The sequence below is a fragment of the Viridibacillus arvi genome, from assembly GCF_001274945.1.
GTDB classification, from domain to species: domain Bacteria; phylum Bacillota; class Bacilli; order Bacillales_A; family Planococcaceae; genus Viridibacillus; species Viridibacillus arvi.
On sequence record NZ_LILB01000001.1, the window covers coordinates 1662125 to 1777467 of the forward strand.

General features: G+C 36.3%; 102 protein-coding genes, 1 tRNA gene, 1 pseudogene, 1 riboswitch and 1 other annotated feature (2 of these 106 running past the window's edge). Of the genes and pseudogenes, 14 read left to right on the forward strand and 90 right to left on the reverse strand.

Annotation, left to right across the window (positions count from 1 at the left end; genetic code table 11):
• The 10 genes from AMD00_RS07960 to AMD00_RS08005 form a co-directional block, all read right to left on the reverse strand.
• Positions 1 to 369, reverse strand: the 5' portion of a protein-coding gene (locus tag AMD00_RS07960; RefSeq protein WP_053416486.1) for a hypothetical protein. 258 nt of this gene lie to the left of the window's left edge; 369 of the gene's 627 nt are visible here — the first part of the coding sequence; its start codon is at positions 367 to 369; its stop codon lies beyond the left edge, outside the window.
• Positions 370 to 452: 83 nt separating this feature from the next.
• Positions 453 to 1208, reverse strand: coding sequence for a prepilin peptidase (locus AMD00_RS07965; protein WP_053416487.1), 756 nt, complete (start codon positions 1206 to 1208; stop codon positions 453 to 455).
• Between the two features lie 21 nt (positions 1209 to 1229).
• On the reverse strand, positions 1230 to 1940 hold the full coding sequence (locus tag AMD00_RS07970; RefSeq protein WP_053416488.1) for a hypothetical protein: 711 nt from the start codon (positions 1938 to 1940) through the stop codon (positions 1230 to 1232).
• Positions 1937 to 2524 carry a PilN domain-containing protein gene (locus tag AMD00_RS07975; protein ID WP_053416489.1) on the reverse strand — a complete coding sequence of 196 codons (588 nt, stop codon included), beginning with the start codon at positions 2522 to 2524 and terminating at the stop codon, positions 1937 to 1939. The genes AMD00_RS07970 and AMD00_RS07975 overlap by 4 nt, the downstream gene beginning before the upstream one ends.
• A gap of 3 nt (positions 2525 to 2527) precedes the next feature.
• Complete coding sequence (pilM, locus tag AMD00_RS07980; protein WP_053416490.1) at positions 2528 to 3502, reverse strand: type IV pilus biogenesis protein PilM; 975 nt, start codon at positions 3500 to 3502, stop codon at positions 2528 to 2530.
• A gap of 129 nt (positions 3503 to 3631) precedes the next feature.
• Positions 3632 to 4084 (reverse strand): prepilin-type N-terminal cleavage/methylation domain-containing protein, encoded by a 453-nt coding sequence (locus tag AMD00_RS07985; RefSeq protein ID WP_157059198.1) that lies wholly within the window; start codon positions 4082 to 4084, stop codon positions 3632 to 3634.
• A 102-nt stretch (positions 4085 to 4186) separates the two neighbouring features.
• Complete coding sequence (locus AMD00_RS07990; protein WP_053416492.1) at positions 4187 to 5392, reverse strand: type II secretion system F family protein; 1206 nt, start codon at positions 5390 to 5392, stop codon at positions 4187 to 4189.
• Positions 5389 to 6432: a type IV pilus twitching motility protein PilT gene (locus AMD00_RS07995; RefSeq protein WP_053416493.1), complete on the reverse strand. Its 1044-nt coding sequence runs from the start codon at positions 6430 to 6432 to the stop codon at positions 5389 to 5391. The genes AMD00_RS07990 and AMD00_RS07995 overlap by 4 nt, the downstream gene beginning before the upstream one ends.
• A gap of 11 nt (positions 6433 to 6443) precedes the next feature.
• Positions 6444 to 8108 (reverse strand): GspE/PulE family protein, encoded by a 1665-nt coding sequence (locus AMD00_RS08000; protein WP_053416494.1) that lies wholly within the window; start codon positions 8106 to 8108, stop codon positions 6444 to 6446.
• Between the two features lie 23 nt (positions 8109 to 8131).
• Positions 8132 to 9445, reverse strand: coding sequence for a VanW family protein (locus AMD00_RS08005; protein ID WP_053416495.1), 1314 nt, complete (start codon positions 9443 to 9445; stop codon positions 8132 to 8134).
• Between the two features lie 307 nt (positions 9446 to 9752).
• Between AMD00_RS08005 and AMD00_RS08010 the strand changes: the two genes are divergently transcribed.
• From AMD00_RS08010 to AMD00_RS08020, 3 genes are read left to right on the forward strand one after another with little or no spacing between them, the layout of a single operon-like run.
• Positions 9753 to 10178: a type IV pilus modification PilV family protein gene (locus AMD00_RS08010; RefSeq protein WP_053416496.1), complete on the forward strand. Its 426-nt coding sequence runs from the start codon at positions 9753 to 9755 to the stop codon at positions 10176 to 10178.
• A gap of 8 nt (positions 10179 to 10186) precedes the next feature.
• Complete coding sequence (locus tag AMD00_RS08015; RefSeq protein ID WP_053416497.1) at positions 10187 to 10606, forward strand: prepilin-type N-terminal cleavage/methylation domain-containing protein; 420 nt, start codon at positions 10187 to 10189, stop codon at positions 10604 to 10606.
• On the forward strand, positions 10606 to 12066 hold the full coding sequence (locus tag AMD00_RS08020) for a DUF7305 domain-containing protein (protein ID WP_053416498.1): 1461 nt from the start codon (positions 10606 to 10608) through the stop codon (positions 12064 to 12066). The genes AMD00_RS08015 and AMD00_RS08020 overlap by 1 nt, the downstream gene beginning before the upstream one ends.
• Positions 12067 to 12184: 118 nt before the next feature.
• Here the strand turns inward: AMD00_RS08020 and AMD00_RS08025 are convergent, their stop codons facing one another.
• From AMD00_RS08025 to AMD00_RS08110, 18 genes are all read right to left on the reverse strand, one after another.
• Positions 12185 to 12565 carry a hypothetical protein gene (locus AMD00_RS08025; RefSeq protein WP_053416499.1) on the reverse strand — a complete coding sequence of 127 codons (381 nt, stop codon included), beginning with the start codon at positions 12563 to 12565 and terminating at the stop codon, positions 12185 to 12187.
• 315 nt (positions 12566 to 12880) lie between these two features.
• Complete coding sequence (locus tag AMD00_RS08030) at positions 12881 to 14590, reverse strand: sensor domain-containing diguanylate cyclase (RefSeq protein ID WP_053416500.1); 1710 nt, start codon at positions 14588 to 14590, stop codon at positions 12881 to 12883.
• Between the two features lie 87 nt (positions 14591 to 14677).
• Entirely contained in the window at positions 14678 to 15931 is a 1254-nt protein-coding gene (locus tag AMD00_RS08035) for a bifunctional folylpolyglutamate synthase/dihydrofolate synthase (protein ID WP_053416501.1), read from the reverse strand.
• A gap of 13 nt (positions 15932 to 15944) precedes the next feature.
• Positions 15945 to 17240 carry a bifunctional folylpolyglutamate synthase/dihydrofolate synthase gene (locus AMD00_RS08040; protein WP_053416502.1) on the reverse strand — a complete coding sequence of 432 codons (1296 nt, stop codon included), beginning with the start codon at positions 17238 to 17240 and terminating at the stop codon, positions 15945 to 15947.
• 272 nt (positions 17241 to 17512) lie between these two features.
• Positions 17513 to 20140 carry a valine--tRNA ligase gene (locus AMD00_RS08045; protein ID WP_157059221.1) on the reverse strand — a complete coding sequence of 876 codons (2628 nt, stop codon included), beginning with the start codon at positions 20138 to 20140 and terminating at the stop codon, positions 17513 to 17515.
• Between the two features lie 102 nt (positions 20141 to 20242).
• Positions 20243 to 20470: a binding site (T-box leader), on the reverse strand.
• Positions 20471 to 20711: 241 nt separating this feature from the next.
• Complete coding sequence (locus tag AMD00_RS08050) at positions 20712 to 21281, reverse strand: hypothetical protein (protein WP_053416504.1); 570 nt, start codon at positions 21279 to 21281, stop codon at positions 20712 to 20714.
• 226 nt (positions 21282 to 21507) lie between these two features.
• Positions 21508 to 22800 (reverse strand): glutamate-1-semialdehyde 2,1-aminomutase, encoded by a 1293-nt coding sequence (gene hemL, locus AMD00_RS08055; protein ID WP_053416505.1) that lies wholly within the window; start codon positions 22798 to 22800, stop codon positions 21508 to 21510.
• A gap of 3 nt (positions 22801 to 22803) precedes the next feature.
• Positions 22804 to 23787: a porphobilinogen synthase gene (gene hemB / locus AMD00_RS08060; RefSeq protein WP_053416506.1), complete on the reverse strand. Its 984-nt coding sequence runs from the start codon at positions 23785 to 23787 to the stop codon at positions 22804 to 22806.
• Positions 23784 to 24548: a uroporphyrinogen-III synthase gene (locus AMD00_RS08065; protein WP_053416507.1), complete on the reverse strand. Its 765-nt coding sequence runs from the start codon at positions 24546 to 24548 to the stop codon at positions 23784 to 23786. The genes hemB and AMD00_RS08065 overlap by 4 nt, the downstream gene beginning before the upstream one ends.
• Positions 24538 to 25470: a hydroxymethylbilane synthase gene (hemC, locus tag AMD00_RS08070; RefSeq protein ID WP_053416508.1), complete on the reverse strand. Its 933-nt coding sequence runs from the start codon at positions 25468 to 25470 to the stop codon at positions 24538 to 24540. Before hemC ends, AMD00_RS08065 begins: the two co-directional genes overlap by 11 nt.
• An 18-nt stretch (positions 25471 to 25488) precedes the next feature.
• Positions 25489 to 26319, reverse strand: coding sequence for a cytochrome c biogenesis protein CcsA (ccsA, locus tag AMD00_RS08075; protein WP_053416509.1), 831 nt, complete (start codon positions 26317 to 26319; stop codon positions 25489 to 25491).
• Between the two features lie 100 nt (positions 26320 to 26419).
• Positions 26420 to 27784: a glutamyl-tRNA reductase gene (gene hemA / locus AMD00_RS08080; protein WP_053416510.1), complete on the reverse strand. Its 1365-nt coding sequence runs from the start codon at positions 27782 to 27784 to the stop codon at positions 26420 to 26422.
• A 266-nt stretch (positions 27785 to 28050) separates the two neighbouring features.
• Complete coding sequence (yihA, locus tag AMD00_RS08085) at positions 28051 to 28632, reverse strand: ribosome biogenesis GTP-binding protein YihA/YsxC (protein WP_038187485.1); 582 nt, start codon at positions 28630 to 28632, stop codon at positions 28051 to 28053.
• Positions 28629 to 30956, reverse strand: a complete 2328-nt coding sequence (lon, locus tag AMD00_RS08090) for an endopeptidase La (RefSeq protein ID WP_053416511.1) — start codon at positions 30954 to 30956, stop codon at positions 28629 to 28631. Before lon ends, yihA begins: the two co-directional genes overlap by 4 nt.
• Positions 30957 to 31143: 187 nt before the next feature.
• Positions 31144 to 32412, reverse strand: a complete 1269-nt coding sequence (gene clpX / locus AMD00_RS08095) for an ATP-dependent protease ATP-binding subunit ClpX (protein WP_053416512.1) — start codon at positions 32410 to 32412, stop codon at positions 31144 to 31146.
• Positions 32413 to 32607: 195 nt separating this feature from the next.
• Positions 32608 to 33894 carry a trigger factor gene (tig, locus tag AMD00_RS08100; protein WP_053416513.1) on the reverse strand — a complete coding sequence of 429 codons (1287 nt, stop codon included), beginning with the start codon at positions 33892 to 33894 and terminating at the stop codon, positions 32608 to 32610.
• 105 nt (positions 33895 to 33999) lie between these two features.
• Complete coding sequence (locus tag AMD00_RS08105) at positions 34000 to 34995, reverse strand: tetratricopeptide repeat protein (RefSeq protein ID WP_053416514.1); 996 nt, start codon at positions 34993 to 34995, stop codon at positions 34000 to 34002.
• 246 nt (positions 34996 to 35241) lie between these two features.
• Positions 35242 to 36129, reverse strand: a complete 888-nt coding sequence (locus AMD00_RS08110; protein ID WP_053416515.1) for a LysR family transcriptional regulator — start codon at positions 36127 to 36129, stop codon at positions 35242 to 35244.
• A 132-nt stretch (positions 36130 to 36261) separates the two neighbouring features.
• Between AMD00_RS08110 and hutG the strand changes: the two genes are divergently transcribed.
• Together hutG and gltS are read left to right on the forward strand one after the other, a co-directional pair.
• Positions 36262 to 37230, forward strand: a complete 969-nt coding sequence (gene hutG, locus AMD00_RS08115) for a formimidoylglutamase (protein WP_053416516.1) — start codon at positions 36262 to 36264, stop codon at positions 37228 to 37230.
• On the forward strand, positions 37224 to 38405 hold the full coding sequence (gltS, locus tag AMD00_RS08120) for a sodium/glutamate symporter (RefSeq protein WP_053416517.1): 1182 nt from the start codon (positions 37224 to 37226) through the stop codon (positions 38403 to 38405). The genes hutG and gltS overlap by 7 nt, the downstream gene beginning before the upstream one ends.
• A 197-nt stretch (positions 38406 to 38602) precedes the next feature.
• Here the strand turns inward: gltS and AMD00_RS08125 are convergent, their stop codons facing one another.
• The 6 genes from AMD00_RS08125 to AMD00_RS08150 form a co-directional block, all read right to left on the reverse strand.
• Positions 38603 to 39247: a cupin domain-containing protein gene (locus AMD00_RS08125; protein ID WP_053416518.1), complete on the reverse strand. Its 645-nt coding sequence runs from the start codon at positions 39245 to 39247 to the stop codon at positions 38603 to 38605.
• Between the two features lie 134 nt (positions 39248 to 39381).
• Positions 39382 to 41397 carry a catalase gene (locus AMD00_RS08130; RefSeq protein WP_053416815.1) on the reverse strand — a complete coding sequence of 672 codons (2016 nt, stop codon included), beginning with the start codon at positions 41395 to 41397 and terminating at the stop codon, positions 39382 to 39384.
• 147 nt (positions 41398 to 41544) lie between these two features.
• On the reverse strand, positions 41545 to 43008 hold the full coding sequence (gene dacB, locus AMD00_RS08135; protein WP_053416519.1) for a D-alanyl-D-alanine carboxypeptidase/D-alanyl-D-alanine endopeptidase: 1464 nt from the start codon (positions 43006 to 43008) through the stop codon (positions 41545 to 41547).
• A gap of 261 nt (positions 43009 to 43269) precedes the next feature.
• Entirely contained in the window at positions 43270 to 44811 is a 1542-nt protein-coding gene (locus tag AMD00_RS08140) for a glycosyltransferase (RefSeq protein ID WP_245639460.1), read from the reverse strand.
• 284 nt (positions 44812 to 45095) lie between these two features.
• Entirely contained in the window at positions 45096 to 45458 is a 363-nt protein-coding gene (locus AMD00_RS08145; RefSeq protein WP_053416521.1) for a hypothetical protein, read from the reverse strand.
• A 73-nt stretch (positions 45459 to 45531) separates the two neighbouring features.
• Positions 45532 to 46221: an N-acetylmuramoyl-L-alanine amidase gene (locus tag AMD00_RS08150; protein ID WP_053416522.1), complete on the reverse strand. Its 690-nt coding sequence runs from the start codon at positions 46219 to 46221 to the stop codon at positions 45532 to 45534.
• A 247-nt stretch (positions 46222 to 46468) separates the two neighbouring features.
• Between AMD00_RS08150 and AMD00_RS08155 the strand changes: the two genes are divergently transcribed.
• Entirely contained in the window at positions 46469 to 46762 is a 294-nt protein-coding gene (locus AMD00_RS08155; protein ID WP_157059199.1) for a hypothetical protein, read from the forward strand.
• A 322-nt stretch (positions 46763 to 47084) separates the two neighbouring features.
• On the opposite strand, the gene AMD00_RS08160 is transcribed toward AMD00_RS08155, so the two are convergent.
• Entirely contained in the window at positions 47085 to 47708 is a 624-nt protein-coding gene (locus tag AMD00_RS08160) for a hypothetical protein (RefSeq protein WP_053416524.1), read from the reverse strand.
• A gap of 269 nt (positions 47709 to 47977) precedes the next feature.
• Here AMD00_RS08160 and AMD00_RS08165 point away from each other — a divergent pair, with 269 nt between their 5' ends.
• The 3 genes from AMD00_RS08165 (at position 47978) to AMD00_RS08175 (ending at position 49396) form a co-directional block, all read left to right on the forward strand.
• Positions 47978 to 48337 (forward strand): helix-turn-helix domain-containing protein, encoded by a 360-nt coding sequence (locus AMD00_RS08165; protein WP_053416525.1) that lies wholly within the window; start codon positions 47978 to 47980, stop codon positions 48335 to 48337.
• 9 nt (positions 48338 to 48346) lie between these two features.
• Positions 48347 to 48802, forward strand: a complete 456-nt coding sequence (locus AMD00_RS08170) for an ImmA/IrrE family metallo-endopeptidase (protein ID WP_053416526.1) — start codon at positions 48347 to 48349, stop codon at positions 48800 to 48802.
• Between the two features lie 381 nt (positions 48803 to 49183).
• Positions 49184 to 49396: a hypothetical protein gene (locus AMD00_RS08175; protein ID WP_053416527.1), complete on the forward strand. Its 213-nt coding sequence runs from the start codon at positions 49184 to 49186 to the stop codon at positions 49394 to 49396.
• 266 nt (positions 49397 to 49662) lie between these two features.
• On the opposite strand, the gene AMD00_RS08180 is transcribed toward AMD00_RS08175, so the two are convergent.
• Genes AMD00_RS08180 through AMD00_RS08195 form a run of 4 tightly spaced genes read right to left on the reverse strand, consistent with a single transcriptional unit; the run spans position 49663 to position 54112 of the window.
• Complete coding sequence (locus AMD00_RS08180) at positions 49663 to 50400, reverse strand: response regulator transcription factor (RefSeq protein ID WP_053416528.1); 738 nt, start codon at positions 50398 to 50400, stop codon at positions 49663 to 49665.
• A complete protein-coding gene (locus AMD00_RS08185; RefSeq protein ID WP_053416529.1) occupies positions 50384 to 52177 on the reverse strand; it encodes a sensor histidine kinase in 1794 nt (597 codons plus the stop codon). Before AMD00_RS08185 ends, AMD00_RS08180 begins: the two co-directional genes overlap by 17 nt.
• Positions 52167 to 53222 carry an autoinducer 2 ABC transporter substrate-binding protein gene (locus AMD00_RS08190; RefSeq protein WP_053416530.1) on the reverse strand — a complete coding sequence of 352 codons (1056 nt, stop codon included), beginning with the start codon at positions 53220 to 53222 and terminating at the stop codon, positions 52167 to 52169. Before AMD00_RS08190 ends, AMD00_RS08185 begins: the two co-directional genes overlap by 11 nt.
• Before the next feature lie 8 nt (positions 53223 to 53230).
• Positions 53231 to 54112, reverse strand: a complete 882-nt coding sequence (locus AMD00_RS08195; protein ID WP_053416531.1) for a helix-turn-helix transcriptional regulator — start codon at positions 54110 to 54112, stop codon at positions 53231 to 53233.
• A 118-nt stretch (positions 54113 to 54230) separates the two neighbouring features.
• Between AMD00_RS08195 and AMD00_RS08200 the strand changes: the two genes are divergently transcribed.
• Positions 54231 to 55721 (forward strand): L-fucose/L-arabinose isomerase family protein, encoded by a 1491-nt coding sequence (locus tag AMD00_RS08200; protein ID WP_053416532.1) that lies wholly within the window; start codon positions 54231 to 54233, stop codon positions 55719 to 55721.
• 129 nt (positions 55722 to 55850) lie between these two features.
• Here AMD00_RS08200 and rhaA read toward each other — a convergent pair whose 3' ends face one another.
• The 11 genes and pseudogenes from rhaA to AMD00_RS08260 form a co-directional block, all read right to left on the reverse strand.
• Positions 55851 to 57128: an L-rhamnose isomerase gene (rhaA, locus tag AMD00_RS08205; protein ID WP_053416533.1), complete on the reverse strand. Its 1278-nt coding sequence runs from the start codon at positions 57126 to 57128 to the stop codon at positions 55851 to 55853.
• 26 nt (positions 57129 to 57154) lie between these two features.
• Positions 57155 to 57469: an L-rhamnose mutarotase gene (gene rhaM / locus AMD00_RS08210; protein WP_053416534.1), complete on the reverse strand. Its 315-nt coding sequence runs from the start codon at positions 57467 to 57469 to the stop codon at positions 57155 to 57157.
• Positions 57466 to 58926 (reverse strand): rhamnulokinase, encoded by a 1461-nt coding sequence (gene rhaB, locus AMD00_RS08215; RefSeq protein WP_053416535.1) that lies wholly within the window; start codon positions 58924 to 58926, stop codon positions 57466 to 57468. The genes rhaM and rhaB overlap by 4 nt, the downstream gene beginning before the upstream one ends.
• Positions 58927 to 59122: 196 nt before the next feature.
• Entirely contained in the window at positions 59123 to 60178 is a 1056-nt protein-coding gene (gene rhaS, locus AMD00_RS08220) for a rhamnose ABC transporter substrate-binding protein (RefSeq protein WP_053416536.1), read from the reverse strand.
• A 46-nt stretch (positions 60179 to 60224) separates the two neighbouring features.
• Positions 60225 to 61226: an ABC transporter permease gene (locus AMD00_RS08225; protein WP_245639461.1), complete on the reverse strand. Its 1002-nt coding sequence runs from the start codon at positions 61224 to 61226 to the stop codon at positions 60225 to 60227.
• 3 nt (positions 61227 to 61229) lie between these two features.
• Positions 61230 to 62264: an ABC transporter permease gene (locus AMD00_RS08230; RefSeq protein ID WP_245639462.1), complete on the reverse strand. Its 1035-nt coding sequence runs from the start codon at positions 62262 to 62264 to the stop codon at positions 61230 to 61232.
• Positions 62249 to 63775: a sugar ABC transporter ATP-binding protein gene (locus AMD00_RS08235; RefSeq protein ID WP_053416537.1), complete on the reverse strand. Its 1527-nt coding sequence runs from the start codon at positions 63773 to 63775 to the stop codon at positions 62249 to 62251. Before AMD00_RS08235 ends, AMD00_RS08230 begins: the two co-directional genes overlap by 16 nt.
• 239 nt (positions 63776 to 64014) lie before the next feature.
• Complete coding sequence (gene pepF / locus AMD00_RS08240) at positions 64015 to 65814, reverse strand: oligoendopeptidase F (RefSeq protein WP_053416538.1); 1800 nt, start codon at positions 65812 to 65814, stop codon at positions 64015 to 64017.
• A 143-nt stretch (positions 65815 to 65957) separates the two neighbouring features.
• Positions 65958 to 66824: pseudogene (locus AMD00_RS24380) on the reverse strand (IS3 family transposase); the annotation flags it as partial.
• Positions 66785 to 67345 carry a helix-turn-helix domain-containing protein gene (locus AMD00_RS08255; RefSeq protein WP_053416541.1) on the reverse strand — a complete coding sequence of 187 codons (561 nt, stop codon included), beginning with the start codon at positions 67343 to 67345 and terminating at the stop codon, positions 66785 to 66787. The pseudogene AMD00_RS24380 and the gene AMD00_RS08255, both read right to left, overlap by 40 nt.
• Before the next feature lie 134 nt (positions 67346 to 67479).
• Positions 67480 to 68673, reverse strand: a complete 1194-nt coding sequence (locus tag AMD00_RS08260) for a NupC/NupG family nucleoside CNT transporter (protein ID WP_053416542.1) — start codon at positions 68671 to 68673, stop codon at positions 67480 to 67482.
• Between the two features lie 873 nt (positions 68674 to 69546).
• Between AMD00_RS08260 and AMD00_RS08265 the strand changes: the two genes are divergently transcribed.
• The gene (locus AMD00_RS08265; RefSeq protein WP_053416543.1) at positions 69547 to 70356 is read left to right on the forward strand and encodes a formate/nitrite transporter family protein; all 810 of its coding nucleotides are present in this window, start codon (positions 69547 to 69549) and stop codon (positions 70354 to 70356) included.
• 221 nt (positions 70357 to 70577) lie between these two features.
• Here the strand turns inward: AMD00_RS08265 and AMD00_RS08270 are convergent, their stop codons facing one another.
• The 10 genes from AMD00_RS08270 to AMD00_RS08315 all read right to left on the reverse strand — a co-directional run bounded on the left by AMD00_RS08270 (position 70578) and on the right by AMD00_RS08315 (position 82281).
• Positions 70578 to 70781 (reverse strand): cold-shock protein, encoded by a 204-nt coding sequence (locus AMD00_RS08270; protein ID WP_038187584.1) that lies wholly within the window; start codon positions 70779 to 70781, stop codon positions 70578 to 70580.
• 587 nt (positions 70782 to 71368) lie between these two features.
• Positions 71369 to 71746 carry an SET domain-containing protein gene (locus tag AMD00_RS08275; protein ID WP_038187588.1) on the reverse strand — a complete coding sequence of 126 codons (378 nt, stop codon included), beginning with the start codon at positions 71744 to 71746 and terminating at the stop codon, positions 71369 to 71371.
• A gap of 412 nt (positions 71747 to 72158) precedes the next feature.
• Positions 72159 to 73574, reverse strand: a complete 1416-nt coding sequence (locus AMD00_RS08280; protein ID WP_053416544.1) for a purple acid phosphatase family protein — start codon at positions 73572 to 73574, stop codon at positions 72159 to 72161.
• 211 nt (positions 73575 to 73785) lie between these two features.
• Positions 73786 to 75393 (reverse strand): extracellular solute-binding protein, encoded by a 1608-nt coding sequence (locus AMD00_RS08285; RefSeq protein WP_053416545.1) that lies wholly within the window; start codon positions 75391 to 75393, stop codon positions 73786 to 73788.
• A gap of 220 nt (positions 75394 to 75613) precedes the next feature.
• On the reverse strand, positions 75614 to 77587 hold the full coding sequence (locus tag AMD00_RS08290; protein ID WP_053416546.1) for a glycosyl hydrolase family 28-related protein: 1974 nt from the start codon (positions 77585 to 77587) through the stop codon (positions 75614 to 75616).
• A 108-nt stretch (positions 77588 to 77695) separates the two neighbouring features.
• The gene (gene dgoD, locus AMD00_RS08295; protein ID WP_053416547.1) at positions 77696 to 78844 is read right to left on the reverse strand and encodes a galactonate dehydratase; all 1149 of its coding nucleotides are present in this window, start codon (positions 78842 to 78844) and stop codon (positions 77696 to 77698) included.
• Between the two features lie 58 nt (positions 78845 to 78902).
• A complete protein-coding gene (locus AMD00_RS08300) occupies positions 78903 to 79532 on the reverse strand; it encodes a bifunctional 4-hydroxy-2-oxoglutarate aldolase/2-dehydro-3-deoxy-phosphogluconate aldolase (RefSeq protein ID WP_053416548.1) in 630 nt (209 codons plus the stop codon).
• A 35-nt stretch (positions 79533 to 79567) separates the two neighbouring features.
• Entirely contained in the window at positions 79568 to 80521 is a 954-nt protein-coding gene (locus tag AMD00_RS08305) for a sugar kinase (protein ID WP_053416549.1), read from the reverse strand.
• A gap of 19 nt (positions 80522 to 80540) precedes the next feature.
• The gene (locus AMD00_RS08310; RefSeq protein WP_053416550.1) at positions 80541 to 81422 is read right to left on the reverse strand and encodes an SMP-30/gluconolactonase/LRE family protein; all 882 of its coding nucleotides are present in this window, start codon (positions 81420 to 81422) and stop codon (positions 80541 to 80543) included.
• An 85-nt stretch (positions 81423 to 81507) separates the two neighbouring features.
• Positions 81508 to 82281, reverse strand: a complete 774-nt coding sequence (locus tag AMD00_RS08315; protein WP_053416551.1) for an SDR family NAD(P)-dependent oxidoreductase — start codon at positions 82279 to 82281, stop codon at positions 81508 to 81510.
• A 502-nt stretch (positions 82282 to 82783) separates the two neighbouring features.
• On the opposite strand from AMD00_RS08315, the gene AMD00_RS08320 reads away from it, so the two are divergent.
• Positions 82784 to 84007 (forward strand): ROK family protein, encoded by a 1224-nt coding sequence (locus tag AMD00_RS08320; RefSeq protein ID WP_169786333.1) that lies wholly within the window; start codon positions 82784 to 82786, stop codon positions 84005 to 84007.
• A 271-nt stretch (positions 84008 to 84278) separates the two neighbouring features.
• On the opposite strand, the gene AMD00_RS08325 is transcribed toward AMD00_RS08320, so the two are convergent.
• The 12 genes from AMD00_RS08325 to AMD00_RS08380 all read right to left on the reverse strand — a co-directional run bounded on the left by AMD00_RS08325 (position 84279) and on the right by AMD00_RS08380 (position 92440).
• Positions 84279 to 84548: a hypothetical protein gene (locus tag AMD00_RS08325; protein WP_053416553.1), complete on the reverse strand. Its 270-nt coding sequence runs from the start codon at positions 84546 to 84548 to the stop codon at positions 84279 to 84281.
• A gap of 328 nt (positions 84549 to 84876) precedes the next feature.
• Positions 84877 to 84950 (reverse strand) — tRNA-Arg (locus AMD00_RS08330).
• 71 nt (positions 84951 to 85021) lie between these two features.
• Positions 85022 to 85534 (reverse strand): metallophosphoesterase, encoded by a 513-nt coding sequence (locus tag AMD00_RS08335; RefSeq protein ID WP_322787038.1) that lies wholly within the window; start codon positions 85532 to 85534, stop codon positions 85022 to 85024.
• 3 nt (positions 85535 to 85537) lie between these two features.
• Positions 85538 to 86140, reverse strand: a complete 603-nt coding sequence (locus tag AMD00_RS08340; RefSeq protein WP_053416555.1) for an XTP/dITP diphosphatase — start codon at positions 86138 to 86140, stop codon at positions 85538 to 85540.
• Positions 86137 to 86898 carry a ribonuclease PH gene (gene rph / locus AMD00_RS08345; protein WP_053416556.1) on the reverse strand — a complete coding sequence of 254 codons (762 nt, stop codon included), beginning with the start codon at positions 86896 to 86898 and terminating at the stop codon, positions 86137 to 86139. The genes AMD00_RS08340 and rph overlap by 4 nt, the downstream gene beginning before the upstream one ends.
• Positions 86899 to 86984: 86 nt before the next feature.
• The gene (gene racE, locus AMD00_RS08350) at positions 86985 to 87785 is read right to left on the reverse strand and encodes a glutamate racemase (RefSeq protein ID WP_053416557.1); all 801 of its coding nucleotides are present in this window, start codon (positions 87783 to 87785) and stop codon (positions 86985 to 86987) included.
• A 10-nt stretch (positions 87786 to 87795) separates the two neighbouring features.
• Entirely contained in the window at positions 87796 to 88254 is a 459-nt protein-coding gene (locus tag AMD00_RS08355; RefSeq protein WP_038187608.1) for a MarR family winged helix-turn-helix transcriptional regulator, read from the reverse strand.
• A gap of 75 nt (positions 88255 to 88329) precedes the next feature.
• On the reverse strand, positions 88330 to 88551 hold the full coding sequence (locus tag AMD00_RS08360; protein WP_038187611.1) for a helix-turn-helix domain-containing protein: 222 nt from the start codon (positions 88549 to 88551) through the stop codon (positions 88330 to 88332).
• A gap of 75 nt (positions 88552 to 88626) precedes the next feature.
• The gene (locus AMD00_RS08365; RefSeq protein WP_053416558.1) at positions 88627 to 89070 is read right to left on the reverse strand and encodes an acyl-CoA thioesterase; all 444 of its coding nucleotides are present in this window, start codon (positions 89068 to 89070) and stop codon (positions 88627 to 88629) included.
• A gap of 162 nt (positions 89071 to 89232) precedes the next feature.
• The gene (gene sdhB, locus AMD00_RS08370; protein WP_053416559.1) at positions 89233 to 90009 is read right to left on the reverse strand and encodes a succinate dehydrogenase iron-sulfur subunit; all 777 of its coding nucleotides are present in this window, start codon (positions 90007 to 90009) and stop codon (positions 89233 to 89235) included.
• Between the two features lie 2 nt (positions 90010 to 90011).
• Complete coding sequence (sdhA, locus tag AMD00_RS08375; protein WP_053416560.1) at positions 90012 to 91769, reverse strand: succinate dehydrogenase flavoprotein subunit; 1758 nt, start codon at positions 91767 to 91769, stop codon at positions 90012 to 90014.
• Between the two features lie 62 nt (positions 91770 to 91831).
• Entirely contained in the window at positions 91832 to 92440 is a 609-nt protein-coding gene (locus AMD00_RS08380) for a succinate dehydrogenase cytochrome b558 subunit (protein ID WP_053416561.1), read from the reverse strand.
• Positions 92441 to 92712: 272 nt separating this feature from the next.
• On the opposite strand from AMD00_RS08380, the gene AMD00_RS08385 reads away from it, so the two are divergent.
• A complete protein-coding gene (locus tag AMD00_RS08385) occupies positions 92713 to 93126 on the forward strand; it encodes a YslB family protein (protein WP_053416562.1) in 414 nt (137 codons plus the stop codon).
• Between the two features lie 60 nt (positions 93127 to 93186).
• On the opposite strand, the gene AMD00_RS08390 is transcribed toward AMD00_RS08385, so the two are convergent.
• The 14 genes from AMD00_RS08390 to zapA form a co-directional block, all read right to left on the reverse strand.
• Complete coding sequence (locus AMD00_RS08390; RefSeq protein WP_053416563.1) at positions 93187 to 94419, reverse strand: aspartate kinase; 1233 nt, start codon at positions 94417 to 94419, stop codon at positions 93187 to 93189.
• Positions 94420 to 94543: 124 nt separating this feature from the next.
• Positions 94544 to 94725, reverse strand: a riboswitch (Lysine riboswitch).
• A 59-nt stretch (positions 94726 to 94784) separates the two neighbouring features.
• Entirely contained in the window at positions 94785 to 96560 is a 1776-nt protein-coding gene (gene uvrC, locus AMD00_RS08395) for an excinuclease ABC subunit UvrC (protein ID WP_053416564.1), read from the reverse strand.
• 222 nt (positions 96561 to 96782) lie between these two features.
• Entirely contained in the window at positions 96783 to 97097 is a 315-nt protein-coding gene (gene trxA, locus AMD00_RS08400) for a thioredoxin (protein ID WP_053416565.1), read from the reverse strand.
• Positions 97098 to 97291: 194 nt separating this feature from the next.
• Positions 97292 to 98269: an electron transfer flavoprotein subunit alpha/FixB family protein gene (locus AMD00_RS08405; RefSeq protein ID WP_053416566.1), complete on the reverse strand. Its 978-nt coding sequence runs from the start codon at positions 98267 to 98269 to the stop codon at positions 97292 to 97294.
• Positions 98270 to 98301: 32 nt separating this feature from the next.
• On the reverse strand, positions 98302 to 99075 hold the full coding sequence (locus AMD00_RS08410) for an electron transfer flavoprotein subunit beta/FixA family protein (RefSeq protein ID WP_053416567.1): 774 nt from the start codon (positions 99073 to 99075) through the stop codon (positions 98302 to 98304).
• Between the two features lie 24 nt (positions 99076 to 99099).
• Entirely contained in the window at positions 99100 to 99873 is a 774-nt protein-coding gene (locus AMD00_RS08415) for an enoyl-CoA hydratase (protein WP_053416568.1), read from the reverse strand.
• A gap of 104 nt (positions 99874 to 99977) precedes the next feature.
• On the reverse strand, positions 99978 to 100559 hold the full coding sequence (locus AMD00_RS08420; protein WP_053416569.1) for a TetR/AcrR family transcriptional regulator: 582 nt from the start codon (positions 100557 to 100559) through the stop codon (positions 99978 to 99980).
• A gap of 103 nt (positions 100560 to 100662) precedes the next feature.
• Positions 100663 to 102351, reverse strand: a complete 1689-nt coding sequence (locus tag AMD00_RS08425; protein WP_053416570.1) for an AMP-binding protein — start codon at positions 102349 to 102351, stop codon at positions 100663 to 100665.
• 260 nt (positions 102352 to 102611) lie between these two features.
• The gene (locus AMD00_RS08430) at positions 102612 to 104888 is read right to left on the reverse strand and encodes an SH3 domain-containing protein (RefSeq protein ID WP_169786334.1); all 2277 of its coding nucleotides are present in this window, start codon (positions 104886 to 104888) and stop codon (positions 102612 to 102614) included.
• 336 nt (positions 104889 to 105224) lie between these two features.
• Positions 105225 to 105638: a DUF350 domain-containing protein gene (locus AMD00_RS08435; protein WP_053416572.1), complete on the reverse strand. Its 414-nt coding sequence runs from the start codon at positions 105636 to 105638 to the stop codon at positions 105225 to 105227.
• 56 nt (positions 105639 to 105694) lie between these two features.
• Positions 105695 to 108058 carry an endonuclease MutS2 gene (locus AMD00_RS08440; RefSeq protein WP_053416573.1) on the reverse strand — a complete coding sequence of 788 codons (2364 nt, stop codon included), beginning with the start codon at positions 108056 to 108058 and terminating at the stop codon, positions 105695 to 105697.
• A 16-nt stretch (positions 108059 to 108074) separates the two neighbouring features.
• On the reverse strand, positions 108075 to 109781 hold the full coding sequence (gene polX / locus AMD00_RS08445) for a DNA polymerase/3'-5' exonuclease PolX (protein ID WP_053416574.1): 1707 nt from the start codon (positions 109779 to 109781) through the stop codon (positions 108075 to 108077).
• Positions 109782 to 109828: 47 nt separating this feature from the next.
• Positions 109829 to 110368 (reverse strand): CvpA family protein, encoded by a 540-nt coding sequence (locus AMD00_RS08450; protein WP_053416575.1) that lies wholly within the window; start codon positions 110366 to 110368, stop codon positions 109829 to 109831.
• A gap of 5 nt (positions 110369 to 110373) precedes the next feature.
• Positions 110374 to 110634, reverse strand: a complete 261-nt coding sequence (gene zapA, locus AMD00_RS08455) for a cell division protein ZapA (RefSeq protein ID WP_038187658.1) — start codon at positions 110632 to 110634, stop codon at positions 110374 to 110376.
• A gap of 84 nt (positions 110635 to 110718) precedes the next feature.
• On the opposite strand from zapA, the gene rnhC reads away from it, so the two are divergent.
• A complete protein-coding gene (gene rnhC, locus AMD00_RS08460; protein ID WP_053416576.1) occupies positions 110719 to 111654 on the forward strand; it encodes a ribonuclease HIII in 936 nt (311 codons plus the stop codon).
• A 47-nt stretch (positions 111655 to 111701) separates the two neighbouring features.
• Here rnhC and AMD00_RS08465 read toward each other — a convergent pair whose 3' ends face one another.
• The 4 genes from AMD00_RS08465 to pheT all read right to left on the reverse strand — a co-directional run.
• Entirely contained in the window at positions 111702 to 112484 is a 783-nt protein-coding gene (locus AMD00_RS08465) for an ABC transporter permease (protein WP_053416577.1), read from the reverse strand.
• Positions 112481 to 113365, reverse strand: a complete 885-nt coding sequence (locus AMD00_RS08470) for an ABC transporter ATP-binding protein (protein ID WP_053416578.1) — start codon at positions 113363 to 113365, stop codon at positions 112481 to 112483. Before AMD00_RS08470 ends, AMD00_RS08465 begins: the two co-directional genes overlap by 4 nt.
• Positions 113362 to 113550, reverse strand: coding sequence for a PLD nuclease N-terminal domain-containing protein (locus AMD00_RS08475; RefSeq protein WP_053416579.1), 189 nt, complete (start codon positions 113548 to 113550; stop codon positions 113362 to 113364). The genes AMD00_RS08470 and AMD00_RS08475 overlap by 4 nt, the downstream gene beginning before the upstream one ends.
• Before the next feature lie 126 nt (positions 113551 to 113676).
• Positions 113677 to 115343 carry the 3' portion of a phenylalanine--tRNA ligase subunit beta gene (gene pheT / locus AMD00_RS08480; protein ID WP_053416580.1) on the reverse strand. It continues 739 nt past the right edge of the window, so 1667 of the gene's 2406 nt are visible here — the last part of the coding sequence; its start codon lies beyond the right edge, outside the window; the stop codon is at positions 113677 to 113679.

A 115343-nucleotide genomic window follows, 5' to 3' on the forward strand; every position in this document is an offset into this window, starting at 1 on the left:
TTTATCTACTCTTTCTTTAATTTCCTTTTCCTTTGTTCCAACAGCAGACCATACAAAATATTGACCTCCAAATGAAACGATAGCACTCGTATATAGTTTTGGATTAGTACCTAAAAATTCCGTTGCGGATTGCTCACTTGAAAAAACACCATACTGTTGAGCATAAAAGGTATATGCTTTGTCATCAGCCTTAGCAGTTGTTGTCGTTTTTGTTGCAGTTTTCTTATCATTAGTAACTTGCTTATCTGCTTGTCCATCAAAAAAATGCAATGCAATGAAAAATAGAAATACTCCTGCCACACCAATAATCACACCATGCATCATAGACAAGAGCAGCATTTTTTTATTATTTCTGGATTCAAATTTCATGTCATCACCCCTCTATTAACCGTAGCATGATGACCATAAAAAAAGACAAGACTCCTGTCGTCTTGTCTACAAAATTTATCTTGTTAAAATAACAAATTCATATACCATTCGAGAATTTGTTCACCATAGAAATAAGCAATAATACTAGCCACTGCAATCGAAGGACCGAAAGGAATTGGAGTTTTACGCCCTTGCTTTCGGTAGATTAATAGTACAACACCTGTTACTAAACCAATTACAGCAGCCAAAAATAACGCAAGTAATGTCGAAAAAATACCAAGCACTAGTCCAATGATGAAAAATAATTTAATATCCCCGCCCCCTATACCACCTTTCGACAGGATAGCTACGAGTAATAATATTAAAAACCCACCAAATGCTCCAACAATACTGTCCCACCACGGGTCTGACTGGATGAAAATACGTCCAACCACTAAGAGCGCCCCAAAAAACAATAAAATCTTATTAGGAATCAGCATATACGCAATATCTGAAACTGTAATAATGATTAATAGGGAAATAAATAATAGAGCAATAATTAATTCAGGCTTTAACCCCAATTCCAAATATGCCAATGCAAAAAGAAGGGCTGTCAAAAATTCCATCAACGGGTATACCCAATGAATTTTTGCATCGCAATTTCTACATTTACCCTTCAAAAACAAAAAAGATAAAACAGGCACTAAGTCCCTAACTGTTAACTGCCTTTGACAATTTGTACAATGTGAAGGTGGGCGAACAATAGACTCTCCCTTAGGTACTCTTAACCCAACGACATTAAAAAACGAACCAAAAACTAGACCAAATATAAAAAAGAATAGTGCATAAACAATTATCATTTATATCCCTCTTATTAAAGTTTATTCTTCTACTGAACCCTCATAGTAGAATACTGTGAGTTGAACGGTTGCTTGAAGCGATTCATCTACCTCTGAACTTTGTACATCTGTATTTGGTATCTCGTACTCGACAGAGTCAATACGCATAATACGAGGTAATACTTCGACTTCCTTTAAAAAAGCTCTTATTTCTTTTTTATCCTTTGCACTAATCGATAGCGTCATCGTTATTAGTTTTAATGCTTCTGGTAGACTACTAGATGCAATCGGTGAAATCGGGGTAACCGACGTTTCGTTCACATCATTACCGTTTACATTATCACTACTTGCTTGATTTTGTGGTTCCTTATTAGTTGAGGTTTCGTTCGTTTCGATTGTTTCTTTCACGGCCTCATCATAATTATTAAATGTAACGTCAAGTACATTTGTTTCGCTTACTAATTCCACTTGTTCAATAGCATTAATCACATTACTTAAATCACGATCTAACGGTACTTTCGTTTTAAGCTCACTCATACTTTTCTCGTTGGCTTTTTGTTCGTCCTTCATTAAGTCAAGCTGTTCATCTAGAGTGGCTGCCTCTTTCCTCATATCCGCGATTTGATATTTCAAAGAATTACTTTCCTCCATTTTTGGATACACAGCATAATAAAAGATAGCGCATAAGATTGTAAGAACAAGTATTCCGATTAGAATATATGCTGATTTCTTATTACTCCCTAAAGAATTCATGGACGCTCTACCTCCGCAAGTAAATCTGAATTACTAATAGCCAATTTAAACTCTGCTGTATAGCGGGGAACTAAATCTTCATCTGAATCGGCATTATTATACTCGTTTTTTTCTGGTTTAAAAGCCGTTACTTTTTCAATTTGGACATCAGTATATAAATGATCCATTAATAATTTTTGAACATACAGAGATACATCGTTAAGTGTTTCAAAGTCGATTGTCACTGCAATACCTTCAGCACCGTACTTAATGTCTGTAAGCTTTTCGTACGATTCAAGATGACCTTCTAAACTATCAATTATCGGTGTAACTGGGTATGAAATTGATTCAACAAATTGTACAGATTGAGCAAGAGTACCTTGTGATTGCTTCTGAATATTAGCGATTTGACCTTTATAACTATTAATTTCTGTTGATAAACTTTGTTGCTCTGAGGTCAAGGATTCAATCTCACTTTTTAAAGTGAAATATTTTACCCCAATAGCAATAAGCAATAAACAAACGACTGCTACAAATAACCATAAAAGTAGACTATTTGTCTTTTTTCTCTCTACCTTAGGTAAGAGATTAATATCCGGAATCATATCCTACTCTACCTCCTTTAAGGCTAGTCCAATTAAACTTGATTGAGACGCCTTAAAGTTAGGGAACTTACTAGTAATCACCGAATCTTTTAAAGTATGTATAGGCAAATTTAATTGACTTTCTAACATGTCAATTATATAAGGCAACTCAGGAGAATCTCCTATAACAACAATATTCCCTACGCTTTTTTCGCCTTTATTTAAAGAGTAGTGATAAAAGTTTAATATACGATCAATTTCTGATAACGGCTCCATTAATGCTGTTTTATAGTTCATCACATCATCACTGTAAGCATAATCAAAGGCATCTTCCGTGTGTTTCGGGTACCATTTACTACGCTCTGTATTAATCGTTTGATAACGTAAAAATTCGACTTCCCCCTGCGAATAAATTGTTAATGATAGTTTATTAATAGACCAATCTGTTATTAGCGTTACGCTATTATGTATATTCGGCATAACCATTTCAAGCAAACGTAAATTAGAGATAGATTTAATATCTGCCACAACAGGCGTTAAACCAGCATCATCTAATAGCCCCGTCAACTTCTGAATCTCATCTGCACTCGTAGCAAATAAAGTCGCCTTGCCATCCCCAGCCTGTACATCATAAATATCAATAAGCGCATCTTCAAATGGTAGGTGAATTGAACGTCCTAACTCCATCTCTACATACTCTTTAATCGATTCTACTTCCTTTAATTCCTGTGGATGATCAATTACCTTCATCATAACTGTACTATCTGGCACAAAAAAGCGTACATTTTGGCCTTTAAGACCATATTTTTTTACTTGCTCCTTTAGTATCTCAAAAAAAGAAAGCTCATCCTCAATGACACCATCCACCACAATACCTTCATCTAATGGAATTCCTTCTATTGTAGACTGCGCTAAATCATTTGAACTGACTGCTAACATATGCATTGCATAATCATTATATATAAGTGACAGCTGTCGCTTTTTCTTCTTAAATATCATCAGAGTACCTCCCACATCGAAAAGCTTTAATACTTCGGTGGAGAAAGCCGAGAATACATTTGAAATGCTATGGCTTTCTTCAACGAAAGATTAAAGGGAATACAGCAGCCGAGGCTGCTGTGTTCTTTATTATTCTGCTTTATCAGGTGTTGATGCTTTGCCACCCATTATTTCCGCTAATTTTGTACTTGTTATTTGATTATCTTTAGTATCTTTTTTAAATTTACTGTCTTTACTTAGTCCACTAAAACCAGCATATACAATAGTGTAAACACCATCAGCTTTAGTTACTGTTGTTGTTTTTTCGTCTAATGTAATACCTTCACCTTCTACATAACTTTTAAGTTCTGCACCATTACACACTGTTGTTGAAGCACATCCACCATCTGCAAATGCAATTTTTGCACCTGAAATTATTTGAGATGCATCAGATAAAATAGCTTTATCTTTAGAGTTTGCAATAATATTCCCAATCGCAGGAATAGCGATTAATGCGATAATCGCGATAATAACGATTACAGCTAAAAGCTCGATTAAAGTCATACCTCTTTCATTTTTTATCATTTTTTTGATCTTATTCATGATAAAACCTCCTTTTTCTGTATATGTAAGTTGATCCTTAGAAGTTAGTTGTACTTGCTCAGGTGTCATTTTCCCTTTCACCTCCTTTCAATTAAATGTCCACTAGATTTGTTCATATAGACTAAACATCGGTAGCATAATGGCTGCTACGATAAATCCAACAATAGCTGCTAACAGTAAAATCATTAATGGTTCAATTAAAGATTTCAATGAATCGACTGTGCGGTCCACGTCATCCTCGTAAAACTCCGCAATTTTTTCTAGCATATAATCTAGAGAACCCGTTTGCTCTCCGATTGCAACCATTTGCGTTACGAGTGGTGGGAATACCCAGCTTTTCTCTAATGGCTGCGCTAGTGGACTCCCTTTTTCTAATGAACTTTTGGATTCACTAATCACTTCTTCTATAACAGGGTTACCGATAATTTTCTCAACAATGGTTAAAGCACTTAATATAGGTACAGAGCTACTAAATAAGGTTGATAACGTTCTAGTCATACGAGCAATAGCCGATTTTTGCAGTACTTTTCCGAAAATCGGCATTTTCAATAGGACATAGTGCGTCATAAATTTAAATTTTTCATTATTCTTAAATAGAAAAGCAAATCCTCCAATTGCAACTACAGCGACGAGTAACAACAGCCACCAAAACTTTTTCAAAGCATCGCTAAATGCCAGGACAATCAATGTAATGGCTGGTAGTTCAGCGCCAAAACTAGCAAAGGACGCTGTAAATCTCGGGACAAGCCATAGCAGCAGAAAAACGGCCACCAAAACGATTAAGATGACTAACACAACAGGATAAGTCATAGCCGATTGAATTTTCTTCTGTAACTTAAAAGATTTCTCATAGCTAAAAGCCATTCGTTCTAATGTGTCATCTAAATTACCTGTCGCTTCCCCAGCCTTCATCATATTGATAAAGAGCGTCGGGAAGACCTTTGGATATTTCGCCGCTGAAGCAGAAAAAGCAATACCGGAGCGAATATCCTCCTCCACTCCATTCAAAGCTTTTTTAAGCGTCTTACTAGACGTTTGCGCACTTAGAATACGTGTTGCTTCTACAATCGAAATTCCCGCACGAATTAGCGTCGCAAATTGACGACAATAAATAACAAAGTCCTCATTTTTCACTCCATTACCAAGCGATAAATCCTTGTGCAAAATACTTTTGGACTCTTCAATTTGTCGAGGGTTAATGCCTTGTTCTCGTAATTTTTTAACAGCTAATTGCTTGGAGCCTGCTTCAATAATCCCTTTCTCTGCAGACCCCTTTGATGACCGACCACTATATCGATATACTGTCATCCAAATTCACCTGCATTCAAATACGTTTTGGCGATTTCAAAATCTATTATTTTCTTCGTTAAAAGCTGTTGAATAGAACTATCAATCGTATGCATGCCAAGAGCCCGATTTGTTTGCATAATATTCGGAATTTGATGTACCTTATCGTTTCGTATTAAATTAGAAACAGATGGCGTATGTACTAAAATTTCTGTTGCTGCTACTCTACCTGGCTTGTCTATTCGTTTAAATAGACGCTGTGAAATAATACCTTGTAACACATTCGCTAGCTGAATACGAATTTGACTTTGCTGATGAGGTGGAAAGACGTCGATAATACGGTCAATTGTCGTAGGTGCACTACTTGTATGCAATGTCGCCATAACTAAATGACCTGTCTCAGCAGCTGTAATTGCTGTTGAAATCGTTTCATGATCACGCATTTCCCCTACTAGAATAATGTCTGGATCTTGACGAAGAGCTGCTCGCAAACCGTTCGCAAAGCTATTCGTATCAGTACCTACTTCTCTTTGGTTTACTATCGACATTTTATGTTTATGCAAATATTCAATCGGATCTTCTAGCGTGATAATATGTTTCGCATTATTCGTGTTAATATAGTCAATCATTGCAGCTAGAGTTGTAGATTTACCTGAGCCGGTTGGTCCTGTTACAAGTATGAGCCCCTGGGGTTTACTACATAAATTTTTCAATACTTCCGGCATACCTAATTGTTCAATTGTTGGAATTTCAGATGTAATTTTACGTGCTGCTAATGTGCAGCTATTACGCTGATGATAGGCGTTCATACGGAAACGACATCTCCCTGGGAGTGAGTAGTTGAAATCAACTTCACCTTTTATTTCATACTCCTCCTGACGATGCGGTGGCAGAATATCTTTAATCATCAACTCTAAATCATCAGGTGTCAGATTCTCTTCTCCATACGGCTGCAATTGACCGTTAATACGATAATGCGGAGGTACACCTACAGTTACATGTAAATCCGAAGCATCATTGTCATCCGCATAAGTTAGTAATTCTAAAATAGATTTCGCCATTTCCTCACATCCTAGTTATCAGTTGCTACACGTAATATTTCTTCTGTCGTTGTTACACCATCTGCCACCTTTAACAGTCCATCTTCTAATAATGTTCGATAGCCTTTGTTATACATTTCCTTTTTAATCGTTGCAATTCCTGCTTTATCTAGTATCAATTCTTTTATATAATCATCGACTACGAGTATTTCATGAATTGCAAGTCGCCCTCTATATCCCGTCTTATTGCATGACGGACATCCTTTACCACGCTTTACTCTTTCAACATGTACATTATGTTTCAAAAAAATCTCCTGTTCTTGTAAAGATAAGTCATGATCCTCACCACAATCACGACAGACTCGTCTAACAAGACGCTGCGCCACAACTCCGACAACCGAAGATGAAATTAAAAACGGCTCAATCCCCATATCAATCAATCTAGAGATAGATTCAACAGCACTATTCGTATGTAATGTACTTAGTACTAAGTGGCCGGTTAAGGATGCACGAGTCGCTATTTGCGCTGTTTCTAAATCTCGAATCTCACCTATCATGACGATGTCTGGATCTTGACGTAAAATAGATCTTAGGCCAGTAGCAAACGTCAATCCTATCTCTTCACGAACTTGAATTTGATTTACACCATCCATTTGATATTCAACAGGATCCTCAACTGTCACGATATTGACATCTTCACCATTTAGATGATGCAATGTCGCAGATAATGTAGAAGATTTACCGGAACCAGTTGGACCTGTAATAAGTACAATTCCATTCGGTTTAGAAATTATTCCTTTAAAATGTTCTAAGTTATTATCTGAAAAACCCAGCTTTTGAATATCCCCGTGTGAATTATTCAAATCCAATACACGCATAACAACTTTTTCACCATAAATTGTAGGTAACGTAGATAATCGAATATCAATCGGGTGAAGATTAATATTGGCCTTTATTCGCCCATCCTGGGGTAAGCGATTTTCTGTAATATTCAAATTCCCCATAATTTTAATACGAGCGATAATCATATTTTGCATATGTTTTGGAAGGGAACGCTCGTTTTTTAATACACCATCGATACGTAACCGAATACGTAGTTCTGTTTCATGTGGGTCAAAGTGAATATCACTAGCTCTTTGAACAACAGCATTCGAGATAATTTGGTTTACTAACTTAACAATAGGAGAATCGTCATCGAAAATTTCTGTTTCTTCATCTTTTTCTAATGGGATAAAATCATTCAACGCAGCATCCATTGTTTCCTGTAAATCATAGTATTTAGAAATAGAGCGATATAAATCATCCTTCGTTGCAATACTCGTCTCTATTTGGCAACCCGTCACCATACGAACTTCTTCAATAGCGAAATAATCCATAGGATCAGCCATAGCAATGAGTAATTTATTCTTTTCACGCGTCAAAGGCATTAATAAAGAACGTTTAGCTAATTCTTTTGGTACTAGTTGAATGAGTTCCGGTTCAATTGCATATTGACTGATACTAATATGAGGTACGCCTAATTGGAACTCTAATACTTCAATTAATAGTTGCTCTGTTAGTAAATTTTCTCTAATTAGAAAATCTCCAAGTCTCTCATTTATATTTCTATTTTTTAGAGCATAATCTAACTGCTCCTGAGTAATTGCGTTAGCTTCAACTAATAAATCTCCGAGTCTTTTTCTTTTTACTTTACTCATTTTCCCCTCACCTCTTCGCCACCTTATTTAGTACCAGGTGTAACAATATCTCCTGTTTCGGTATAGTAGCTTCCTTCGGGAACAGGACTACCATTTTTACTAACAGTTGCTTTTTTTCGTTTCGTAGTTGTTGGTTTGCAGATATCTGAGGTATCATCCGCGTTACATTCTTCTGAAACTTCCTCTTCGCTTGTAGAATTCAAATCAACCGGTGTTTGTTTTGATGACAGCTCAATGATTTCATTTTGTGGAGCATAGTAATTTTGACTAATTAATTCTGTTTTTTCATTTCCATCATCAATAGTGACTGTTCGATAAATCAATAGTTGAAGACCTGACACTGGTTGTTGAGCTATCTCTCTTTCTCCTTCTTCTAAATAAGAAGAATATCGATAAATAGTACGGGGTTTAACATTCTTTTTATCCTCTTCAAAAACGGACACTTTTGGATTACCTCTTAGTGAATATAGTTCAATTTTTAATTCACCTGATTTTACTGTAGCAACAATTTTCGCCGGTACTTTACTATGGGATACAAATCGAAAATCTCTTTTAAATATTGGATTAACAACAGCTTCATACCCAGGATTTACATATCTTGGAACTTCGTTGGCTTGATGCCTTTCCAATATTTCAAAGCTACTTTGCACTACTGCACTATGCAAAGCTGATGCTACAATCGTCGTTGCACTTTCATTGTTAGAGGTATTGGCTATTAGTTCATTAAATGAAACTTCATTTTCTGGCTCAATTAAATAACCATTGAATTGATTAACAATTTTCGAAATTTCTGCGATTTGACTCTCACTCAAAGCTATCGTTTCAAAGGAAATTCGTTCAGCATGATCGATTGATATATCTTTAACTTCAACCTTAATTGGTAAACTCTTCAGATAAGACGCCGCTTCAAGAATTTGAGTAATTAGATTTTCATCTTTTATATTTGTTTGGTTTTCAACTTTCTCTTTTAAAGTAGGATTTGCCTCTACAATTAAAGGCTCATGTACAATACGTTTCTTTTCCCAAAACGCATACCAGGGCTTATCTATACTAAGTTCATATTGCTTAATAGAAGCATCTATATCGAAGTGAAAATCTTCTCCAGTCAGTAAAATCTCTTTTTCCCCTACCGTTATCAATATTTCACTACCTTGCCATGTATCAGTAGCTGCATTTAACTTTTCTTTCATATCCTCCTTAGATAAGTTCTCTATAGAAACATCCCCTATAGTAGAACCCTTAGGAGCAGCTAATGCTTTATCCCCATAATATTCAAATGAAACAAGAAAACCGAATACTAGCAGAGTAATTATTGTTATTTTCGTAAATAACCTCATATTCTAATTCTCCTATTATAGATATTTTTGTATATACGTATTACCTAAACTATAAAATAGATTATAAATAAAAATTATCCAAAAAGATACGACTTATATCACAAATTATAATTAATTTCACATATTATAATTAAAAATATATGCTATATATCACATAAGAAGGTATGATATAAGTGTATAGTTCAATCTAAAAAACAGGTTATTTGAACCATTCATATTTACATATTACTTCTCTATTAATATTTTATTTATCACCTCATATTGTTGAAAAATATATTCCATCAATCATACGAAAGAGGTTTTAAAAATGATGAAATTCTATAAGCCTTTACATTCAAACGAAAAAGGATTCACACTAATTGAAGTCTTGGCATCTTTCGTTATATTAGTAATTCTACTAACAGCCTTTTTTACCTTCTTTATCCAAACAGCAAAAACGGGAAAAAACTCAGAAAATATTGTAGATGCGACATATATCGCACAATCAGAAATGGAAAAAGCCTATGCAGTTAGTAAAAAGGTGAGTAATCCGGAAGAAGCCATTAAAAGTTTAGGCTATACTCTTGAAGCTAATGGGGTCGATTTCATTAAAACAGAAGCTAGAAATACTATTAAATTAAAGCTTAAAAAAAACACAAATGCACCTAACTTAACGAACATCATTATTACTGTCTATGAAAACAAAGAGATTACTCCGAAAGCACAAATGGAAAATGTATTCGTATGGAAGTGAGGTAAACAATGATGAAAATAGTAACTAACGAAAAAGGTGTAACATTAGTAGAAATACTTGCTACGATTGTCATAACTGCTATAGTTGCTACTTTAATATTCAACGTTCAATTGTCCAGTTCTAAACAATACGACAAACAATTAAATAAAAATCAGCAACTTAATGAGGTTTCATATGTCTTAAAAGTCATTACAAAAGAAATGAGAAAAACAACTGATATTAGCTCTATTAATACTGGAATCAAAATAAAAAACGATGAATATAAATTTGATGTAAATACAAATAGCATCATCAAAAACCACGAGCCCTTCGCCACTAATATTGGCGAATTTATGGTTGAATACAAAGATAATTCTTGGAATATCAAAATAAAAAATCTTGATGGCAAAACTGTTGAAACAAAAATAGTCGTTAGGAGTGGAAGCTAATGAGAAAATTATATAAACATAACCACACTTTAAAAAATGAAAATGGCTATACTCTAATTATCGTCCTTATGGTACTTGTTGTTATGTCGATACTTGGTATTTCATTGATGAGCGTTACTGCAACAACAATGAAGCAATCTTCAGGTGAACGTACAGATCAATCAGTCTACTATATTGCAGAAGCAGGTATTGTACAAAAAAGAGAAGAACTTAATAACAAAGTGAACGATGCTTTCATTTCCACTAAAAATCACTATGAAACTTTAACTAATAAAGAAAAATTAAAGTTTAATTTCAAAGACTATTTTTACACTCAAGCTGAGCAAAATATTGCAAGCTCAACAGTCAATCAGTTTAGCAATTATGAAGAACATTTTGGCAAAAAACCGAAATCAACAATAATATTAACTAAAGATAAAGATGACTCTAAAAAATACTATATAAAATCAACTGGTGAAATTGGAGGCAAAAAAAGAACGGTAACACAAGAATATATTGTATATTTAGTTGTTGAAACAACTCCAACACCTGAGACATATACACCTAAATATGCAGTTCATGTCAAAAATACTATCTCATTATCAGGTAGCGCTAATATTTATGGGGCAGATATTGCAACCGAATCACCTAATCCAGGGAGTATAGATATTCCTTCGCATTATAGCCATAAACCTAAAGCAGACCTTAACACTCCTATTGATATCGAGTTACCTTCTTTCCCAGAGGAGAATTTCAAAAATTTAGAGCAATTAAAATACCCTAATAATGAGGAAGTCAAAAAAAATGACTCCAATAAAACGAGAGTTATACAAGATGGCGATTTATTAATTAATCACTACCTTACTGACAAATATACACTTAATATGACAGATAATATGAAATTCAAAAATATCATACTATCTAGTAACTATTCATTAACGATCAATGTTGGTAATACAGACAAGTCCCTACTAGTAGACCACTTAAATATTGAAAATGGACATATAAAGATTATAGGTTCTGGAAAATTAACTATTTATGTGAAAGATAAAATAACAACAAACTCTTCAAGTACAGTAAACAACAATGGGAGTATATCCAAACTAAAAGTGTATTACAAAGGAAATAATGCAATAAACATGGCTGGTGATCAAAGAATCTATGGATCACTATACGCAAAAAATGCCAATATTAAATTCGGAGGTAGCGGAGGATTCCAAGGGGATATTTATTCTGGAGGAAGTAAAGTTGAATTAGATGGAGCTTCTTCAGCCATTACTAAAGTATTTTTCGCACCAAACGCAGATATTACTTTATCAGGTAGTGGAAATATTACTGGAGCAGTGATTGCAAAATCCTTTACTGCTTCAGGTGGAGCATATGTTCAATACGCTTCCTCTAACCCTATACCTATTGAAACAGTTCCGTCTTATGATGACCCTAAACAACTATCCTCTCAAGGAGCTTTAATAGAAGAGTAAAGTAGTAGTATAAATTTAAAAGTAAAGATTTATACTGCTATAGAATTTAAAAAGAGGCGTTTCAAAGTCAATACCACAACTTTGAAACACCTCTTAATCATTTTGCTAAATATTTTTTCTAATACGACTTATCCTTACAATAGAAAGTCGTTAACTGTAATGTCGTTTGAATGCTTTCTTTTATACCATTTGAATCTGCTTCTCCGTTTGGTACTGAAAAGTACACTTTGTCTAGACGGACGATATGATCTAATCTTTCTACTTCTTTTATAAAGTCATAAACATCATCATAATTTGGAGAGACTAACATTACATCAAATGTTATACATTCAGGCTTAAGTGAGGAAGTTACAGATGCATTAGTACATACGGGAGTTGCAAACTGAGTTTCCTCTACATGTTGATTAACTGATGAAGGATTAGATGATAATGTTTCATCAGTAGTTATTGATTCGCTACTATGATTCGTTAGTCCTTCTACTAATTCTTTTCCAAACAAATTAGTTAATGAAATGGTTACATCATTTTTGATAACAATACGATCAACCTTCGTGATTGTTAGCTGTTCAATATTCCGGAGTGCACGAAGAACCTTTTCTAACTGTCTACTCCCAGGATCTTTGTTTAGAAATTCTAATTGATTGATTTTAAGTACATCCTCTCATTTTTAATCCACGTTTTCTTTGCTCATTTTCAACAGTATATTAATAGTAGTCAGGCATTCATATGTAAAAAATATTTAACTAATATGTATTCTGCTAATCATTATATGTTGCAATAGCTAAGAGAATTCTAGGAATCTCTTAGCTATTGTTTATGTCTTTAGATACTCCGCTACGCGATTACGCCCTTTTTGTTTAGCTCCTACATACAAAGCCCTATCAGCATTTCTTATTAGTGCCATTGGTTTATCACAATCTTCAGGAGCAGTTGAAACACCTACACTTGTCGTGATTGTGACATGTTCTTTTATGTGATTCAAACTCAAATCTGATCCAATTTCAAATAACTTAAGTTGTACATTCATACGTATTTCTTCGGCTAAGTGGAGTGCCTCGCCTTTAGACATATTCGGAAGTAAAATAACAAATTCCTCACCGCCAAATCTAGCTAATAATCCTTTACCTTCCACTTCTTCCTCTAAAGTACGAGCGAAGTCACATAAAATGCTATTACCACTTTGATGACCATACGTATCATTTATAAGTTTGAAATGATCAATATCGAGCATGATTAACGATAGCTGGCGTATTTCCCCGTCCATTAATTCTTGCATTTTAATTGTAAGTTGTTCTTCGAAATACCTGTAATTATATAACCCAGTTAAACCACAGCGTTCACTTTTGTTCAATGTCGCCTCAATATACCGCGACCGCTCCACGGAAACAGCAAAATAAGAACAGAGTATGTCCAATATACGAATTTTATATTCTTCAAAGAATTTTTTCTTATTAGAAGCTAATAATAAAATCCCTACCATTTTTTGATTTCTTGAGATTGGCATCATTACTATACTTTGTGTGGCAAAAGGCAAAAAACCTATCCCCATATCTATCCATTCGGACTGTTGATTGTAAACAATTGTTTGTTCTGTGTTCATTATTTCTTTGATAGGCGTTTTCAAAATATTTTCATGAGAGATATTAACTGCTTTAGCTACTCCATTTTCATGTGATCTAAGGAATTGTAGCTGACCATTCACAATATCGATAATGTAAGCATGATTTACAGGCATAATTTCAATAGTTTTATCCATAAATAAATCCACAACTTCATCACTCGTTAAGCGATCCCCTAATTGATGACCAAAATGTGCAGCCAACGATAGGTATTCATTTACTCTTTCTGATGTACTATACAGTCTTAAAATTTGAGTCACTATTAAAAATGGCAACCCAAGTAAAACAAATGCTATCGGCCCTACATATTCCGACAGTAGATATAGTGTTAACCCCATAGGAAAAGTAAATAGCATACTATTATAATCCCAATAATCATCTTTTGTTAGAAATGGAGCTCTTTTCTTCATGACGATTAAACTCAATTTTAGTAATACATGATTCACAAATGTATTCATAAATAAATACACCATTCCGAATAAGACTATATGAGGAATGCTAAGCGAACCAAATTCCCCACCAATTACGATATAAAATAAACCACTGATGAAAGATACGAGGAAAAACATTATCGAATTCCAAGGTAAGCGGTAGAGACTTAACTTAAGTAACTTAGCACGGTATAAAAATGGTATAAGTGCAATTTGGAATATAATCAACTCTATAAATAAACCATATTTCAAAAAAACCGCTAAGTTTACCCATTGCATAAAAAATAAAGGAACCCCGTTTATAACAAAGGGAAAAATGGCTGTTATGATTGCCAATACTATGAACCCTATTAACTCAGACCAATCAATATACGTTGGTGGAGGGAAATAGTGGTATACCATATATAAACTAATTGGTACAGTTGCCAACCATACTGCAAATACGGTCCATCTAAACTTTAGTGATAAATTCACTTCTCACACCTCTCATCGTGAGTATTTATGCCTACTTTTAAGCAATTATAGCAAATCACTTCACTAAAGTCATCCATTTAATGTAATTCAATTGAATGTTTCATGCAATATTTTTCGCCATTTTGCTAACAAATATAAGGAACCAGTCATGATAATTACTTCATTCAACAGCAACTTTTGTTGAACAGTAGTTAAAATGTCATATGTTGTCGATTTATTTACCGCATTACTTATTTTCATAATCTCATCAGCAGCCATCGCACGATCATTAACTACATCTACAAAGGTAAAGGTGGTACCTACTTTTTCTAATTCTGCTAAAACCCCTTGTATATCCTTGTCCCCTAACATGCCAACGATAAAATGAATGGGTTCATTAGGAAATTGCTCTTTAATCGCATTTACTAAACTTTTAGCACTAGCTGGGTTATGTGCCCCATCAATATACAGCTTCGGTGCAAGTCGTTCAAAACGACATGCAAGCTGAGCACTTTGAATCCCTTTTCGTAATGCCTCTACACTTGTTTTCACTCCATTTATTTGTGCAAAAATATTAAATGCTGTAATAGCTAGCGCCATATTACTACGCTGATGCAGCCCCGGCATTGTACGAGTTAAATTCGGGATTCGTACATCATTTGCCATGTATATTTCCTTCGAGTTTTCCTCTATAACGATGAAATTTTCATTGTAAACAAGTAATGGTGAGCGTAGTTTTTCCGCTTCTTGTGTAAATATTTTCATTGCATCAGTTGGTAGCGCACCCGTCACTACAGGCTTTCCTTCTTTAATAATGCCTGCTTTATGCATGGCTATACTTTCTATAGTCGAGCCTAGAAAGTTTGTATGCTCTAAAGCAATACTTGGTACAACTGACACGATTGGCGCTACAACATTCGTACTATCAAAACGCCCCCCCATACCACATTCGATAATCGTAATATCAGGTGCAAAGCGCTCGAAAGCTAAAAAGGCTGCTACTGTTAACAGTTCGAAATCTGTTAGCTTTCCATCTAATCCCGCATCTGCCATGATACTAAATACTGCATCCATTTCTTCTGGTGTAATGGGTTGTTCATTTAGCTGAATTTGATCGTGTACATCTTCAATACACGGGGACATAAATGTAGCGGTCGACAGTCCATGAGCCTTACTTATATGTTCTATAAAAGTAATCGTTGAGCCTTTGCCATTTGTACCCGCCACATGGACTGCTGATAAGTTTTCTTGTGGATTCCCTACTAATTTTAATGCCTCAGTAATAGCTGTTAAACCTGGTTTAATCGAGGCATCACTATGGACTTCCCACTTTTTTTTATAGTAATCTAATTTCGGAATCATGTCGGCACCTCATTTACTGCTTCACTTTATTGCTTAAAAAAGCACGTACTTCAGAAATAAAATATAGAGAACCTGTTATGACTAATACATGCTCGTCCTCTTTTTTCTCAATTGCTCGCTTCACTACACGTTCCCAATCTGCATTAAAATAAGTATGGTGGTGCTGTGATAATGCTGCTAATTCTTCAGCTGGTGCAGCATTAGGCATAGTTATTTGAGTAAATGTCATAGAGGATGCTACTTCCGCCATCATCTTAATACTTTTTAGATGATCCTTGTCCTGTAGTGCGGCATAGATAAAATCATATTCCCTCGTCGGATATTTCGCTTTTAACGTGGTAATTAATGCTTCTGTACCTTCAGGATTATGCGCTCCATCAATTACAATAAGATGATCATACTCTTCAAAGCGTCCCGCCCATTTTGCTTCTTTTAAAGCTTTTCGAATAGCTTCTTCTGTAATGTCAAAGTATCCAGCATCTTTTAACAATAATGCCGTTGTAATAGCTAATGAAGCATTGTTAATTTGATGAGGTCCTGCCATAAGTAATTCAACATCTTTTATGACGTAATCACCTTTAGAATAATTAAACACTTGCATATATTCCTTTTGAGCGACTTTTGTTGCCATAAAATCCTCTTGGAAAATAGCTATAGGTGCATGCTTCTCTTCCGCTATTTTCCGAAGAACTTCTAGTGCATCTTTATTCTCTACTGTTGTCACTACAGGTCTATTTTCTTTAATGATGCCACCCTTTTGATAAGCAATTTTGTCATAGGTATCACCTAAAATCGCTGTATGTTCTAAAGAAATCGTTGTAATTATTGAAATGATGGGATCAATCACATTAGTTGAATCTAATTTGCCACCAATGCCTGTTTCAATTAGAGCAACATCTACTTTTTCATCTGCAAAATAGAGGAAAGCGACAATCGTCATAATTTCAAAAAAACTAGGGTATACTCCGTCCTTTTCATCTATTGCAGCAAAAACTTTATTGACGTACAAAAGGAATTGCTCATCCGTAATTTGCTTGTCACTAATTGTAATACGCTCATTTATGCGCTCTAAGTGTGGAGAAACAAAGCAGCCTACTTTTTCTACTTGGCTGTGTTTTAATATTTCCTTTAATGCGTTTAAAGTAGAGCCTTTGCCGTTTGAACCTGCTAAATGGATTGTTTTAAAAGTATGTTGGGGGTCGCCAAATTCTTGTAATAATGAATTAACGACTTCTAATGGAATCGATGTACTACTACCTTTTCTTAATGAGGTTAAAAACTCGACGCACTGTTCTATATTTGTAAACACTATTCAACACTCCTGGTATGTATATTGTGCTTGTTATTTAATCATTTACCTTCTTATTATAAGCCATTATAAAGAACAATAACTACATTACATTTTGGTTATAATTACCGCTTGACTTTTTCCGTTAGAATTAATATCAATTGAACTAAAATATCTTTCAACTTATATCCGTCTGGATTTAAATTGTAAGAATTTATCAAATTTTATCAATAAATGTTCATTTTAATAACAGAAAAAATCGCTCAAGTATAATACTTGAGCGTTTTTTTTGATTACATATTTTTCAATTCGTTAATACGTTTCTCCACTGTTGCATATTTTTCAATATAGTCTGCTTCTTTTGCACGCTCAGCAGCTACAACGTCATCTGGAGCTTTAGATACGAAACGTTCATTGTTCAGTTTACCTTGAACTCGTTTCACTTCTTTATTCCATTTCTCAAGTTCATGTGATAAGCGCTCAATTTCAGCCGCTACATCGATTAATCCTTCAAGTGGTAAGAATAGTTCTGCGCCAGATACAACTGCAGACATACATTGACCAGGAGCTTCAATGCCTTCACCTAGTGTTAATGGCTCTGGGTTACAGAATTTTTCTAAATATGCTTTATTATCTTCCAGAACAGCCAGTGTTGCAGCATCTTTAGCTGAAACATATAAAGGCACTTTTTTGCTCATTGGCGTTTGTACTTCAGCACGAATGTTACGAACAGCACGGATAATATCCATTAGTAATTTCATGTTATCCGATTGTGCTTGTGAAGTTAAAGTTTCATCAACTGTCGGCCAAGCAGCTACTGTAATTGATTGGCCTTCATGCGGAAGGTTTTGCCAAATTTCTTCTGTGATAAATGGCATAAATGGATGTAACAGGCGCATTGTATTATCTAAAACATATGCTAGTACAGAGCGCGTTGTTTTCTTCGCTGCTTCGTCTTCACCGTATAATGGCAATTTCGCCATTTCGATGTACCAGTCACAGAAATCATCCCAGATGAAGTTGTATAATTGACGACCTACTTCACCAAATTCAAATTTCTCAGCTAAAGTTGTTACTTGTTCGATTGTTTCGTTCAGACGAGTTAGAATCCATTGATCTGCTACTGATTTTTTACCAGTTAAATCGATTTCATCGTATGTCATGCCTTCCATGTTCATCAAAGCAAAGCGTGAAGCATTCCAAATTTTGTTTGAGAAGTTCCAAACAGCTTCTACTTTTTCATTTGAATAACGTAAATCTTGACCCGGAGAAGAGCCAGTTGCTAAGAAGTAACGTAATGAGTCAGCACCGTATTTTTCGATAACATCCATTGGATCAACGCCGTTACCTAGAGATTTAGACATTTTTCGCCCTTGCTCATCACGAACTAAACCGTGAATTAATACATCTTCAAATGGACGTGTTCCAGTAAATTCAATACCTTGGAAAATCATACGAGAAACCCAGAAGAATATAATATCATAACCAGTTACTAATGTATTAGTTGGGTAATAACGTTTAAATTCTTCGTTTTCTTCATCTGGCCAGCCCATTGTTGAAAACGGCCATAATGCAGATGAGAACCAAGTATCCAATACGTCAGTATCTTGATTCCAGTTTTCAGCATCTGCTGGAGCATCTGTACCTACGTAAATTTCGCCTGTTTCTTTATGGTACCAAGCTGGAATTCGGTGACCCCACCAAAGTTGACGAGAAATACACCAATCACGGATATTCTCCATCCAACGAGAATACGTATTTTCAAAACGTGCAGGTACAAAGTTTACTTTGCCTTCTTCATCTTTTTGAAGCTCTAATGATGCATCTGCAAGTGGTTGCATTTTAACGAACCATTGTGTTGAAAGATACGGCTCAACAACCGCACCAGAACGTTCTGAATGTCCTACTGAGTGCATATGATCTTCGATTTTGAAGCAAACACCCATGTCTTGTAAGTCTTTAACAATTGCTTTACGGCATTCAAAGCGATCCATACCTTTATATTTTCCAGCATTATCATTCATTGAACCGTCTTCGTTCATTACAAGAATACGTGGTAAGTCATGGCGGTTACCTACTTCAAAGTCATTCGGGTCATGAGCTGGTGTAATTTTCACAACACCCGTACCAAATTCCATTTCAACGTACTCATCTGCAATGATTGGAATTTCGCGACCTACGATTGGTAATGTCACTGTTTTACCGATTAGATGTTGGTAACGTTCATCTTTAGGGTGAACAGCGATTGCAGTATCACCTAGCATTGTTTCAGGGCGTGTAGTTGCAATTTCAATTGCTCCAGTTCCATCAGTTAATGGATATTTGAAGTGATAGAAAGCCCCTGGAATGTCTTTGTAAATAACTTCGATATCTGATAACGCTGTTTTAGTTGCAGGATCCCAGTTAATGATATATTCACCGCGGTAAATTAATCCCTTTTCGTAAAGTTTTACGAATACTTCTTTTACTGCATCAGAAAGTCCTGCATCTAATGTGAATCGTTCACGAGAATAATCTAGCGCTAGACCCATTTTCGACCATTGCTGACGAATATGACCTGCATACTCTTCTTTCCATTCCCATGTTTTTTCAACGAACTTTTCGCGGCCTAAGTCATAACGAGTAATACCTTCTTCACGAAGTTTCGCTTCTACCTTTGCTTGTGTTGCAATACCCGCATGGTCCATACCTGGTAACCAAAGCGCATCGTATCCTTGCATACGCTTCATACGAATTAGGATATCTTGTAATGTTGTATCCCAAGCATGCCCTAAGTGTAGTTTACCTGTTACATTTGGTGGTGGAATCACGATTGAATATGGCTCTTTGCCACTTTCAGGTTGTGCTTTAAAGAATTCTCCTTTTAGCCACCATTCATAACGTCCTTGTTCGATTGACTGTGGATCATATTTCGTTGGCATTGATGTCGTTTGTTGTTCTGTCAATTTGACGACCTCCTTTTAATGTTTTGTTAACAACGAAGTATTTTGTAGTTTTTTGCAAATAAAAAACTCCTATCGCCTAAAAAGGACGAAGGAGTTGAATTCGCGGTACCACCTTTATTTCAACACAAAAAACGTGCTGACACTTCATTGTATAACGGCTTCTAACCGGCTTCTGCTAAGCTTTATCAGGTTCACAGAAACTGCTCCAGGGCGACCTTCAAATGTGTGTAAGCGGAAACTCGCACCTAACGTTTCCTCTCTTTGGCAAACACAATACATTCTACTCTTCCCTATCTATGCATCTATATTAAGATGACCTTATTGTATCGGAAAAAAGATGCATTTTCAAGTTTTTTAGAAAGGAGGACCACATTTCATGTCACGTCGAAAATATAATCCTTATTTTCTACCACCTTGGCTACGGAGAACAAGATTTTACTGTAGAAGTATTATCGTTCCTATTTGTTGCTTCCAAGGTATTCGTGTAATCATCATCCCGACAACATGGGACATTATTATACTTCTGGTATTAGTCTTATTGTGGTATCTACTGTTTACGGATTTCCTTTAAGTTATACGTTTTAATTGTATATGCTTCTTCTAAATCCCATAAGAACGCATTAGATTCTGGTTCTTCTTGAGCACTTGCCTCGGCAGTAGTGGTAGGAGAATTCCCTACTACTTCTGCTTCTACTTTTGCAGTAGCAACTTGCGGCTCCTCATAATTACATGTCGCCTGCCAGCTGAAATGACAACTACCATCATCTTGGAATGTTGTCGTAATATAGTCTACTTTTATTTCTACAGGAACGTCTTTATTCACTCGATCTCGAGGCAAATTTACATGTAACGGCACAGCATATTCAAAATAACCCGATTCTCCTTGCATGTCTAAATCCTCTATTGTTGTCCAAGTTGAAGTCCCATGATGTGGTGCTTCTCCTTCTGCAAATGCTACATTGGCAGAAATATGATAAATACCTGTTAAAAATACTGATTCACCTGACTCTTCTTGTGTCCAACGAGGTGTAATTTTCACATTCGACGTATCTTGCGGTTTACCAAAACTTTCAGGAAAATTAAATCCTTCTGCGATTTCCCAGGAAATATGTTGCATAGCTTGACCTCCTTCATATATCTAATAGAATATATGCTTGATAGTATTGTGATTATGCATTATGTTATGTCCATAGATTAATCGATTGTAGTTATTCGCTTGTTGGTCGGGTCCATTAGAGCCATTGATACTCTAAGATAAAGATGAGCTCTATTACGTATATCATTAAAGTATTCAAATGCATTAAAAAAGGCCTTCTCGCAATAGAGAAAGCCTTTTTCTTATATTAGCGTGCAAGTTGTTTAAATACTTTTTGGAAAGCTTGAACTGTCTTTGCAATATGTTCTTCAGTGTGCTCTGTAGAAACAAATACACCTTCAAATTGTGACGGCGGCAAGAAGATTCCTTCGTTCGCCATTAAACCGTAGTATTCAGCAAACAATTGTAAATCAGAAGTTTTCGCTGTTTCAAAGTTAATAACATTCTCATTAGTTAAGAAATAGCCAATCATTGAACCTGCTCGATTTACTGTGTGAGGGATATTATACATTTCTGCAGCTTCGCGGAAACCTGCTTCTAATTGATCACCTAGTTTTGTGAAGTAATCATATGTTTCAGGCTTCAAATGACTAATTGTTGCTAAACCAGCAGACATTGCTAGTGGGTTACCTGATAATGTACCCGCTTGATAGATTGGACCTGCTGGAGCAATTTTCTCCATAATTTCACGCTTACCTCCGAATGCACCTACAGGTAGTCCACCACCGATTACTTTACCAAGACAAGTTAAATCTGGTGTTACACCGTAGTGACCTTGAGCACTATGATACCCTACACGGAAACCAGTCATTACTTCATCAAAGATTAATAGTGAGCCAGCATTAGTTGTTAGTTCACGTAAGCCTTCAAGGAATCCTGGTAACGGAGGAACTACACCCATATTACCGCAAACCGGTTCAACGATTACTGCAGCAATTTCTTCTCCGAATTTTTCGAATACAAGTTTAGCTGATTCTAAATCATTATACGGAACAGTTAATGTGTTTTGAGCAATTCCCATTGGTACACCAGGGCTGTCTGGTAAACCAAGTGTTGCTACACCTGACCCAGCTTTAATCAGTAAACTATCTCCATGTCCGTGATAGCTACCTTCGAACTTCAAAATTTTATCTCTTCCTGTAAAGCCACGTGCAGCACGGATTGCACTCATTGTTGCTTCCGTACCAGAAGATACCATACGAATCATTTCGATAGAAGGAATACGATCTATTACCACTTTTGCTAGTTCATTTTCTACTAGTGAAGAAGCACCGAAGCTTGTTCCTGTTTCAGCTACTTTTTGAATTGCAGCTACAACATCAGGATGCGTGTGACCAATAATTAATGGACCCCATGATAATACATAGTCAATATAATCATTACCATCGATATCAGTAATGATTGCTCCTTTACCGCTAGCCATGAAAATTGGGTCCATATCTACTGCTTTAAATGCACGAACTGGACTGTTTACGCCACCTGGCATTAAGTTTACTGCTTCTTTAAAGGCTTGTTTTGATTTTTCATATGAACGTGTCATGAATTATTTCCCCTCCATCCAACGGACTGCATCTTTTGCGTGATAAGTAATGATTAAGTCTGCTCCTGCGCGTTTCATACCGAGTAGTGTTTCTAAAACCGTTTGTTTCTCATCAATCCAGCCATTAATAGATGCTGCTTTGACCATCGCATATTCGCCACTTACATTGTAAGCAACAACGGGTAAATCGTAGTTATTACGTACATCGCGTACAATATCTAAGTAAGCCAATGCTGGTTTAACGATTAAGAAATCCGCTCCTTCTTCTACGTCTGAAGTAGCCTCACGCATTGCTTCCATACGATTTGCAGGATCCATTTGATATGTTTTACGATCCCCAAATTTAGGTGCACCATCTGCTGCATCACGGAATGGTCCATAGTATGCTGAAGCATATTTTACTGCATAAGACATGATTGGAACATCTTCAAATCCAGCATCATCTAAGCCTTTACGAATCGCTGCTACAAAACCGTCCATCATATTAGATGGCGCAATAATGTCTGCTCCCGCCTCTGCTTGAGAAACTGCTGTTTTTGCTAATAAATCTAGTGAAGGATCATTTAAAATCTGTTCTTTATCATTCACGACACCACAGTGACCATGAGAAGTAAATTCACATAGGCATGTGTCCGCGATAACCACGATTTCTGGGTAATTCTTTTTCACAAAACGAGTTGCTTCTTGAACAATACCGTGATTATGGAAAGCTTGAGTACCTACTTCGTCTTTTTCAGCAGGCAAGCCAAAAAGAATAACTGAAGGAATACCTAGTGATACTACTTCATCCATTTCCTCAGCTAAACGATCAATTGAAAATTGGAAAACGCCTGGCATAGAAGATACTTCATTTTTAATATTTTCGCCATCCATGACGAAAATGGGATAGATGAAATCTTCTTTATGCAAATATGTTTCTTTTACCATTGAACGCATAGTAGCGGATTGACGTAAACGTCTATGTCTTTTAAATGTTAAATCTCTCATTTTAGATGTTCCTTTCTATTAGCTAACTCTTGAATCAGTGCTTTCATTGTATAGGTGTGTGGCATTATATCAACTTTAGCTCCCGCTTTAATTAGCGCTCGCTCTGTGATATGTCCTATGGCTAGAACATTAAATGAATGCCAACCGATTACCTTTGCTACATGTTTAGAAAAAACCTCTACTGCAGATGGACTTGCAAAGGCAATGCTTACATTTGTCGATTCTTTTAAAAGTGTTAGCAGTTCTGTAGTATGTTCTGTCGTTTGAACCGTTTCGTAGACAGTCCATTCATTAACATGACAAGATAAACCTTTTACTATAGTATCCTTTGCCATCGAACCCTTAATAAATTGACAGGATACATTATCTCCCGCAATTGTAGGGAACTCTTGTACAAATACATCTGCACTGAAAGTTGATGGCATAAAATTAATCTCAAAACCTATTTTTTCAAGAGCTTCGGCTGTTTTTGTACCAACAGCAGCCACCTTACATGTCCACTCAGATGCCTGGAAATGAAAACGCTGTATTTTACTTATAAAAGCAAGGACCGCATTTTGACTAGTGAAAATAAGCCAATCATATCGCTTACTTTTTTCAAGTCGTTGTCGGTCCATGTCACTTTTAACCTCATTAACAGTAATAAGCGGTAGGTGTATAGCCTGACCGCCTAATTGTTCAATTTGCTTTTTCACGGATGCTGTAACATGTGTGCCTGTTAATACGATTTTGTCTCCACTAAGAGATAAATCATTTTGCATCTTGCTCAGCCTTTACTTTTTGAATTAAATCAAAGGCTCCTTGCTCTGTTAAAATACGAGCAACTTCTTCACCAGCTGCTTTAGCATCTTCCATTGTCACTGTTTCTTTATAAATAACAGACGCATCTGGAGCTGCTACTAAACCAGTTAGTTCAATTTGTTTTCCATCAAATTTTGCGTAACCTGCGATTGGTACTTGGCAACCGCCATCCATTGCTGCAAGATATGCACGCTCTGCATGTGCTTCTTCCCAAGTTGCTTTGTCTGTTAATTTAGCAAGTTCAGCTAATAATTCAGCATCATCACTACGACACTCGATACCTAGAGAACCTTGTCCAACAGCTGGGATACACATTTCAGCAGATAAGTATTCTGTTACGACATCTTGACTCCAGCCTAGTCGTTTAAGACCTGCTGCAGCTAAAATAATCGCATCATATTCGCCCGTTTCAAGTTTCGCTAAACGTGTATCTACGTTTCCACGAATCCATTTGATTTCGATATCTGGACGTTGGGCTAATAATTGTGCACTGCGTCGTAAGCTACTCGTTCCAACAATAGCACCTTTTGGTAGATCCGCAAATTTTACATGACCTTTTGAAATGAAAGCATCACGTGCATCTTCACGTGGAGGGATACAGCCAATTACAAGCCCCTCTGGTAGAATTGCTGGCATGTCTTTCATACTGTGGACAGCAAAATCAATTCCTTTATCAAAAAGTTCTTGTTCGATTTCTTTTACAAATAGTCCTTTACCGCCTACTTTAGAAAGTTGGACATCTAAAATTTGGTCACCTTTAGTCACGATTTCTTTGACTTCAAATTCAAACGGAGCCCCCGCCTGCTTCATTTGATTGATAAACCAATTAGTTTGCGTTAAAGCAAGTTTACTTCTTCTTGAACCTACTACTATTTTTCTCACAATAATCCAACCTTTCTATTAATACCAAAGATGAAAATCAGACAATCTACTTCCTAAAAAGAAATTGATGATTACAAACAGAAATGCATACACATGAGCCCACGCATAACCTGTCGAATGTAATTTCCCTTTTCGATTTCCATATATGATGAAACAATATATTAACAACGAAACAAATGAACCAACAATTTTCACATCAAATACAGATACGTTATCTAATGTTAAATATGCCCATTGTAGGCCTAAAATTAAACTTATTAATAATAACGGAATACCCGTTAATAATGAAGCTGTCATTCCTTGCTCAGTTTGCTGTAATGATGGAAGTCTCGTCCATTGCTTCGTCCATTTCTTTTTCTTTAATACATTATATAAAATCAAATATAATGTCGAAAAAACAAACGATAGTGAGAATGCCACATACGAAAGTATTGCGAATGTAATATGGATAAATAAAAGCTCAGAGCTTAGTGCCTCACCTACTGGCGACTGTGCAATTTGCGATGGTGCAAATGTATGAATCGTCATAAAGATGAATCCAATTACGTTGATGAAGAATACTGGTAAATCTACTCGATACACACAATGTAAAAGAATCGAAATGGTTATTAATAACCAAGCGTAGAAATAGATTCCTTCAAACAACGATAATATAGGGAAACGATGCGTCTCCACTATATACATTACTAAAAATACTGATTGTAAAACCCATACGATGGAAAGTAGCCAAAATGCAACACGGTGAGCTTTTGCATCCTTATTTAAATAATCTATAAAATAGAATACAAGACTGATTGCATATAAGACGACCATCGCTTCATGTAGTCTTGTCATCGTCAAATCAGCCATAACTTACTCCTTTATTTTTAACTTTATCGCAAAAAAAAGACGATTCCGCATCTATTAGTTTACCATACAGATACGAAAACGCCTCCTAAACAAATTTCATTTAATATGATAATCCAGGACTAGAAGATTGTGCTTCTTCTGCTGTTTTTTGCATTCGATTTTTTTCTTCTAACTGGTGCTTTTTCACTTCATCTTGCACTTCATTTTCAATTCCGAAGATTTGTTGGAATAGCTGTAATTGTTCATTTGCTTTTGCTGAACTAGCCATTTCCTTAACTTGCAGAATTGGTTCTTTTAATAATTGATTAATAATTGATTTAGTATGCTTACTTAACACCTTTTTCTCACGATCTGTTAAATCAGGCATTTTGTTTTCGATACTTAGCATTGTTTCCTCTTGAATTGTTGCTGCTTTTTTACGAAGCGCAGCAATTACAGGTACTACACCAAGTGTTGATAACCAGTCTTGGAATTCATGAATTTCAGTGTCAATCATTGACGAAATTTGCTTAGCAGCACGTTCACGCTCAGCAAGGTTTGCCTCAACTATGCCTTGTAAATCATCAATATCATATAGGAAGACATTTGGTAAATCACCAATACGTGGATCTAAGTCACGCGGTACAGCGATATCTACCATGAATAATGGTTTCCCTTTTCTTAAACGTTCAACAAATTGCATTAATTCAAAATCAATAACATAGTCTGTCGCACCAGTTGAACTGATTAAAATATCAGCTTCAAGAAGTGTACATTGGAGCTCTTGCATTGATTTTGCTGTTCCTTCAAACTTAGAAGCAAGTAACTCAGCTTTTTCAAATGTACGATTAATCACCGTTACTTTACCAACACCACTACCATACAAATTTTGAGTCGCTAATTCACCCATTTTACCTGCGCCTAAAATAGCAACATGTTTTTGTTGTAATGATCCGAAGATTTTCTTAGCAAGTTCTACAGCAGCATAAGAAACAGAAACTGCATTTTCGCCGATAGCTGTTTCACCATGCGCGCGTTTTGCGAAAGTAATCGCTTGCTTAAATAGTTTATTGTAAACCGTACCAGTTGCACCGATTTGTTGTCCATTTAAGAAGCTAGTACGCACTTGTCCAAGAATTTGTGTTTCCCCAAGTACCATTGAATCTATCCCAGCAGTAACGCGGAACAAATGCTCCATCGACTGTTCATCTTCACGAATATATAAATGTGCAGAAAAAGTTTCAACAGGAACTTTAAACCAATCTGCCAAAAATTGTTTTATATAGTGACGTCCAGTATGCAATTGATCGACTACAGCATACACTTCTGTTCGGTTACATGTAGATACAATTACGTTCTCTAATATGCTTTTTTCACTTTGAAGAGCTCTCATAGCATTCGGTATTTCACTCTCAATAAATGAGAATTTTTCACGAATCTCTACTGGAGCTGTCTTATAATTCAAGCCTACTACGATGGTATGCATGAAATCATACACCTCTCACGTTCATCTAATTCACGATTTCTATTATAGCATAAATGTCAGTCACGGCTAGTTTTAATTGTGAACGGCATATGAATGATAATAGCACTCGCCTTATTTAGAATTATTATAATGTAAGTGTATCAAAAAATTTGTCGAACAACAACCATATTGCTTCATATATTATTTTCCCCAAACGAGCACATAACTATTCAAGAAATAACAAAAGAGCGCAAGAAACTATCACTCGCGCTCTTGCTATGAAACTGTTACATTCTTTTTTCAATTTCTGCCCAAGCTTGGTCCATGCCCATGCTTTTTTCAGAAGAAAATAAAATAAGTGGATCATTTGGATCCATATCCAATACATCTTTCACCACTTTTTTATGTTTTTCCCATTTACCTTTTACAATCTTATCAGCTTTCGTTGCAACAACGATACATGGGATATTGTAATGTTTTAAGAAATCATACATCATACAGTCATCAACTGTAGGTTTATGACGAATATCTACAATCAACACAACCGCTTTTAATAATGATCGGCTAGTGAAATATTGTTCAATCATTCGTCCCCAAGCTTCACGCTCAGATTTTGAAACTTTAGCATAACCATAACCTGGAACATCCACAAAGAACAATTGCTCTTCAATTTTATAAAAATTTAGTGTTTGCGTTTTCCCTGGTTTAGATGAAATACGCGCCATACTTTTACGCCCAATCATTCGATTGATAAAAGATGACTTCCCTACATTTGATCGTCCTGCCAAAGCGAACTCTGGCAGACCATCTTCTGGATATTGTGCTGGTCGTACTGCACTAATGACCATTTCTACATTATTAACTTTCATATTTCTCCTCCGTCTAACGCTATTTCCAGTACTTCATCTGCGTTTGACACTATCTTAAATGAAAGCTGTTCACGAACACTATCTGGTATATCATCAATATCGCGTTCATTATCTTTCGGTAAAATAATTGTCGTTAAGCCTGCACGATGCGCCCCTAACGTTTTTTCTTTCAAACCACCAATTGGTAATACTCGTCCACGCAACGTCACTTCACCCGTCATTCCTACTTCTCGTCGGATTGGACGTTTCGTTATGGCAGATGTGATAGCTGTAACCATTGTAATCCCCGCTGATGGACCATCTTTTGGTACGGCACCTTCTGGCACGTGAATGTGAATATCATGTTTATCAAAGAATTCTGGGTCAATATTCAGGTCCTCTGATTTTGAACGGACATAAGATAAGGCCGTTTGAGCAGATTCCTTCATCACGTCTCCTAGCTTACCAGTTAACTGCAATTTGCCTTTACCAGGAGTTAATGACACTTCAATCTGTAAAGTATCACCACCAACCGTTGTATACGCTAATCCTGTTGCCACACCTATTTGATTTTCTGTTTCAGCTTGTCCGTAATGGAAACGATGTTTTCCAAGAATATCTTCAAGATTCTTAGCCGCCATTACCACACGTTTTTTATCACCTGCAACAATTTGCATCGCTGCTTTACGGCATAATGTTGCAATTTGACGTTCTAATCCTCGAACACCTGCTTCGCGCGTATAATATCGAATTAAATCAATTATAGCATCATCACGAATTTGCAATTGTGCCTTTGATAAACCATGCTCTTTCAGTTGTTTCGGTAGAAGATGTTTTTTCGAAATTTCATGCTTTTCTTGCTCTGTATAACCCGCGATTGTAATGATTTCCATACGATCAAGCAATGGGCCAGGAATCGTACTTAAATCATTTGCTGTCGCAACAAATAATACATTTGATAAATCATATGTTTCTTCAATATAATGATCACTAAATGAATTGTTTTGCTCTGGATCTAATACTTCAAGCATAGCAGCAGAAGGATCTCCTCGGAAATCGTTTGACATCTTATCGATTTCATCAAGTAAAAATACAGGGTTTACTGTACCGGCCTTTTTCATACCTTGTATGATACGTCCTGGCATTGCACCCACGTAAGTTCTTCTGTGTCCACGAATTTCAGACTCATCACGTACACCACCAAGTGAAATACGGACAAATTTACGATTTAATGCTTCTGCAATCGATTTCGCCAAAGAAGTTTTACCTACTCCAGGAGGTCCCGCCAAACATAAAATAGGGCCACGTAAAGATTGTTTTAATTGTCGAACTGATAAATATTCAAGAATACGTTCCTTTACTTTATCAAGTCCTTCATGATCACGATTTAAAACTTTTTCTGCCATTTTAATATCATGTCTATCTTCAGTCTTTTCTTTCCATGGTAATGCAACTAGCCAATCAATATAACTACGAATAACGCCACTTTCAGCTGCTGCTGCAGGCAATTTTTCGTATCGATCCAATTCTTTATACGCCACTTTTAATGTAGCTTCAGGCATTCCTGATTCTTGGATTTTCTTTTTCAGCTCAGATACTTCACCTGTTTTGCCTTCACGATCGCCAAGTTCAGTTTGGATTGCCTTCATTTGTTCACGTAAATAGAATTCCTTTTGCGCTTTTTCCATAGCACGTTTTACTTTAGAGCTAATCTTTTTCTCAAGATTCAATACTTCCTGCTCATCATGTAAACGTTGAATTAATATTTCCAAACGCTCTTTTACGTCGATGATTTTAAGAATCTCTTGTTTACCAGTAATTTTCAACGGCAAATAAGAAGCAACCATATCTGCAAAGCGTCCTGGTTCTTCAATATCAGCAACAGTATCATATGTTTCTGTAGTTACTTTACTGGAAGCTTTTGAGTACTTTTCAAAATAAGTAAGAAGTGTGCGCATTAATGCTTCTGTTTCAGCATCCACAGTTTTTGAATCTTCGAAGTTCTCTATTTCTACAACTGCAAATTCTTCTCCATCGCGATAATCAACTACTTTAGCACGATTTAGTCCTTCAACTAGTACACGAATTGTTCCATTTGGTAACTTTAGCATTTGTTTTACATATGCGACTGTACCGACTGTGTATAAATCATCCGGCGTAGGGTTTTCAATGCTCATCTCTTTTTGAGTGACTAAGAAGATAAGATTATCTTCCAACATTGCATGTTCAAGAGCTGCTACAGAGCGCTCACGACCTACATCGATATGTAATACCATTGTGGGATAAACGAGTAAACCTCTCAAAGGCAATAATGGGATATCTTTTGTTCTTTTTACTTCAGTCATGCGGGTGATCACCTCCATTAGATTTTGTCCGATTTACCCGCAAATCAAACATTATTAATTACAGAAATGATTACCATTTCAATTTCACTCTTCATAAGTGTTTATCGACTGAATTTTATTTTAAAAAAAGCCAGCTTTCGAGTAGTGCTGTTTGGCACTTTTTCGAAGCCAGCTTTTCAATCAGTTATTAAGCAGATGTTTTTTCGCTGTCTGATTTTAACTCAGTTCCATCTTCAAGTAGAAGTTTTGGACGAGCTTTTTCTGTAATCGTTTCTTTCGTAATGATACATTTTGCAATATCATCGCGAGAAGGTAGTTCAAACATAACATCTAACATAATGTTTTCAATAATTGAGCGTAAACCACGAGCACCTGTTTTGCGTTCGATTGCTTCTTTAGCAATTTCCAATAATGCATCTTGATTGAACTCAAGTTCAACATCATCAAGAGCTAGCATTTTTTGATATTGTTTAGAAAGCGCGTTTTTAGGCTCAGTTAAAATTTGAACAAGCGTTTCAGCATCTAGCTGTTCTAGACTTGCTAATACCGGAAGACGACCAATAAATTCAGGAATTAAACCAAATTTCAATAGATCTTCTGGGATTAAATACTTCATCAAGTTATTATCTTCAGGTTCATCTTTCTTACCATTCGAACCGAAGCCAATTACTTTTTGGCCTAAACGACGCTTAATGATAGATTCAATTCCGTCGAATGCTCCACCAACAATGAATAAGATATTAGTTGTATCGATTTGGATAAATTCTTGATGTGGGTGTTTACGTCCACCTTGTGGAGGAACGCTAGCAACTGTGCCTTCTAAAATTTTCAGAAGGGCTTGTTGTACACCTTCACCAGATACATCACGTGTAATCGATGGGTTTTCTGATTTTCGGGCTACTTTATCGATTTCATCAATATAAATAATCCCTTTTTCAGCACGTTCGATATCATAATCTGCTGATTGGATTAGTTTAAGTAGAATGTTCTCAACATCCTCACCCACATAACCAGCTTCAGTTAAAGATGTAGCATCCGCAATAGCAAACGGTACATCAATAATACGCGCTAATGTTTGGGCTAGTAATGTTTTACCACTACCAGTTGGTCCGATTAAAACGATATTTGATTTTGAAAGTTCTACATCGTCAATTACACTGTTAGAGTTTACACGTTTATAGTGATTATATACTGCAACAGATAGGGCTTTTTTTGCACGCTCTTGACCGATGACATAATCATCCAAAATTGCAAGAATCTCTTTCGGTTTCGGAATATCTTTTAGTTCTACTTCTTCTTCTGTACCTAGTTCTTCAACTACGATTTCAGAACACAACTCGATACATTCATCACAAATATATACACCTGGTCCTGCAACCAGTTTACGAACTTGTTCTTGTGGTTTGCCACAGAATGAGCATTTTAAGTTGCCTTTTTCGTCATTAAATTTGAACAATTATTTCACCCCTATTCAAACAATAATGTTACAAGATTACGTTAACATTATCAAATATAATGATTTTGTATAGCTTGTAACACTTTGCTATCTTATTCTCTCTATGTATTCAAAGTGCTAATTATGTATGTGATAAAACAAGGTACGCTGAAAATCACGTACCTTGTCCTATCAATTCATGGTGCTATTTAAATATTACTCAGTAATTTTTGCGTTATCAGCTAAGAATTCAACTGTTTTTTGGATTTTGATATCGTGTTCTAAAACATGAGTACCACCTAAAGCAGTTTTAATTTGTTCTGCATCCATACCGAATTGTGCAGACATTTTTTCTAATTCAGCAGTTAAATCTTCTTCAGTTACTTCGATTTTTTCTGCTTCAGCAATTGCTTCTAAAACTAATGATACACGAACGCGGCTTTCAGCGTCAGTTTTCATTTGGCCACGAAGAGCTGCTTCGTCTTGACCTGAGAATTGGTAGTAAAGATCAAGATTCATACCTTGCATTTGAAGGCGTTGAGTGAATTCTTGCATCATACGATCAATTTCAGTGTTAATCATAGCTTCTGGAATATCCATTGAAGCGTTAGATGCTGCTTTTTCTACTAGTTCATCACGTAGAGCTGTTTCAGAAGCTGTTGCTTTTTCAGCTGCAGTTTTTTCTTTTAGTTTAGTACGTAGAGCATCTAAACCTTCAACTTCGCTATCGATTTCTTTTGCAAGATCATCGTTTAGCTCAGGAAGTTCTTTACCTTTAACTTCATTAATAGTTACTTTGAAAGTAGCTTGTTTACCAGCTAACTCAGCAGCATGGTATTCTTCTGGGAAAGTTACTTCAACTTCTTTAGCTTCGCCAGTTTTTGCACCTACTAATTGTTCCTCGAATCCTGGGATGAATGAACCAGAACCGATTTCAAGTGAGTAGTTGTCGCCTTTTCCGCCTTCGAATGCTTCGCCATCAACGAAACCTTCGAAATCGATTACTGCAGTATCGCCAGTTACGATTGCTTGATCTTCTTTAACAACTAGCTCAGCTAGACGTTCTTGTTGCTCTTTTAATTGAGCTTCAATTTCTTCATCAGTTACAGCAGTATCTTGTTTAGTCACTTCTAAACCTTTATAGTCACCAAGAGTTACTTCTGGGCGAACAGTTACTTTCGCTGTGAATGTGAACGCTTCGTTTTTATTGATTGCTTCGAAGTCGATTTCTGGTTGATCAACTGGTTCTACTCCAGCTTCATCAAGAGCTAATGGGTAGTTACCATTTACTAAGATTTCTAATGCATCTTGGTATAATGATTCAACACCAAAGCGTTGTTCGAACATTTGACGAGGCATTTTACCTTTACGGAAGCCCGGTACGTTAATTTGTTTTACTACTTTTTTGAAAGCTTGATCTAAAGCTTCATTTACTTTTTCAGCAGATACTTCTACTGTTAATAATCCAGTATTACCTTCTTGTTTTTCCCATTTCACTGACATTTATTCTACCTCCAAAAATAATTTCAAATGTTAGACAATTCATTCGTTTTTACGATTTTGACAACCATTTTAGTATATCATAGATAGCTATACTTTCAACTTATTTCATACGTCAGGCAGTTCAGAAAGTTGCTCAAGCTTGTGGAAAAAGTCCATCAAGTCATAATCAGTTTCCTTTACTTCTCCAAACATTGAATGTACAAAATCTACGTAGCCATCCGCTATTTCCCTAGCTTCATAATCAAACCATTCAAATGGATAAGTTACGACAATATGTCGATGTATTAAATATTGTACCATATCTAATGCCGATGGTTCTTGCTGTAGCTCATCTTCTACAACTGACAAGACTGCTTTTGTAACTGGTAAGGCAGATGGCTCTGCTAGCTCAGATGGATTAACCGTACACTGAACATTGAATTTTGTAACCTTCACTGTTGTATCAACTTGTTGACTTACTAGCAATAACAATGCCTCACTTTGAAGTAAGGGATGGATTCGGTCATCTTCGATAATGGATACAATTTCCTCTTTTATATGACGAATATTAACCTGTCGAATACTCTGCAATAATTGAAACTGTTTCATATAAGATAAAGAGAAAAAATGATCTAGTTGTAACTCAGTACTATCAATCTTCAAATCGACAACTGGCTCATCTGTCTGAATTAGATTCTCTGCTATACGAGCATTAAGTTCTTGCAAGCGAATAAACTTAGGAATTGATTCTTCAGGAATTACTTGTTCTTCCAGTAACGATCTGATTAATTCTTCTACCTGATTGAATTCTTTCAATTCCATACAGACAGTGAGATATAACTCCATCGCTTCTATGTATTTATGAGGACCTATCGCGAGTAATTTCTCACATGCCTCTTTCGCTTTTTCAAAATTTCGTATTTCATATAAGGAGAAAGCATATACACTAAGCGTACTTTCATCGCCTTCAGTATACTGCAATGCTTCACTAAGAGCTTGCACAGCTAAGTCATATTGATAATGCTCTGCAAAGTGATGTCCATCAGCTATTAATTTATCTATAGCTCCAGGAAACACAATGACATTATCTTGTTTTAGAATATTGTGTCGTTTTTTTCGCAAGTGTGCTCACTCTCCCACTCTATTTTATCATATCTTGCATATACACAAAAACATTTTACATACCCATATTCCCTACTAGCTTAGCGAAGGATTGAAACGACAAGTTCAGATAGAAGGGATTTTACTTCCAAAATATATATAGGTAGAAACTCTACATGTCACTGAGTAAGAAAGCGACTTTCTCCCATTATAACCGTCTTCCTTGCTATATAATCGGCCACTCTTTCAAAGGTATACTACCTAGGATTAATTGTTTACAAAATGCTGCTCAACTGACTGTAAAAAGCTTTGTATCGCTACTGGCAGGTGACGATTTTTCATATATGCTAGATAAACCGTTCTTTCAAGGGAAGGGTGGTCAATAGGCCTTTTAACAACAGTACTGTCAATTGGTTCCATAACATAATTTTCAGGGACAATTGTAACCCCTAAATTATTTCTCACTAATGAAACTGCTGTTTCAAAACGCTCTATCTCAAATTGAATGTTTAACTTTAATTGCGCAACTTTGAAGGCATTTATAATATCTATTCGTGTTTGAAAACCTTCTGTACTAACAATGAATGATTCCTGCTCTAAATCAGCTAAGCTTAAACTAGCTTTTTTTGTAAGTGGATGTCCTTGAGGTAACACAGCTACTAATTGTTCCTGATAAAGTGGAATCGATTCTATATCCTCATCATAAATCAATTGATTCGTAATGATTGCATGTGATTTATATGTTTGAAGAGAGTGTTTAACATGCTCAACACTTAGCACATCAAAAAGCTTAAATACCATTGCCGGATAGCTTTGTTTATAGGTATAAATCAAATTAGGCAACCAAGTCTTAAGTGATTCAATAATCCCCAGTACAATTTCACCTTTTCCTCCAGCTATCACTTCCTTCATTTCTTTATTCATGATATCCATTTGAGATAACATGATAGTAGCTCTCGTATATAGCAATTCACCGGCATCCGTTAATACAAATTTCCGAGTACTTCTTTCAAGTAAAGGTGCTCCAACTTCAAGTTCCAGCTTTTTTACTGCATTACTTAAAGAAGGTTGCGAAATATGTAGTTTTTCAGCTGCTTTAGAATAACTTTTATTATTCACAATTGTGATGAAATAATATAATCGTTTTAAATCCATAGTAATTATCTCTCTCCACTTATAGTTTTTAACTATTATTTTATAATAATTATATATTAGAAATTATAATTAATGAAATATATAATGAATTTACAATCAATTTTAATTATTCTAAACGTTGAGGTGAAATATATGTACACAAAGATTACTAAAGAACAATGGCAAGGGCGAATAGACCATCCGACAAACAGAGTGAGTTTTCGATATCATCAAGTAGTTGAACCAATCAATATTCAAGAAATTGAAGAAAGTACAACTCCCACTTCAACTATTATTGGCTTTGAATGCGAAGAAGGCGTAAGAAGAAATCAAGGTCGTCTGGGCGCAGCTGCTGCTCCTAATGCTATTAGATCCTCATTATCAAGTTTGCCTTGGGTACTGCCTACTGAAAATAAATTACAGGATGCTGGCAATATTGCATGTAAAGGTACACATCTTGAAGAAGCTCAAATTGAATTAGGGAAAGCTGTCACTAATATTTTGAATTCTAAATCTAAGTGTATCGTGCTCGGAGGAGGTCACGAAACTCTATATGGCCATTATTTAGGTATTAGAGAAGCGATTGGGCCAGAGAAAAAACTCGGCATAATCAATATTGATGCTCATTTTGACTTGCGCTCATATGAAGTTGAGCCATCATCTGGTACGATGTTCCGACAAATTTTAGAACAAGATACGAATGCTAGCTATTTTGTACTTGGTATTCAACGTTATGGCAATACAATGGAATTATTCGAAAAAGCAGATGAACTTGGTGTCCATTACATTTATGAAGATGAGTTAATTACTGATACATCTCAACTTTATAAGAGCGAGATACAAGAATTTATCGATAACCATGACGCAGTGTTGCTAACACTCTGTACAGATGTATTGAACGCTGCATTTGCACCTGGTGTTAGTGCACCTTCTCCGTTTGGCTTATCTCCACAAATTGTACGCTCTATTATTCAATTTGTGACAAGTCATGAAAAAACAATGTCATTTGATATTTGTGAAGTAAATCCATCGTTAGACGAAGGGGGAAGAACAACAAAATTAGGGGCGTATTTCGTCAACGAAGCGATAGTTTCTTTTAAAAAGGGGTATGGTAGATGTTAGAAATCAATCAAATTACAACTGTCTTTTTAGCGGTTGCATTATTAACTTTAGGTAGTTTTCTCATTAAAAAGATAGGTGTTTTACAGCGTTTTTGTATACCAGCACCTGTTGTTGGGGGCTTAATTTTCGCAGCAATTACAACTATTTTACAAGCAACAGGCACTTTAGAAATCTCACTAGATACTTCTTTACAAAGTTTATTTATGATTACTTTTTTCACAACAGTTGGTTTAGGTGCTAGCTTTAAATTAGTAAAGCTTGGCGGGAAACTTTTAATCTTTTATTGGCTTGCTTGTGGCTTTTTAGCGCTTATGCAAAATGTAATCGGTGTCTCACTTGCATCATTATTTGGCATCGACCCTCTAATCGGCATGATGGCTGGAGCTGTATCAATGGAAGGTGGGCATGGTTCTGCTGCTGCGTTTGGACAAACATTAGAGGATCTAGGAATTTCCTCAGCGATGACTATTGGCGCTGCTGCTGCAACATGCGGTCTTGTAGCAGGTGGGCTAATCGGTGGTCCGATTGTAAAATATTTAATTACTAAACACGACTTGAAACCTGCTGAAGAAGAGGAAGTTGCTAGCCATGAGGATGATGACTATCCAATTACTTCTGAATCTTTTTTATTCCAAGTGTTTATCATTACATTCTGTATGGCAGTAGGTACATATCTGGGGACACTATTCTCAGAAACTACAGGGTTTGTACTTCCTGGGTATGTTGGCGCTATGTTTGCTGCTGTCATTGTACGAAATATATTAGATAAAATAAAACCACACTCTGTACATATGAAGAGTGTTAACTTAATCGGTGACGTGGCATTAGGAGTCTTCCTATCAATGGCATTAATGAGTATTAAGCTTTGGGAAATTGCAGATTTAGCCTTACCATTATTTGCGATCGTCTTTGTTCAAGTAATATTTATCGTCGTATTTAGTATCTTCGTGTTATTCCGCATCCTTGGGAAAAACTACGATGCTGCTGTTATGGTTGCAGGTTTTGCTGGACACGGACTAGGCGCAACACCAAATGCAATGGCCAATATGTCTGCTGTTGTAAACCGTTTTGGTCCATCTCGCAAAGCATTTTTAATCGTACCAATCGTTGGCGCATTTTTAATTGATGTCTTTGCAATACCAATCATTATCACTACCATTAATCTACTCAAATAAAAATAGGGCCGTTATCCACTTGGATGACGGTCCTATTTTTATTTGGCGGATGAAATTTATTATAAAGAGCTTCTAAAAAAAGCATAAAGGCACCTTACTTACCGACCTTGTGAATTTCGCTTTCTTTCGTCGTCCTTTATTCCCTATGTTTATAAAAAACATTCTAGCCCTATACACGAACAATATACAAAGTATGATCAATGCCCTCCGCCATAATAATAAGGATTCTGAACAGCGGTATAATATGGATGATAGTTTGTCATAGGAACACTAGGTTGTTCTATGTTGGTATTCTTTGGCTGTTTCAAGCAGTTGTCAGTTGGACCAATAAGTATTGATTCGTTATTTAAAGGTTCAAGCGTTTTTTTCAATTGATTAGGATCTAAACAATAAGCATATGCAAGCACTTCAGTCGGTGTTTTCGTGAGAAGATCAGATCCTAAAATAGCTTCTGGATACGGGGCATCAAATATCGCAAGTAAATGCGTACTTTCTTTAGTAGCTATTTCCCAATGCCACCAACCTTGAGGAATATTCGCTACTTGCCCAGGGGTTATAGGGAAATGAGATACTTTACTTGTAAATGGGTTAATCAAAGAAACGACCGCTGCTCCTGAAATACAATAAACTAGCTCAGAAGCATTTTGGTGATAATGCGGTTCAACAATGCGGTCTTTACTTAAAAAAATATCAAAGAGCGACACATTACCAAGCGTATTTAAATTATTTCTCCCTAAACTATTAATAAAATTTTCATTATTACGAGTAAATAATCTGTTTTTATTTAGATCAAAAAAGAATTCTACATTCGGTTGTGTAAAATCCATATAAGAAATAGACATAGACCAAAAACCTCTTTTCTTAAAAAATTCGCTTCATCGTATATTATGCGAATGGTAACAATGCGTGACAAATGCCTATAAACAAAAAAGGAAATCCTTTGAAATAAGGATTCCCTGAGCTTTTACTTTTATTTTCACATCCGTTGCCAAAAACGTTGAATGGTCATCGCTTCTATAAATTCCTTAGAGAAGGTTTGCGGATTTTGATCTACTAATACACCCGGCTTCCCTAAAATTCCAAGCGACTCTAAAATTGGCGCAGCCGCTTCTGAAGCGCCAATCGGTTTGAAATGATTATACGTGTCTATTACAAATGCCTTTGTTTTCCATAGGAAGTTTTCGTTTGCATTTGGACTTACTCCTATATACAAACCATCGTAAAGTAAAGGTGAACCTGTTAAAAAACTTTGATCTACTTTTAATTCTACACCGTCAGTACCTTTCACTACACCTAATTCGTCATGAACAATGACTGGTTGAAGCCCCACTTTTTTCCACTGCTCTAATAAATAATTTGTTTCTCTACCATTGAATTCACTTTCTAAAATAACTCCTACTTTTAGCGTTTTTGGTGAAAGTTTAGTATTAAATAGACTTAAAGCTGGAGATGACTTTTTCACCTGGGATTCTTGTACTTTCGGAACCTCTACACCTAATGCAGTAGCAACAACTGTCGCTAACTCTGAACTAATATGTCCTAGCATGTTCACAACTTGTTGTCTTACAGAGACACTTTGTACCTTTCCTAATTCAAAGCTAAAGGCTTGCATAATATGCTCTTTTTCCACAGGTGTCATGCTATTCCAAAACATGCGTGCTTGTGAGAAGTGATCTTCGAAACTTTCCGCTGTCTCTCTCATTTTTCTTCCATCTACTAAGGAAGGATAAGTAACAAAACCGCCTTTTGAACCTGGCACTGTATAAGGTGTATTATCTGCTAATGAGTTTTTATGGTAAGCAATTCGATCTTTGTCGATGATATAGCGAGAAGCACCATCCCGCTGATTATTATGAAAAGGACAAATCGGTCGATTTATCGGCAGCTCTTGATGATTCGTCCCCACGCGATAAAACTGTGTATCAGAATAAGAAAATAGTCGACCTTGTAATAGTGGGTCATTAGTAAAATCTATACCTCGAACAATATTACCGGGGTGCAAAGCGACTTGCTCAGTTTCGGCAAATACATTATCAACATTTCGATTCAACGTAATTTTCCCAATCATTCTAACTGGTACATCTTCTTCAGGCCATAGTTTAGTGGAGTCTAATATATCAAAATCAAATTTAAATTCATCTGACTCTTCCAACACTTGAATACCAAGTTCATATTCCGCATAATTACCGTGTTCTATATTTTCCCATAGATCTCTTCTATGATAATCTGCATCTGCCCCACCTAACTTCTGTGCCTCATCCCAAATAAGCGACCGCAAGCCTAGTACTGGCTTTATATGAAATTTCACAAAACGAGATTTACCATGCTTATTGACGAATCGGAATGCATGCACGCCAAAGCCTTGCATCATTCGGAAACTTCTAGGAATGGTTCTATCACTCATAATCCACATTGCCATATGGGCAGATTCCTGATTGTTTGCTATAAAATCCCAGAATGTATCGTGCGCTGTTTGCCCTTGTGGAATTTCATTGTTAGGCTCGGGTTTAACTGCGTGAATTAGATCAGGGAACTTAATACTATCTTGGATGAAAAACACAGGAATGTTGTTGCCTACTAAATCAAAATTTCCTTCTTCTGTATAAAATTTCGTTGCGAAACCACGGACATCTCGATTCGTTTCATTTACTCCTCTAGAACCTGCCACTTGTGAAAAACGTATAAATAATGGCGTTTTGACAGCAGGATCATTAAGGAATTTAGCCATTGTTAATTCTTCAAGTGACTCATACAATTCAAATTCACCATACGCTCCGTATCCACGTGCATGCACAACTCTTTCCGGAATGCGCTCTCGATCAAAATGAGACATCTTTTCACGGAAAAGGAAATCTTCAATTAGTGTCGGACCTCTGTCCCCCGCTTTTAACGAGTCTTCATCATTGGAGACTTTCACTCCTTCATTTGACGTCATGATTTTCCCTTTGTTTTCACGGACAAACTGCTGGAGTTGCTGTTCTTTCTTATCCATCTTGTCGTTATTATTTTTCAAAAAACCACCTCATCCATACTCTATGCACGTGTTTTTTTCATTAGTAGTAAAACTAGAGAAAAATAATATACATAAAAAAGCACCATCTAAAGGTTTGAAAAATGCTTTAGATGATGCTAAATTTTGTTATAATTCTTTCACCATAGTAGTTACTATTTTATCAATGTCAGGAATGGTGTTTTCCTTATTTTGTACAAGGACGCTAAAAATGTACCACTCACCGCTATCTGCTTGCACATATCCACTTAATGTATTGACTGCATTGAGAGACCCTGTTTTTGCAATAACTTTCCCAGCTGTTAATGGTTCTTTAAAACGATTACGCAACGAACCTCCTATCATTCGTTCAGCATTTGCCGCTACAGGTAAACTAGTATAATACGTTTGGTACCAGCTTTTCTCTTTTTGAACTTTGTAAAGCATATCAGTTAAAGCATTGCTTGTTACACTATTCTTATGGGACATACCTGAACCATCTTCAAAGTCCCATGCTTTCATATCAAGTTTTAATGATTTGCCGTACGATTCTACAACTTTTAAACCAGCTTTGGTGCTCCCATCATGCTTTTCAACTTGCCCCATTGTTTTCACTAAAATATCGGCAATCCCATTATTACTAAGTTTCATATATGGGATCATAATATCTTTTAATGGCATTGATCTTTTTTCAGCCAGTAAAGTAACCTTTTTAGGCGTCTTCATTACTTTACGCGTATGACCATTTATAAATTGAATGCCCGCTTCTTCTAAAACCGATTGAAACATTGATAATGTGTGTATGGTCGGATTTTTCACTGTAATCCACTCTCGCCCCGTTTTGCCAATTGGCAAATTTCCACTAATGACAATTTGATTGGATTTGTATAATCTCGTAATATCTAATGTGTTGGCATCAGTTTCTTTGACTGTCTTCGCTTTATTTATAATTTCCATTTCACCAATATATGGTGTGACTTTAACAGTAGGAGGTGTATCAACTGATCCTGTAGACACATCCACGATAACAGTTCCCGTATCATAATCAGTATTAGGAGAAGTTGTTAATGCCGTTATCGGGGCTGCGTAATAATACGGTTCATCATCCCATACAATACCTGGCGTTAGTAATTCGCTATCAAACCATGTATCATCAGCAAATAAATCACCCTCCACAGTATGAACACCTTTAGCTTTCAACTTCCCCGCAAACCATTCCAAATCTTCTTTCATTAAAGTTGGGTCTCCTTCACCCCTTATGTACAGATCCCCCTTTAAAAAACCATTTGTAATTTTACCGTTCGTAAACAGTTGTGTTTTAAACCGATAATTATTTCCAAGTACATCTAAAGCGGCTGCCGAGGTCAACAATTTCATATTTGATGCTGGCTTGATTGCTTGACCACCTTTGTATGAATAGATCAAACGCCCAGAATTCTTTTGCCGCACGGAAATACTCACTTCTGCTCCGTCAAGCTGTTCCTTTACAATCTTTTCAATATCTTCTCTTAATAGATTTAAATCCTGAGTACCAGCATCAATCGTCTGGCCAAATAATAAAAAACTAACCATAAGCATGAATACTTTCACAAATAAAGAAAGCCTGCTTTGCATACTTATCCCCCTTTTCTACTAGGTTAAAGTTTTGTAAATTTCGTATTGGTTCACTAGTATATGCTTTATTTTCCCTGTCAATTCTCACTTTTTTCCACGGTTCAAGCAGTTCACTTCAGTTATAATTCCCATAAAAAATGACCAAATAAAAACACACCAAATAGAGGTGTGTTTGAACATCTAAAAAATAATCCATTTATAATTGAATTACTTTTTGCATTTCAAATCGGCAAGCATCAATAATTACTTATTCTAAATTGATTATTCTTGCCACTCAATCAAGTTAGGATTTTCATCTAATATTGAGGTGTATTGCCTAATATCACCATACTTAGCTCCAGGATCCAAAGTTTTATAGCGTTCAAATTTTTGCAAACGCTCTTGCTCATTTGCCCATCCTAAATGCTTTAAACGTAACTGGCTAATACTGTTCGGCAAATTGAATATATTTTGAGGATAACGACCACAATGCTGAGGAGTTTCTTTCCAAGTATAGTCAAATTCTTTACGATATCTAAGTAAAAAAGGTCGATAATATAGATGAGCCTTCCAATATTCATCTTCCCTATAATGAGTCAAATTCCAAAAGTCATATAATCGAAAACTATAAAGATCGAATTCATCCTGCTCCAGCAGTTTATGCACTTCTTCGGCGAACTTATCCTCAAAAATCTCATCAGCATCTAGATTCAAAATCCAATCGGGATTCATACTAATTGTCTCTTCCCATTGCTGTTTTCTAAGTTCAACTTCATTTCCAAATTTTGACTCTTCGTTTTTTACCATTCGAACAGGAATGTCCTTTAAAACCTCTAAACACACCGCTACACTATCATCAGTACTACCGTCGTCAATTATAACAGCTTCATCGATAAACTTCCGATGTGATTCAAGTGCCTGTTTGAGATAACGACTACTTTCATTTTTCACTACCATAGAAAGCGTTAATTTTGGCTTCCCCTTAGTTATGACCTCTATTTGACTACTAGGTGTTTCCCAACTTTTTTTATAAGCTTCTACTTGCTCCAAATCTGATTCGCGATACAAATGCAAAGGTGGGACATGTGTATCTACATGCATGGATAATCCTAGTGCACCAGCTCGAATACAAAAATGTCGATCTTCTCCCCAAAATGAGAGATTTTTTATCTGTTTAAAATTCACTCCTGCAAGAAGAGCTTTTCGACTGATTAAAGTGCAAGCCCCTAGCCCGCCAACTTCGTAAACTCCAGGTATGCGTAACTTTGTGAGGAAGTGCATATATCGGGCTGATTTTTCTTCCTCTGTCAAATACTCTCCTCGTTGTTGCTCAAATTGCGTATATTCATTTGATACCCACACTTGAGGTTGTGCATGTGCCTCTGGTTGCCATTTCGTCCAGAAAATTTCCGAAATAATATCCTTATCTGCTTTCAGCAGCCAGTCAATCGTATCTGGGTGAAGAATTAAATCTGAATCAACTAAAAATAAGTAATCATAATTTTCCTTAATAGCGATATCAATTATCTGATTCTTATAATCTGCTACCTTCCATATAAGTTGCTCATTCCAATAATGTGTATGGTCGTTACGAGCATACACATCAGTAACCTCTGCATGTTCAATTCGTACGTTGTTATTTTGCTCTTGAAATTCTATTAGCAAGTTGGTAGAGTTTGTATCCTCGTTATTCTCAAGAAAAAAAACATCTAAATTAAATTGATCTTTTCGCAAATTAGAAACTGCTGACAAAAATTCATTAAGTACCTTAGGACTCTGACGAACAGGACTTCCCAGCAGAATGTTAGGTTTGCTTGCTGTCAAAAGATTGTCCTCCTTCATTTATTAATATCACGCACGAATATTGGTTCATCTAAACCTTATATACAATATATGTTTGTGTTATTTAATCGTACCTTGCTTTCAAACTTTAATAGAACTAATTCAAAATAGGGAGAGCTACATTAGTGTCTTTGCTGCACCAAAAGATTCTTTAGATAAAACAAATTATTTAGATTTCTGAGCAAAGGAAAATTACTTTAGAATTATGTATTATTTTTAATAAACAAAGATGCTCACTGCAAAAGCAGGGAGCATCATAAAATACATCATTTAGATATCCATTCAAAGAGGAATTGAATACATAAATACAGTAATCCTCCCGTACCAAGTAACTTCATAGCCAATTCCGTTCGTCTTTCTAAATTACTCTTTGCTAAATCGTAATTTCGACTTTTATCATTTTCAACTGCTGCATCACGAGATTTAATAAGATCCCACTGATTTTGAATAGTATTTTGAAATAACAGACGTGTATCTCGATTTTCTTGTAGTATCGTATTTTCTAATTTCAAATAAGATTGCTCCACTGCACGCAAACGTTTTTCTTTGTCTAAGCCATTCACTTCTAACTGTTTTATACGCCCCTCATGATTATATAAAAGATGATCGACTTCTACGATTTTCTCCAATGTTTAGTCTCCACCTTTCCTGAGTAGGTAAAAAGCACACCCTATTGGATGCGCTTTTTATGATATTTTTTTGCTATTTCACTCTTAATACTTGTCCTAAATAAATCGTATAGTTGCTATCAAGATTATTCCAAGTTTTGATTTGATCAACTGTACTACCGTATTTTACGCTTAATGAATAAACCGTGTCACCTGAAACAACCGTATGATAAGTCGCAGAGTCCTTCTTCGGTAGATTGAAGCATTTAACTAAACCATTTACATGCCCACGAGCTACATTGGCAATCCACGTATCATTTTTCATCTTTGTAGCATCACTTACAGTATCGATAAATCCATTCTCAGTTAATAGTGCAGGCATATTCGATTCTCGTAAAACATGTAGGTCGGATTGTTTTTTGCCACGGTCCGTTAACTGATTTACTTGCATAATTTCCGAGTGAATATTATTTTGATACGTTGTAGAGGGTGCCCCAACCCCTGGATACACATAACTTTCAAAGCCAGTTCCACCGCCAGCATTAATATGCACTGAGAGGAAGAAATCAGCTCCCCATGCATTTGCAGCATTCGTACGATCCGTCAGACTTGGAAACGAGTCACCTGTGCGAGACATTAAAATCGATACATTATTATATTCCGCTATAAGAATGTCTCTAATCTTTGTCCCAATTTTTAGCGTAATGTCCTTTTCCTGAATTCCGTTTCCTATAGCCCCTGGATCGCTCCCACCATGTCCTGGATCAATAAAGATTTTTACCATACTAACATCCCCTTTGTTTGTTATTAGTAAGTACTTACAACTCAATAATATACGAACAAGTGTTCTAAATCAAATAGTTATTTTATTTTTTACTATAATTGGTTAATAATACCTAAAAATCAATTATTCCATACTCGATTTATTGCCTTCGGTTATTTTTTCAATTTAAAGTCCTTTATTTTCATAAAAAATCCATGGACGAGTTTCATGACTTGTTTATAAAACATAAAATAGCCAAGGGGGAGGCATGACAATGAAAGAAAATAATCCTAATCGCAAACAAAACTTTGAAAAAGGTTTTGAAGTACCAGAAAATCAGCCAGCCAAACTTCATGTAATCGGTGCTGCAATTGTAACTCTTGGTGAGGCAATAGTAACAATTGCGGCATTGGCAGAGTTACAAGAATTAGAAGAAGAACAAAAATTGAGCAGCAAACAGTCACATTTGCTTAAAGAACAATCTAGACAGTTAGATCATATGCAAAAGCAAATTGATCTTTTAACATATCAAATGTCAAAAATGGACCGTAGAAAAAAGTGAAACAATTTATTCACTCTACACTTAAGATATTCTGAATCATTTTTATATAGAGGTAAGGGTCTTACCAGATCCTTCCTCAATGATTTTTGAAAATTGCTTGGCTCAATAAATTTTTTTCCTACATTGTGCACTTCCAGGTAATTTTACTTTCATCAAGACAAGCCTATCTGATCTTATTTGCTATGTATAGCCGTCCTTAAAATCATAAATAAAAAGGAGAATAAAAATTCCTTCTCCTTTTTCTTCATGTAAGAAAACTTCTCGTAAATAAAAACATTGATTTTTTCTCTTTCATTTACAAGTTCATGCATTTATTTAATTACTAAGGCTGTTTCTCTTGCAAACAGAAAAATTCGACCTGATTCATCATAGAAGTTAATTTCATATATTGGCCATTATAATTTTCTTGTGTGTAATTTGGAAAAATAGACAGAAAAGCAACTTCTGTTAATTGTATACTCGCACATTCAAATCCAAAATAATAATTGATTATCTGATGTCGGTAGACTCCCTTATCAACTTGAAGTTGTTGTACTCTGTTTACAATCGCCTGCAGGTTATTTATGGTTAACGATTCTTGATCACTTTGAGCAATTTCAGAAGAATTATAAGGTGCCCGGTCATATACACCGCATATTTCAAATACATCTGGATTCGGATTTGTATCCCAACCAAGGACATCTCTTTCATTACCTTCCTCATCAAAGTACACTCCACCAGCTTCGGACCCACCCGGCTTGAACACTTTATACAATTTCCCGTTTATCGTTTTTCCTTTAAATCCATATGAATGGTGTAGGTTATGGAAACGAACATAGTCGCCAACTTTAGCTTTTCGAGATACTTTGCATAATAGCTTTCCTTTGTGATGAATTATTTCATCCTCTTCTCCTTGTATCTCTTTTTCTATAAAATCCATTTTTGCTAAATGATTAAATCGCTTCATACTACTACCTCCCAAATGTATTTAGTTACAAGAGTTAATGAATAATTGCCAATTACGAATTGAGTAGCTCCATCTATTATTCCAACAAGGTTCGATTAGTATGCTTCTTTCAATTCACTATTTCTATTAGTTGTATATTATCCGAATTTTTCCGGATTGTAAAACGATTAATTTCTAATTTTTCCGATTATTTCCGGATTTTTCGTTGCGCATAATGTTATATTCGATTATGATTAATTTAACTATTTTAGGTGATTGGAGGAAATAATATGTTTGACAGGGATTTGCCCCTCAAAAAGGAGATTGCCAAGAATATTAAAGACCTACTTAAGATGAACAATTTAAATCAAATCAAACTTAGCGAGTTATCTGGTATATCAAAAAGTACGCTTTCTGATTATTTAAATTGTAAAACGCTCATTAATATTAGCAATGTGGAGAAAATGGCTACTGCCCTAAATGTTGAAAAATCAAGAATTGATCCTTCATTTTCTACTAAAAAAGAATTATCCATAAAAGAAAAAACGATTGAAACTATTGCAGCACATATAGATGAGGATGTAACAGAGGAAGAAATAGAGGTTATTAAAAACTACATAGACTTTATAAAATCGCAACGTAAAAAATGAGGTGAATTTATGTTATACGAAGCACTTATGTCTCAATATAAGCACTTAACATTCAAAGAATCCTTATTAATGCCAAAAGGATTATCTGGACTTTATATAGACCATCAAATCATAATAAATAAACGATTAAGCCTTTACGAAAAACATTGCGTTTTAGCAGAAGAGATTGGGCATTATGAAACAACTTACGGAGACATTACGAATTTAGAAAGTGTTAGCAATCAAAAATTAGAACTTACAGCTAGAAGATGGGGTTATGAAAAAATCGTTTCCTTGGATAAACTAATTGAATGCTATGTTGCTGATCAAAGAACTGAAGAGGATATTTGCACATTCCTAGAAATAACCCCGCAATACTTGTATAGCGCTATAGATAGGTATCGACAGCGCTATGGCTTATCAACCATTTATAAAGGCTATCGTATATTTTTTGATCCTTTGAATATTAAAGGGGATTTTTTTTAACTATAAAAAGAACATATGTTTCCTTTTTGATAATTGAGCAGAAAAATAGTTCTCCTATATTCTGATCAATCTTTTTTCCTTACACGATTGATTCCATTTCACTTTGCTTTAAAGCAGCATTTTCTTCAATTTACTTGTTCTGAAAATTTTCATTGCAAAAAGTGTATTTATTTTTATTGCAATTACAAAATGTGTCTAAACAAAGCATAGATGGACAGGATTTAATTAAGCATGGCTGTTATTATTCGTTTAAGGCGTGAGAGATAGAGTAGTTTAGAGGATAAAACAACTTTTAACTTCGGAATATTTAGCTAATGCTTTACTCAACTGAACTCTTAAAATCGCCTGGTGAATCAGGTTAGTCGGAAGGGAGTACTAGAAGTGAAATATAAAATTGTTAAAAATGATGAAAATATAAAGGGTATTCTTGGCCTCGATGATGAAGCTAATGGAAATGGAGCAAACGATTTACTTATAAAATTTAACAATGGAGAAAAAGCTAGTCTTGCTGAATGTGTAGTAAATAAAAATATACAAACTGAAGAAAAAATGAACTATTGGAAAGGTCGCGTGTATATAAGAACCTTATATTAATGATAATCCTTCAAAATAAATATAAATACGATATTACTGTTTATGGTCTATTAACATTGCTTGGCATCATTGAACAAATCAAAATTATGTAACAATAAAACAAAGCCACTTCATTAAGAGAGGCTTTGTTTTATTGTTGAAAATCTATTAAAATGCCAATTTCGTAAATTACATTTGTCCCTCACCCGCAATTGATTATTTTGCTATACACCTGCGTTTCTTTACTTATTTGGCATCAATTAATGATTTAACACATCATATTCCGCCTATTCTCCATGACGAATTTGCGAGGGTAACATACCGTAATGTTTTTTAAATAATTTACTAAAGTATTTTGTATCTGTGTAGCCTGTAGCAAGTGATATTTCATATATTTTCATATTCGTTGTTTTGAGTAAGGTGATTGCCTTTTCCATTCGATTTTTAGTTATGTAATCCAAGACGGTTTCACCAGTTTTTCGTTTGAAGTATTCACTAAAATAGGTGGCGTTCATAAAAACCTTACCTGCTATTTTCTCAATCGTTAACGATTCATGTAAATGCTCATGAATCCACTGGGTCGCAATTTCTATAGATATATTCTTCGACTCAGGTTCCGAGAGCACTTCATTTTTATGAAATTTAGCATTAATTTTATCCAGACACACTTGCATTTCCAACCTATCAATCGGTTTTAATAAATAGTCGAGTGCCCCTTCACGCATTGCCTTTTGTATAAATTCAAAATCATCGTAACCGCTAATGATCACTGCATAATAGGATTTTGAGACCCTTTCATTTAAACGAGTTAGCAATTCCAAGCCACTCATCAAAGGCATTTTCACATCGGTAAACAACACATCAAATGGAAGGTCAAGTTTTACAACATCATCGAGACAACTCTGCCCCGTTGCATATGAGCCAACAATTTCCCACTCTTCACCGTTACTTCTAATTAGTTTTTCAATGCCCCTTCTTAGACGACTTTCATCGTCAACAACGATGACTTTAATTTTCTCTGTCATGATTGTGAACACTTCCTCTATCTAGTATAGGTATACGCATGAGAATTTTGGTGCCGATGCCTTCTTCACTTTGAATACGTAGATGATACTCATTACCAAAATGGAGCACAAGTCTACCGTTTACATTGGATAAGCCAAAGCTGTCATCCTTTTTAAACATCTGATTGTCAGTTAGCTGCTGTTTGATTAAAGCTAATTTTTCAGAACTAATACCTTTACCATTGTCTTGAATGACAAGCTGCATCACGCTATCCTCTTCTGTAACCGTAACATTGATTTCTAACGTCTGCCCAGGAAGATATGCATGCTCAAATGCATTTTCAATAAGTGGCTGGAGGATAAATTTTGGTGTCATTTTGTCGTGCAATGTATGAGCAGCTACGACCGAATATGCTAATGTTTCTTCAAAGCGGGCTTTCTGAATCACTAAGTAATCTTGTATATGTTGTAGTTCTAAACACAAAGGAACGAATTGATCTTTATTGCCCAATGAATAGTGCAGCATACGGCCTAAATTTGTGACCATCTCTACAACGCTCGTCTTTTCATCCTCTTCCACCATAATGGCGATATTTTCTAACGTATTGTACATAAAATGCGGATTGATCTGCGACTGAAGTGCGTATAGCTCAGCTTCCTTTTGCTTTAATTCAATTTCATATTTTTCATTTATTAATTCTTCAATTTCTCGTAGCATTTTCGAAAATGCCTTGGAAAGCATACCTACTTCATCATTCGACTCATTCTTGAGCCGGATATCAAAATCTCCTTTTTCTGCTCGCTTCATCTCACCCGCTAAACGTTGAATTGGTTTTGCTACACCCCAAGCAAGAACAATTGAGCTACCAATTGCCAATACTACAATAATGAAGAATGCTATGATTGTGATATTACGTACAAAATCGGACTCTTCCGTTAAGTGTCTCACGGGAATCGCATGCATAAAGGTCCACCGGTTTTCAACACTATTGGCGCTACTATATAATGTTTGGTCTGATTGAAAACTACCATTTGCTATTGGATAATCTACCTTATCCTTATCAAGAGTACCGATAAGAGAAGGCATGGAATGATAAATAATATAGCCTTGTTCATCTACCATCCACATTTTCGCATCATCTTGTTCATCTACAGTACGTATTGTTTGCTCGATAAAGGCTAAATCAAGTGCCACAAATACGGTGCCTAAATTGTGCCTGTTTTCATAATCAATTATTTGTTTTACTAGGAGCACAAATGGTTTACGTTCTTTGAAGAAAAGGGAAGTTTCATGTGGGAAAAACACACTTTCCTCTTCTATTAATTTATATGAATTTCCGTATAATCCGATAGACTGACTTGTTGAGAATCCAGAGTCATATGAAAGGCGTGAATTTTGAAACAGACGATCCTTTGAAGAAACAAACACACCAATAACATGCTCCCGACTACCTTGCATAAAAGAACTTGCCAAATAATTTTCAACTAAATGTTCATCCTGTTTCATATTTGATACATTTTGATAAGTGGATTTTCTCAAAATATTCATTACTTCTTTGTTGTTATTTATTTGATTCATTTCATCAAAATACTGTTCAATTTGTCGCTCCATATTATTATTAGCTTGGTTTAATAACCTTGGAATATATGTACCTACTTGTCTTTCAACTGATAGAACGTATTGACTATAAGCCACGTAGCCTAATAAAGCAGTTGGAATAATAGTAATAATGATATAAGTCAATAATAGCTTCGTTTTTAGCGTATAATTTTTAAATTGCCTTCGCTTAAAAGTCATATTGATTTACATTCTCCTTCGTGAAATCAATAGCTTCTCCCATAACAATTCGGTGCTCATTATTATAGAAACGTACAATGCCAACACCTGGAATAACTTCATAATCATTGATAGGCTCTCCAGCAAGTATTTTCTCAGTTAAAATAATCGTTAAATATCCTAATTTTTTCGGACTCCATAAAGTAACAGTCTGTGCTGATCCATCCAATAAATAATTCCGCATTAAATTCGGTGTCGATAAACCAACTACTGCCACCTGTCCAACCTTATTTTGTTCTTTCACAACCTGCGCTGCAGCAGGAGGACCAACAGAAGAATTACCGATAATCCCCTTTAAATTTGGATACTTTTTTAATAATGTTCTCGCTGCTTCATACGCAATTTCTGGATCGTCATTAGTCGCAACGACCTCTACCAGCTTCATATTGGGATAATATTGTTGCCATTGTGCTTGAATCCATTTGACCCACGAATTATGGTTAATCGCTGAAAAAGAGCCTGTCATTATCGCAAACTCTCCATCTTCTCCTGTATGAAGTGCTAACTGGTCCATTAAATGCCGCCCAAGAGTTTCAGAGTCAACCATATCCACAAATAGATCCCGTGCTTCTTGTTGGCTATCAGCATCCCATGTCACAATCTTGATGCCTCGCTTTTTAGCCTTCTTCAATACTGAAGATAAACTTTTACTATCAATAACTGAGACTGCAATGGCATCCACTTTCTTACCCATCATTTTCTCCACAATTTCACTTTGTAGTTCCGCTTCTGCTTTTAATGGTCCCTCATATACTATGTCAATTTCTAATTGTTCAGCTGCTTCTTTGACGCCTTCATAAACAGATTCAAAATATGGTATATTGCCTACTTTCGGTATGTAAGCAATACGATAATGTTCTTTAGTCTTAGGCTTTTTTTCAGTTTGTTCCTGTTTAACCTTATCGGCTTCATATAATACATGGTATTTTTCTGGACTTGTACATCCAATCACCAAGAAAATGGAAGCGATTACATAGAAAATTATTAAGAACCAACTTTTATTCATATAATCACCTACTCTTCAAATAGATTAAAAGACCAAATCTTCCGATAATTCAAAGGAGTAATACCCTCGCGTTTTTTAAATAGCTCTATAAAATGACTAACATCCTCTATCCCAACTTCTCGAGCAATTTGAGATATGGCGTCATTGCCAATTCTTAATTTATATTTCGCGGCATTCATTCGTTGGACGATTAAAAACTCATTTGGTGATAGACCTACATATTTTTTAAACTGTTTAGCCATTTGATACTTGTTTACAGCTACAAGCCTTGCCAGTTGGTCAAGCGTCCATTTTCGTTCAAAGCCTGTCGTTAAAATATCCTGTAGTTCAATCACATATGTTGGCATTGCTTCTTTATTATCAGGCTGATGCAGCGAAAGTTTTAATTGCTCTCCCAAAATATGCTGAATTCGTAGTGATATTTCGACTTCATAATAAAACTGATGTTGGTTTAATAGCGGCTTTATTGACCACATTATTTGTTCAAAGAAATCTAGTGACTTAACCTTTACAACTAGTCCATCAGCCTCTTTTATTAGATTGAAATAAGAAGAAACAGCTGCTCCATTTACATGCATCCAAAGGAAATTCCATGTCCCTTTCGCTGCTGTCCAATATCTTTGATACTCTCGACAATGTATTATAAACAAACTTCCTTTATGTAATGTATACGTTTTGTCCTTGTATTGCAGGAAACCTTCCCCTTCTATAGTCAATACTATTAAATATAAATCTAGCCCACTTCTCTCTGTGAAATAAGGTGCATATGTTTTAAAATAGCCAAACTCATGTAGCGTATTTAAATGCTCTTTCGCTTTAATTGAAGGACTATCAGTAATCCAAATAGAATCCTCAGACCAATTGTCCGTATATTGCTGCCACAATTTCATACCGCTCCCCCACTCGTCAAGATAATCATATAAAAAGACAATATACTCTAATGCTTCTAGTTTTAGATATTAGTATGATTTTCAATAATCATACAGTTTTTACAAGGAGGAAACAAATATGAAACGTGTTCAATATAAGAAACCACGAATCGGCCTATACTCTACTGGGTTGGAGGCTTATTGGGCTCAATTCCCTGGCTTACGAGAACGTTTACTTACTTATAATTGCTTTATCGAAAGCAATTTAGCCAAATCCTGTGATGTATCGAATTTCGGTCTAGTTGATACTGTTCAAAAAGCCCGTAAAGCAGGTGATTGGTTTACTGAACAAAAAGTAGATATTATTTTTGTCCATGCTGCAACATATGCGACAAGCGCTACAGTATTACCTGTTCACCAACATTGCTCAGCAAAAGTAATATTATTGAATTTACAACCAAGTCCACAGCTCAATTATGATGAAACGAATACAGCTGAGTGGCTCGCAAACTGCGGCGCATGTCCCGTACCTGAATTCGCTAATGCCCTGCATCGGGCGAATATTTCATATGATGTGATTAATGGTTTACTCGGACTTTCGGAAACACCAGGCGACACAAAATCTGACGAAAATACCTCACACATGCCAGAAGCTCAAAAAGCATGGAAAACTATTAATGAATGGGTACAAGCAGCAAAGATTAAGCGTAATTTACAGCAGGCTACTTTTGGTTTTTTAGGTAACACATATAGTGGAATGCTTGACCTTTATAGTGATCTCACGATGCTCCAAGCACAATCAGGTATTCATATAGAAGTACTGGAAATGTGTGATTTACAAGCTTTGCAAGATTATGTGACAACTTCAGATGTTGCTGAAATCGAGCAAATCACACAAGATATGTTTAACATTGCAGAAGATTCTCCTTCTGAAAAACTCGCTAAAAAGCCAAGTAAAGAACAACTTGCACAAGCCTATAACGTAGCTGCCACACAACAAAAATTGGTGGAAGAGCGTGGACTTGATGCTCTTGCTTACTATTATCATGGAGCTCCCGGAAATGCCTATGAACAGCTGCAAAGCGACTTTATTTTAGGCCACTCTCTATTAACAGCTAACGGTATTTCTTGCGCGGGTGAAGGTGATTTAAAAACTGCTGTTGCCATGAAAGTATGCGATACAATTGGTGTTGGCGGTAGTTTTTGTGAAATTGTTGTAACTGATTATAAAGAAGGCACAATCCTTTTTGGACATGATGGACCTTTCCACATCGACATAGCTGAAGGGAAACCTGCGCTTCGTGGAATGGGCGTTTATCATGGGAAGCAAGGGAGTGGCATTTCTGTAGAGGCTAAAGTGAAAACTGGGCCAATCACTTTACTCTATTTAACGCAAACTGTAGAAGGCCGCTTAAAATGGATCATTAGTGAAGCAGAATCTACAGATGGTCGAATTATGACCATAGGGAACACGCAAACACCGGTTAAATTTTCTCTACATCCGGATGAATATTTTGATGCTCTCTTTAAAGAAGCACCCACACATCATTGTGCAATGGCAATAGGGCATAATGCTGGTGTATTCACGAAAATGGCAAAACTGATGGGTACTGAATATAAAGTCATATAGTTAATTAAATGGAGCTGTCTCACCAGTTGGTTTTACCCTGAGAGATGGCTTTTCATTTGTTAATAACGCCAGAAAAAGCAACTAGTCGAGAGCAACTAGTTGCCTTTCATTCATAAAAATTTATAGTACTTAATCTATTGTTAAAACCTCTGGCGTGCGTTTGAATAATTCCTCACGCTCATATTTTTCAACTTCTGCAAGCCATTTTTCACCAACTGGCACATTCATCTTCACACAATATTGATCCCATACTGCACCAAATGGATATGTTTTAAATTCTTCTAATAATGCTAATCGAGCGGTATAATTCCCCTCTTCTTGATAACGTTTCAATAAATCATGCGGCATTAATAATGCATATAGCAGCGCCTTAATCATATTTCGCGTTCCAATTGTCCAAGCAGCAACTCGGTTAATACTCGCATCAAAGAAATCTAATCCAATAGCAACTTTATCGAGTGCATCATTACGTACAATTTCAATTGCTATTTCTTTTAATTCATCATCTAAAATAACGACGTGATCACTATCCCATCGAACAGGTCTTGATACATGCAATGCTAATTTGTCTGAAAATAGAAGCATGGACGAAATTTTATTGGATACTGTTTCGGTTGGATGATAGTGTCCAGTATCCATCAAATAAGTCTTTTTATTTGTTAATGCATAGCCCATGTAAAATTCATGCGATCCAACTACATAAGATTCCGAGCCAATCCCAAACACTTTACTTTCCACTGCATCGATTAAATATTTTTCGCTTATTTCCTCCACATAAATAGCATCTAAAGATTCCTTTAGACGTTTTCTAGGCGTTAGCCGGTCTGCAGGGATATCTTTGTAGCCATCTGGAATCCATATATTCATCAAGGAAGGCGTTCCTAATGCTTTACCGAAATACTCCGCTATTTTGCGGCACTTCATACAATGTTCAATCCAGAATTCACGAACTGTTGCATCTGGGCTTGCTAATGTTAAGCCTTCTTCCGCTTTCGGGTGTGAGAATAGCGTAGGATTAAAATCGAGACCAATTTGCTGCTTCTTTGCCCACTCTACCCAATTTTTGAAATGCACCGGTTCTAGTTCATCACGGTCGACAACTTTCCCATTCGTTTCTGCATAGAGGGCATGTAAGTTCACTCTGTGGCGCCCTGGAATTAAAGACATCGCCATCTCTAAATCCGAGCGTAACTCCTCTGGCGTACGTGCCTTTCCAGGATAATTCCCTGTAACATCAATACCACCTGATAATTCACTTTTATTCACTTCAAAGCCACCGATATCATCACCTTGCCAACAATGAATCGAGACAGGAATAGTTTGTAATATTTCTAGTGCAGCATCCGTATCAACATCCCATTTACCGTAAGCTTCTTTTGCTAAAGCATAACTCTGTTCAACAGTCATTAAAATACCTCCCTATGAAAATGGCTTTATGCTAAATAAAAAACAGATTTTAATTCTACCGCTACTGGACTTAGGTCTTCATTTGTTTCCATTAAAGGCTCCATATAGGTCCACCATTTTTGGCAAATCGCCGTGTCAGCCATAGTAGCCCACATCTCTTCACTCTCAATTTCAACATAAGCAAATAAATGTCCCGTTTCTTCTTCTAAAAAAATGGAATAATTCTGTGCACCGTGTGCTTTCAATTCCACCTTCATGTCATCCCACAGCTCATCATGTCTCTTTTTATATTCATCATAATAATCTTTATAGATAAACATTTTCGACGCCTTACGAATCATACACGCCATCTCTCCTTTGTAGTTACTGCAGTAAAGTTGTTGATAATTTCTTTTGCATCTACTGCTTGTGGCTCAAACTTTTGAATTGTAAAAGATGCTCGAACTAGCTCTCTTCCCTCTGCTATTGAGTTTAATTTCCCTTGTGCAATCATTTGAACGAGTAAATTACCAATAGCTGTAGCCTCAGATGGTCCTGCATAAATAGTTACACCACTTAAGTTAGCGGTCATTTGATTGAGTAAATCATTTTTGGAGCCTCCCCCAACAATATGTAGCTTGTCGATTCGTTCATGTGTAATTGCCTTTAAATGTTCCATTTCAATAGCATAAATAATCGATAAATTAGAAAATACACATACAGCTAGTTCACCAATCGTATGTGGAATTGGTTGCTCTGTTTCCTGGCAATACAGCTTAATTTCCTCGATCATATTAAGCGGGTTTAAAAAACGCTCTTCATTAAAATTAATATATTGTAAGTACGGAGATACTTTGGTCGCTTCCTTAATAACTTGTTCAACAGTATATTGCCCAGGGTAATGCCGAATGATTTCCTGCAAAATCCACATGCCCATAATATTTTTCAAAAAACGATACGTATCAGAAACGCCCCACTCATTCGTATAGTTATCTTGATAAGCTTGTAGATTAATAATTGGTTCCTTTTTTTCAACGCCTAGTAATGACCAAGTACCGCTACTCAAGTAGGCCCATTGTTCTTTTTCTCCAGGTGTCCCTGCAATAGCAGAAGCCGTATCATGTGAAGCTACAGCAACAAACTTACACTCCGGTAGATCATACGTCGGAAATTGATCTCGTTGTAATTCCCCAATCACTTGCCCCGGCTCAATAAAGGGTGCAAATTGTAATTTTTCTAATCCTATAATCTTTAATAAATTTTCATCAAAATCACGAATTTCTGGATTTAGCAGCTGCGTTGTTGATGCATTCGTCATCTCAAGAATCGCTACACCTGTCAGCCTATATGCTAAATAATCTGGTATTAATAGAACATATTTTGTTTGTTGCAATAATTTCTGATCCTCTTCATATAGTTGATAAAGCGTATTAAAGTTCTGTAGCTGAATACCCGTTTTCAAATAAATATCCTCTAGAGCTAAATGGGACTCTATTTTTTCCATCGTATTGGCTGTACGGCGATCTCTATAACAATATGCCTCCTGCAAACGTTCACCGTCCTCGCCTACTAGCACATAATCCACAGCCCATGTATCTATCCCCACTGTCACATTATGAAAGCCACGCTTTTTCACCTTCTCAAGCCCCACTAATATTTCCTGCAGTAAATGGTCCACATTCCATAAAGAACGACCATCTACTTCTTTAAAACCATTCGAGAAGCGGTGAATTTCTTCTATTTGTAACTGGTTATTTTGTAAAGTCCCAACAACAAAACGTCCACTTGAAGCACCAATATCAATCGCAATTTGTATCATGACCTTCACTCCCATTTCCAAAAGGTGATATCGTGTAAAGGCTGCTGGTACTCCGCTCGACGCGGTACACCAACTCTTCTAATTCTTCTAATCCTCTTGTACCCATGTATTGTGTATCATGTTATTATCTCCTGCTATATCTTTTCATTGAAGAAAAATATCCTCAGTCTACATCAGGACTGAGGACAATTTCTGATTAGTAAACTTCTTTCCACTCCGCAATATTGCTCTTCTCAAATTTGAATGGTTCGCCTAACATGATTTGAGTGCCATCGCCGTCCTCAACAACTTCTTTTGCACCTGTACGACCTGCTTCAAATTTATCTCCAACTTTTCCTTCAATATCCCCTTTAACTAAAGCTGAAGCTGTATAACCTGCAGCATAGCCTACATCAATTGGATTCCATAGATACATCCAAGGACAAACGCCACTTTCAATATAGCTTGCCATCTCACTTGGCAATCCTAAGCCAGTTAACATCACTTTTCCTTTTAAGCCTTTATCCGTTAAAACTTTGCCTGCTGCCGCAATACCAACAGTAGTTGGCGCAATAATTCCTTTCAGTTTTGGATACGTTTTTAACAATGCTTCTGTTTCTGAAACACTTTTATCACGTAAGTCGTCACCATATGCTACTTTTACTAACTCAATATCTTTGTACTCATCTTTTTCAAGTTCTTTTTGCATGTATTCAATCCATAAATTTTGGTTTGTTGCTTGAGAAGTTGCACTTAAAATTGCAATTTGGCCTTTGCCACCAATCATTTCTGAAATTGCTTCAATTTGTACACGTCCAATTGCTTCTGGATCCGCTTGGTTGACGTGTGTAATACGACTCTTAGCATTAACTGCTGAGTCAACTGAAATAACTTTAATTCCTGCATCCATTGCTTTTGTTAGAGCTGGTTGCAATGCATCTGGGTCATTCCCTGCAATCGTTATTGAATCTACTTTTTGAGTAATAAGTTGCTCAATAATTTGAATTTGCGCTTCTGCTGTAGGCTGATCTGGTGCACGTAAAATAGCCTCACCATCTAACTCCTTAATCGCCTCTTCAAAACCGTCCATCATTTTCTCGCCGTAAGGATTTCCTGTATTTTTAAAAATAAATGCATATTTCTTTTGACCACTGTCATCTTCTTTATCCTTGCTTGGCTTTTGACTATCTCCTGAACTATTACCTTGGCTACAAGCAGCTAAAACACCAAGTAACAGTACTGATGTCACGATTAGCATGAACAACTTCTTCATAAGAGCACCCCTTTAAATTTTTGTATGTGATAAAACATGCTTCCCTCTATCTACGCATTTCTTTAACCTTTGGCACTATAACTGCGAATAGTAATAAAGCTCCAATAATAATCATTAAAGTTTGTGAAGGGATATTGATTAATCCAAGTCCATATTGCAAATAACCAATGATAAAGATGGCAATAACTGTCCCTATCAATCTCCCTTTTCCTCCAGCCGTACTAATACCACCAAGTGCGGCCATCGCTATGACATCGAGCTCATAGCCATTAGCAATATTTGGCCGAGTACTACCCATTCTTGATGCTAAGAAAACAGCTGTTAGTGCGGCCATCACCCCCGCTAATGTATAAACAATTAACTTTGTACGATTGACATTCACACCTGAAAATTTGCTAGCTACATCATTATGACCAATCGCAAATACTCTACGGCCAAAAGATGTTTTATGGAGTAATAAACCGAATACAACAGCAATAATTACAAATACGATTAAGATAAACGGAACTCCGAATATATAACCCCATCCAAAGAAACCAAACCATTCAGGAAAATTTCCGGATGCCTGATCCTCCAAAATAATATAGGCAATTCCTCGATATAAAATCATCGTCGCTAGCGTAACAATAACTGCTGACAACTCAGGGAATTTCGTTATTAGTAATCCGTTCAACAATCCACATAGAGCACCAACCAAAAGACAAATAATAACTGCTACTTCCATCGGCATTCCAAGCACATTATATGCAGTTGCCATCACAACAGAAGATAAAGCCACCGTCGATCCGACCGAAATATCAATCTCCCTCATAATCATAATGAAGGCCATAGGAAACACGATGAAGGACTTATCTAAAAAGATCATCGTCGCATCTCTTAAACTCGTTACATTTAAAAAGTAGGGTGATAGCAATGTATTCAGTACCATTACTCCAATTAAAATTAATACAAGTAACCATTCCCACTGTAGAAAAAATTGCTTCGTCGAAAAGGGCTTATGTGCCTCAAGTTTTCTATGAACATAAGTTTCTTCCATTTTAGACGCCATAAATTACACCCTCCTCTTCAACAAATTATTCCGCTCTACACCGCGTTTCACCATGACATTAAGTAAAACAGCTGCTAAAATAATCGAACCTTCTATGCCCTTTTGCCAAAATGGAGATACATTCAAAAGTGGCAATGCATTATTTAAAATACCGATTAAAAATGCGCCTAAAATGACGCCACTTAATTTTCCTGCTCCTCCAGCAATACTGACACCGCCTAAAATACAAGCCGCTATTACACTTAACTCATAGCCAGTAGCTGTATCGCCTTGTGCAGAAGCAAATTTTGATACCCAAAGGACACCACTTAGACCCGATAATCCGCCCATTAATGTATAAACGATAATGAAGACTTTCTTCTCACTAATCCCAGTAACCTTAGCTGATTCAGGATTACTACCAACCGCATAAATTTGTCTACCTGTACGTGTGTGTCCTATAAAGTAAATCGCAAATGCATAGACAATTAATGCAATAATAATTAACGTATTAACACCTAACAACTTACTCGTCGCAATACCAACAAAACTTTCGGGCATTTGATAAGAGCTAATCCACTTACCATTGCTCACCATGTACGTAAGCCCTCTGAATATATTCATCATCGCCAAAGTCGCAATAATCGGTAACACGCCTAAATAGGACACTAACCCACCTATTACAAGCCCACAGAGAATACCTATGCCAATTCCCATTAAAATAGCTACTATTGGAGATGTACCTGAATGATTACTGACAAACTGTGCCACAATCATGCCTGACAAAGCCAAAGTGGCACCTATGGAAAGATCAATTCCTCTAGTTACAAGAACTAGCATCATACCAACTGCAAGAATTGATAATATCGCTGTATTCGTTGCCATATCACTAATATTCTCTAACGTTAAAAAACTACTATTTCGAAGTTGCACAGCAATTACTAAAATAACAATGAAAACAAGAAGTCCAATTTCTCGGAATTGCCCTATCTTTGCTAACTTCGATTCTTTTTTCTCTATATTAGTTGGCAATGTCTCATCCATCATACTGGTAGACAAATTGTTTCACCTCCTTGTGGCATCTCACCCATTGCCGCTGCAAGAATTGATTCTTGTGTTATCTCTTGAGGGTCCATTACCTTCACCATGCGTCCTTCTCGCATTATGGCTACACGATCACTTAGACCAATTACTTCAGGCATTTCAGAAGAAACTAATATCACACCATAACCTTGATAAGCCAACTCATTAATAATTTCGTATATAGCTGATTTCGCACCAATATCTACGCCCTTTGTTGGCTCATCTAAAATGATGATATCTAAATCTGTCATTAATAATTTTGCTACTGATACTTTCTGCTGATTCCCACCAGACAGGGAACTGACAAGATCAAATACGCTTTGTGCTTTCACATTTAGTTTCTCTGCTAGCTCTTTTGCTTTAAGCGATTCAGTTTTTTCATGAAGCCAGCCACCTTTAGTAAAGCTCTCTAATGTTGGTAATGTAATATTTCTACCAATACCCCAAGGTAGAATGAGACCTTGCTTCTGACGGTCCTCTGGCAAGTAACCAATTCCTTGCTTCATCGCGTCTTTTGGATTTTTAAACTTTATTTCCTTGCCATGCAGATAAATGAAACCGCTATCATATTTTTCTATACCAAATAAAGTTTCACACAACTCTGTTCTTCCTGCACCAACTAAGCCTGTCAAACCAAGTATTTCACCTTTCCGTAACGTAAAGGAAACGTCTGCAAAATAGCCAACCTTCCCTAAACTTTCTACACGAAAGATCTCCTCGCCAATGTCATGTGTTTTACTTGGAAATACTTGGTTGATCTCGCGTCCCACCATAGCGACAATTAAGTTGTCATTCGAAATATCATTTACCGCCCACGATCCAATGTAATTTGCATCACGCAATACTGTTACCTGAGATGCCAATCGATACATATCTTCAAAACGATGAGAAATGAAAATGATAGCTGTTCCTCTATCACGTAAATCTTCAGCAATGCGGTATAACTCTTCACTCTCGCGTGCCGTCAATGCTGCTGTCGGTTCATCCATAATGATGATTCTTGCATTCGTCGATATCGCTTTCGCAATTTCAACAATTTGCTGTTGCGCTACACTGAGTGTTCCCATATCTTGCTTCGGATTTATAGAGGAGCCTAAAGACTGTAATATTCTCTTAGCTTCTTCGTGCATTTCTTTCCATAGTAAACGCTTAGTAGTTGGACTTACTTTCTCATGCCCCATGAAGATATTTTCTGTAACATTCAAATCTGGATAATTCGTTACGTGTTGATAAATGGCAGCAATTCCTGCTGCCTTTGCCTCATTAGGATTTGCAAAAGAAACTATCTTTCCATCTAAGATCATTGCACCTTCATCTGGTTTATGTACGCCTGTAATTACTTTAATGAAGGTCGATTTTCCTGCACCATTCTCTCCCATCAAAGCATGTATTTGCCCTTTTTCCAATACAAATGAGACATTGTTTAGTGCAGTGACACCAGGGAACTTTTTTGTAATCCCTCTCAATTCCAATACTGTTTCTCCCATAAAATTCACCACCGCCTTCCATTTATTCAATTTTATATTTTCCGAATATTCATTGTAAGGAGTTATCTTTTGGAAAAAGGGGGGTAATCTTCGGATTGTGACACGGAAACGTTATTTAGTACTGAAATAGAAATTAATGCCGCCTTCAACTTCATTTAAAATAATAAACAAAAAAGAACAGCTACAAGTTAATGTAGCTGTTCTCTAATTAAAAACAATCTATTTCATTTATGGCACATTTATTTTTGTTGAAAAAATCCACCGAATTCTTCAACAAGCTCACTAAATATCTTTAAGGCATTTTCAATTGGTTCTGGTTTTGTGAGATCCACGCCTGTTTTTTTCAATAATTCAAGCGGGTACTCTGAGCTACCGCTTTTTAGGAAGTTCAAGTAGTTTTCAAGAGTGCTCTCTTCACCAGATAAGATTCTATCTGCAATATCGATTGCAGATGCATAGCCTGTCGCATATTTGTATACATAGAAAGGACGATAGAAATGTGGAATACGTGACCAGCCGTACTTCACCTCTTCATCAAAAACAAAATCCTCGCCATTGTATTCACGGAAAATCTTTTCATAAACGGTATTAAAAGCTTCAGCATTTAATGGTTCATCATTTTCAGCTTTCTCATGGGTGATTTTTTCGAATTCTCCAAACATGACCTGTGTGAAAAACGTGCCTTTAAAGCTATCAATAAAATGATTTAAAAGGTATTTCTTCTTATTTTCATCAGTAGTTGTTTTTAATAGGTAGCGAATCAACAGGATTTCATTAACAGTTGAAGCAACCTCTGCAACGAAAATAGAGTATCCCGCACTGATTTGTGGTTGATATTTTGAACTATAATAAGAATGCATCGCATGCCCGGATTCATGAGCAAGCGTGAATAAGCTATTTAAATCATCTCGATGATTGAGAAGAACAAATGGGTGTACACTGTATAAACCCATATTATAAGCTCCCGAACGTTTTCCAGGTGTTTCCCTTACATCGTAATAGCGATTTTTCTTGAAATCAGCAAGAGTAGATACATAATCGTCACCAAGAGGCTTAAGTGCTTCTAGCATGATTGAAAATGCTTCATCATAGGAAATTTCCTCTTTCGCCTCTTGAACGAGCGGTACGCTTAAATCATAAGCACGCAGCTCATCGACACCTAAAATTTGTTTACGTAGTTTTACATAGTCATACATTGGCTGAATGTTTGCTTTTGTAGCTGCAATTAGATTCTCATAAACTTCGATCGGTACTTCATCTGAGAACAACGACTTCTCAAGGGCTGATGTATAATTCCTTGTTTTGGCTAGTGTCACATTGTTTTTAATAGCTGATGATAATGTACTGGCAATCGTATTTTGCATTTGCACATATGGCTGATAATACGCTTTATATGCTTCTTTTCGTTTATCGCGATTTGAGTCTTCCATCAATTTGCTGTACATTCCACGGGTAAGTTCAACACTCTGTCCCTCATCGTTTGTAACGGTACCAAACTTGATATCGGCATTATTAATCATACCAAACGTCTTTTGCGGGGAAGAAAGCGCTTCTCCAAGCTGAGATAAAATCGCTTCTTGATCTTTATTCAGTACATGTGCCTTATATCGATATGACTCTAATAAATCGTCTTCGAAATAGCGTAGCCCCTCAACCTCTTGTATGTAGGATTTCAGTTTATCTTCCTCAAGACTTAATAAAAACGGCATAAAAAATGAAGTGGCACTACTTATTTTTTGCCCTAGTTGACTACAGCGATCCACCAAAGCTTGTGATGTTGGTACTCTTGTGTCTAAGTCTAATTGAAGCATTGCATATGCATATAACTTCCTATACTTAGAGCCAAGCACCTCACTTAAAGTTAAATAATCGTAAAGTGACTGCGCATTATTGATGTTCCCATCAAATTGCTTTAATTTTTCTGTATCTTTCAGAACTGATTGAAAATCTTGCTCCCATTCCTCCATATTCGGGTAAATATGTTGGAGATCCCATGTTTCTTCAACCTTCACATCTGCTCTTGATTGATATTGTGTCATTTTCAGTCCCCCTATTTTAGTATTATCTCCATTATATATAAAACACACCAGATGGTATAACTTGGAGACTTTCATTAATATTCTAATTCAAAACAAAAAAGTCCAACCAGAAAGGTAGTGACCCCTTAAAGTTAGAGTTTTATTTATGCAGCTAATTGGCTGGCATGAGTTCGGTATTTTACCGGGCTCATGCCGGCCAGTTTTTGTTTAATTCGATCGTTGTTATAGTAATCGATATACTTCTCGATTTTCTTTTTTAACGCTTCATAGGAAGTTAATTCTTCTCCGTAATACATTTCTTGTTTGAGTAGGCCAAAGAAATTCTCCATTGCCGCGTTGTCTGCACAGGTTGCTTTACGAGACATACTTTGGAAAATCTTGTTTTGCTTTAATGTTTTCACCCACGAATTATGTTGATAGTGTCAGCCTTGATCTGAATGAATTATTGTTCGATATTCTGCACGCTCGTGAATGATTGGGAGCGCTTGTTTCAGTGAATCTATCACGAATTCTAGTGTAGGGCGTTTAGACATACTGAAGCCGATAATTTCACCATTATATAAATCCATCATCGGGCTTAAATATAGTTTTTCATTATTTGTGCACTTGAATTCTGTTACGTCTGTCACAAGTTTTTGTAAGGCGTATGGTGTGTTGAAACGGCGGTTTAAACGATTCTTCGCTACTTTTCCTACAGTTCCTTTATACGATTTATAGCGAGACTTATGTACGAATTTTATACACTTTAAATTCAATTCATTCATGATTCGCTGTACTTTTTTATGATTGATTTTGTGTCCTTCAGCTTTTAATTCCACATGAATTCGACGATAGCCATATCGACCTTCATGCTGCTCAAATGTCTCTAAAATCAGTGTTTTCCAAGCTAGATCGGGATCTTCCTTTTTCATTTGCTTGATGTGATAATGATAAGTTGCTTCGGGAATATCAACTTGTTTAAAAATGTCTTTTAATCGGAATCCTTCTTCTTTAAGTTTAAAGACGATTGCTGCTTGTGCTTTTCGAGGAAGGCATCCGGGTTCTCTCGAAAAGCCTTCAACTTTTTTAAATACGCAACCTCTAGACGCAGTAACTCATTTTCTCGTTCTAATTGCTCCTCCCGAGACATTGTTTCTTCTGATTTAATCGATGTAACTTTCGGTTTTTTAGACATAGTTGGCCTTCCCTTCGGATGTTTCAGGCCTTCTTCTCCTTCTTTTAAAAACTTACTGTTCCAACTTGCGATTAAACTAGGATGATTCATGTTAAATTGAATCGCTGTATCTTGGTAAGAAGCACCTGTTTGTTTCATAAAGTTTAATACATCCAACTTAAATTGAACAGGATATTCTTCATGCCTTGTTTTACGTTGTAAACCTTCTTCTCCAAAAGCTTTATAAACCCTAACCCAATGTTTAATTGGTGTTGGTGACGGAATACCATATTTTTGCGCTAATAATAGGTAACCTAGATTCCCTTTCAAATACTCTTGAACAACCTTAAATTTAAAACCTTTACTATATTTCGCCATAGAAAAACACCCCAAAAGTTAGATTTATTACTCTAACTTTTGGGGTGCAGCACTAAAACTGGCTGGACTTTTTAATACGTTCGAACTTGTCATTAAAGCGTTTGCAAATTTGCAAACGTATTTATCAAAACTAATTACATAAATAAACCAACTAATGTAGCTGATAAGATAGATGCAAGCGTTGATCCGAAGAGTAATTTCAGACCAAATGATGCAACTTCTGATCCTCGTTTATCATTTAGGGCTTTAACGGCACCTGTAATAATCCCGATTGAACTAAAGTTTGCAAAACTTATTAAGAATACAGATACAATCGCTTCTGTTTTAGCCGATAAGTTTGCAGCAATATCTTGGAAACTTAGAATCGCTACGAATTCGTTCGTTACAAGTTTAGTCGCCATAATACCACCTGCTGCAACAGCTTCAGACCAAGGAATACCCATGATGAAAGCAATTGGAGCAAACACATATCCAAGGATTTCTTGGAATGAAATATGGAATATTAAGTCAAATAGATTATTAATCATTGCCATTAAAGCAATAAATCCAATCAACATTGCGCCTACAATAACCGCTACTTTAAAACCATCCATAATGGCTTCACTAATCATTTGGAAGAAAGATTCTTTTTCTTTATGATCAGCTTCATCGTTGATTACTGTATAATCTTCTTCTGGTTTTAACTCATATGGATTTAATAAATTCGCAACAATCAATGCTGAGAATATATTGATTATAATCCCTACCACAACGTATTTAGGTTCTAACATAGTCATGTATGCACCAATAACGGAAACGCTTACAGCACTCATCGCAGAAGTACACAACGTATACAAACGTCGTTTAGAAATTTTATTTAGTTGCTCTTTTGTAGTTAAAAATACCTCTGATTGTCCAAACAAAGCAGATGATACAGCTACATAGTTTTCTAACTTACCCATACCATTTAGTTTACTCATACCCATACCTACATATTTGATAAAGAATGGGAGTACTTTAATGAAATTCAATATTCCAATAAGGACAGAGATGAAAACAATTGGTAGCAGTACGTTTAAGAAAAATACAGCTCCTGGCTCATTTTCCATTCCACCAAATACAAAATTTACCCCTTCAACACCATAGCCCATTAATGTATCAAATAGTTTTGATATAGCACTAATGATACTCAAACCAATAGTTGTGTTAAGAATAAAGAAACTTAGCACTAACTGCGCTATTAACATCATAGCAATTGGACGTATCCGTATATTTTTACGGTTATAACTGAATATATAACCCAATACAAATACGAACAGTAAACCTGTAACTAAAAAAACAAAGTTCATATTTATCCTCCTACATATTTAAAATTTTTTTAGTTAAAATAAGAACTAAATCTAATTGAAATAAATCAATTTAAGTCATTCTTTTCAAATTTTCCACTACGAATACTATCAAAATAAATCTGATATGTAAAGTATCTCCCTCAGCATTATAACATTATACTTAGAAAATAAATATTCACCAAATATAAAATTTTTATTGGAATATTTGTTTTATATATACCTAATATTGTAATATTCTATTGATTTTATGTTAATTATTAACTTTTAATTTGAAATTAAAATTATTTTAATATAATAATTATCCTCATCAGTATTCTATTTTTTACTAGAAATTGGTTGCAAAATAATACGAGGTAAATAATACCAAGTTTCTCTTCCCTATAATTATCTTAAAATGAAAATAGAATATTTATTTCCTTAAAATCTGTATATTAACTCCTTAAATGTTGAATATTATTCAAAAAAAAATTAGCAATTCCCAAAAATATCTTATTGATTTTAGCGGTTTTTATATATTAAAATATACGCCTGGAGATTCACCAGCGCATCCCATATGTATAGTTATATTACATCTGATCTTGCCGAATCGTTTATGAACGAATACCAACATAGAAAACGGCTTATCATATTGATAAGCTGTTTCGTGTTGTAAAGAAAAGGGTTTCGGCATGTCATCATGCCGAAACCCTTTTCTATTTGTTGTAGTTTTTTATGGCTTTTGCCGAATCCAATTGGCCCTTTACTTTAAATTAATAAATACAATTGGAAGTTTCTATTTTTGTAAACTTAGCTTAACGATATTATATCAATGTGTTACATGTTGAGTTTTATCTTTGATTACATTCACAGTAACACAAGCTAATAGGAGGAATTATGGAACATAAAGCTCTACGTAATGTCGAGAAATTGGCACTCAAAAAACAAAAAGTATTTGATCAAAGCATTATAAAATATCTATTACGGGCCATGCTTGCAAGTGCATTTATTGGATTCGGTGTAATCGTCGCATTTAAAACAGGGAACCTATTCTATGCTGAACATTCTCCGGTAGCTTATCCAATTGCTGCTTTAACATTTGGTATAGCCATCGTTCTAATTGCTTATGCTGGTGGTGACTTATTTACGGGAAATACATTTTATTTTACCTTCACTGCTCTTCGTGGCAATATGCCATGGAAAAAAGTCATTCAAATGTGGATTTCTTCATATAGTGGTAATATTATTGGCGCGCTTTTTTTCGCTGGATTGATCTCCTTAACAGGTTTATTTGCTTCACATGAAGTAAATGGCTTCTTAATGAGTGTAGTTGAAGGAAAAATGAATACTCCAACTTCAGAACTTTTCTTCCGTGCGGTTCTTTGTAACTGGCTAGTTTGTTTAGCTTTCTACGTACCGATGGCATTAAAAGGCGACGGTCCTAAGCTATTTACAATGATCTTTTTGGTATTTGGCTTCTTCATATCGGGATATGAACATTCTATCGCGAATATGAGTACATTCTCGATAGCTCTAGTATTAGATCATCCTGATGCAATTTCAATGGGTAAGGCTCTTCATAACCTCATTCCTGTAACATTAGGGAATATGGTAGGCGGAATAGTCTTCATGGCTCTATTGTATTATTTCTTGGACGGGCCTAATTCGAACGATGAAGATGAATTCCAAGAAGATGATGAGGATTAATCTTTTACAAGAAAGAAAGAAATAAATGAAAGAAATTCAATAGTAACTTTTTTAGAATAAGCTAATCGAAAGCAACTATCTCTATGTGATCACACCTACAGCTATATCGTTGTCGTTGAAGGGATATCAATCGCAGTATCTAAATTACAATTTTATAAGCTACACACAAAAAAGAGATATCCTAATGAAAGGATACCTCTTTTTTAGTTACATCATTAAAATTAAAGTTTTACGATGTTTGTAGCTTGTGGTCCACGTTGGCCATCTTCAACTGAAAATTCAACTTTTTGACCTTCGTCAAGTGATTTGAAACCTTCACCTTGGATAGCTGAGAAGTGAGCGAATACGTCGTTTCCGCCTTCTACTTCGATGAAACCGAAACCTTTTTCTGCGTTAAACCATTTTACTGTACCTTGTTGTGTCATTTAAATGACCTCCATTAATTGTATTAAATAATATCATATTTCTTCAAAAAAGAAAAAATTCACATATTACAAAAAGTATCAAAAAAAACACGATTACTCTTTGTAATATGTGAATTAGTTGTATTCTTGCAATCGATCTTATTACATTTATTATATAATATAAAATCACATTTGTCTAGTGCAAAAGCAAACTTATTATTTATCAACAGGATATTTTTAGTTAATAAGTTGAATTCCAAAGATTAACTTGCATCAAGTCCCCCCGTGATAACAGTATGTTTTATCTCTCTTTCACTGTCATAAACCACCAAATTTTTTAAACAATCATGAAGAACAGCAATTATATAAAAACACGGAAATTACGAGAGTTTATGAAGATATGTACTTAAATTAACCGGCAGTTAGTTTGAAGATAATCATAAGTTGGTTCATTTTGTTCCTAAAAACACAATAACCATCTATCAGTTACTCTGATAGATGGTTATTGAAGAAGTTTTAAAAATTGTTTTTCTTTATTTCTAAATTTCTCAAGTATAAAGTTGGTTCATATCGGAAGACGCATCGTCAATAACCTTCACTACAACTTTTTATTCCTCATTAAACCACAGCTGATCTTTGTCATCAACGTCGCCATTATAATTAATAAGAATTTCATCTCCCGCTTTTATATCTGTATAAGCAAAGAAATCAAATGTGTGATTTTTAAAGTTAATCTCATACATTGCATTAGGTTCATAAGAATGATTAAACAACATTCCATAACCAAGAAGGATAGCAGATTGTCCTATCCCATACTCAAAAGCGTAATCAGCAAGTATAGTTTGCTCAATGTATTGATGCTGTTCGTTTGGATAAGAAATTACAGGTGCCTCATGTAATAGCTCTCCTTTTTGGATATCGCATGTAGCAAATACCCCTCTATTGAATTCTCCATCACTTAATGGAGATGTTTTTACTTCTATCATTTTTTCGCCTACTCACTTTTAAATTAGTCTTTCTAACTTTAACATTAATTTGAACTTTGAGCTCTTTTTTTTACTTTTAAACAACTTTATTATAATTTAAACATCTTTTTCGTCACAGAACGATTGAAAATATGTAAACAAAACCGTTTTAAGTAAATTTTCAAAACTTGTGAATCGCATCCTTGTGTTCTACTGAGATTGGCGCATAGCTTAATGTTGTTACTTGTTTTTCATATCCAAGCAGTTTTCAAAATACTGGTGCTGAACAATGAAAAAGGCAGACCTTGGAGATCTCCCTAGTTTTGTATAAGTTGGATTTCACTAAATTCTACACGTTTGATAATTATTCGCGTATCAGTAAAGGACATATAAGTATATTCTACTTTTTATTTCCTCACCATAACTTTTTTCATTATTTCTTAATAATACCAAATTGATCAATAATATAAGGTTTAGCTTTATTCTTATTTTGATCAATTTCATAACTTACGGCAGTCAGCTTATTTTTATCAATAGTGATGCCGACGAAGTTTTGAATTTGACTGCGGGCTGGACGGTCATTGTTGTCAGGATCTGGGCCATAGATTGCTGCATGATTTTCATCTGCTACTTCAAACAGTTTATAAAATGCATTTCCAAGCACAGGATCTTGATTTTTGTAATAAACTTTTGGTCCAGCAGTTGCAGGAATTAAATAAATTGAACCATCTGGATTTACAGTATACTCAATTTTTTGTCCCAGTTTAGTTTCACTAATTTTTTGGATTTTTGAAACTGTCCCTTTACTATTGATCGGTTTTGTTCGTGCATAAATATGGTCATGGCCTTGAAGAACAAAGTCGATATCAAGTTTCGCCATAAGTGGTGCAATCTGATTTCTCACACCATTTGGACCCATAATATCATCATCGGTTGCATGGTTAGATGTTGTGTACGGCCCTTTGTGAATATTAACAATAATCCATTTAGCACCTTTTGCTTTTGCTGCTTTTACATCTTTTTTCAACCATTCCACTTGTTTTTCTGAAAAGTTAGCGTATTTTTCAGAGTCTTCATTACTATTAAGTACAACAAAGTGAGCGTTACTATAATCATATGAATAATAAGCACCTGTTTTAGTTGCTGATTTTTTAGGTGTATCAAGATTAAAGTGGTCAATAAAAGCATAATTTTCATCTTCATGATTTCCTGCTGAAGGAACCAATGTCGTATTTAACAGGCTTTTCTGTGAGTGACCTAATAGCCAATCCCACTGTTCCTCTTTAACGCCGTCATCCAGCAAGTCTCCATTGTGAACAATGAACTCGGCATTTGGAATCTTATCCATGGCTTTTGAAATTGTTTCAGCAGAAAGTACTGCTTCCTCTTCTGTTTTGGCTTGCGTATCAGCTAAGTCAATAAACGTAAATGCACCCTTACTTGGCGCTGTTTCAAATGTACCCACTTCACTCCAACTACTCTTAGAAGCATCTCCGACACGGAAATAGTATTCGGTATCAGCCTTAAGACCAGTCGCTTTTGCTTTATGTACATATTCTTTCTTAGAATTTGAAGAGATAGTCTTCATTCCTTTAAATGTCATAGCTTTTTTAAAGTTTGGCTTCTTCCCTGTTTTTTTAATTACTTGTAAATCAGAGTTTTTTGAAGTTAGGGATGTATACCAAGTAAACCCTTTCGAACTTTTAGCATTCCCATTAAATGAGATAGTTACCTTACTGACAGTAGTTGAATTTGGTTTTTCTGCAGCAGAATACAGATTACCGCCCACTCCACCCACAATAGATAATGCTAGGGCAGTTGATATTACTTGCTTTGTGATTTTATGCAAAGAATTTCATCCTCCAATATATTAAACTATTACCACCCTTTCAGATAGCTATTTGAGTATAACATCGTAATTTATTGATATAGTTAACAAAATATTATTATATTGTAAAGATTCATATTTTTAAGATAATTTTCCGGTTTCATAAATTATTCTTTTCTAAAAAGTAAAACTCATACGAAGAAAATTCCTCGTATGAGTTTTACTCTTATTTTTATTTTTGTTTTTGCATTCGGTCGTATGCTCCTTGAGCAGTCTCAAGATACGATTGTAACCCCATCTTATCAAGCGTTTTCTTATAGTCTTCCCACTTGCCAAAGTCTTGTTTTCCTGTAATGAAAGCAGCAGTCATTTCATCAACATATGTTTGAACATCTGTCATAATTGCACTTACCTTGTCGTTTTCGTCCAGTGTATAGTTGAGCCCTGGAATAATGTCTTCATCTTTCATAAAGTAAGGTTTTGCTTTCGCAGAATTTTCAAATGTACTTTCTATTACCGGGAAGTATTTTTCTTTAACAATCCCCGGATAATAGCCACCAGGCCAAGTTAGGTATTGACTAATAGCTTGATCTTGATTTAAGCCTTTCTGATTATTAATGATTTCTGGTAAATACTTTAAGTTTCCTTCCGCATCTTCTTCATATGTGACTCCCTCGAAGCCCATGAAGAACATTTTACTACCTTCATCCCCATAGAAATGATCCATCCAGCGGACCATTGCTTCAGGATTCTTTGCTTTATCCGTCAAGACGAACATCCCAAGATTACCGAGTCCATTGGACATATCGTTAATAACACGTTCCCCCGTAGGACCTTCAAGAACCGGTACACCAATATAACCTTTAAGTTTTTGTGTTTCTAGCGGGTTAACAGCACTCAGCATACCAAAATTCCCTTTCGATTCTTCGGCAGCAAATACATGTGGTTCGGTTGAGAACACATCTTTATTAATAAGCCCTTCCTTATATAGCTTGTGCAAGAATGTTATTAATTCCTTATACTCATCAGTAGTTGGAATAAAACGAAACTCTTCAGTACCTTCTTTAAAGTCTAAGTTAATATTCATATTTCCTTGTTTGTTCAAGCCATAGGTTCCACGCAAATAGCCTATCATTGTGTTAATACCCCAGCCGGTTCCCCATCCAAGCTCATCTGCTTTGCCATTACCATTCGGATCTTGTTCTTTAAACGCTTTCAACACTTTGTATAATTCATCTAGCGTTTCTGGCTCCTTTAGATTTAATTTATTGAGCCAATCCTTCCTGATCCACGGTGTGTCGCCACGTAAAACATCGTACTCTGGATCATAAATTGCAGGGAAACCATAGATATGACCATCCGCCATCGTAACACCTTGTTTCACTGAAGGATACTCCTCAAGTATTTTTTTGAAATTCGGTGCGTATTTATCGATATAGTCATTTAATGGCAAGAATACACCCTGTTCTCCGTATTTGATCAAATCTGTTTTCGGTACAGCTGAAGCAAAGAAAAACTCAGGATAATCGCCCGATGCAAGCATCAAGTTGCGTTTCTCTACCAATCCTTCTGTTTGTACAGTGTTCCAATTTACTTCAATGTTCGATATTTTCTCATATTCTTCCCAAAGCATAAGTTTGTTCCAGTCTTGTGAAGCAAAGAACTTTGCCGCAAATCCATCGACTTGAATCTTTTCGTCCACAATTGGCATCCCTGTTGCATTTACCTTATCGGCATTAGCACTTTTTTCAGTAGTCCCTTCCTCACTCGAACAAGCCCCCAAAATACCCGCTGTTAACAATAATGTAGCTGCAACACTTGAAAAATATCTTCTCTTCAAATCATTCTCCCCCGTTTAGTCTTTTAGTTTTTTAGTCTGCCTATCATAACGCCTTTAACAAAGTACCTTTGTAAAGTTGGCAAACATGCCTATTTGCATAAAATTACAAATAGGCTGACGCTACCTCAATCAGAATAATTACTTTTTCTCGAATAATAAATCGAATATAGAGACTGAAAAATGTGTTAAAAATCACGTAACACTTGTGATGTGTCCCATATCAATGTATCAGTCTACTTACTCTATTTTTTATGACGTTTTCTTTAATATTGCCCATCGGCATTTTTGAGAATGAAAGCGATGTATTATAATTTTCTTCAAACTCATTATTTACTATTTTGACATTTTGGCAGCCAATCAATTCGAATGTTTTTAAATGTTTCTCTTCTTTTATTTCCTCACCAACAATTGTTTCGGGTAGTAATGGATTTACTTCAGGTCGATAGGAATAAATATTGTTATTTGTAAAAGATAGCCCATCAACACTTTTTGCTACAAGAACTGATTCCTCTTCAATATAAAAATCATTGTCTTTAATCTTAATATTTTTGTGTATCGCATTTGTATATGGGGGGATATTATTTCCCATTGTAATTGGGTCTATTCGTATCGCGGCATTTCTCCACTGTGCATTCCCAACTTTAGCAACATAAAATGTATTCGATTGTATTGTAATATCGGTAATCGGACCAGACTCATACCAAAATTCAGAATCGTTCGATAAATATATCGAGTCCATGGCCATATGCTTAAATGTGTTATGTTCAATAACAACCTTTTTTCTTGTTGTACATAGAATTCCTCTAGTTGAAATTGTTTCAAAGTGATTATTTTTAATGTGTACCGATGGTGTGAAGGTAATATTTTCAGCAACAAACAACGGTTCATTATTACTTTTCTCTAATAATTCATCGGGAATTGGTTTATCAAACGTAACAGTCATTGAACGCAAGTCATTTCCATGTTGTCCTGGATGTGTAACGGCAACAACTTCATATTTTTCTCCCTCATCAGATCCAGTTGTCAATGTGTCTCTACGATAAAATACAACATGATTTCCAACATAATACTGAGGGAATCCCCCCTGCTGACTTTGTATATAAGCTAACCGAAGTGTGTAATCATCAATTTTCTCCTCAACTCGAGTAAAGGTTCCGTGAACATTGATTGGGTCATCATGTGCATGATTAAACGTACAACCTTCGATATGAATATGCCCGCTAGCCCCAGATACATGGATTAAATCAGCATAACTTGATGTAAAACGTTCACTCTCTTTCCTTGTTTTAAATGTACAATCTATATAAGTAACATTATGTGACATTTGAGTTAACCAACCAAATGCGTGCATATAGTGTACATTTACTTTAGAAATAGATGTGTCTTTGCTTTCCCAGATAAATGCTCCTGCTGTCTCCCTTCTTGGAGTTGAGCAAAACTCGAAAACAAGACCTTGTTTATGTAAGAATGGTCTTCTATCGCCATAAAAAATACGAATTATCGTATCACTCTGCTTAATAACCTTTTTTCGTTCTTCTGAAAATGGACCTAAATTCAGTGAATAACGTCTTGTTAAGTTTCTATCAGGATGATACGCGACAAGTGTCCAGGCATCTTTGTGATTCTTATCGGTCCAATAGTACTCCCCATTGCTAGGATTAATCGCACTATACCATGTTACATCTTTCTCATTTTTATCTACTGAAAATGTAAAACAAGCAGGAACATAAAAATCAGTGTATTGCTCACCATTAATTTCTCCAATATCATTAACAGTCATTTCAATAGTTGTAGGATCAGCAAAATCCCATGAGAAATTATGCAGATATATATTTTTAGAGCGTACAACCGCAAGTGCCATACAGTCTCCATGAATCATGAAAAGAGACTTGTTTCCATTGATGATAACCTGATTTTGCTCCTCCAATAATAGCGCTATATACTTTAATGGGTATTGGATACTATTTGTGTTCGATGTATGGAATTCTCTTCTTTGTGCAGTTGCTTTTTGAAGTTGATAGGTTCCATATGGGAAATTGATTACAACTTGACCTGTCATATTTTTCGCTGATTCAAATGCATGCCAAATGGCCTCTGTGCTATCTAGTACACCTGTGGGGTCAGCCCCAAAATCTGTTACATCAATTATTTGCTCACATGTCCTTATAACTTCTTCAATGTCATTTTCTCCCACATTATCAATCCTCTCTATCTTATTGAAGGCTTATGGAAACGGCTGAAAAATGACGTTATTAATAACATCATTTTTCTAAGTATTCAAAAAATAATAGCGGTGCTCAAACTACCATTCTGCTATAGTTCCATCTTGATGCCTCCAAACCGGATTTCTCCAGTTATGACCAACTTCAGCTTTTTGGCGGACATAATCCTCATCTATCTCAATACCCAGCCCCGGGCCATTTAGATTATCTACATAACCATCCTTATACTCAAAAACTGAAGAATCCTGAAGATAATCCAGTAAATCACTACCCTGATTATAGTGAATCCCCAGACTTTGTTCTTGAATAACAACATTATGAGCCGTCGCATCAACTTGTAGGCATGCCGAAAGCGCTATTGGACCTAGTGGACAATGTGGTGCAACAGCAACATCATATGCTTCAGCCATAGCAAAAATCTTTTTGCACTCTGTTATACCGCCTGCATGAGATAGGTCGGGCTGAATAATATCAACATAGCCATCAGATAATATCTTCTTAAAATCCCAACGCGAATACATACGCTCACCTGTTGCAATTGGTATTGTAGTAGCATGCGCAATTTCACGTAATGCCTCGCTATTCTCCGCAAGTACAGGTTCCTCAATAAACATTGGCCGAAATACTTCTAGTTCCTTTATGATAGACTTAGCTAATGTTTTATGAACGCGACCATGAAAATCAATTGCAATCCCAAAATCATTTCCAACTGCTTCACGCACAGATGAAACTCTTTCTATAAGGTCATCAATTTTTTTATGAGAATCTAGATACTGCAGTTCTTCTGTCCCATTCATTTTAATCGCAGTAAACCCAGCATCCTTCTTTTCCTTAGCTTGTATCCCTACATCAGCTGGTCTATCTCCACCTATCCAGGAGTATACACGGACAGACTCTCTACAGGCACCGCCTAACAATTGATGAATTGGCGCATTGAAATATTTTCCTTTAATATCCCATAATGCTTGATCAATCCCTGCAATCGCACTCATTAAAATCGGTCCACCACGATAAAAACCAGATCGATACAACATTTGCCAATGATCTTCTATTCTCATTGGGTCTTTTCCTATAAGATATTCACTTAACTCTTCTACGGCAGCTTTCACTGTCCTAGCTCTTCCTTCAACCACTGGTTCACCCCAACCAACTATACCTGAGTCAGTTTCAATTTTTAGGAATAACCAACGAGGAGGAACTACAAAGCATTCCATTTTGGTGATTTTCAATTTTCGTACTCCCTTCTTTTATAAAGCTTTATTTACCCCTTCTTTTATAAAGCTTTATTTACCCCTTATTTGCCTCAATGAGCAATCGTTTTGCTTTTTTAGTTAGTTGCGTTAAATATTCTTCATTAATTTTTTCATCAGCATTAACAAGGGATGATCCGATTCCACAACCAATCGCGCCAGCTTTAATAAATTGATTAATATTAGTTTCATCTATACCACCGGTCGGTAATAATGGTATTTGCGGAAGAGGTGCAAGAATATTTTTAATATAACTAGTGCCTAAAGATGCCGGGAAAACTTTAATTATATCGCCTCCCGCTTCATAAGCCTTTAGGATTTCTGTTGGTGTGAATGCCCCAGGGATACTGATTGCACCATATCTTTTGGTCATTTTAATTGTCTCTTCATCTACCGTTGGGGACACAATAAACTTTGCACCTGCTAGAATTGCAGCACGAGCAGACTCCGAATCAAGTACTGTACCTGCACCAACTATAACTTTGTCCCCGAATTGGGCCGTTACTTCACTAATCATTGATAGTGCATTTGGTGAGTTTAATGTTATTTCTATTACACTTATTCCACCTTCACTCAATGCACTTACAACTTTTAATATGTCTCTAGGGGGAACATTTCGAATAATAGTTACGATCCTTTGTTCTTGAATTGATGATAAAATATTCATAATGTATTCTCCTTAATTTTTTCCTCGTTTGCTAATCAACGTAAAACATCATCTGATCTAAAAGATTGAGTAAATTTTGCTAAACCCTCTCGATCTAGTAAACCTTCAATATCACCACTTACAGTGGTTACAACCGCTCCAATTATACAAGCCCTAGCAACTGCCTCACTTATTGGCAACTCGTCAAGAAGCCCTGAAATAAACCCTGCCGCAAATCCATCCCCTGCACCAACGGGATCCACTACTTTTTTAATATGGAATGCGGGTACATATTCACTTTCGCTACCAGTAGAATAATAAGCACCTTTTTCTCCAAGCTTAATAACAACCTTCTCTGCACCAAGATTATGAAAGGACTGGGCAATTTTTTGAGGGCTACTTTCATTAAATAAGAATTTACCCTCTTGTAGGCCTGGTAAAATGATATTAGATTTCTCTGCAATTGCTAACAGTGTTTTTTTTGCAATAACCTCATCCCATAGCTTTGTACGCAAGTTTGGATCAAATACGACAGGCACATTATGTTGTTTTGCGATATTAATCGAATAAAAGATGGTCTCTTTGCATGACTCACTCAGGGCTGGTGTAATACCAGTAATATAAAGATATTTTGATTTAGCAATATATTCTTCGCTTATATCATTTGGAGTTAATTTACTTGCTGCTGAATAATTTCGGTAATAATGAACTTGTATATGCTCTTCATTTAAATATTCTTTAAAGAGCAAACCTGTTGGTGAATTAAGGGATATATTAACTTGGGAAGTATCTACCCCCTCTCCACGAATAGACGAAAGAATAGCTAATCCAAATTCATCATTTCCTACGTTACTTATCCAACCTGTCTGATGTCCTAACTTTGCTAAACCAATCAGTGTGTTAGTCTCCGCACCTGCAACTCTTTTTGAAAATTGTTTAGCATATCTCATTTGTCCATTTGTATTCGGCGTAAACGATACCATCGTTTCTCCTATACTAACAACATCCATTTTTTCACCTCATCTAGGTTTACTGACTACCATAATGATTTGCTGGCAACCCTTTTACACTAGTCTTCACTTTAAATAGCCCTCCTGATTGAGGATAGGCAGCAAGATCATCCTCATTAAGACCATCCCTTGCAGTCGTTATAAATAATTCATCCAAATTTTCACCACCAAACGTACAGGACGTTACATTCTTAGCGGCTATTTGTATAGTATCTAAAAGCTTACTACTATAGGGATCCCAGCGAGAAACCATCGCCCCTCCCCAATGTGCTACCCAAATCATTCCCTCCGCATCTATCGTCATTCCATCAGGACTTCCCATTTCCACAGGAATTTCCGCACCAGTTCCATGATATGAAATATTCCCCGTAGTTTCTTCATAATTATAGGTAGATACTTTATTAGTAGGAGTATCAATAAAGTACATAAATTTTTTATCTGGGCTCCATGCGATACCGTTAGAAATACTAACTGGTGATAAAACCTTTGTGATCCTCCCGTCTGTATCAAATCGATATAATGAACCACAATCCTTTTTACCATCCAAATCCATTGTCCCAGCCCAAAAGCTTCCCTTTGAATCACATTTCCCGTCATTAAAGCGATTACTTACTTTATCTTCTTCGGGATTACATATTTTAGTTAGCCGATTCAAAGCAATGTTATACCTATATAGCCCATGTTGCATGGCCAATATTAATTGCCCCGGTTGCTCCGGGACTACCGCGCTAATAAATTGATCAAATTGAATTGTATGATTATCATTTTTTTCCGGGTCATGGATATGTAATTTCGCCCCTATAATATCTACCCAATATAATATTTTTTTTTTGTGATCCCAATGAGGTCCTTCCCCAAGTGCCGATTGAGAATCTAAAACCAACATCGCCTTATTTTCCATTCACTTGCCTCCTCACATTTAAAAGCTATTTTAAATTAGATAACCATTGGATTATTACAATTCAAAATGAACATGATTTATTTACTTAAGAATTATACAATCTCGAGGTGACTCCCCCATCTATTACAAGATCAGAACCTGTTACCATTTCAGCTTCATCCGAAGCAAGATAAACAGCCAATCTACCAATATCATAGGGAGTAGAGATTCTTGGTGTTGCATGAAGCGAAAGTACGTACTCATTAACCTCTATTGGGTCCTCATGGTTACTTAGCCACTTTTGATGATGTGGTGTATCAGTAAAACCAGGACATATCGTATTTACTCGAATTCCGTATTTCCCTAAACTTAAAGACATACTCCTACTCATTCCGTTTACCCCCGCTTTAGCCGCAGCATAAACTTCAGTATCAGGTAAAGTTGAAATTGAATGGTTAGAGGAAATATTTATTATTGATCCTCTATTCTTTTGCATCATGTATTTTGAAACATATTTACAACAAAGAAAAGTTCCTTTCAAGTCAATATTTATTACAGTATCCCAATCTTCTGTAGTGATATCTTGCAATGGTTTAAATAACGTAACCCCGGCATTATTTACTAATGTGTCTATCTTTCCGTAGCGATCAATTACTTCATTTACCATATTTTCAATATTCTCTTCATCAGCTACATCTGTTTTAATGAAATGCGCCTTCCCACCTGCATTATTAATTGTGGCTTCAACTGCCTTACCATTTGCAACATTTAGTTCAGCAATCACAACAGTTGCTCCTTCTTTTGCAAACTCTTGTGCAATTCCTTGGCCCATACCTTGACCGGCCCCCGTTACAATCACTACGTAATCTTCTAATCTCATAGTCTCTCCTACTTTCAAATAAGTATTATTTCACTGAACATGTAGCCACTCTCTCTACAAAAACATTGTAAAAGTATTAAAATAGCATCCATTGACAATGTGATAATTACTGACTCAACCACTGTATACGCCTATGAATATTCAAATAAACTCATATAAAGAAGTGAGTAATCACTGGGAAGAGCGCTCATGTCTTAGCTACTTGTAAGACACGATGCAAAAGAAATTTATTCCTTGATTTCAAAAAAGAATAGTCTACAACAGCAACAAACCACGAAAATCAAATTACGGAAAAATCAGACTATTCCGTAATTAATATATACTTTACTAAGTTCACTTTATAAAGTCAATAATAATTGCATTTATCCAATTGTATTTATTTGTAGTATTATAGAGTTACTATTACTGTATTTACTGATTTCGCTATGCGAAAATTGAATTATAAAATATAAATAAGGAAAGTGTGATTCTATTGTCAAATAATCAAAAGTTTGATAGAGATATGATGCGTCAAACGAACTCTTCATTGGTCCTTAGGATGCTAAAAGAAAAAGAGGTATTATCTAAAACAGAGTTATCCAAAATCACGAAGCTAACAGTTCCATCAATTACAAGTATCCTTTCAGAACTTGAAAGTTATGACCTAATAAATACACTTGGCCAAACACCGATAAAACGTGGTCGCTTTCCCGTTATGTACCAACTAAACTTTAATGCTTTCTACATAATTGGTATTACGATTCATTCTGAATCCATTAAAATAGTTATTATAAACTTGAATGGACAAGTAAAAAATAGTCTCACAAAACCATTCGGTAATAATATCGATTCCGACCATGTACTTGAAGAAGTAAGACTTTTAGTTGAAGACATCATAAAAAAGTCAAAAATTAAAAAAAATAAAATAATCGGGGTCGGGGTTGGAATGCACGGGATTGTCGACCCATTTAACGGGATTGCTATCTATCCGCCTCACCTCGGTTGGCGTGACGTCCCTATTTCCGAAATCCTAGAAAAAAAATTAAACTTACCTGTTCTTGTAGATAGTGACTGTAATGTTCTCGCTCTTGCTGAACGTTGGTTTGGAAAAGGGGTCGATCAAAATTCCTTTATTGTTATGAATGTAGATTATGGGATTGGAACCGGGATTATGATCTCCGGTAATCTCTTTCACGGAGCAGACTATGGAGGTGGACAAATTGGTCATATAACTGTAATTGGAGACGGACTTAAATGTTCTTGTGGTAACTACGGCTGTCTCGAAACCGTAGCAAGCGAGTCAGCAATATTAAATGGGGTACGAAAAAAGATTAACCAAGGATTTGATAGCATATTATTAGAATTAACAAATAATCAACCTGATTCAATAACCTTAGAACATATTTTTAGAGCAGCAACTATTGGCGATGATTTGTCTAAACAGGCACTGAAAGAAGCAGGACACTATCTAGGGATTGGAATTTCTACATTAGTAAATCTTTTTAATCCTCAGCAAATTATCTTGACAGGCGAAGTCTCCATTGGGAACGAATTTATTATTCAATCTTTAGAAGATGCCGTTAACCAAAAATCACTATATACAAATACCCGTAATCTTGAAATTACTACTTCAAACCTCGGAGGTTTTTCGGGTGCCATTGGTGCCTCAACTTTGTGGATAGATGCATTATTTAATGGGAAGTTAAAAATGGACGAACTTCTTCAAAAGAGGGACATGAAGAAATAAGTATAGATATCGAACAAGAATTGGATAAAGAAAGAAATAGCTACCTTTCTGAACATATTACATATATCTTTTAGCCATCTCAAAAAGGTACACTTTTTTGGGTGAAGGAAAAGAAGATAGAAAAAGAGGAGAAGGATTACTTATAATACAGTAATCCTTCTCCTCTTTCTTATTCATTTATAGGTAGTAAATATGAACATACGTTATACAAACCCTTTAGAGATAAATGTATAAAATGAATGTTCATTTTTAGTCGATATTATTTAATCGATCATTTTTCACTATTAACTATATTAAGGCACCAAGAGAAATTATCCCAAGCAGAATACCAGCCGTTGAAAAGTTCTGAGGAATCATCCCAACGAACATCGAATTTCTTCTGTCCGTCTATATCTACTAAATACAAAGAGAGAGTCTCATCAACCTTAGAAACAGCTAGCTTCATACCGTTTTGAAGTTCTTCTTCACTAAATTGAACGTCTGAAACCGGACGTAGCTGTGCCTGTTCAAATACTTGTTTGTTACTGATTATGTAATTCATAATAAACCTCCAATAAAACTTTCAATTAATTTTAAGTTCCTACTTTATCTGCAAATTATAGGACTATAAAAGTATACCCTATATTCATTCAGCAATGAAAATAATAAAAAATGAGCTTGGCTCTTTTCAATTGAATCTAACCTTAAGACGTGTCTAACGACTTTATATAAACTTCTAACCTATTCAAATAAATCGGAAGATAATCTAGTTCATATACATAAAATATTGTAGGAACAAAAAAGGGATTCAGATTCAATGACCGAAGCCCTGACCTGATCCCTAATGTTTATATACACTGTTATACCAACGTACATAGTGTATATTATTACGTCCCAGGAGGGATTCGAACCCCCGACCGACGCCTTAGAAGGGCGCTGCTCTATCCAGCTGAGCTACTGAGACAAATGTGCAATCCCGCGTTCCAACGGGAAAGACAATACTTAGTATATATCAGATATTTGAAAGTGTCAACATTATTTTTTTAGTATAGAAAAATTCTTTTGTGTAATGATTTCATTTGTTTCTGTTTTGAATGTAACTTGCCACTGTGTGCCGTCAAAATCGATGATTGCGAAGCTCTTTTCTTTACGACCTCTAGGCATGCGAAGGCTTCCTGGGTTAACAAACAACGTATCATCTATTAACTCTGCTCCTAGCACGTGTGAGTGGCCAAATAACACGAGGCTAGCACCTACTTCTGCCGCACGATATGAAAGTGGTAATAGAGTCAGTTTGACGTTGTATAAATGGCCGTGTGTCATATAGATTTTTTGTCCATCTATTTCTTCAATGACGTCTTCTGGAAATTGCTTATCGTAATCGCAATTCCCTCTTACTTTGTACATATTACGTAATTCATCAGCATTAAAAGATAGTTCACTATCGCCGCAATGGAACACAGCATCGATATCCTGAACATTAGAAACGACTTGTTCTATAACTGCAGCGTCACTGTGGGTGTCACTCATTACTAGAATTCTCATCATTTATCACTCCACTTCTGATACCCAAGTTGGCAATTGCTCCGCTAATAAACGAATGGCATTACCTCGATGGGAAATGGCTCCTTTTTCAGCAGGTGTTAACTCTGCCATAGCTTTGTTAAGTTGTGGTACAAAGAAGATTGGGTCATAACCGAAACCATTTGTACCGCGTTTTTCTGTTAAAATCAAACCTTCGCAAGTACCAAAAACAGTTGTTGTTTCTTGATTTGGTCCAGCAATAGCTAGTGCACAACAAAACCGTGCAGTACGATCTTCTTCTTTTACACCTTCAAGGTTTTTCAATGCTTTTTGCATATTTGCCTCATCATCATGATCACCTGCATAACGCGCTGAGTACACACCTGGTTCACCGTTTAATACATCAATTTGTAGGCCACTATCATCAGCAATGACGATTTTACCAAGTAAGTTAGCTACTGTTTCAGCTTTTAAAATGGCGTTCTCTTCGAAAGTTGTCCCTGTTTCTTCGATTTCTAAATCAGGTGCTACATCAAATAATGTTACGACTTCAAAGCCTAAAGGACCGAAAATTGCTTCAAAATCCTTCGCTTTCCCTTTATTTTTTGTTGCGATTACGACTTGTTTCATTTTACTGCCTCCATATTACGTTCAATGCGTAGTGCTACTTCACCTAACACTTCTTTTTGAGCACTGATTAATTGTTGAACGCCTAATTCACCTAATGCTAAAAGCTCATTTAATTGTTCACGAGTAAATGTAGATTCTTCACCAGTACCTTGTAACTCTACAAATTGTCCTTTACCTGTTTGAACAATATTCATATCCACCTCTGCTGCCGAGTCTTCAAGATAATTTAAATCTAAAATAGCGCCCTCTTCAGCTGCGATTCCTACACTTGTTGCTGCTAGGAAATCTTTTAATGGGTAGTGCGTAATTTTACCTGCGTCTTGTAGTTTCGCCACTGCATCTGCCATTGCCACAAACGCACCTGTAATAGAAGCTGTACGAGTGCCTCCATCTGCTTGAATAACATCACAGTCGATCCAAATCGTTCTTTCTCCAAGTTTTTCTAAATCTACAACCGCACGTAAAGCTCGTCCAATTAAACGTTGGATTTCCATTGTACGACCGCCAATTTTACCAGCTGATGCTTCGCGACGAGTTCTTGATTCAGTTGCTCTTGGTAACATTGAATATTCTGCTGTTACCCAACCTTTTCCTTCTCCTCGCATAAAAGGTGGTACTTTTTCTTCAATCGTTGCATTACAAATGACTTTCGTATTCCCTACTGTTATTAAAACAGAGCCTTCCGGGTGCATTAAATAGTCCTTGTCCATTTGAATCGGTCTTAGCTCGTCTTTTTTACGTCCATCATTTCTTGTCATGATGTACCTCCAATTATGTTGTTTTTATTCATAGTAAAACCCCGAAATGTCCATCATTTCGGGCTTTTACTATATTATTTACGCTATTACTTTTTTAAAGTAATTCTTTTCACTTGTATCTTCTGAAGTGGTAACCATTTGTTCGCAATTAATTGGAACATCGGCACCGAGCCCGTCGTAAAGAAACGGTGCTCTGGTGCTAATTGTTCCATTCTTGCGATATGATGATAACTCAGTAGATTTTGGACGTCCTTAGCTGTTTCTTCTGCTGAAGAGACAACATGAACATGTTCACCTACTGTCTGTTCAATATTCCGCTGAATAAGTGGATAATGTGTACAGCCTAAAATAACCGTATCAAAACTTGTTTGATGTAATGGTTGTAAACTTTCTTTTACTAACTGGTCAGCAAATTCCCCTTCGTACTCGCCACTCTCCACTAAAGGAACAAATGACGGGCACGCTAGTGATGTTACCCTACTAGATGAAGAAAGTGAATAGAGCGCCTCATCATATGCACCACTCTTCACTGTGCCCTCTGTACCAAGGACTACAATGTCATGGCTTTTCGTCGCTTTAATCGCCGCTCGAGCACCTGCGTTAATAACACCGATAACTGGGAACGGACATTTCTTTTGCAAGCTTTCTAAAGCAACTGCAGTTGCGGTATTGCAAGCAATGACAAGCATTTTAATATTCATTTTTGACAATGCGTCCGCCATTTGCCATGTAAAGGTTCTCACTTGTTCTTGTGAACGTGGTCCATACGGGCATCTTGCAGTATCACCAATATAATATATGGATTCGTTCGGTAGTAATCGCAGCATTTCTTTTACAACGGTTAGTCCACCAACACCTGAATCAATCACTCCGATGGGAGCATTCACGTTAACCGCCTCAATCCTGGTTCATTTCGTTATATAGTTTGTGTAGTAATCTTGATAATTCTAGTACTTCTGTTTCACTAAAATCTGTTACGATGTCGTTTAAGTATTTTTGACGTTTTACAATCACTTCTTCAATTATACGTTCGCCTTCTTCTAATAGATGGATTCGAACAACTCGACGATCCTCATTGTCACGTATACGTTTAACAAGCGCATTTTTTTCCATGCGATCGACTAAATCAGTTGTCGTGCTAAACGCTAAATACATTTTATTTGATAAATCTCCAATTGTCATGTCACCAATCTCATGAAGCCATTGTAACGCAATGAATTGCGGAGGTGTAATTGTATAGTTACTTAAAATTTCTCGACCTTTCTGCTTAATTAATGCCGAAATATGTCGAAGCTCTTTTTCCAAAAATGCTACTTGTTCAGCATCATGTGTGGACTTTGGATCTTGATTTGTCATGTGAACCTTCACTCCTCAAAAGGATTACTTATCCCTTTATTGTGAAGTGTTTTGACGAAAATGGCAAGAGCACAATCATCCTAAAGACAATTCTCCTAGTCGAAGAAGCTCAATCATCGCTTGTGCACGGCCTGACACACCGAGTTTCTGGATAGTATTGGAAATATGATTGCGCACAGTTTTTTCACTAATGTGAAGTTGTGTGGCTATTTCCTTTGTCGAAAAGTCTTTTACAAGTAATTGAAAAATTTCCCGTTCACGCTTTGTTAACAATGAACGATGATGTGAATGACTCATCACACGCGGCCCTCCAATCCCCTCTTCCATGTAGCGTATGTCGGAAGTGGCAAAGCGGTGACGGCTATTCAAATTTTATGCTTGAACACTTTGCAATTGTGTTTCATTCCATCGTATAGACTTTCCAGATTGGCGGCTCATTTGCACAATTATTCCACGTCCTGTAAAGCATACCTCTTCCTTATTATTAATTGCTAAATAATGTAGATCTAATGATGAGTTGCCGATATTCTCTATTTTTACAAAAATACTCAATTGCTCTTCAAAGTATACTTGCTTCACATAATCGCATTGAATATCTGCCACAACAGGAATAGCTTCTTCGTCTCCTTGCATCCATTTCCCCATTAAACCTAGATGCTTTAGAAATTCAATTCGAGCATATTCAAAATATGTGATTGGTACTGTATTATTCATATGTCCAAACATATCAGTCTCTGAAAACCTCACTTGCACAGGTACTGAAAATGAAAATCCCTTTTTCCATTCTTCCATATTATTAATGTATGATGATTGCATGAAATTTCCCCCTTTAAAAAATGAGCAGTTATTCATTTAATTATAACAGAAAATTCCAACAATAAACATGGACAAATATTTTATAGAAAACACAAAAACAGCTTCACACAAAAGTGTGAAGCTGCTTTAAAAGTTTCTAATCTGTTACTTTTCAATAGTAGATTAGTCAACCATATGGTCAGAACCAAAGAAGTTTTTGAACATTTGTACTGTAGTAGCACGGTTCAAAGATGCGATAGAAGTAGTCAAAGGAATACCTTTTGGACATGCAACTACACAGTTTTGAGAGTTACCACAGTTAGCAAGACCGCCTTCGCCCATGATAGCTGCTAGACGTTCGTCTTTGTTCATTGCACCAGTTGGGTGAGCATTAAATAAACGTACTTGCGAAAGAGGAGCTGGTCCCATGAAATCAGAATGAGTATTCACGTTAGGACATGCTTCAAGACAAACACCACAAGTCATACATTTAGATAATTCATAAGCCCATTCACGTTTGCGCTCTGGCATACGTGGACCTTCACCAAGATCATAAGAACCATCGATTGGAACCCATGCCTTCACTTTTTTAAGTGAATCAAACATACGGCTACGGTCGATTTGAAGGTCACGAACGACAGGGAAAGTGCTCATTGGTTGTAATTTAATAGGTTGTTCTAGTTGGTCAACTAACGCTGAACATGATTGACGAGGACGACCGTTAATAACCATTGAACATGCACCACAAACTTCTTCAAGGCAGTTCATGTCCCATGAAACTGGAGATGTATTTTTACCATCAGCAGTTACTGGATTACGTTGAATTTCCATTAATATAGAAATTACGTTCATACCATGACGGTAAGGTACGTTGAATTTTTCCCAATATGGTTGTGAATCCGTTGTATCTTGACGTTCAATTTCTACACTAATATATTTCGTTTCAACTGCTTGTCCCATGATTATTTATCCCCTTTCTTTGCAGAATAGTCACGTTTACGTGGTGGAATTAACGAAACATCAACTTCTTCGTAGCTTAATTTAGGCTCAGTAGAAGGCGTGAATTCCGCAATAGTTGTTTTCAAGAAGTTTTCATCATCACGTTCTGGGAAGTCTGGTTTATAGTGTGCTCCACGACTTTCATCACGATTTAACGCACCTAAAGTAATAACACGAGCAAGAGCCATCATGTTTTTCAACTGACGAGTGAATTGTACACCTTGGTTACTCCATTTAGCAGTATCGTTAATGTTGATGTTGTTATAACGTTCTTGTAATTCCATGATTTTATTATCTGTTGCTCTTAATTTATCGTTGAAACGTACAACAGTAGCGTTAGCTGTCATCCATTCACCAAGTTCTTTGTGAAGTAGGTATGCATTTTCGTTACCGTCTAATTTCAATGTATCATCCCATTTTTGCTGTTCTTCAGCAACTGCGGAATCGTAAATTGAAGAAGGAAGATCATCTACATGTTTTTCAAGACCTTTGATGTAGTTAACAGCGTTTGGTCCTGCAATACTACCACCGTAGATAGCTGATAGTAATGAGTTAGCTCCTAGACGGTTACCACCGTGTTGAGAGTAATCACATTCACCTGCAGCAAATAGACCTGGAATAGTTGTATGTTGATCGTAATCTACCCATAGACCACCCATTGAATAGTGAACTGCTGGGAAGATTTTCATTGGTACTTTATGTGGATCATCACCTACGAATTTTTGGTAGATTTCAATGATACCACCAAGTTTAATGTCAAGTTCATGTGGATCTTTGTGAGAAAGATCAAGATAAACAACGTTTTCACCGTTGACACCAAGTTTTTGGTTAATACAAACGTCAAAGATTTCACGTGTTGCAATATCACGTGGTACTAAGTTACCGTATGCAGGATATTTTTCTTCTAAGAAGTACCAAGGTTTACCGTCTTTGTAAGTCCAAATACGGCCACCTTCACCACGTGCAGATTCTGACATTAGACGAAGTTTATCGTCACCAGGAATTGCTGTAGGGTGAATTTGGATGAACTCACCATTCGCGTATTTAGCACCTTGTTGGTAAACGATAGATGCTGCAGAACCAGTGTTAATCATTGAGTTTGTTGATTTACCGAAGATAATACCAGGACCACCACTTGCCATGATCACTGCGTCAGAACGGAATGCTTTGATTTCGTGAGTTGTAAGGTTTTGTGCTTTAATCCCTTTACATACGCCTTCGTCATCAAGAACTAGTCCTAAGAATTCCCAACCTTCGTATTTCGTTACTAAGCCTTCTACTTCCCATTTACGAACTTGTTCGTCTAGAGCGTATAGAAGTTGTTGTCCAGTTGTCGCACCAGCAAATGCTGTACGGTGCATTAATGTACCACCGAAACGACGGAAATCTAATAAACCTTCTGGTGTACGGTTAAACATAACACCCATACGGTCAAATAAATGGATGATTCCTGGTGCCGCATCAGCCATTGCTTTTACTGGTGGTTGGTTCGCTAAGAAGTCCCCGCCGTAAACTGTATCATCAAAGTGGACCCATGGAGAATCCCCTTCACCTTTTGTATTAACAGCACCGTTGATTCCGCCCTGTGCACAAACAGAGTGTGAGCGTTTTACTGGTACTAATGAGAATAATTCAACTTCTGTGCCCATTTCGGCTGCTTTCATAGTAGCCATTAAACCAGCAAGACCGCCGCCAACGACTATCAATTTGCTTTTAGCCATGATATTTCTCACTCCTCTTTCAATTAGTAATCAAGCGCTTACATGATTTTAAGTGCACTGCCTTATACGAATGCAAGTAAAGCCGATACGCCGACTACAGATAACACTAAGAAAATTAAAATAGTAACATATGTTGCGATTTTTTGAGATTTTGGAGATTGAGTAATTCCCCAGCTTACTAAAAATGCCCAAATACCGTTAGCTAAGTGGAAAGTTGCTGAAATAATACCAGCGATATAGAATGCTACCATCCAAGGATTAGATAGAACATCTGCCATCATGTTGTAATCAACTTCAGTTCCAAGTGCTTTTTGGATACGAGTTTGGAAAATATGCCAAGCGATAAACACAACTAGGAATACTCCTGTGAAACGTTGTAATACGAACAACCAGTTACGGAAAGTGCTAAAACGTTTAGTGTTTGGTTGTGCAGTGAAGGCTATGTACACACCATAAAAAGCATGGAACATTAATGGAATGTAAATTACAATCCATTCTAGAGCCCATAAGAATGGGAGACTCCCCATAAATTCACTTGCTGTGTTAAATGATTCTGCACCGTTTGTTGCTGTAAAGTTAATAAACAAGTGTTGCGTCAAGAACAGTCCAACTGGAATAATTCCAAGAAGTGAATGCAGTCGACGCCAATAAAACTCTCGATCTTTCGACAAAACTGTTACCCCCCTTAATACTGAAAATAGACAGACAAACAACTACCAACGCTTTCCAACGCGGTATCCATTGACTGCATATTTCATCATGGTACAATATTATGACAAGTTCATTGTACTCTCATCATGGCAGAGCGTCAAGGTAACTAGCACTATTTCTAGGTACCATTAAATCACGCTTTTTTCTCGTAAATACATAAATATTCTACTAGAAAACGCTATTCTCTAACTCTGACAAAAATTAGACAAAATTAATTGAAAGAAGGCAAATCATGTCAACTACTAACACCCAAAACTTCCCATTATTTGGTTACGAACTAATCAGAGATCACGTTCTCTCGTCTGTTCTTGGAAAAAACGAGGAAGATATCCTATATTGGTGCGGCAAAGAGTTAGCCCGTAAGTTTCCTTTATACAGCATGGAAGAAGCTGTTTCATTTTTCCAAGAAGCAGGATGGGGAGAGCTTTCTATAGAAAAACAATCGAAAGATGAAACGTTTTACACTCTCACTGGAGATCCTGAGGCTATGCAATTTGATAAACGTTGCTTCCGTCTTGAAAGTGGTTTCCTAGCAGCTCAACAAGAGAAAATCAGTGGTTTCTTAACAGAATGCTACGACGAAAAGAAAGCAAAACGTGGGCTTGTACGATTCCATGTTAAATGGGATTTAAAAGACAAACTATAGAAAGAAGCTGACTAAATATCTGTTCAAGATGGCTAGTCAGCTTCTTTTTATATTATATGATTAAACTTGGATCGCTAGACTAGCTGCCAATTCAAATTCATCGTGTAATGCGTTTGCAGTCAATAACATCGATTCTTGTGGAATAACAACAGAAATTTTAATTTCAGAAGTACTTACCATTTTTAATGTAATGTTTTCTTTATGTAATCGATCGAACATTTTTGCAGCTACGCCAGGATTTGATACCATACCAGAACCTACAATCGATACTTTAGCAACGTCCTCTTCGTAATTCACATGACAGTAACCAATTTTAGATTTATTTGCTTCTAATACTCTAGCTGTATCTGCTAAATTCTCTTTTGTAATAGTAAATGATACCGAAGGCTCTACCCCTTCTAGTATAGTTTGAACGATAATATCAACGTTAATATGATTATCAGCTAAAACTGTGAAAATATTGACTAAAGATCCTTTATAATTCCCCTCGTAACCTACTGTTACACGAACAATATCTGCCATAAACGCTACTCCACGTACAACTAAATCTTTTTCCACTTCAACTTCCTCCTTCATAATTGTCCCTTCATCTTCTACATAACTAGAGCGAACTGCTAATGGGATTTTGTAGTTTTTTGCAAACTCTACGGCACGTGGATGTAAGACACCTGCTCCTAAATTTGCTAATTCTAACATTTCATCATATGACAGTTCTTGTAGTTTGCGAGCTTTTGGAACATAACGTGGATCTGAAGTGTATACACCATCAACATCTGTATAAATATCACAGCGCTCGGCACCTAATGCTGCAGCTAAAGCAACTGCTGTCGTATCTGATCCTCCGCGACCTAGAGTTGTAATATTATTATTACTATCGACCCCTTGGAAGCCTGCAACTACCGCAACCTGGCCTTTATCCAATGCTTTTCGCACATTTTCAGATTGGATTTCAAGAATGCGGGAATCACTTGGAATTCCTTCGGTTAAGATTCCAGCTTGCCAACCAGTGAAGGACTGCGCTGATAACCCTAAGCTTTGCAATGCCATCGATAATAATGAGATAGTCACCTGCTCACCTGTTGTTAAGAGCGTATCCATTTCTCGCTTCGATGGATTTGGCATAATTTCATGCGCCATCTCTACTAGCTTATCCGTCGTTTTGCCCATTGCTGAAACAACAACGACAATGTCATAGCCCTTTTCTTTCTCTTTCTGAATGCGCTTTGCCACATGCAATACGCGTTCAATCGTTGCAACTGATGTACCACCAAATTTGAAAACTAAACAACTCACCCATAACCTCTCCCTTATTTGTTATGACGACCGTATTCACAATGACATCTTATGAAAAAAGCAGCCTTTCACACGTTTCCGTGTGAAAAGCCGCCTCGTAGCATGCACGTTCAAAAGAACATTCATGTGAGATAGCCCTCCAGAACCGAAACGGATCTGACAATTCTACATTTATTAAATGCAGAACCAGTAATAAATTGGAAATAGTCAACTTATTACTTCGGCGGCCTCCCCTTTCATCAGCAGTCATAGGATCTACTCATCCTCTTGCTAATTACTCTTGAAATCCGCGCCTCTATCATCACTAAATAGTGATTATTTATAATAGTAATGTTACCTTAACATAATTTTCAGATTACTACAATTTATTTTTCAGAAAAATAAGTAAATATGGTATGAGCTAGTTTTTTCGGTACATTCGCGGCAATTAATTCTTCATAGGTTGCCTCACGAATTTTTTTCACGGATCCAAATTGTTTGAGAAGCTGTTGCTTTCTTTTTGGACCAATTCCTTCAATTTCATCAAGAACAGAAGTAATGGCATTCTTCTCATGTAATTGGCGATGAAAAGTAATAGCAAAACGGTGAACTTCATCTTGAATTCTTTGTAAAAGATAAAATGCTTCACTCGTTCTCTTCAACGGAATAATTTCTGGCGGCGAGCCGTACAGCAATTGAGAAGTTTGGTGTTTATCATCTTTTGCTAAACCTGCAATAGGAATATCTAAACCAAGCTCATCTTCTAAGATTTCTCTTGCCACTTCCATTTGTCCTTTCCCACCATCAATAACGATTAAATCGGGTAAAGGTAAGTCATCTCTTAAAACACGAGTATATCTTCGGCGAATTACTTCTCGCATTGCACCGTAATCGTCATGCTTTGCAGCAACCTGAATTTTATATTTTCGATAATCCTTTTTGCTAGGCTTACCGTCAATAAAAACAACCATTGCTGAAACGGCATCCGCACCGAAAATATGAGAGTTATCAAATGATTCTATGCGAAGCGGTATCGCAATATTCATCGCATTTCCCAATTCTTCGCAGGCACCAATTGTCCTCTTTTCTTGACGCTCAAGTAACTGGAACTTCTCAGAGATAGCAATTTGAGCGTTTTTACTCGCTAAATCAACAAGTTCTTTCTTCTTTCCCCTTTGAGGAATTGTCACTTTTACATCAAGGACTGTAGCTAGAAGGTCTCCTTCAATATTCGTAGGTATAAAGATTTCCTTCGGCTTGATATGTTCAGCCTGTTCATAAAAGCGTCCAACAAATGTTAAGAATTCTTCTTCAGGGTCTCGATAAATCGGGAATAACGAAACATCTCTTTCAATCAACTTCCCTTGTCGTACAAAGAATACTTGGATACACATCCAACCTTTATCAACTGCATAACCAAAAACGTCACGATTCGTTAAATCAGTAAGCGTAATCTTCTGACGTTCCATGACAGTTTCAATATGGGTAATTTGATCTCGATATTCTTTTGCTCGTTCGAACTCTAATTTTTCAGCTGCATCGAGCATTTTTGTATTTAATTCTTCTTTAACTTCCCCGTAGCCGCCATTGAGAAAACTCGTAATATCTTGAATTATCTCTTGATATTGCTCTTTCTCAACTTCTTTTACACAAGGAGCTAGACATTGTCCTAAATGATAATATAAGCAAACTCGATTCGGTAAATTTGTACATTTCCTTAGCGGATATAGACGATCAAGTAATTTTTTCGTTTCATTTGCAGCAAAGCTATTCGGATAAGGTCCAAAGTATTTACCATTATCTTTTTTTACTTTGCGGACTATAAGAAGTCGAGGATGTTTCTCATTCGTTATTTTAATATATGGGTACGTCTTGTCATCCTTCAGCATAATGTTGTATTTCGGATCATGTGTTTTAATGAGGTTTAATTCTAAGATAAACGCCTCTAAATCCGAAGATGTCACGATGTACTCGAAGTCTTCTATTTCACTAACAAGTCGTTGTGTTTTACCATCGTGGCTGCCTGTGAAATAAGAACGTACGCGATTTTTTAATACTTTAGCTTTGCCGACATAAATAATTGTACCTTGACGATCCTTCATCAAATAACAACCAGGCTGGTCAGGTAGAATGGCTAACTTTTGCTTTAGTAATTCGTTCATCTTATCACCTTCTTAGAAAAGTGCGGGCACCTTGGCCAGTTGACAATCATAGACGAATTGACATATAGGTTGCTCTTTAACCTGCATGTCAAAAGAGTTTTTGACCTCGAGGGCTAGGCACTGCATCTAAATTCTATACAAAATAGTTTTAATCTCTATATGATTGTAAAAAAAACCGGGAACCATTGTAGGAACCCGGTTTGATATTCATTTTTTCAAAGATTAAGCGTGTTTTTGAATGAATTCAGCTAATGCTTCTTTCGGTTGGAAACCAACAGTTTTATCAACTGGCTCTCCGTCTTTGAATAATAAAAGAGTTGGAATTGACATAATACCAAATTTGCTTGCTGTTTCTTGGTTTTGGTCTACATCAACTTTAACAATTTTAGCTGCGCCATTTAATTCAGAATCTAGTTCTTCTAAAACAGGAGCGATCATTTTACAAGGTCCGCACCAAGTTGCCCAAAAGTCAACTAGTACTAAACCTTCTGCGATATCATTTGAAAAGCTTGCATCTGTTGCGTGTACAATTGCCATATTAAATATCCTCCTTCAACTTACGTATAACGGTAGTATAGCATGGATGAAAAGCACTAGCGACTGTTATGCTTATAACAGCATTATTTTGCAATAACGATAGTAAAATACGTCTATCACACGTTAGTATGGGTGTTTGGATAAAGAAAACCCTGTAAATGGTATAGCCGTTTACAGGGTTTAGAAGCATCTATTTATGCGTTTACTAATAATTTTTTGAACTCTTCAGTAAGCATCGGGATAACTTCAAAAAGATCTCCAACGATACCGTAGTCAGCTACTTTAAAGATATTCGCTTCTGGATCTTTATTGATCGCAACGATTACTTTTGAGTTAGACATACCAGCTAAATGTTGAATCGCACCTGAAATACCAGCAGCGATATAAAGATCAGGTGTAACAACTTTACCAGTTTGACCAATTTGCAATGAATAATCGCAGTAATCGGCGTCACACGCTCCGCGTGAAGCACCGACAGCGCCACCAAGTACGTTAGCAAGCTCTTTTAATGGAGCAAAACCGTCTTCACTTTTCACACCACGACCACCAGCTACTACTACTTTCGCTTCTGATAAATCAACGCCATCTGTTGATTTGCGAACAACTTCTTTAATAATAGTACGTAGATTCGTAATATCTACAGAAATTGAAGACACATCACCTGAACGAGATTCATCTTTTGCTAGAGGAGCAATGTTATTTGGACGGATTGTAGCAAACACAAGTCCCTCTTTCACTTGTACTTTTTCAAATGCTTTACCAGAATAGATTGGACGGATGAAAACTACTGCATCATCTTCCCCTTCAATATCTGTAACATCTGATACTAAACCGCTTTGTAATTTACTAGCTAGTTTTGGAGAAAGATCTTTACCTAGAGCAGTATGACCGAATACGATTGCTTCTGGTTGCTCTTGTTCAGTAACAGCGATAAATGCTTGGCTAAAGCCATCAGAAGTATACTGTTTTAAATGTGGGTGTTCAACAGTCACTACACGGTCTGCACCGTTTTGAATAAGTTCCTGGGCAAGATTCGCTACAGCGTCTCCGATTAGAACGCCAACAACTTCTCCGCTACCAGACACTTTTTTTGCAGCTGCAATAGCTTCGAATGATACATTTCTTAAGCTTCCTTCGCGTACTTCACCTAATACTAATACTTTTTTAGACATGTTATGTCCCTCCCATACAATTTAAAATCAGCTTAAACGACTTTCGCTTCTGAATGTAATAGACTAACAAGCTCTTTCACTTGATCAGATAAATCTCCTTCTAATACACGTCCAGCTACTTTTTGAGCTGGTAAGTAAATTTCAACTGTTGTAGTTTTTGCTTTAACATCATCTTCGTCAATATCTAAATCATCTAATTCTAGCTCTTCAAGAGGCTTTTTCTTCGCTTTCATAATACCAGGTAAAGATGGGTATCGAGGTTCGTTTAAACCTTGTTGTGCTGTCACTAGAAGTGGTAATTCTGCTTCAAGAACTTCTGAATCCCCTTCTACGTCACGAACGATTTTCACTGTTTTGCCATCGATTTCAAGTTTAGTAATTGTTGTTACATAGTTAATACCTAGTAATTCTGCAACACGTGGACCTACTTGACCTGAGCCACCATCAATAGCAACATTACCACCTAAAATAAGGTCTGCTTCTTTATCTTTTAAGTATTCAGCTAAAATATATGCTGCTGAGAATTGATCAAGCTCATCTAAATCATCTTCAGTGTTGATTAAGACTGCTTTATCAGCTCCCATTGCTAAAGCTGTACGGAGTTGTTTTTCTGCATCTTCTCCGCCGAGAGTAACAACTGTTACTTCGCCGCCTTGTGCATCACGAACTTGAATAGCTTCTTCGATTGCGTATTCATCGTATGGGTTGATGATGAATTCAGCTCCATCTTCTTGGATTGCCCCACCAGTTACAACAATCTTTTCTTCTGTGTCAAAAGTACGTTTTACTAATACAAAAATGTTCATTCAACTAACCTCCTAATACTATTTTTATTTTCCTGTGAAAGTTGGTTCACGTTTTTCGATGAATGCTTGGATACCTTCTTTGGCATCCTCAGACATGAAAACGGTTCCAAAAGCTTTTGCCTCAGCTTCAATGCCTTCATAGAATGAAGTATGTTTAGCATATTGCAACATATCAATCGCAGCTTTTAGAGCAACTGAGCTTTTCTTCGCAATACGTTTCGCTGTTGCAATCGTTTGAGGTAGTAATTCCTCATCAGAGAAGGCAGCGTTTGCTAAGCCCCACTTGACAGCTTCAGTACCTGATATTGGATCACTAGTGAACATCATTTCTGCTGCTTTTGCTACCCCAACATATCGAGGTAAACGCTGTGTACCACCAAAACCAGGAATTAACCCTAATTGTAATTCGGGTAATCCTAATTTCGCATTTTCAGTCACATAGCGGAAATGACAACTCATTGCTAGCTCAAGTCCCCCACCTAAGGCTGCGCCATGAATTCCAGCAATAACTGGCTTAGAGAATTTCTCTAAACGTTCAAAAACATCTTGTCCATTAGCAGATAATTTTACAAATTCAGCACCTGATGTAACGTCTGTAAATTCTTTAATATCTGCTCCTGCTGAGAAGAATCTTCCTTCTCCATGCAATACAATGACTCGGACTGAATCATCGTGCTCTACAGCAGTTAAAAGTTCATTTACTTCTAAAATTAGACCCCGCGATAAAGCATTAGCGGGTGGGCGCTGAATCGTTGCAATTGCAACCCCATCTTCAACTGTCCAACGTAAAAATTCCATACTCCCATTTCCCCCTTTGCATTTGGCTATGTAAGTAGTTTCCTAGTTGAATCGAAGCAATGGATTGGCTACTACCAATTCAACCAATTGATTTTTACAATTGCCTATGCTTTTATTCCATTGAGTATTAAATGTTGTACTTTCGGTGCTAGCGCAGTTAAATCATATTTATGATCATTCATGACCCACGATGTTGTTACTTCATCAATCGTTCCGAAAATGAGCTGACGAGCAAGTCGCAGATCCATCTCTGGATTGAATTCTTTCGTCTCCATACCCTCTACTAATATTTCATCAAGTAATACTAAATACTCTCTTAATATCGTATTAATTTTGAGACGAACATCTTTATTTGACTGACGAAGCTCTAATTGTGTAACTGTAGCCAAATGATGATCTCCTGCTAGTACCCGGAAATGATTCTCAATCATCGCATTTAACTTTTCAGACGATGACTTTCCATCTCTAATTATACACTGTAAATTTTCTACAAACACAGACATTTTTTCCTTAAATACTGAAATTAATATGTCTTCTTTGTTTTTAAAGTATAAATAGATTGTTCCATCGGCGACGCCTGCCTGTTTAGCAATCTTGGAAACTTGTGCATGGTGATAACCATTTTCCGCAATTACAATAACGGCCGCATCGATAATTTGTCTGTACTTCGGTTTATCTTTCTTCAATACGATCACCACCATATAAAAAATGAAAATATGAATGACTATTCATTCATATTTTCATCTTATAATTTCATTTTACACTTGTCAAGCCGACTTGTCATTATTTTCACATAATTTTCTGTATTCTTTCTTTATCTTCATCTTGTAAAGTACGGCGAAGTATTTTACCAACAGCTGTTTTTGGTAATTCGTTGCGGAATTCATAAATACGCGGCACTTTAAATGCTGCCAAGTTTTCTCTGCAATACTTATTGAATTCTTCTTCCGTCACTTTCATGCCTTCTTTTAATACGATGAAGGCTTTCACTGTTTCACCGCGATATGGATCAGGTACACCGAGTGCTACACATTCCTGTACGGCTTCATGCTCATATAACACTTCCTCGATTTCTCTAGGATAAATATTGAATCCACCCGCAATGATAATATCCTTTTTCCGATCAACAACATAAAAGTAGCCTTTGTCATCCATATAGCCTAAATCTCCAGTTAAAAACCAGCCATCGCGCATCGCCATTTCTGTGTCTTCCGGACGGTTCCAGTATCCTTTCATCACTTGAGGTCCTTTCACAGCAATTTCACCAATCTCACCAATTGGTAGTGGCTTTGTTGAATCTACTTGGAGAATAGCTGCGTCTGTGTTCGGCCAAGGAACGCCGACAGAACCTTTTACACGCTCATTATGCCAAATAAAGTTACAGTGTGTTACAGGAGATGTTTCTGTTAAACCGTATCCTTCTACAAGCTTGCCGCCGGTAATCTTTTCGAATTTATCTTGTACTTCAATTGGCAATGGTGCCGAACCACTCATGCACGCCTTGATGGAAGATAAGTTATATTTCGCAATATCTGGATGATTTAATAAACCAATATAAAGGGTAGGCGCCCCTGGGAAAAGCGTTGTTTTTTGTTTTTGTATCGTTTTTAACGTTGTTTCAACATCAAATTTCGGTAATAGTACCATTTTGTCTCCGCGCATAACCGACAATAATAATACCGTAGTCATTCCGTATACATGGAAAAATGGCAGTACACCCATAATTACTTCTTCACCTGGTATACACTCAGACATCCATACACTACACATTTGTACGTTCGCTATTAAGTTTTTATGCGTTAACATAACTCCTTTAGGATAACCGGTTGTACCGCCTGTATATTGCAATAATGCAATGTCCTCTTCAATGTTAAAATTTAAAGTGATTGGTTCAGTTGTGCTTACTCTCATAATTTCTGTAAATAAATGATTGCTACCACTATGCTCAACTGTAACCTTAAAGCCATATTGCTTCTTTTGAATAAATGGATACACTAAATTTTTCGGGAAAGGTAAGTAATCCTTAATCGCTGTAATAATGACATGTTCTAAATGAGTGTCCTTTATCACCTTTGCGATACGCGGATATAAAATATCCAGAGATAAAATTACCTTCGCGCCCGAATCTTTCATCTGGTATTCAATTTCTCTTTCTGTATAAAGCGGGTTTGTTTGAACGACAATTCCTCCGGCATATAGCACTCCAAAATAACCTATAACGCCTTGAGGACAGTTTGGTAGCATAATGGCTACGCGATCACCTTTCTCAATACCAATGGATACTAAATAATTGGCGAACTTTAATGAGCTCTCATACAACTCTTTGTACGTAATGTCCTTCCCCATAAAATGAATCGCAACTTTGGAAGGTGTCTTGCTACTCGCTCTTGTCAAATACTCTTGCAAAGGAATTGCTTCATATTCCAAAGATGTAGGAATATTATCCGGATAATTTGACAGCCAAATCTGTTCAGTCATGCTCCATTCCCCCTTTGTTATAAAATTATAAGAATACTCCTATAATTCAGTATAAAATAAAAGTGGTAACGCTTTCAAATTTAATATCAATTTATTGGAAATAATCTTTTTCCATTCCCATTACGAGTAATAAAAATCTTACCCATTATAATTTGCTTAAATGAGCTAAAAATATAACAACAATAAAGATTACCCAACCAGACAAAAAAATGACTTCAATTTATGATCGAAGTCAGATTTTTGTATTTTACAATATATACTTATTTATTTAATTCGCGAACTAAATAGGTACCGGAAACATAGCCTTGTTTTCCATTCGGTAATTTTACTTTATACCAAGTTCCACTCATAATTGGCTTATTATCTTCATCTATTTCTAGTTCAACAAATTGATAGTTTGCTAACTCGCCTACTTTAGAACTGGACGCGATTCCTTCTGAGCGTACATTTAACGCTATTCCATTAGCTGAAGAAGTATTAACACGTGCCAAGTTTTTTACAGTAAAATGTTTATTGTAAGCACTGAAACTAACAACATTTGTATAATACTTTTTCCCTTTATAGGATACTGTTAGCCAGTAATCATTGTGCTTTTCTAGCAAATTGAAAGACTCACCTTTTGGAATAGTTGCTGCAACACTGTTTGTACTGCCTTTTTCACTGAATACATTCAAACTACTATTCGCAATCGCTAAAGTACCAGTTGGGAACACATCTTTAAGCTCCGGATACTTTGGAGCAGAAGGAACAACTGTATTAGGTACTATTGAAATTGCTCCTTCTTTAGCATATGCCAAGATTCCATTCATATGATTGGCAATTGCATTTCCCCAATTAGTATCACTTGCATAATAAAAATTCATCCCTTTACTTAAAGAATCAATGCGAGCTCCATTAACGTTTTTAACTGAGTATCCTAAATAAGCGCCACTATTGTATTTCCAATTGGCAGGATTTAAATAAGTAGCCTTCATTGATTGCGCAATAAATTCCAAATTGTTGTCGATGGAATCAAATTTAACAGCACCTATGAATGGGGTAATATCATATGCTCCAAAGCCGAATAAGTTATTTCTTCCAAGTGAAATGTCAGAAACGCCAAATCCACTCTCATGAATTGCATGTGCTGCAAAATATAGAGCGTTTACGCCATACTTATCGGCAGCATTTATAATCTCTTGTCCTTTTCCAGTTAAAATACTTGTTTTCCCGATAGTTTTACTTGCAATATAAGTATTGATTTGATCTGCTTTCACAGACGACTTAGTACGAAGATCCATAAACAGATAGCTATTTGGATTAGATTCTAGACTAGCGATTCTTACCTTCGTTGTTTCATCGATTAAAGAAGAACCTGATACAAAGCCTGTAAAACCTTCATAACTCACTTGATACCAACCATTACTTGCTTTATAAGTCGTTGTCAGCTTTGTATTCGCAGGAATCACTTTCAACAAATCTGATGATGTAGAATTTGATTTGAGTAGTTTTAAATCTTCAATATTATAAATAGTCATCTGACTAATCGATGAACCATCTGGTAATGTCGGGATATCTTCATCTGTATCATCAGGTGCCGTATCGACAATTGGTGTATCGACACTAAATTTAGTACTGTCTATATAACCTGTGTTACCTTCGTAAGTTACTTTATACCAGTTGCCAACTCGATCAGTCGAAGTCACTTTTGCACCTTTTGGAATGCTAGTTAGTATAGTATGTGAAACTCCCGCTTCTGCAAATAAAGATGTTGAAGAATTAGCTTTATAATCCGTACTTGTTACTTGCGTTGGTGTTACTTTACTAACTACAGTAGATTGCACAAAATAATTCTTACCCTTGTAGGATATTCGATACCAAGTTTCACCTTCACTATTTATAACTGATTGCGTAGACGTGAAGATATTATTTGTTGGGATAGAGTATACTTCTGCTTTTTTGGTGCTAGGCGTTATACGTAGTGAAGCCGTTTTCTTTATTAGGAAATAAGTAGTTTCAGTCTCTTTATAGGCATCATACTCTTTTACATATGAACTACTTACCCACCCAGTTTTCCCTCCGTATGTTACTTTATACCATGCTCCAGATTTCGCAGTAGCTTTCACCGTCTTGCCTTTAGGAATTGATAATAGAACTTTCCCTTTTGTAGAGTTACTAGACCGTAAATTTACCTTTTCTTTTGTTTGATAATTTGTTGCAGTAAAAGTGGAGATTGCAGTCGTTTTAGTTGTTACTTTAATATAACTTGTACTAACATAGCCAATTTCTTTACCGAATTTTACTTTATACCAACTGCCGGTTTTAGAAATGTATGAAACAGATTTTCCTTTTGGTATTGTTAATAGAATTTTCCCTTTTGAAGAGGCTTTAGATCGTAAATTCACATTCGCAGTTACTGTATATGTTTTTACGGTAGCTGCCTCAACTTTTTTTGCTGATATTGGTGTTTCGAATGAACTGATACTTGAAGCTAACAGAATTCCCATAGAAATGAATGTACATTTTGTTAGACTTATAGATGTTTTTTTATTATACAAATTCATTATGCCCCCCATATGTTTGAGAAATTAATTCTATGAAACAAAAACTTCTATACATTTTTTTCTAAACTATTAATATTATATCTCTATTTCCATTAAAGTAGTATCAATTATATACACTATTTAACATTTTTATTATCTATTTATTTTATAGGTTTGTTTATTTTGAAAAAAAATCATTTGCTAGTCCTTCAGTATCAATCTATCAAATAAAAAAAGAAGCCCTATAAAGGACTTCAAAATTAATTCATTACTAAATAGACAATTCCTACTAAAACAAACGCAATACATACGCCAATTAGTACTTTAGATAAAGTTTCCATATACTCTCTCCTAAGAAATACTTGCACCGATAACAAATGACAGACCTACTGAAATTGTAAACGAAATAAAACCAACTGATCGATTATCCTTTTCAATTTCTTCATCTACCTTAAATGTTGGTGTCATGAATTCAAATAATACATATGCAAAAATTAGTAAAATAAAACCAAACAATCCCCATCCCATCATTTCTGCGAGTGAGTTATGCTTCTCAATGGAATAACGGAAAATATTACACACCCCTAATATCTTCCCGCCTGTTGCAAGTGCAACGGCTACATTACCTCTTTTTATTTCTACCCAATTTTTGTATTTTGTTACGATTTCAAATATCACCATTGATAGGATTAAGCAAAGAACAACCACACTGAAATTACCAGCAGCCTCGACAACAGGATATTGCCAAAATCCATTTAATAACATAAATATCCCCTTTTCAATGTCAAATTTTTTCTCTATCTTTGATTACTTTAAAAGGTTTATTTTAGCTCGGCTACTGTCACACCATAGCCGCCTTCTCCTGCTTCGCCAAAACGATAGGATTTTACACGTGGATGTCTCTTTAGTAAAGCTTGAATTCCTTGGCGCAAAGCTCCAGTTCCTTTACCGTGAATAATTGAGACGCGTTGATAATTTGACAGTAATGCATCATCAATATATTTTTCCGTACGAACAATCGCATCTTCATAACGTTCTCCGCGTAGATCTAATTCTAACTTAACATTAGAGTCTCGATTTCGAACGCTTGAAACATTTACAGTTTGCTTGTCTTTTTCAGGTTTCACGTACTCTAAATCTGATTCATCAAGCTTCATCTTCAATATTCCAATTTGCACAATCCATTCAGAATTTGATACTTTTTCAAGTAACACACCTTTTTGACCGTAACTCAGTACTTTTACTTCGTCACCCTTAGATAATTCTTGAGCGCGCGCTTTCAATTGCTGTTGTTTTTTTAGTACTTTATTTTCCGGTGCGGCTTTTTCTAAACGTTTACGTGCATCTATGATTTCATGCTCTTTAACAATCTTGTTTGCATTTAAGCGCATTTTATGAAGTTCTGAAATAACTTCTTCTGCTTCTTTTTTAGCTTCATCCACAATTTTACGTGCTTTGTCTTTTGCTTTTTGTTCTAATACTTCTTTTTTAGCTTCATAAGCTTTTACTTTTTCATCTAACTCTGCTTGAAGTGCTTCTGCTTGCTTGCGTAATTCAAGTGTTCTTTCAGCATCTTCTTCGGATTGACGTCTACTTTCCTCTAAAGACGCAATCATTGATTCGACTTCATGACGATCAGTACCAGTGAATGTTTTAGCACGATCAATAATAGAATCTGGTAAACCAAGACGAGTCGAAATTTCAAAGGCATTACTACGACCTGGAACTCCTATAAGTAGACGATAGGTAGGGCTAAGCGTCTCCACATCAAATTCCACACTTGCATTGACAACACCTGGACGATTATAGCCATATGCTTTTAACTCAGGATAGTGAGTTGTTGCCATTACTCGTGCTCCGCGACCATGTACTTCATCTAAAATTGAAATAGCAAGTGCTGCACCTTCTTGTGGGTCAGTCCCTGCACCTAGCTCATCAAATAGAATGAGTGAACGATCATCGAATTGATTTAAAATATCAACAATATTCACCATATGTGATGAAAATGTACTCAAGCTTTGCTCAATAGATTGTTCATCTCCAATATCAGCAAATAACTGATTAAATACCGCAAGATGAGAACCATCAAGAGCCGGTACTGGAATACCAGATTGCGCCATTAATGTACATAACCCCACTGTTTTTAACGTAACCGTTTTACCACCTGTGTTAGGTCCAGTAATTACGATTGAAGTGAAGTCTTTACCAAATTCAATATCATTTGCTACTGCTTTTTCAATCGGTAGTAAAGGATGACGCGCTTTACCCAATTTTATATATCCATCGCTATTCATAATCGGCTTCGAACATTTATTAGCTTGTCCGTATTTTGCTTTTGCTAGAATAACGTCAATTTCACCAAGTAGTTGCACAGTGATAAAGATGTCAGGTGCTACCTCTTGTACTTTTAGGGATAACATTAATAAAATGCGTGCGATTTCAACTTGTTCTTTTGATTTTAATTGATGGATTTCATTATTCGCTTGTACGACAGCATCCGGTTCAATATATAGTGTTTGACCAGATGAAGATTGATCATGTACAACACCACCGTAATGACTACGATATTCTGATTTTACTGGAATAACAAAACGATCATTACGAATTGTAACAATGGCATCAGATAGCATTTTTGTTGCATTAGTACCACGTGTTAAGCTCGCTAATTTTTCACGAACACGACCTTCTTGTGCTCGCAATTGCTGACGAATTGAACGAAGCTCAGAGCTAGCAGAGTCTAGAATAGCACCATTCTCATCGATACAAGCATTAATCTCATGCTGTAAGCCTGTCAATGTAGGCATGCTTTCTTTTTTCTGAATGAAATATGGGATTTGTATATCCTCTTCTACTTCAATTCCTTCAATAAACTGACGTAGTATACGACTTGCACGAATTGTGCTCGAAATCTCCATCAATTCAACTGGACTAAGGACACCACCAATTTGCGCACGTCTTGCATGCGGACGGACATCGAAAATACCGCCCATCGGTACATTACCTTTAACGCGTAGAATTGATAAACCTTCATCCATTTCATCTAATAGTTGTAATACTTTTTCAATATCAGTTTCAGGGACAAGCTCATCGATCACAGTTTTCCCTAAAGAGCATGTACAATATGAAGCTACTTGAGCACGTACTTTATCAAATTCTAGTGTTTTCAATGCGCGTTCTGCTATCATTCAAAACACCTCCCCTTCATTTCTTCTGTATAAAGTGGACAAAATCTTCTAATGTCCACGTATTCACGATATTATTTTTCTTTAACCATGCTTTTTGTGCGTATTTCGTTCCTACTTCCATAAAACGAAGTTGATCAATGGCATGTGCATCTGTATTTATAGCAATCGGCACCCCAGCAGCTGCCGCCATTTCTAAATGTTCTTCACATAAATCAAGACGATATGGATTTGCATTTAACTCTAAAATTTTACCATATTTTTTAGCCCATTCAATCAATTGAGGTATATCTGGATTATAGCCTTCGCGGTCACCAATGATACGTCCAGTAGGATGGGCAATCATATGAACATATGGGTTTTTTAGAGCATTATGTAGCCTATCCATAATTTTCTCTTGCGGCTGTGAAAAGCTAGAGTGAATCGACGCAATGACAAAGTCTAATTCCTTTAACACATCATCTTCAAAATCAAGCGAGCCATCAGGTAAAATATCCATCTCAGTTCCTGCTAGCAAACGGAAATCTGGATGCTTTTCATTGAATGCCCAAATCTCTTTACGCTGTTCGATTAAACGTTCAGGTGTTAAACCATTTGCGACTTTTAAATATTGTGAGTGATCCGTAATAACCGCATATTCATAACCTCTAGCTATGAGCGCTTCACCCATTTCATGTACTGCATAAGCACCATCAGACCATGTTGTATGCATATGCAAATCAGAACGAATATCTTCTAATTGAACAAGTTCCTTAATCTCATCTATACGGTCAAATTCTTTATTGCCTACTCGTATACTAGGTGGGATAAACGGTAAGTCGAAATGAGCAAAAAATTCAGTTTCAGAAGTAAATGTTGTTACAGATCCATCCGCCTGCTCTACACCGTATTCACTTATTTTCTTACCAAGATCTTTTGCCAATTGACGCATTCTTACATTATGTTCTTTTGACCCAGTAAAATGATGAAGTGCTGTTGCGTATTCATCTTGTGTCACTAGACGGAAGTCAACGCTAACGGGCTCTTCTGCGTCCAAAGTTACTGAGATTTTAGTATCCCCCGCTGCAATGGTCTCTGAAATGACAAGTGCCCCTAAAAGTTGTTCTTTGACAGCTTCTCGGTTTGCCGTTGCTATGATGAAATCGACGTCCTTGCTCGATTCCTTTACTCTTCTAAAGCTACCTGCAACCGAAAACTGTTGCACTTCAGCAATTCCACTTAAAATACCTTCAATTTCCAGTACAACTTTATCTAGTTGCCAAATGGGCAGTCGCTCAGATCGTGTGCCAAATGCCTCTAGTTCTTTTAATATCTTTTCTTCAGTTTTTTTACCAAAGCCTGCAAGTGCAGACACTTTGCCTTCTTCACAAGCTGCTTTTAGCGCCTCTGCTGAATCTACGCCTAACTCTTGATATAACTTAGCAATTTTCTTTCCACCTAGGCCCGGTAGTTTTAATAATGGTGGTAAACCTTTAGGTACTTCCTCTTCAAGTTCTTTTAAAACAGAAGATTCACCCGTTGCCAGTAGATCTTCTATAACTGCAGCTGTTCCTTTACCAATACCTTTTATCGCAGTAATATCTTCAATTTCACTTAGGCTTCTTGTGTCTGCTTCAAGTGCTGCTGCAGCTTTTCTAAATGCTGAAATTTTAAATGGGTTAACACCTTGTAATTCTAAATACAAGGCTATTTTTTCAAATGTACGAATGATAGTTTTTTTATTCAAAAAATGACCTCCTTATTCGTGAAAAAACTGCTCTCAGTTGAGAGCAGTTATTTCATGTAGACAAACCACATATTTTTGAACATGTTCGAAATAATCGGTGTATATTCGAGCATTAATTTTGTCAGGATTGAACTATCCACATACTTTTGGATACTATCTAATGGTAACAATGCTAAAATATAAAGTAAAATAAATACTAATATATAAGCTTCTATAAATCCTAGTATTCCGCCAAAAAAGCGGTTGAACGGACCTATGATAGGCACATATTTTAAGAAATCAAAAATTGATGCTACAATTTGCATTGCAAATTTGACAACAAAGAAAATAAGTGCAAATGCCAGTAGCTGATAAAATGTTTGACTAAGATCTAGTTGTTCCATCGCATAAGTTAACGTCGTATTCCCGTCAACTGCCGGATATGGAATCCAAAGCACAAATTTCTCAGCTAAAGGTTTATAATAAACGTAAGCGACAATCATCGCGATTAAAAATCCAATGATATGTATCAACTGGACTACTAAACCTCTTCTTCCGCCAGTGATAATGCCGGCAATTAATAAAATAATTATAAGTATATCGATCATTTACTTCAATCCTTTAGTTTTTTCAGTTCTTCTTCTAATAATACAAGTTGCTCTTTTAATTTCAAACTATCATTTACTGAATTTACAGCTGTAAGGACGGCCAGTTTTGTACTGTCAAGGCTCGGGTTTGCCTGTTTAATCTCTCTCATAGTATTGTCAACTGTGGACGCGACTAAACGCATATGTGTTGTTGACTCTGTACCAAGCATAGTATATGTTTGACCATATATATCAACTGAAATTCGATTTTTTTGTTGCTCTGACACAGCTGCCCCTCCTTAAAATCCTATTTCTAATCATACCATGAAATTGTTTATCATGTGAATAACGAGAGTAGAAAGGACTATAAAATGTCTAATATTGTAATTGTTTTAACAACCGAAAAGCAAGGAGAACTTGCTTCTTATTATGCCTCATCTAGAGTAGAACGCAATGCGCCAGGAGTCATATTTGCTGCGAAGTTAGGCGATACTTCTATCACTTCATACAAATCTGGCAAAGTAATGTTTCAAGGTAACGGAGCCGAACGGGAGTCTAGTAGATGGGGGGAACCTAATGATTCTACGACTAAAAAGACGTCATCAAAGGGTGATAAGTTGCCTTCCAATTTTGAACAACTCTCCGTCATGGGCTCTGATGAAACAGGAACAGGCGATTATTTCGGACCAGTAACAGTAGCCGCCGTATATGTATCTGCCGATAAAATTGCACTTGTTCGTGAGCTCGGTGTTAAAGACTCTAAAATGCTAACGGATGATTTTATGAGACAAATCGCGCCTGACTTAATGCGAGCACTACCTCATAGCATATTAACTGTACGAAACGACAAATATAACACCATTCAAGCTAGAGGCTGGTCTCAAGGGAAAATCAAAGCAATGATGCACAACCAAGCACTTCATAACGTGCTCGGCAAAATTGCACCAGAAAAACCTGCACATATTTTAATTGACCAATTTGCTGAACGTGGCATTTACTATAACCACCTAAAAAATGAAAAAATCATCGTTAAAGAGAATGTACTATTTGCTACAAAAGCAGAACAAATACACGTTTCAGTAGCTGCTGCCTCTATTCTAGCACGATACGCCTTCTTAAAAGAAATGGACCGCCTCGGCGATTTAGTTGGCTTTGATCTACAAAAGGGAGCTAGTAATAAAGTGGATGAAATGGCCGCACGTATTTTATTATCAAAAGGCGAAGCGACATTAAAATCTATGACGAAATGGCATTTTGCAAATACCCAAAAAGCGCATGCCATTGCCGCTAAAAAACGCTCCAAATAAAACAAGCTATTCCTCTCTTTCATCAAGAGAAGGAATAGCTTGTTTTTTTATATTTTTATATTCTCCATATTCTTTCTTGCACCAAATACTCCAACAAACATTAACACTATTATGGCAATAACCGTTACGACGACCGACAACCAAAAATCACTACTATCTGGTTTTGATCCAAGCCATGTTACTGCGTATGTGCCCAATTTCCAAGGAGACACTGTCCAGAACTGTCCGATAATGCTATCGATTAACTGTACAAAATACGTTAGCAATATTGCTAGTGTACCCGCAACACCCGTAGGGAACAATGCACTCGCTGTGACTGTCACCGTCACTACGAACAATACCCATAGACTATACGTACCAATGAGGGCTGCTATCCGCCAAGCGTCTACTTCATTATATAAAATCACTGTATAATAGTAACTTGCTAATAAGCCTATTATTGTACTAACGAGTGCAACAATTGTTGCTCCAGACCACTTACTGAAGTAATACGAAGAAAAAGATATTGGTCGTACATATAGTAGCGCGGCTGTACGATTTTTTCTTTCCTTACTAATAATCCCCATAAAGCTTAAGACAATAATAAGTGAAACAATGAGATGGAACTGTCCGACTGTAGAAGCCATTACTTCAACTGATGTCACATCTGTTATACCCATATCAAATCCCTCAGGCATATTACCGACAGCCTTCATAATATCTTCCATATAATATAGCATTACTGGTTGCATTACACCATAGAGTACAAACACAAGTGGAATCCATAAAACCTTCAAGCTACGTACATGATCACGCCATTCTTTTTGTAAAAGTACACGCCATTGCATCATAGTTTTGCCACCTTCATGAAGATTTCCTCCAAGCTAGCAGATTGCTGCTCGACTTTCCGGATTGTAAAGGTCTCCTTCGCTAACTCTCGAATAACTTGTTGCATATCATCTGTCTGCAAAATCACAATGTTACCTTGTTGCTCTGCACTTAATGTACTTTTCACTACAAATTGAGCAGCCTCTTCTACTACTTTAAATTCCACTACAATTTGACGATGTTCATATTTTGCTTTGACATCTTGTAATGAACCTTGCTCAACTAATTTACCAGCTTTCAAGAATAATAGCTGATCCGTCATTTGCTCAGCATCATTCAAAATATGTGTTGAATACAAAATTGTCATTTCTTGTTGTAACGACTTCATCAAATTCATCATATCTAAGCGACCTGCTGGATCAAGAGCTGATACTGGTTCATCCAATAAGAGGAGTTTTGGTTTATGTATAATGGCTTGTGCTAGACCCAATCTTTGTTTCATACCACCAGAGAACGTACCAATCTTCTTATTTGCTGCATCTTTTAAGCCAACGAATTGAAGCATTTTCTCTGACTCTTCCTTCGCAGTTTGAGCAGTCAATCCACTTAATCTCGCTGCCATTATTAAAAATTCACTCGCAGTTAGCCAAGAATTGAACTGTGGATATTGTGGTAAAAACCCAATCGCAGCTCTCGGGTCCCCTACTATTCCGTCGAATTGAATTTGCCCATTTGTTGGTTTTAATAGCCCAGCAAGCATTGATAATATAGTTGTTTTACCTGCTCCATTTGGTCCAATTAAAGCCGTTGCTGTTCCTTGTGTTAACTCAAATGATATATTTTTAATCACTTCATGCTGTCCATAATTCTTTTGCAACGCTGAAACTTGTAATAACTGACTCATACTTGTTTTCTCCCGAAGATAAAGTAAATAATCGGCCCTATTATGCTCACACAAACTATAGCTATCGCCCACAGCCATTTTGGACCATTTGTTTCCGGTATTTTCACTAGGTCTATTAAAGCAACAATCAATAAAATAAACTCAATTATTATAATCGGTAAAAGCATCATTAATAATGAACTCATCTTGTTCACCTCTTCTTTGTTATACAATAAATATAACAGATAACTTCTTCCATGAAAAGGATAATAAAAAAAATACCTAACCAAGACATAACGTCTGGTCAGGTATTTAGTATGAAAATCTATTTATTAACGAATTTGTGCATTTGCTTCTGCTAATGCTTTTAACACTTCGTTATGTGCTGCTACTACTTCTTCATCTGTTAAAGTACGCTCAGGTTCGAAGTATTGTAGTGAGAAGGCAACTGATTTTTTACCTTCTTCCATTTTGTCTCCTTCATATAAATCGAAGACACGAACATCTTTCAATAATGTGCCACCTGCTTGACGGATAATTGTTTCAAGATCCGCTGCCGCTACGCTTCTATCAACAACTAAAGCGATATCACGAGACATTGTAGGGAAACGTGGAACTGGAACGTAAACTAGTGCTTCAGTAGACGCTTCTAAAATAGCTGCTAAGTTCATTTCCATTACGTATGTTTCTTTTAAGCCATTTGCTTTTTGTTCAGTTGGGTGCAATTGCGCGATTAAACCAATACGGTTGCCATTTAATAATACGTTAGCCGTACGTCCTGGGTGTAAACCATCTACAGTAGCGCGTTCAAATGTTACTGCATCTGCTAAACCTAGGCGATCAAATAGACCCTCAACGATTCCTTTTAATACGAAGAAATCAACTTGTTTATGTTCACCTTGCCAAGCATGATCTAACCATTTACCTGTGATAACTGCAGCTACATGTTCTTCTTCATGTGGAAGATTTTCTTCAGTTAAACCTAAGAATACAGAATCTACTTCATAAAGTGCTACTACGTCTGCTTGACGTGCGACATTATAAGACGCTGCTTCCACTAAATGTGGGATTAAGCTTTGACGTAATGTGCTTCGTTCTTCACTCATTGGCATTAACAGTTTTGTAACAGGCGCTGTTTCTAATGCGAATTTTTGTGAAAGTGCATCAGATGTTAATGAGTAAGTAATCGCTTGGTGAAGACCTGCACCTTCTAAATAAGCACGTACAATACGACGTTTTGCTTGATAAGGTGTTAAGCCACCAGGTGTTGTTTCACTTACAGGAAGTGTTGTTGGAATTTCATCGTAGCCATAAATTCTTGCAATTTCTTCGACGATATCTTCCTCAATTTTAATATCTTGACGGCGAGTTGGTGCATCAACATAGAGCATGCCATTCGCAGTTTCAACATCAAATTTTAATCGTTTTAAAATTGACTCCATATCATCTAAAGAAATTTTCATACCAAGACGAGCATTGATAAAGTCAGGAGAAACGATTACTTTTGAAGGTGTTTTATCTAATTCATCAAACATGACTGAGCCAGCTAATACTTCCCCACCAGCTAGTTCTGCTAATAATTTTGCTGCACGTTCAGCTGCAGGTATAACACGGTTCGGATCAAGACCTTTTTCAAAACGGGCACTTGCATCACTACGTAAACCTAAGTCTTTTGATGTGTAGCGTACTGATAAACCTTCAAAGTATGCTGATTCAATAACAACAGTCGTTGTCCCATCATGCACTTCTGAGTTTAATCCGCCCATAACTCCAGCTACAGCTACTGGCTCTTTACCATTAGTAATAACAAGATTATTTGCATTTAATGTACGTTCTTTATCATCAAGAGTCGTTATTTTTTCGCCTTCATTCGCTAAACGAACTACGATTTCCCCTGTTCCTAAACGGTCATAGTCAAATGCGTGAAGCGGTTGACCATATTCCATTAAGATGTAGTTAGTAACATCGACAACATTGTTATGCGGACGTACGCCAGCCG

Excerpts from the sequence above, each read along its gene's own strand:
- AMD00_RS07965 (WP_053416487.1), bottom strand. The coding sequence starts at position 1,208 with ATGATAATTGTTTATGCACTATTCTTTTTTATATTTGGTCTAGTTTTT.
- AMD00_RS07970 (WP_053416488.1), bottom strand. The coding sequence starts at position 1,940 with ATGAATTCTTTAGGGAGTAATAAGAAATCAGCATATATTCTAATCGGA.
- AMD00_RS07975 (WP_053416489.1), bottom strand. The coding sequence starts at position 2,524 with ATGATTCCGGATATTAATCTCTTACCTAAGGTAGAGAGAAAAAAGACA.
- pilM (WP_053416490.1), bottom strand. The coding sequence starts at position 3,502 with ATGATATTTAAGAAGAAAAAGCGACAGCTGTCACTTATATATAATGAT.
- AMD00_RS07985 (WP_157059198.1), bottom strand. The coding sequence starts at position 4,084 with ATGAATAAGATCAAAAAAATGATAAAAAATGAAAGAGGTATGACTTTA.
- AMD00_RS07990 (WP_053416492.1), bottom strand. The coding sequence starts at position 5,392 with ATGACAGTATATCGATATAGTGGTCGGTCATCAAAGGGGTCTGCAGAG.
- AMD00_RS07995 (WP_053416493.1), bottom strand. The coding sequence starts at position 6,432 with ATGGCGAAATCTATTTTAGAATTACTAACTTATGCGGATGACAATGAT.
- AMD00_RS08000 (WP_053416494.1), bottom strand. The coding sequence starts at position 8,108 with ATGAGTAAAGTAAAAAGAAAAAGACTCGGAGATTTATTAGTTGAAGCT.
- AMD00_RS08005 (WP_053416495.1), bottom strand. The coding sequence starts at position 9,445 with ATGAGGTTATTTACGAAAATAACAATAATTACTCTGCTAGTATTCGGT.
- AMD00_RS08010 (WP_053416496.1), top strand. The coding sequence starts at position 9,753 with ATGATGAAATTCTATAAGCCTTTACATTCAAACGAAAAAGGATTCACA.
- AMD00_RS08015 (WP_053416497.1), top strand. The coding sequence starts at position 10,187 with ATGATGAAAATAGTAACTAACGAAAAAGGTGTAACATTAGTAGAAATA.
- AMD00_RS08020 (WP_053416498.1), top strand. The coding sequence starts at position 10,606 with ATGAGAAAATTATATAAACATAACCACACTTTAAAAAATGAAAATGGC.
- AMD00_RS08035 (WP_053416501.1), bottom strand. The coding sequence starts at position 15,931 with ATGATTCCGAAATTAGATTACTATAAAAAAAAGTGGGAAGTCCATAGT.
- AMD00_RS08045 (WP_157059221.1), bottom strand. The coding sequence starts at position 20,140 with ATGCCAACGAAATATGATCCACAGTCAATCGAACAAGGACGTTATGAA.
- AMD00_RS08050 (WP_053416504.1), bottom strand. The coding sequence starts at position 21,281 with ATGCAACATATTTCCTGGGAAATCGCAGAAGGATTTAATTTTCCTGAA.
- hemL (WP_053416505.1), bottom strand. The coding sequence starts at position 22,800 with ATGACACGTTCATATGAAAAATCAAAACAAGCCTTTAAAGAAGCAGTA.
- hemB (WP_053416506.1), bottom strand. The coding sequence starts at position 23,787 with ATGAGAGATTTAACATTTAAAAGACATAGACGTTTACGTCAATCCGCT.
- AMD00_RS08065 (WP_053416507.1), bottom strand. The coding sequence starts at position 24,548 with ATGCAAAATGATTTATCTCTTAGTGGAGACAAAATCGTATTAACAGGC.
- ccsA (WP_053416509.1), bottom strand. The coding sequence starts at position 26,319 with ATGGCTGATTTGACGATGACAAGACTACATGAAGCGATGGTCGTCTTA.
- hemA (WP_053416510.1), bottom strand. The coding sequence starts at position 27,784 with ATGCATACCATCGTAGTAGGCTTGAATTATAAGACAGCTCCAGTAGAG.
- yihA (WP_038187485.1), bottom strand. The coding sequence starts at position 28,632 with ATGAAAGTTAATAATGTAGAAATGGTCATTAGTGCAGTACGACCAGCA.
- lon (WP_053416511.1), bottom strand. The coding sequence starts at position 30,956 with ATGACTGAAGTAAAAAGAACAAAAGATATCCCATTATTGCCTTTGAGA.
- tig (WP_053416513.1), bottom strand. The coding sequence starts at position 33,894 with ATGTCAGTGAAATGGGAAAAACAAGAAGGTAATACTGGATTATTAACA.
- AMD00_RS08110 (WP_053416515.1), bottom strand. The coding sequence starts at position 36,129 with ATGGATTTAAAACGATTATATTATTTCATCACAATTGTGAATAATAAA.
- hutG (WP_053416516.1), top strand. The coding sequence starts at position 36,262 with ATGTACACAAAGATTACTAAAGAACAATGGCAAGGGCGAATAGACCAT.
- gltS (WP_053416517.1), top strand. The coding sequence starts at position 37,224 with ATGTTAGAAATCAATCAAATTACAACTGTCTTTTTAGCGGTTGCATTA.
- AMD00_RS08125 (WP_053416518.1), bottom strand. The coding sequence starts at position 39,247 with ATGTCTATTTCTTATATGGATTTTACACAACCGAATGTAGAATTCTTT.
- AMD00_RS08130 (WP_053416815.1), bottom strand. The coding sequence starts at position 41,397 with ATGGATAAGAAAGAACAGCAACTCCAGCAGTTTGTCCGTGAAAACAAA.
- dacB (WP_053416519.1), bottom strand. The coding sequence starts at position 43,008 with ATGCAAAGCAGGCTTTCTTTATTTGTGAAAGTATTCATGCTTATGGTT.
- AMD00_RS08150 (WP_053416522.1), bottom strand. The coding sequence starts at position 46,221 with ATGGTAAAAATCTTTATTGATCCAGGACATGGTGGGAGCGATCCAGGG.
- AMD00_RS08155 (WP_157059199.1), top strand. The coding sequence starts at position 46,469 with ATGACAATGAAAGAAAATAATCCTAATCGCAAACAAAACTTTGAAAAA.
- AMD00_RS08160 (WP_053416524.1), bottom strand. The coding sequence starts at position 47,708 with ATGAAGCGATTTAATCATTTAGCAAAAATGGATTTTATAGAAAAAGAG.
- AMD00_RS08165 (WP_053416525.1), top strand. The coding sequence starts at position 47,978 with ATGTTTGACAGGGATTTGCCCCTCAAAAAGGAGATTGCCAAGAATATT.
- AMD00_RS08170 (WP_053416526.1), top strand. The coding sequence starts at position 48,347 with ATGTTATACGAAGCACTTATGTCTCAATATAAGCACTTAACATTCAAA.
- AMD00_RS08180 (WP_053416528.1), bottom strand. The coding sequence starts at position 50,400 with ATGACAGAGAAAATTAAAGTCATCGTTGTTGACGATGAAAGTCGTCTA.
- AMD00_RS08185 (WP_053416529.1), bottom strand. The coding sequence starts at position 52,177 with ATGACTTTTAAGCGAAGGCAATTTAAAAATTATACGCTAAAAACGAAG.
- AMD00_RS08190 (WP_053416530.1), bottom strand. The coding sequence starts at position 53,222 with ATGAATAAAAGTTGGTTCTTAATAATTTTCTATGTAATCGCTTCCATT.
- AMD00_RS08195 (WP_053416531.1), bottom strand. The coding sequence starts at position 54,112 with ATGAAATTGTGGCAGCAATATACGGACAATTGGTCTGAGGATTCTATT.
- AMD00_RS08200 (WP_053416532.1), top strand. The coding sequence starts at position 54,231 with ATGAAACGTGTTCAATATAAGAAACCACGAATCGGCCTATACTCTACT.
- rhaA (WP_053416533.1), bottom strand. The coding sequence starts at position 57,128 with ATGACTGTTGAACAGAGTTATGCTTTAGCAAAAGAAGCTTACGGTAAA.
- rhaM (WP_053416534.1), bottom strand. The coding sequence starts at position 57,469 with ATGATTCGTAAGGCGTCGAAAATGTTTATCTATAAAGATTATTATGAT.
- rhaB (WP_053416535.1), bottom strand. The coding sequence starts at position 58,926 with ATGATACAAATTGCGATTGATATTGGTGCTTCAAGTGGACGTTTTGTT.
- rhaS (WP_053416536.1), bottom strand. The coding sequence starts at position 60,178 with ATGAAGAAGTTGTTCATGCTAATCGTGACATCAGTACTGTTACTTGGT.
- AMD00_RS08225 (WP_245639461.1), bottom strand. The coding sequence starts at position 61,226 with ATGGCGTCTAAAATGGAAGAAACTTATGTTCATAGAAAACTTGAGGCA.
- AMD00_RS08235 (WP_053416537.1), bottom strand. The coding sequence starts at position 63,775 with ATGGGAGAAACAGTATTGGAATTGAGAGGGATTACAAAAAAGTTCCCT.
- pepF (WP_053416538.1), bottom strand. The coding sequence starts at position 65,814 with ATGACACAATATCAATCAAGAGCAGATGTGAAGGTTGAAGAAACATGG.
- AMD00_RS08255 (WP_053416541.1), bottom strand. The coding sequence starts at position 67,345 with ATGGCGAAATATAGTAAAGGTTTTAAATTTAAGGTTGTTCAAGAGTAT.
- AMD00_RS08260 (WP_053416542.1), bottom strand. The coding sequence starts at position 68,673 with ATGAACTTTGTTTTTTTAGTTACAGGTTTACTGTTCGTATTTGTATTG.
- AMD00_RS08265 (WP_053416543.1), top strand. The coding sequence starts at position 69,547 with ATGGAACATAAAGCTCTACGTAATGTCGAGAAATTGGCACTCAAAAAA.
- AMD00_RS08270 (WP_038187584.1), bottom strand. The coding sequence starts at position 70,781 with ATGACACAACAAGGTACAGTAAAATGGTTTAACGCAGAAAAAGGTTTC.
- AMD00_RS08275 (WP_038187588.1), bottom strand. The coding sequence starts at position 71,746 with ATGATAGAAGTAAAAACATCTCCATTAAGTGATGGAGAATTCAATAGA.
- AMD00_RS08300 (WP_053416548.1), bottom strand. The coding sequence starts at position 79,532 with ATGAATATTTTATCATCAATTCAAGAACAAAGGATCGTAACTATTATT.
- AMD00_RS08305 (WP_053416549.1), bottom strand. The coding sequence starts at position 80,521 with ATGGATGTTGTTAGTATAGGAGAAACGATGGTATCGTTTACGCCGAAT.
- AMD00_RS08310 (WP_053416550.1), bottom strand. The coding sequence starts at position 81,422 with ATGGAAAATAAGGCGATGTTGGTTTTAGATTCTCAATCGGCACTTGGG.
- AMD00_RS08315 (WP_053416551.1), bottom strand. The coding sequence starts at position 82,281 with ATGAGATTAGAAGATTACGTAGTGATTGTAACGGGGGCCGGTCAAGGT.
- AMD00_RS08320 (WP_169786333.1), top strand. The coding sequence starts at position 82,784 with ATGATGCGTCAAACGAACTCTTCATTGGTCCTTAGGATGCTAAAAGAA.
- AMD00_RS08325 (WP_053416553.1), bottom strand. The coding sequence starts at position 84,548 with ATGAATTACATAATCAGTAACAAACAAGTATTTGAACAGGCACAGCTA.
- AMD00_RS08335 (WP_322787038.1), bottom strand. The coding sequence starts at position 85,534 with ATGATGAGAATTCTAGTAATGAGTGACACCCACAGTGACGCTGCAGTT.
- AMD00_RS08340 (WP_053416555.1), bottom strand. The coding sequence starts at position 86,140 with ATGAAACAAGTCGTAATCGCAACAAAAAATAAAGGGAAAGCGAAGGAT.
- rph (WP_053416556.1), bottom strand. The coding sequence starts at position 86,898 with ATGACAAGAAATGATGGACGTAAAAAAGACGAGCTAAGACCGATTCAA.
- AMD00_RS08355 (WP_038187608.1), bottom strand. The coding sequence starts at position 88,254 with ATGACAAATCAAGATCCAAAGTCCACACATGATGCTGAACAAGTAGCA.
- AMD00_RS08360 (WP_038187611.1), bottom strand. The coding sequence starts at position 88,551 with ATGAGTCATTCACATCATCGTTCATTGTTAACAAAGCGTGAACGGGAA.
- AMD00_RS08365 (WP_053416558.1), bottom strand. The coding sequence starts at position 89,070 with ATGCAATCATCATACATTAATAATATGGAAGAATGGAAAAAGGGATTT.
- sdhB (WP_053416559.1), bottom strand. The coding sequence starts at position 90,009 with ATGGGACAAGCAGTTGAAACGAAATATATTAGTGTAGAAATTGAACGT.
- sdhA (WP_053416560.1), bottom strand. The coding sequence starts at position 91,769 with ATGGCTAAAAGCAAATTGATAGTCGTTGGCGGCGGTCTTGCTGGTTTA.
- AMD00_RS08385 (WP_053416562.1), top strand. The coding sequence starts at position 92,713 with ATGTCAACTACTAACACCCAAAACTTCCCATTATTTGGTTACGAACTA.
- uvrC (WP_053416564.1), bottom strand. The coding sequence starts at position 96,560 with ATGAACGAATTACTAAAGCAAAAGTTAGCCATTCTACCTGACCAGCCT.
- trxA (WP_053416565.1), bottom strand. The coding sequence starts at position 97,097 with ATGGCAATTGTACACGCAACAGATGCAAGCTTTTCAAATGATATCGCA.
- AMD00_RS08405 (WP_053416566.1), bottom strand. The coding sequence starts at position 98,269 with ATGTCTAAAAAAGTATTAGTATTAGGTGAAGTACGCGAAGGAAGCTTA.
- AMD00_RS08410 (WP_053416567.1), bottom strand. The coding sequence starts at position 99,075 with ATGAACATTTTTGTATTAGTAAAACGTACTTTTGACACAGAAGAAAAG.
- AMD00_RS08415 (WP_053416568.1), bottom strand. The coding sequence starts at position 99,873 with ATGGAATTTTTACGTTGGACAGTTGAAGATGGGGTTGCAATTGCAACG.
- AMD00_RS08425 (WP_053416570.1), bottom strand. The coding sequence starts at position 102,351 with ATGACTGAACAGATTTGGCTGTCAAATTATCCGGATAATATTCCTACA.
- AMD00_RS08435 (WP_053416572.1), bottom strand. The coding sequence starts at position 105,638 with ATGTTATTAAATGGATTTTGGCAATATCCTGTTGTCGAGGCTGCTGGT.
- AMD00_RS08440 (WP_053416573.1), bottom strand. The coding sequence starts at position 108,058 with ATGATAGCAGAACGCGCATTGAAAACACTAGAATTTGATAAAGTACGT.
- AMD00_RS08450 (WP_053416575.1), bottom strand. The coding sequence starts at position 110,368 with ATGATCGATATACTTATAATTATTTTATTAATTGCCGGCATTATCACT.
- rnhC (WP_053416576.1), top strand. The coding sequence starts at position 110,719 with ATGTCTAATATTGTAATTGTTTTAACAACCGAAAAGCAAGGAGAACTT.
- AMD00_RS08465 (WP_053416577.1), bottom strand. The coding sequence starts at position 112,484 with ATGATGCAATGGCGTGTACTTTTACAAAAAGAATGGCGTGATCATGTA.
- AMD00_RS08470 (WP_053416578.1), bottom strand. The coding sequence starts at position 113,365 with ATGAGTCAGTTATTACAAGTTTCAGCGTTGCAAAAGAATTATGGACAG.
- AMD00_RS08475 (WP_053416579.1), bottom strand. The coding sequence starts at position 113,550 with ATGAGTTCATTATTAATGATGCTTTTACCGATTATAATAATTGAGTTT.